The 111,458-nt window shown below is 63.7% G+C and carries 106 protein-coding genes, 1 pseudogene and 3 riboswitches (1 of these 110 only partly in view); of the genes and pseudogenes, 61 read left to right on the top strand and 46 right to left on the bottom strand.

The annotated features are described in order from the left end of the window. The 10 genes from BLW21_RS15780 to BLW21_RS15735 all read right to left on the bottom strand — a co-directional run. On the bottom strand, window positions 1-1,089 hold the 5' portion of the coding sequence (locus BLW21_RS15780; protein WP_092741771.1) for a RagB/SusD family nutrient uptake outer membrane protein. Its footprint begins 303 nt before the window's first position; 1,089 of the gene's 1,392 nt are visible here — the first part of the coding sequence; the start codon lies at window positions 1,087-1,089; the stop codon falls past the left edge of the window. Between the two features lie 147 nt (window positions 1,090-1,236). Next, the gene (locus BLW21_RS15775) at window positions 1,237-4,305 is read right to left on the bottom strand and encodes a SusC/RagA family TonB-linked outer membrane protein (RefSeq protein ID WP_092741769.1); all 3,069 of its coding nucleotides are present in this window, start codon (window positions 4,303-4,305) and stop codon (window positions 1,237-1,239) included. Window positions 4,306-4,812: 507 nt separating this feature from the next. Further along, entirely contained in the window at window positions 4,813-5,637 is an 825-nt protein-coding gene (locus BLW21_RS15770; RefSeq protein WP_217633881.1) for a polysaccharide lyase family 7 protein, read from the bottom strand. A 90-nt stretch (window positions 5,638-5,727) separates the two neighbouring features. Further along, window positions 5,728-6,771 (bottom strand): right-handed parallel beta-helix repeat-containing protein, encoded by a 1,044-nt coding sequence (locus BLW21_RS15765; RefSeq protein WP_139255245.1) that lies wholly within the window; start codon window positions 6,769-6,771, stop codon window positions 5,728-5,730. 151 nt (window positions 6,772-6,922) lie between these two features. Next, window positions 6,923-8,023, bottom strand: a complete 1,101-nt coding sequence (locus BLW21_RS15760) for a T9SS type A sorting domain-containing protein (RefSeq protein ID WP_092741765.1) — start codon at window positions 8,021-8,023, stop codon at window positions 6,923-6,925. Between the two features lie 196 nt (window positions 8,024-8,219). Further along, a complete protein-coding gene (locus tag BLW21_RS15755; protein WP_092741763.1) occupies window positions 8,220-9,116 on the bottom strand; it encodes an alpha/beta hydrolase in 897 nt (298 codons plus the stop codon). Between the two features lie 31 nt (window positions 9,117-9,147). Further along, a complete protein-coding gene (locus tag BLW21_RS15750; RefSeq protein WP_092741761.1) occupies window positions 9,148-10,782 on the bottom strand; it encodes a RagB/SusD family nutrient uptake outer membrane protein in 1,635 nt (544 codons plus the stop codon). A 165-nt stretch (window positions 10,783-10,947) separates the two neighbouring features. Beyond that, on the bottom strand, window positions 10,948-14,124 hold the full coding sequence (locus tag BLW21_RS15745) for a SusC/RagA family TonB-linked outer membrane protein (RefSeq protein WP_217633880.1): 3,177 nt from the start codon (window positions 14,122-14,124) through the stop codon (window positions 10,948-10,950). A 187-nt stretch (window positions 14,125-14,311) separates the two neighbouring features. Continuing rightward, a complete protein-coding gene (locus BLW21_RS15740) occupies window positions 14,312-15,709 on the bottom strand; it encodes a polysaccharide lyase 6 family protein (protein ID WP_092741759.1) in 1,398 nt (465 codons plus the stop codon). Window positions 15,710-16,151: 442 nt separating this feature from the next. Further along, a complete protein-coding gene (locus BLW21_RS15735) occupies window positions 16,152-16,751 on the bottom strand; it encodes a class I tRNA ligase family protein (protein WP_262490451.1) in 600 nt (199 codons plus the stop codon). Between the two features lie 244 nt (window positions 16,752-16,995). Between BLW21_RS15735 and BLW21_RS15725 the strand changes: the two genes are divergently transcribed. Continuing rightward, on the top strand, window positions 16,996-17,793 hold the full coding sequence (locus BLW21_RS15725) for a DUF547 domain-containing protein (RefSeq protein WP_092741755.1): 798 nt from the start codon (window positions 16,996-16,998) through the stop codon (window positions 17,791-17,793). A gap of 33 nt (window positions 17,794-17,826) precedes the next feature. Further along, complete coding sequence (locus tag BLW21_RS15720; RefSeq protein ID WP_245711921.1) at window positions 17,827-18,603, top strand: TIGR04283 family arsenosugar biosynthesis glycosyltransferase; 777 nt, start codon at window positions 17,827-17,829, stop codon at window positions 18,601-18,603. Window positions 18,604-18,898: 295 nt separating this feature from the next. Here the strand turns inward: BLW21_RS15720 and BLW21_RS15715 are convergent, their stop codons facing one another. Next, complete coding sequence (locus tag BLW21_RS15715) at window positions 18,899-19,600, bottom strand: glycosyltransferase family 2 protein (RefSeq protein ID WP_092741751.1); 702 nt, start codon at window positions 19,598-19,600, stop codon at window positions 18,899-18,901. 245 nt (window positions 19,601-19,845) lie between these two features. Here BLW21_RS15715 and BLW21_RS15710 point away from each other — a divergent pair, with 245 nt between their 5' ends. The 5 genes from BLW21_RS15710 to BLW21_RS15690 all read left to right on the top strand — a co-directional run bounded on the left by BLW21_RS15710 (window position 19,846) and on the right by BLW21_RS15690 (window position 25,357). After that, window positions 19,846-21,180, top strand: a complete 1,335-nt coding sequence (locus tag BLW21_RS15710) for an NAD(P)/FAD-dependent oxidoreductase (protein WP_092741749.1) — start codon at window positions 19,846-19,848, stop codon at window positions 21,178-21,180. 74 nt (window positions 21,181-21,254) lie between these two features. Beyond that, window positions 21,255-22,610: a 4Fe-4S binding protein gene (locus BLW21_RS15705; protein WP_092741747.1), complete on the top strand. Its 1,356-nt coding sequence runs from the start codon at window positions 21,255-21,257 to the stop codon at window positions 22,608-22,610. A gap of 42 nt (window positions 22,611-22,652) precedes the next feature. Beyond that, window positions 22,653-24,164, top strand: a complete 1,512-nt coding sequence (locus BLW21_RS15700) for a cellulose synthase family protein (RefSeq protein ID WP_175471005.1) — start codon at window positions 22,653-22,655, stop codon at window positions 24,162-24,164. A gap of 43 nt (window positions 24,165-24,207) precedes the next feature. Beyond that, entirely contained in the window at window positions 24,208-24,660 is a 453-nt protein-coding gene (locus BLW21_RS15695; protein WP_092741745.1) for a GNAT family N-acetyltransferase, read from the top strand. 151 nt (window positions 24,661-24,811) lie between these two features. Next, window positions 24,812-25,357 carry a cysteine hydrolase family protein gene (locus tag BLW21_RS15690; protein ID WP_092741743.1) on the top strand — a complete coding sequence of 182 codons (546 nt, stop codon included), beginning with the start codon at window positions 24,812-24,814 and terminating at the stop codon, window positions 25,355-25,357. Window positions 25,358-25,538: 181 nt separating this feature from the next. On the opposite strand, the gene BLW21_RS15685 is transcribed toward BLW21_RS15690, so the two are convergent. After that, window positions 25,539-26,891, bottom strand: coding sequence for a dihydrolipoyl dehydrogenase family protein (locus BLW21_RS15685; protein ID WP_092741741.1), 1,353 nt, complete (start codon window positions 26,889-26,891; stop codon window positions 25,539-25,541). 400 nt (window positions 26,892-27,291) lie between these two features. Between BLW21_RS15685 and BLW21_RS15680 the strand changes: the two genes are divergently transcribed. After that, window positions 27,292-27,885 carry a sigma-70 family RNA polymerase sigma factor gene (locus BLW21_RS15680; RefSeq protein WP_175471004.1) on the top strand — a complete coding sequence of 198 codons (594 nt, stop codon included), beginning with the start codon at window positions 27,292-27,294 and terminating at the stop codon, window positions 27,883-27,885. Between the two features lie 26 nt (window positions 27,886-27,911). Next, a complete protein-coding gene (locus tag BLW21_RS15675) occupies window positions 27,912-28,181 on the top strand; it encodes an anti-sigma factor family protein (protein WP_092741737.1) in 270 nt (89 codons plus the stop codon). A gap of 148 nt (window positions 28,182-28,329) precedes the next feature. On the opposite strand, the gene BLW21_RS15670 is transcribed toward BLW21_RS15675, so the two are convergent. The 6 genes from BLW21_RS15670 to BLW21_RS15645 all read right to left on the bottom strand — a co-directional run bounded on the left by BLW21_RS15670 (window position 28,330) and on the right by BLW21_RS15645 (window position 33,774). Then, complete coding sequence (locus tag BLW21_RS15670) at window positions 28,330-29,040, bottom strand: flavodoxin family protein (RefSeq protein ID WP_092741735.1); 711 nt, start codon at window positions 29,038-29,040, stop codon at window positions 28,330-28,332. Window positions 29,041-29,143: 103 nt separating this feature from the next. Next, the gene (locus BLW21_RS15665) at window positions 29,144-30,196 is read right to left on the bottom strand and encodes an NAD(P)H-dependent oxidoreductase (RefSeq protein WP_092741733.1); all 1,053 of its coding nucleotides are present in this window, start codon (window positions 30,194-30,196) and stop codon (window positions 29,144-29,146) included. 45 nt (window positions 30,197-30,241) lie between these two features. Continuing rightward, window positions 30,242-31,579, bottom strand: coding sequence for a family 1 glycosylhydrolase (locus BLW21_RS15660; protein WP_092741731.1), 1,338 nt, complete (start codon window positions 31,577-31,579; stop codon window positions 30,242-30,244). Between the two features lie 217 nt (window positions 31,580-31,796). Next, window positions 31,797-32,240, bottom strand: coding sequence for a DUF6789 family protein (locus BLW21_RS15655; protein ID WP_092741729.1), 444 nt, complete (start codon window positions 32,238-32,240; stop codon window positions 31,797-31,799). A gap of 193 nt (window positions 32,241-32,433) precedes the next feature. Beyond that, window positions 32,434-33,060: a DUF2652 domain-containing protein gene (locus BLW21_RS15650; protein ID WP_092741727.1), complete on the bottom strand. Its 627-nt coding sequence runs from the start codon at window positions 33,058-33,060 to the stop codon at window positions 32,434-32,436. 273 nt (window positions 33,061-33,333) lie between these two features. After that, the gene (locus tag BLW21_RS15645) at window positions 33,334-33,774 is read right to left on the bottom strand and encodes an integrase core domain-containing protein (protein ID WP_092741725.1); all 441 of its coding nucleotides are present in this window, start codon (window positions 33,772-33,774) and stop codon (window positions 33,334-33,336) included. An 816-nt stretch (window positions 33,775-34,590) separates the two neighbouring features. Here BLW21_RS15645 and BLW21_RS15635 point away from each other — a divergent pair. From BLW21_RS15635 to BLW21_RS15600, 9 genes are all read left to right on the top strand, one after another. Beyond that, window positions 34,591-34,794 carry a hypothetical protein gene (locus tag BLW21_RS15635; protein ID WP_092741721.1) on the top strand — a complete coding sequence of 68 codons (204 nt, stop codon included), beginning with the start codon at window positions 34,591-34,593 and terminating at the stop codon, window positions 34,792-34,794. A 108-nt stretch (window positions 34,795-34,902) separates the two neighbouring features. Further along, window positions 34,903-35,721: a universal stress protein gene (locus BLW21_RS15630; protein ID WP_092741719.1), complete on the top strand. Its 819-nt coding sequence runs from the start codon at window positions 34,903-34,905 to the stop codon at window positions 35,719-35,721. Window positions 35,722-35,758: 37 nt separating this feature from the next. Beyond that, window positions 35,759-36,601 (top strand): universal stress protein, encoded by an 843-nt coding sequence (locus BLW21_RS15625; RefSeq protein WP_092741717.1) that lies wholly within the window; start codon window positions 35,759-35,761, stop codon window positions 36,599-36,601. 203 nt (window positions 36,602-36,804) lie between these two features. Then, window positions 36,805-37,482 carry a universal stress protein gene (locus BLW21_RS15620; RefSeq protein WP_175471003.1) on the top strand — a complete coding sequence of 226 codons (678 nt, stop codon included), beginning with the start codon at window positions 36,805-36,807 and terminating at the stop codon, window positions 37,480-37,482. A gap of 3 nt (window positions 37,483-37,485) precedes the next feature. Beyond that, window positions 37,486-37,722, top strand: a complete 237-nt coding sequence (locus BLW21_RS15615) for a universal stress protein (protein WP_092741712.1) — start codon at window positions 37,486-37,488, stop codon at window positions 37,720-37,722. 51 nt (window positions 37,723-37,773) lie between these two features. Then, a complete protein-coding gene (locus BLW21_RS15610; protein WP_092741710.1) occupies window positions 37,774-38,022 on the top strand; it encodes a hypothetical protein in 249 nt (82 codons plus the stop codon). Further along, the gene (locus tag BLW21_RS21580) at window positions 37,998-38,162 is read left to right on the top strand and encodes a hypothetical protein (protein WP_175471001.1); all 165 of its coding nucleotides are present in this window, start codon (window positions 37,998-38,000) and stop codon (window positions 38,160-38,162) included. Before BLW21_RS15610 ends, BLW21_RS21580 begins: the two co-directional genes overlap by 25 nt. A 27-nt stretch (window positions 38,163-38,189) precedes the next feature. Next, on the top strand, window positions 38,190-38,429 hold the full coding sequence (locus tag BLW21_RS15605) for a nitroreductase family protein (RefSeq protein WP_092741708.1): 240 nt from the start codon (window positions 38,190-38,192) through the stop codon (window positions 38,427-38,429). 290 nt (window positions 38,430-38,719) lie between these two features. Next, a complete protein-coding gene (locus tag BLW21_RS15600; protein ID WP_092741706.1) occupies window positions 38,720-39,277 on the top strand; it encodes a DUF7010 family protein in 558 nt (185 codons plus the stop codon). Between the two features lie 27 nt (window positions 39,278-39,304). Here BLW21_RS15600 and BLW21_RS15595 read toward each other — a convergent pair whose 3' ends face one another. Then, window positions 39,305-40,132: a DUF6544 family protein gene (locus BLW21_RS15595; RefSeq protein WP_217633879.1), complete on the bottom strand. Its 828-nt coding sequence runs from the start codon at window positions 40,130-40,132 to the stop codon at window positions 39,305-39,307. A gap of 278 nt (window positions 40,133-40,410) precedes the next feature. Here BLW21_RS15595 and BLW21_RS15590 point away from each other — a divergent pair, with 278 nt between their 5' ends. From BLW21_RS15590 to BLW21_RS15570, 5 genes are all read left to right on the top strand, one after another. Then, entirely contained in the window at window positions 40,411-41,169 is a 759-nt protein-coding gene (locus BLW21_RS15590; protein ID WP_092741702.1) for an MlaE family ABC transporter permease, read from the top strand. Window positions 41,170-41,177: 8 nt separating this feature from the next. Then, entirely contained in the window at window positions 41,178-41,957 is a 780-nt protein-coding gene (locus BLW21_RS15585) for an ABC transporter ATP-binding protein (RefSeq protein ID WP_092741700.1), read from the top strand. Between the two features lie 207 nt (window positions 41,958-42,164). Then, complete coding sequence (locus BLW21_RS15580; RefSeq protein WP_175471000.1) at window positions 42,165-43,178, top strand: MlaD family protein; 1,014 nt, start codon at window positions 42,165-42,167, stop codon at window positions 43,176-43,178. 139 nt (window positions 43,179-43,317) lie between these two features. Beyond that, window positions 43,318-43,818: a DUF4199 domain-containing protein gene (locus tag BLW21_RS15575; protein WP_092741696.1), complete on the top strand. Its 501-nt coding sequence runs from the start codon at window positions 43,318-43,320 to the stop codon at window positions 43,816-43,818. Between the two features lie 706 nt (window positions 43,819-44,524). Further along, the gene (locus BLW21_RS15570) at window positions 44,525-46,156 is read left to right on the top strand and encodes a SulP family inorganic anion transporter (protein WP_092741694.1); all 1,632 of its coding nucleotides are present in this window, start codon (window positions 44,525-44,527) and stop codon (window positions 46,154-46,156) included. A 202-nt stretch (window positions 46,157-46,358) separates the two neighbouring features. Here BLW21_RS15570 and BLW21_RS15565 read toward each other — a convergent pair whose 3' ends face one another. Continuing rightward, the gene (locus BLW21_RS15565) at window positions 46,359-46,709 is read right to left on the bottom strand and encodes a thioredoxin family protein (RefSeq protein ID WP_092741693.1); all 351 of its coding nucleotides are present in this window, start codon (window positions 46,707-46,709) and stop codon (window positions 46,359-46,361) included. Window positions 46,710-46,911: 202 nt separating this feature from the next. Between BLW21_RS15565 and BLW21_RS15560 the strand changes: the two genes are divergently transcribed. From BLW21_RS15560 to BLW21_RS15530, 11 genes and pseudogenes are all read left to right on the top strand, one after another. Next, window positions 46,912-48,516 (top strand): sensor histidine kinase, encoded by a 1,605-nt coding sequence (locus BLW21_RS15560; RefSeq protein WP_092741853.1) that lies wholly within the window; start codon window positions 46,912-46,914, stop codon window positions 48,514-48,516. Window positions 48,517-48,594: 78 nt separating this feature from the next. Next, window positions 48,595-49,653, top strand: coding sequence for a response regulator (locus BLW21_RS15555; RefSeq protein ID WP_092741691.1), 1,059 nt, complete (start codon window positions 48,595-48,597; stop codon window positions 49,651-49,653). 342 nt (window positions 49,654-49,995) lie between these two features. After that, a complete protein-coding gene (locus BLW21_RS15550) occupies window positions 49,996-51,174 on the top strand; it encodes a baeRF3 domain-containing protein (RefSeq protein WP_175470999.1) in 1,179 nt (392 codons plus the stop codon). Window positions 51,175-51,620: 446 nt separating this feature from the next. Then, complete coding sequence (locus BLW21_RS15545) at window positions 51,621-51,974, top strand: phosphoribosylpyrophosphate synthetase (protein ID WP_245711920.1); 354 nt, start codon at window positions 51,621-51,623, stop codon at window positions 51,972-51,974. Window positions 51,975-52,567: 593 nt separating this feature from the next. Beyond that, entirely contained in the window at window positions 52,568-52,747 is a 180-nt protein-coding gene (locus tag BLW21_RS22090) for a hypothetical protein (protein WP_317040241.1), read from the top strand. Between the two features lie 22 nt (window positions 52,748-52,769). Further along, window positions 52,770-52,991, top strand: a complete 222-nt coding sequence (locus BLW21_RS22085) for a fatty acid desaturase (RefSeq protein ID WP_317040239.1) — start codon at window positions 52,770-52,772, stop codon at window positions 52,989-52,991. Beyond that, window positions 52,919-53,467 carry a fatty acid desaturase family protein gene (locus BLW21_RS22080; RefSeq protein WP_317040238.1) on the top strand — a complete coding sequence of 183 codons (549 nt, stop codon included), beginning with the start codon at window positions 52,919-52,921 and terminating at the stop codon, window positions 53,465-53,467. The genes BLW21_RS22085 and BLW21_RS22080 overlap by 73 nt, the downstream gene beginning before the upstream one ends. Beyond that, window positions 53,464-53,517: pseudogene (locus BLW21_RS22075) on the top strand (hypothetical protein); the annotation flags it as partial. The gene BLW21_RS22080 and the pseudogene BLW21_RS22075, both read left to right, overlap by 4 nt. A gap of 18 nt (window positions 53,518-53,535) precedes the next feature. Next, window positions 53,536-53,685: a hypothetical protein gene (locus tag BLW21_RS22070; protein ID WP_317040240.1), complete on the top strand. Its 150-nt coding sequence runs from the start codon at window positions 53,536-53,538 to the stop codon at window positions 53,683-53,685. A gap of 60 nt (window positions 53,686-53,745) precedes the next feature. Beyond that, window positions 53,746-54,195 carry a chemotaxis protein CheB gene (locus BLW21_RS15535; RefSeq protein WP_092741687.1) on the top strand — a complete coding sequence of 150 codons (450 nt, stop codon included), beginning with the start codon at window positions 53,746-53,748 and terminating at the stop codon, window positions 54,193-54,195. Window positions 54,196-54,198: 3 nt separating this feature from the next. Further along, window positions 54,199-54,399, top strand: a complete 201-nt coding sequence (locus tag BLW21_RS15530; RefSeq protein WP_092741685.1) for a hypothetical protein — start codon at window positions 54,199-54,201, stop codon at window positions 54,397-54,399. A gap of 108 nt (window positions 54,400-54,507) precedes the next feature. Here the strand turns inward: BLW21_RS15530 and BLW21_RS15525 are convergent, their stop codons facing one another. From BLW21_RS15525 to BLW21_RS15500, 7 genes are all read right to left on the bottom strand, one after another. Beyond that, window positions 54,508-54,663, bottom strand: coding sequence for a response regulator (locus BLW21_RS15525; protein ID WP_175470998.1), 156 nt, complete (start codon window positions 54,661-54,663; stop codon window positions 54,508-54,510). Beyond that, window positions 54,654-54,863 carry a response regulator gene (locus BLW21_RS21235; protein WP_139255242.1) on the bottom strand — a complete coding sequence of 70 codons (210 nt, stop codon included), beginning with the start codon at window positions 54,861-54,863 and terminating at the stop codon, window positions 54,654-54,656. Before BLW21_RS21235 ends, BLW21_RS15525 begins: the two co-directional genes overlap by 10 nt. Window positions 54,864-54,901: 38 nt before the next feature. Continuing rightward, window positions 54,902-56,566 (bottom strand): sensor histidine kinase, encoded by a 1,665-nt coding sequence (locus BLW21_RS15520; protein ID WP_092741681.1) that lies wholly within the window; start codon window positions 56,564-56,566, stop codon window positions 54,902-54,904. A 123-nt stretch (window positions 56,567-56,689) separates the two neighbouring features. Then, window positions 56,690-58,012 carry a Na+/H+ antiporter NhaA gene (nhaA, locus tag BLW21_RS15515; RefSeq protein WP_092741679.1) on the bottom strand — a complete coding sequence of 441 codons (1,323 nt, stop codon included), beginning with the start codon at window positions 58,010-58,012 and terminating at the stop codon, window positions 56,690-56,692. 40 nt (window positions 58,013-58,052) lie between these two features. After that, a complete protein-coding gene (locus tag BLW21_RS15510) occupies window positions 58,053-60,689 on the bottom strand; it encodes a cation-translocating P-type ATPase (protein WP_092741677.1) in 2,637 nt (878 codons plus the stop codon). A gap of 124 nt (window positions 60,690-60,813) precedes the next feature. Continuing rightward, complete coding sequence (locus BLW21_RS15505) at window positions 60,814-61,578, bottom strand: SDR family NAD(P)-dependent oxidoreductase (RefSeq protein ID WP_092741675.1); 765 nt, start codon at window positions 61,576-61,578, stop codon at window positions 60,814-60,816. A 164-nt stretch (window positions 61,579-61,742) separates the two neighbouring features. Then, window positions 61,743-62,567 carry a universal stress protein gene (locus tag BLW21_RS15500; RefSeq protein WP_092741673.1) on the bottom strand — a complete coding sequence of 275 codons (825 nt, stop codon included), beginning with the start codon at window positions 62,565-62,567 and terminating at the stop codon, window positions 61,743-61,745. A 206-nt stretch (window positions 62,568-62,773) separates the two neighbouring features. Here BLW21_RS15500 and BLW21_RS15495 point away from each other — a divergent pair, with 206 nt between their 5' ends. Continuing rightward, on the top strand, window positions 62,774-63,811 hold the full coding sequence (locus tag BLW21_RS15495) for a 2-hydroxyacid dehydrogenase (RefSeq protein WP_092741671.1): 1,038 nt from the start codon (window positions 62,774-62,776) through the stop codon (window positions 63,809-63,811). A gap of 297 nt (window positions 63,812-64,108) precedes the next feature. Here the strand turns inward: BLW21_RS15495 and BLW21_RS15490 are convergent, their stop codons facing one another. Then, complete coding sequence (locus BLW21_RS15490; RefSeq protein ID WP_092741669.1) at window positions 64,109-64,723, bottom strand: trimeric intracellular cation channel family protein; 615 nt, start codon at window positions 64,721-64,723, stop codon at window positions 64,109-64,111. A gap of 368 nt (window positions 64,724-65,091) precedes the next feature. Next, the gene (locus tag BLW21_RS15485; protein ID WP_092741667.1) at window positions 65,092-66,540 is read right to left on the bottom strand and encodes an amino acid permease; all 1,449 of its coding nucleotides are present in this window, start codon (window positions 66,538-66,540) and stop codon (window positions 65,092-65,094) included. A gap of 301 nt (window positions 66,541-66,841) precedes the next feature. Continuing rightward, window positions 66,842-66,934: riboswitch (SAM riboswitch) on the bottom strand. Between the two features lie 277 nt (window positions 66,935-67,211). Between BLW21_RS15485 and BLW21_RS21575 the strand changes: the two genes are divergently transcribed. Next, a complete protein-coding gene (locus BLW21_RS21575; protein ID WP_175470997.1) occupies window positions 67,212-67,355 on the top strand; it encodes a hypothetical protein in 144 nt (47 codons plus the stop codon). Between the two features lie 90 nt (window positions 67,356-67,445). After that, the gene (locus BLW21_RS15480; protein ID WP_092741665.1) at window positions 67,446-68,054 is read left to right on the top strand and encodes a thiamine phosphate synthase; all 609 of its coding nucleotides are present in this window, start codon (window positions 67,446-67,448) and stop codon (window positions 68,052-68,054) included. 64 nt (window positions 68,055-68,118) lie between these two features. On the opposite strand, the gene thiH is transcribed toward BLW21_RS15480, so the two are convergent. Genes thiH through thiS form a run of 6 tightly spaced genes read right to left on the bottom strand, consistent with a single transcriptional unit; the run spans window position 68,119 to window position 73,592 of the window. Continuing rightward, complete coding sequence (gene thiH / locus BLW21_RS15475; protein WP_092741663.1) at window positions 68,119-69,240, bottom strand: 2-iminoacetate synthase ThiH; 1,122 nt, start codon at window positions 69,238-69,240, stop codon at window positions 68,119-68,121. A gap of 23 nt (window positions 69,241-69,263) precedes the next feature. Continuing rightward, window positions 69,264-70,046, bottom strand: coding sequence for a thiazole synthase (locus tag BLW21_RS15470; protein ID WP_092741661.1), 783 nt, complete (start codon window positions 70,044-70,046; stop codon window positions 69,264-69,266). A 9-nt stretch (window positions 70,047-70,055) separates the two neighbouring features. Next, the gene (locus tag BLW21_RS15465) at window positions 70,056-70,679 is read right to left on the bottom strand and encodes a thiamine phosphate synthase (protein ID WP_092741659.1); all 624 of its coding nucleotides are present in this window, start codon (window positions 70,677-70,679) and stop codon (window positions 70,056-70,058) included. A 7-nt stretch (window positions 70,680-70,686) separates the two neighbouring features. Then, window positions 70,687-71,445 carry a hydroxymethylpyrimidine/phosphomethylpyrimidine kinase gene (locus BLW21_RS15460; protein ID WP_092741657.1) on the bottom strand — a complete coding sequence of 253 codons (759 nt, stop codon included), beginning with the start codon at window positions 71,443-71,445 and terminating at the stop codon, window positions 70,687-70,689. A gap of 45 nt (window positions 71,446-71,490) precedes the next feature. Further along, on the bottom strand, window positions 71,491-73,365 hold the full coding sequence (gene thiC, locus BLW21_RS15455) for a phosphomethylpyrimidine synthase ThiC (RefSeq protein ID WP_092741655.1): 1,875 nt from the start codon (window positions 73,363-73,365) through the stop codon (window positions 71,491-71,493). Window positions 73,366-73,388: 23 nt separating this feature from the next. Beyond that, the gene (gene thiS, locus BLW21_RS15450; RefSeq protein ID WP_092741653.1) at window positions 73,389-73,592 is read right to left on the bottom strand and encodes a sulfur carrier protein ThiS; all 204 of its coding nucleotides are present in this window, start codon (window positions 73,590-73,592) and stop codon (window positions 73,389-73,391) included. Window positions 73,593-73,668: 76 nt separating this feature from the next. Next, window positions 73,669-73,765, bottom strand: a riboswitch (TPP riboswitch). A 275-nt stretch (window positions 73,766-74,040) separates the two neighbouring features. On the opposite strand from thiS, the gene BLW21_RS15445 reads away from it, so the two are divergent. From BLW21_RS15445 to BLW21_RS15385, 13 genes are all read left to right on the top strand, one after another. Further along, on the top strand, window positions 74,041-75,513 hold the full coding sequence (locus tag BLW21_RS15445; RefSeq protein ID WP_217633878.1) for a cobyric acid synthase: 1,473 nt from the start codon (window positions 74,041-74,043) through the stop codon (window positions 75,511-75,513). A 25-nt stretch (window positions 75,514-75,538) separates the two neighbouring features. Continuing rightward, window positions 75,539-76,567: a pyridoxal phosphate-dependent aminotransferase gene (locus tag BLW21_RS15440; protein WP_092741649.1), complete on the top strand. Its 1,029-nt coding sequence runs from the start codon at window positions 75,539-75,541 to the stop codon at window positions 76,565-76,567. Then, window positions 76,546-77,499, top strand: coding sequence for an adenosylcobinamide-phosphate synthase CbiB (cbiB, locus tag BLW21_RS15435; protein WP_092741647.1), 954 nt, complete (start codon window positions 76,546-76,548; stop codon window positions 77,497-77,499). Before BLW21_RS15440 ends, cbiB begins: the two co-directional genes overlap by 22 nt. 15 nt (window positions 77,500-77,514) lie before the next feature. Continuing rightward, a complete protein-coding gene (locus tag BLW21_RS15430; protein ID WP_092741645.1) occupies window positions 77,515-78,048 on the top strand; it encodes an AAA family ATPase in 534 nt (177 codons plus the stop codon). 39 nt (window positions 78,049-78,087) lie between these two features. After that, window positions 78,088-78,289, top strand: a riboswitch (cobalamin riboswitch). A gap of 126 nt (window positions 78,290-78,415) precedes the next feature. Then, a complete protein-coding gene (locus BLW21_RS15425; RefSeq protein WP_175470996.1) occupies window positions 78,416-79,543 on the top strand; it encodes an ABC transporter substrate-binding protein in 1,128 nt (375 codons plus the stop codon). Beyond that, window positions 79,540-80,646 (top strand): FecCD family ABC transporter permease, encoded by a 1,107-nt coding sequence (locus BLW21_RS15420; protein WP_317040237.1) that lies wholly within the window; start codon window positions 79,540-79,542, stop codon window positions 80,644-80,646. The genes BLW21_RS15425 and BLW21_RS15420 overlap by 4 nt, the downstream gene beginning before the upstream one ends. A gap of 5 nt (window positions 80,647-80,651) precedes the next feature. Then, complete coding sequence (locus BLW21_RS15415; RefSeq protein WP_245711919.1) at window positions 80,652-81,671, top strand: ABC transporter ATP-binding protein; 1,020 nt, start codon at window positions 80,652-80,654, stop codon at window positions 81,669-81,671. Between the two features lie 58 nt (window positions 81,672-81,729). Then, window positions 81,730-83,952 carry a TonB-dependent receptor gene (locus BLW21_RS15410; RefSeq protein WP_092741641.1) on the top strand — a complete coding sequence of 741 codons (2,223 nt, stop codon included), beginning with the start codon at window positions 81,730-81,732 and terminating at the stop codon, window positions 83,950-83,952. Between the two features lie 3 nt (window positions 83,953-83,955). After that, window positions 83,956-84,459 (top strand): bifunctional adenosylcobinamide kinase/adenosylcobinamide-phosphate guanylyltransferase, encoded by a 504-nt coding sequence (locus BLW21_RS15405; RefSeq protein ID WP_092741639.1) that lies wholly within the window; start codon window positions 83,956-83,958, stop codon window positions 84,457-84,459. A 26-nt stretch (window positions 84,460-84,485) separates the two neighbouring features. Further along, a complete protein-coding gene (locus tag BLW21_RS15400; RefSeq protein ID WP_092741637.1) occupies window positions 84,486-85,094 on the top strand; it encodes a cob(I)yrinic acid a,c-diamide adenosyltransferase in 609 nt (202 codons plus the stop codon). Next, complete coding sequence (gene cobT, locus BLW21_RS15395; RefSeq protein WP_092741635.1) at window positions 85,091-86,134, top strand: nicotinate-nucleotide--dimethylbenzimidazole phosphoribosyltransferase; 1,044 nt, start codon at window positions 85,091-85,093, stop codon at window positions 86,132-86,134. The genes BLW21_RS15400 and cobT overlap by 4 nt, the downstream gene beginning before the upstream one ends. A 15-nt stretch (window positions 86,135-86,149) precedes the next feature. Continuing rightward, window positions 86,150-86,944 carry an adenosylcobinamide-GDP ribazoletransferase gene (locus BLW21_RS15390; RefSeq protein WP_092741633.1) on the top strand — a complete coding sequence of 265 codons (795 nt, stop codon included), beginning with the start codon at window positions 86,150-86,152 and terminating at the stop codon, window positions 86,942-86,944. Next, window positions 86,929-87,489, top strand: a complete 561-nt coding sequence (locus tag BLW21_RS15385; protein ID WP_092741631.1) for a histidine phosphatase family protein — start codon at window positions 86,929-86,931, stop codon at window positions 87,487-87,489. The genes BLW21_RS15390 and BLW21_RS15385 overlap by 16 nt, the downstream gene beginning before the upstream one ends. Window positions 87,490-88,112: 623 nt before the next feature. Here the strand turns inward: BLW21_RS15385 and BLW21_RS15375 are convergent. From BLW21_RS15375 to BLW21_RS15355, 5 genes are all read right to left on the bottom strand, one after another. Then, window positions 88,113-90,410 (bottom strand): patatin-like phospholipase family protein, encoded by a 2,298-nt coding sequence (locus BLW21_RS15375; RefSeq protein WP_092741627.1) that lies wholly within the window; start codon window positions 90,408-90,410, stop codon window positions 88,113-88,115. A 48-nt stretch (window positions 90,411-90,458) separates the two neighbouring features. Continuing rightward, window positions 90,459-91,268 carry a mechanosensitive ion channel family protein gene (locus BLW21_RS15370; RefSeq protein WP_092741625.1) on the bottom strand — a complete coding sequence of 270 codons (810 nt, stop codon included), beginning with the start codon at window positions 91,266-91,268 and terminating at the stop codon, window positions 90,459-90,461. 89 nt (window positions 91,269-91,357) lie between these two features. Continuing rightward, entirely contained in the window at window positions 91,358-91,873 is a 516-nt protein-coding gene (locus tag BLW21_RS15365) for a hypothetical protein (RefSeq protein ID WP_139255241.1), read from the bottom strand. A gap of 120 nt (window positions 91,874-91,993) precedes the next feature. Beyond that, on the bottom strand, window positions 91,994-93,577 hold the full coding sequence (locus BLW21_RS15360; protein WP_092741621.1) for a carboxylesterase/lipase family protein: 1,584 nt from the start codon (window positions 93,575-93,577) through the stop codon (window positions 91,994-91,996). A 93-nt stretch (window positions 93,578-93,670) separates the two neighbouring features. Next, window positions 93,671-94,141, bottom strand: coding sequence for a hypothetical protein (locus BLW21_RS15355; RefSeq protein ID WP_092741619.1), 471 nt, complete (start codon window positions 94,139-94,141; stop codon window positions 93,671-93,673). 467 nt (window positions 94,142-94,608) lie between these two features. On the opposite strand from BLW21_RS15355, the gene BLW21_RS15350 reads away from it, so the two are divergent. The 5 genes from BLW21_RS15350 to BLW21_RS15330 all read left to right on the top strand — a co-directional run bounded on the left by BLW21_RS15350 (window position 94,609) and on the right by BLW21_RS15330 (window position 98,233). Continuing rightward, window positions 94,609-95,835: a helix-turn-helix domain-containing protein gene (locus BLW21_RS15350; RefSeq protein ID WP_092741617.1), complete on the top strand. Its 1,227-nt coding sequence runs from the start codon at window positions 94,609-94,611 to the stop codon at window positions 95,833-95,835. A 172-nt stretch (window positions 95,836-96,007) separates the two neighbouring features. Continuing rightward, on the top strand, window positions 96,008-96,259 hold the full coding sequence (locus BLW21_RS15345) for a hypothetical protein (RefSeq protein ID WP_139255240.1): 252 nt from the start codon (window positions 96,008-96,010) through the stop codon (window positions 96,257-96,259). 56 nt (window positions 96,260-96,315) lie between these two features. Beyond that, a complete protein-coding gene (locus BLW21_RS15340) occupies window positions 96,316-97,137 on the top strand; it encodes an META domain-containing protein (protein ID WP_092741613.1) in 822 nt (273 codons plus the stop codon). Between the two features lie 27 nt (window positions 97,138-97,164). Continuing rightward, window positions 97,165-97,695 carry an META domain-containing protein gene (locus tag BLW21_RS15335; protein ID WP_175470995.1) on the top strand — a complete coding sequence of 177 codons (531 nt, stop codon included), beginning with the start codon at window positions 97,165-97,167 and terminating at the stop codon, window positions 97,693-97,695. A 58-nt stretch (window positions 97,696-97,753) separates the two neighbouring features. Further along, a complete protein-coding gene (locus tag BLW21_RS15330) occupies window positions 97,754-98,233 on the top strand; it encodes a hypothetical protein (protein WP_092741611.1) in 480 nt (159 codons plus the stop codon). A 27-nt stretch (window positions 98,234-98,260) separates the two neighbouring features. Here BLW21_RS15330 and BLW21_RS15325 read toward each other — a convergent pair whose 3' ends face one another. The 5 genes from BLW21_RS15325 to BLW21_RS15305 all read right to left on the bottom strand — a co-directional run bounded on the left by BLW21_RS15325 (window position 98,261) and on the right by BLW21_RS15305 (window position 103,407). Then, window positions 98,261-99,040, bottom strand: a complete 780-nt coding sequence (locus BLW21_RS15325; RefSeq protein WP_092741609.1) for a bestrophin-like domain — start codon at window positions 99,038-99,040, stop codon at window positions 98,261-98,263. 243 nt (window positions 99,041-99,283) lie between these two features. Then, a complete protein-coding gene (locus BLW21_RS21750; RefSeq protein WP_139255239.1) occupies window positions 99,284-99,532 on the bottom strand; it encodes a response regulator in 249 nt (82 codons plus the stop codon). Between the two features lie 457 nt (window positions 99,533-99,989). After that, window positions 99,990-101,345: a sensor histidine kinase gene (locus BLW21_RS15315; protein ID WP_092741605.1), complete on the bottom strand. Its 1,356-nt coding sequence runs from the start codon at window positions 101,343-101,345 to the stop codon at window positions 99,990-99,992. Then, window positions 101,335-102,702, bottom strand: coding sequence for a sigma-54-dependent transcriptional regulator (locus BLW21_RS15310; protein ID WP_092741603.1), 1,368 nt, complete (start codon window positions 102,700-102,702; stop codon window positions 101,335-101,337). The genes BLW21_RS15315 and BLW21_RS15310 overlap by 11 nt, the downstream gene beginning before the upstream one ends. A 159-nt stretch (window positions 102,703-102,861) precedes the next feature. Then, window positions 102,862-103,407: a GNAT family N-acetyltransferase gene (locus BLW21_RS15305; protein ID WP_092741601.1), complete on the bottom strand. Its 546-nt coding sequence runs from the start codon at window positions 103,405-103,407 to the stop codon at window positions 102,862-102,864. 428 nt (window positions 103,408-103,835) lie between these two features. Here BLW21_RS15305 and BLW21_RS15300 point away from each other — a divergent pair, with 428 nt between their 5' ends. The 3 genes from BLW21_RS15300 to BLW21_RS15290 all read left to right on the top strand — a co-directional run bounded on the left by BLW21_RS15300 (window position 103,836) and on the right by BLW21_RS15290 (window position 108,330). Next, window positions 103,836-105,104 carry an efflux RND transporter periplasmic adaptor subunit gene (locus BLW21_RS15300; protein WP_092741599.1) on the top strand — a complete coding sequence of 423 codons (1,269 nt, stop codon included), beginning with the start codon at window positions 103,836-103,838 and terminating at the stop codon, window positions 105,102-105,104. 166 nt (window positions 105,105-105,270) lie between these two features. Beyond that, window positions 105,271-105,954, top strand: a complete 684-nt coding sequence (locus tag BLW21_RS15295; protein ID WP_092741597.1) for an ABC transporter ATP-binding protein — start codon at window positions 105,271-105,273, stop codon at window positions 105,952-105,954. 21 nt (window positions 105,955-105,975) lie between these two features. Further along, window positions 105,976-108,330, top strand: a complete 2,355-nt coding sequence (locus BLW21_RS15290) for an FtsX-like permease family protein (RefSeq protein WP_092741595.1) — start codon at window positions 105,976-105,978, stop codon at window positions 108,328-108,330. 17 nt (window positions 108,331-108,347) lie between these two features. Here BLW21_RS15290 and BLW21_RS15285 read toward each other — a convergent pair whose 3' ends face one another. Further along, on the bottom strand, window positions 108,348-109,172 hold the full coding sequence (locus BLW21_RS15285) for an IS5 family transposase (protein WP_092741593.1): 825 nt from the start codon (window positions 109,170-109,172) through the stop codon (window positions 108,348-108,350). Between the two features lie 369 nt (window positions 109,173-109,541). Between BLW21_RS15285 and BLW21_RS15280 the strand changes: the two genes are divergently transcribed. The 3 genes from BLW21_RS15280 to BLW21_RS15270 all read left to right on the top strand — a co-directional run bounded on the left by BLW21_RS15280 (window position 109,542) and on the right by BLW21_RS15270 (window position 111,400). After that, window positions 109,542-110,033 (top strand): hypothetical protein, encoded by a 492-nt coding sequence (locus tag BLW21_RS15280; protein WP_175470994.1) that lies wholly within the window; start codon window positions 109,542-109,544, stop codon window positions 110,031-110,033. A 218-nt stretch (window positions 110,034-110,251) separates the two neighbouring features. After that, window positions 110,252-110,923, top strand: a complete 672-nt coding sequence (locus BLW21_RS15275; RefSeq protein ID WP_092741589.1) for a helix-turn-helix domain-containing protein — start codon at window positions 110,252-110,254, stop codon at window positions 110,921-110,923. Window positions 110,924-110,980: 57 nt separating this feature from the next. Further along, entirely contained in the window at window positions 110,981-111,400 is a 420-nt protein-coding gene (locus BLW21_RS15270; protein ID WP_092741587.1) for a hypothetical protein, read from the top strand. Window positions 111,401-111,458: the final 58 nt, after the last annotated feature.

Raw genomic sequence — 111,458 nt, 5'->3', positions numbered from 1 at the left:
CAGCGCGGCGGCCGTGGGGCCGTTGAGTTGGTTGAGCACCTCGGCGTAGAGCAGCTGCACCTCGCCGTAGCGCAGCACAATCCAGTCGGTGCCGGCGTCGCGGCGGGCGCCGGTGTTGGCCGCATCGGGGAACTTGTTGACGTAGGCCGTAGCCCCGGTGCCGGTCAGGGAGGTATTGCGCCGCTCCGCGTCGGCGGTTACGAACAGGGCCTGCAAATCGGTCAGGCCCTTGAGGCCGCGTGTGGCGCCGTCCTTCGAGAAGTCATAGGAAAAACCCTGCCCCTCGCCGTTGGAAGCCGTTTTGTAACGGATGGCGAAGATGATTTCCCGGTTCAGCTCGTTGCCCGGCGCGAACACGGTGGCGTAGCTGGGCAGCAGCTGGTAGGTGCCGGCGGCCAGCAGGGTTTCGAGGGTGGTTTTGGCAGCCGCGTAGTCGCCGCGCGTTACTTGCACTTTGGCCAGCAGGGCCCGGGCCGCGCCCTTGGTGGCCCGGCCGGTGCCGGTGGCTTCCCAGGTTACCGGCAGCAACCCTTCGGCGGCCTGCAAATCGAGCAGAATCTGGGCGTACACGTCGGCTACGGGCCGGCGGCGCAACACGTCGGTATCGGAGTTCAATACGGTGCTCAGCGGCAGCGGCACGTCGCCGTAGAGGCGCACGAGGTTGAACAGCATCAGGGCCCGGGCAAAGCGCGCCTCACCCTCGAAACGGGCCTTCTTGTCGGCGTCCGTAACGTTATTGAGGTACTTGAGCACCAGGTTGGCCCGCCCGATGGCGTAGTAGGAGTTGCGCCAGAAGGTGGTTACGAACTCGCTGGAAGGCGTTTCGGTGAAGTTTTCAATGTTGGCCCAGTCGCCCTCGAAGTTGTTGGGCGCCATGTTATCGGAGCGCAGCTCCGAGAGCTGGATTTCGGCAGCCGGAATGTCCTGCAGGGTACTGTAGATGTTGATGACCCCGGTTTCCACCTCGCCCGTGGTGGCGAAGTAGCTGTCCTCCACCAAGTTCGAGGGCGGCGTTACGTCGAGGTAGTTCTGGCAGCCCGCCGTGAGCAGCAGCCCGGCAAAAGCAGCAGTGTAGAATATCTTTTTCATGGGAATTGAGGCTGGAGAAGGTGGGATTCGGTTGTCAGTTGTCAGGTGGCTCAGGGCACCCAGGGCTAACGCCCCGGGCTATTCAGCGCTCCGGCTGCCCCGCTCCGTAACCCAGGGCTTTGGGCTGACTGGACGCTGACAACTGACTTAAAACTCGGCGTTGATGCCGAAGGCCACGGTGCGGGCGATGGGGTAGGCCCCTTTCTGCCAGCCCTGGCGCAGCGGGTCAGCGCTGAAATCGGCCGAAACGCCTTCCGGGTTGAGGCTGGTGTAGTCCTTGGCCATGCTGTAAAACAGGTTGGCCGCCGTCATGTACACCCGCAGGCTGCTCATGCCCGCCTTCTTACTGAAGCTGACCGGCACGGCGTAACCGATGTTCAGGTTGCGCAGGGCCACGTAGGAGGCGTCCTGCACTTCGTAATCAGTTTCGCTTTTGATGCGGGTGAAAGCCTGCTCGGCGGCCGGCAGGGCCAGGTAGGCCGAGGAACCGGTGGCCGTGAACTGCCCCTCGTAGTAGTGGGGGTCGATGTTGAAGATTTTAGCGCCGTGCGAGCCCTGGAGCACGAAACTCAGGTCCACGGGCCCGTAGCGCAGGGTGTTGGTCAGGCCCCAGGTGAACTTGGGGTAGGGGCTGCCGAGCACCGTGCGGTCGTTGCTGTCAATCTTGCCGTCGCCGTTCAAATCCTTCACGAACACGCGCTCCGAAGCCACCCCGATGGGCCAGTAGTTGCTGCCCGTAATCGGCACCTCGCGGTCGAACTTGTAGCCGTAGTACTGCACCAGCGGCTGGCCCACCTGGGCCAAAAAGAAGTTGTTGCGCTTGGGGTCGCCGGTGCTGACGAGCCGCTCGGTGCCGCCCAGGTTTACCAGCTCGTTGCGCACCCGGGTGCCCACGGCCGACAAATCCCACTTCAGCTTGCCGGCTTCCATGATGCGGGTGGTCAGCTCGAACTCGATGCCCCGGTTTTGAATTTTGCCCTGGTTGGCCAGGTAGCTGTCGAAGCCCGTGACGCTGGAGAGCGGCACGTTGAGCAGCAGCCGGTCGGTGGTCGACTGGTAGGCATCCACGGCCAGGCGCACGCGGTTCTGGAACACGCCAATATCAATACCCGTGTTCAGCGAGAAGGTGCGCTCCCAGCCCAGGTCGCGGTTGCCGTAGCTGCTCACGTTGAAGCCCGGCACCACGCCCTCGGAGGAGCCCAGAATGGCACCCGCCGGCGACACCAGCGCCCGGCTGCTGTAGTTGCCGATGTTGTTGTTGCCGGTGGCCCCGAACGAGGCCCGTAGCTTGAGCTCGCTCAGCGTTTCGTTGCCCTTCAGAAACGGCATTTCGCTGATGCGCACGCCCAGCGAGGCCGAGGGGAAGAAGCCCCAGCGGTTATCGGCCCCGAAGCGCGACGAGCCATCCCAGCGCGAGCCCAACGACAGCAAATAGGTGTCGCGGAAGGCATAATTCACCCGGAACAGGGCCGATTGCAGCCGGTTCTGCTCCTTGCTCGACGACACGGCCGACACCGTGCCCGCGTTGAGCGTGCGGATGTTGTCGGTGGCGAAATTCACGGCCGTACCGTCGGTGTTGCTATACTCGGTGCCCTGCACCGTGTAGCCGGCCACGGCATCGAAGGTGTGCTGGCCGATTTCGCGCTGGTAGTTGAAGATGTTTTCGTTGAGCACGTCGAGCACCTGCCGGGTGTTCACGATGGCGCGGGTGGCGGCGCGGGCCATGGCATCGCCCTGGGTAAAGGCGTCGGTTTTGGCGAAGGAAGCCTGGAAGTAGTCGCGCTCGTAGCTGCGGGTGAAAAAGCCCAGCGAGGAGCGCAGCGTCAGGCCCGGCAGAATCTTCACCTTCACGTAAGCATTCGTGATGGTGCGCAACTCGGTGTTGCTCTGGGGCTGGCCCTCAATCTGGGCAATGCCGTTGTTGTCGCCGCTGGTCGAGATGCCGGTCAGGCCGGTGGCTTTATAGAACGGGTTGCGGGCCGGGTCGAAGTCGCGCTGGTGCTGGTAAGAGCCGACGGGCTTGCCGGTGAGGGCGGCCGTGGCTTCAGTGGTGTAAATGGGCATCCAGGCCGGAATCGAGCGGATGGCATCGTGCAGCGACACAGCCAGCTCGTTTTGCTTGGTGTACGAAGGGTTCAGGCTCACGCCGGCTTCAAACCGCTCGCTCAGCTTGAAATCCACGTTGGCCCGCACATTGTACTTGGTGTAGTCGTTGTTGATGACCACGCCCTGATCTTTGAGGTAGCTGCCTGAGATGAAGAAGCGGGCCGCCTCACCCCCACCCTGCACGTTGGCCTGGTAGCTCTGCATGTAGCCGCGCCGGAACACCGCGTCCTGGGCGTCGGTGCCGGCATTGATGCGCTGGGCCTGCTGGATTTCGGGCGACAGCACGTCGTTGTTCTGGCCGCGCACGTAGCTGGCCCAGTCGTCGAGGTTGTAGAGCGGCAGGCGCTTAACGGTCTCCTTGCCCCCGAAGTAGGTGTTGAACGTCACCTTGGTTTTGCCCGACTTGCCGCTCTTGGTGGTCACCAGAATCACGCCGTTGGCCCCGCGCGAACCATAAATAGCGGCCGAGGCGGCGTCTTTCAGCACCTCGATGCTTTCCACGTCGTTCATGTCGATGGCCGACAAATCGGTGGGCACGGGGTAGCCGTCCACCACAATCAGCGGCGAGGTGCCAGCCGTGACGGAGGCCGCCCCCCGCACCTGAATAGTAGGCGCGGAGCCGGCCTGGGCGTTGGAGGTCGAAATCTGCACGCCGGCCAGCTTGCCAATCAGGGCCTGGTCGGGGCGGGCCACCGGAATCTGTTGCAGGTTCTCATTGGTCACCTTCGCCACCGCCCCCGTCAGGTGCGATTTACGCTGGGTGCCGTAGCCCACCACCACCACCTCATCGAGGGCCTGGCTGTCGTCCTGCAGGGCCACGCTGAGCTGGGTGCGGCCGTTTACCGGCATCTCCTGGGGCTTCGAGCCGATGGAACTGAACACGAGCACGGCCGTCGGGCTCACGTTTTCGAGCCGGAAAGCGCCGTCGCCATCGGTGCTGGTGCCCTGGTTCGTGCCCTTTACCACCACCGTTACGCCGGGCATACCCGCGCCGTCGGGGCCGGTTACTTTGCCCGCGATGCTGCTCGTCGTCTGGGCAAGGGCCGGGCTGATGGCCAGCGTGGTCAGCGCCAGTCCCAGCGGGCCCAATAGTTTGGAGGCGTACTTCATAGGAAACAGGATTTGGTGGGAAGCAGAGGAGAAAGCGGGCTGTTGATAGGAGTAAGCAGTCGGCGGGCAAAGGCGAGGAGAAAGGCCAGCACCTGCTCCGTGGCTGGGAGCGGGATTGAGCCGGCATAATATTCCGGCACCAGCAAGGCACGAACTCACCTTGTTATTATCCTATATATACAGAGTGATTAATTACTCACTTTATACAATGCAAGGTAAAAGCATTGATGACAAAAACCTATAAAATAGACTATTAATGGTATGCATTATGCTTATTTTTATAAAATAACGTTACCGGTAACGATACCGGTAACGTTTTCAGAAAACACTGCTTTATTGAAAAAACAAAATTAACCCCTCTGCATCTACATCTGCGTCCGGCATCCGATGGCAACTAGTCTGGACCTATTTATCCGCCAAATATCAGGTGCCCCGGCACACGACGCCAAAAAGCCCGAAACCAAGGTGGTTCCGGGCTTTTGGCGCCGTGCGTCAGATGCTTTCGGGCTATTGGTGCGTTACCTGCACATTATAAATGGCTACCTCGCCATAAGCCGAGCACAACTCGCCGGCAACTTTCTTATCATCCACGCAACTCGACTGCACATAGGCACCAGCCTTGAAATAAGCCCCCGAAAAGCTCTTGGCATAGGTGTACACCTTGGTGCCGTTGTAGTAGCAGTCGGTTTTGTCGTTGGCTACCACGAACTGCACGGTGAAGCGGGTGCCGAGGGCGTAGTTGCTGGTGAGCGTAGGGCCGTTTTTGCCGTTGAGGTTGATGAAAAGCTTTTTGTCTTCAAGCCGGAACACGATAATGTCGTCGTCGGCATCATGGATCTGGCCCACCACGATATGCTTTTTCACGTCGGGCAAATGCGTTACGGCCTGGTCGATAAGCAGCGTATGCGTACCGCTGCCCGACGACCAGCTGGCCTTATAGGAGTTGCTGGTGGCGGGGACGGTCATTTCGCGCAGCTCCGAGCGCGGATAGCCCGAGCCGTTGGTTGTCACGCCGTCGGCATTAGCCCGGAACAGCACGGCGTCGTTGGTGGCGTTGAGGCGGAAAAAGCTGGAGTTGGCGAACGTGTTCAGCTGGGGCTGAAAAACCTCGTCCGGCTTTTCGGGCGCACCAATGGGCAGCGTCAGCTTCCACTTGCTCAGGTCGAGTACCTGGCCCGGATAGCTGATGTCGGTAGCGGGCGGGGTAACAGGCGGGGTAGCGGGTACAGTTACGGGACCCGGATCGGGCATGGCGGCCGGGGTAGCACACGACGAAAGCAGCAGGAATGCCCCAACAGCCCGGGCCGCGAAGAAAGCAACGGAATGTTTCATGATTTACTGTGTTTTTAACGAAGAAGATGGAAATAGCATCAGGAAACAGCTGGCCAAAACCAGCCGGCCAGAAAGCGGGCAGCTGCGGGGCTAGGGCGTAACCGGCACGTTGGCCACCCCGGCCGCGGCCCCGGTTACGCGGTTGCTGGCGTGCACCTGGTTGCCCAGCGCCGAGCCGTTTTTGGTTTGGATGTTGAAGCCGTAGCCGGCCGCCTGCACCGCGCACTGGTTGTCGCGGAACACGTTGCCCTCGCCCCAGCCCGCCACCGCTACGTGGGTCTGGTAGCCGTCGAGCAGCACGGGGCCGCCGTTGGTGCCGGTGTTGGCGCTGATGAGGTTGTTGTTGCCCTTGACGTCGAGCCAGCTGTCGGCGTAGTTGGCGCCGTCGAGCCCTTGGCCGTTGAAGGCGTTGCCGCGGATGATGCCGCCGGTGGTGCCCTCCTTGATGTCGATGTTTTCGGCCTTCACGTTGTTGCCGAAAACGTTGTCGAGCACCTGGTTGAAGTCGCACTTGTCGGGCTCGCCTTCGGTGTAGGTGGCCCAGTTGCTTTTGGCCGACCCGATGTAGCAGCCTTCGCCGTAGCCGGGCTGCTCCAGGCCGGTGCCCTGAATGGTGGAGTTGCGCAGCACGTTATAGGAGCTGAAGCGGCGAAAGTGAATGCCCTCCTCCCCGATGTCGAGAATGCTCAGCTCAGCAAACACGTTGTGGCTGCTGAAGTCCACCATCACCCCTTTTTTGGAGTTGGCCACCGTAAAGCCGCGGAACTCCCAGTGCTCGTTGCCCAGCAGAAACAGGGCCGCGTTGCCGCTTTTGCGGTTGCCGGTTTGCAGCAACGCCTGGCGGCTGCCCTGCAGCACAATGGAGTTGCCGGCCGTGCCGCTCAGGCCGCGGGCAATGCTAAACTGGCCGGTGTAGGTGCCGTCGGCCAGCGTAATCACGTCGCCGGGCCGGGCCGCGCCCAGGGCGGCCTGCAACTGGGCGGCCGTGGCCACGGCCACCTGGCGCCCCGCGGGCGGCACCACCGCCCCCCCGGCCCCCACCGCCGGGCCGGGCGAGGGGCTGGTTTTGGCGCAGGCCAGCGGGAAGGTAAGCAGCGCCGCGGTAGCCGAGCCAAGCAACAAGGAAGTACGCATAGCCATAATCAGCGGGTAAAAGAACAATGGGCGGCGAAAGCCGCGCGAAGCCGCGGGGCCGCCTTGAAAGCCGAACATCCTGCCGAAGCAGTCGAGCCGGGCTACCGTTTCAACTGCCGCGGCAGGATGTTGCAGGCACACGACTTCCCGCTCACTGCTTCACGATGCGGGTCGTGCTGCGCTGGGTGGCGTCGGTGTATTCTACCTGGTAGATGCCGGCGGGCAGCTGCTGCACGGCCAGGGGCGTGCGGGCCGCGCCGGGCTGGGCGGCCGCCGTGGCCACGAGCTGGCCGGTAACCGAATACACGGCCACGTGGGCGCCCGCGGCGGCGGCCGAGTGCAGCACTTCCAGCGTGCCGGCCACCGGGTTGGGGTAGGCCGTGAGGGCCGTAGCCAGGCGGGCCTTGCCGGCCGACAGCACGGCGCCGCGGCCCTTGAAGGTAACGTCTTTCAGCAGCGCGTAGCGGCCGTTGTTGGAGTTGTTGATGGCGAAATACAGGCGCACGGTCAGCTTCTGGCCGGCCGCCAGCACCAGGCCCGTAGTGCCGTTGAATGCGTAGCGGAACACGCCGCTGTTGCCGTTGGCGCTCACGAACTGGGGCAGCACGGCGGGCGTGGTGGTCGTGGCCCCGGTGGCCGGAAACGAGCCGTCGGCGGTGGCCGGCAGCGGGCCGCCGGCAGAGGTGGGCAGCGTCACGGTGCCCGAGGTGTAGCCCGCGTAGGCCGGCCCGATGCCGGCGCTGAAGTTGGCCGAGTCGCTGACGAAGCCGCTGCGCGAATACTGCAGTGCCACCCGCCCGCTGGGCGAGCTGGCGCCCGCCGCCGTAAACAGCAGCGAATCGAGGCGGGTGGGGGCCGAAGCCGTGACGGTGAACTCCTCGTAGAAGCCGCGCTGGGGGTTGGTGCCGGGGCCGCCGGCCGAGCCAACCCAGCCGCCGCCTTCGGCCGTAGGTGCAAACGCCTGCCCGCGCGAAGCCGAGTAGGCCGGGGCCGTGGTGCCGCTGGCCGGCACCGTGCCGTTGGACACCACGTAGCGGCTGAACGTGGCCGGGGCCGCCGTGAGGCCCGCCGAGCGCAGCGCCACGCTGTCCTGGTTGTTGGTTTTAAGCGACCATTGGGCGTAGCCGGCGGTTTGGGCCACGGCGGGCGCCAGCGGCAGCAAACCGGCTACGGCGGCGGCCAGCGTCAGTTTGCCCAGGGAAGTCAGGCGGCGCGGGCCGGCAGCGGAAGCATCGAGTAATAGGTTTCGCATAGTTGTTGGGTAAAGGGTTGGGTGAAAAATGGCGTTTGGTACTTGTTGGTGGGGTACAGAACTTCCCAGGAGGAAACCGGGAGCCTGTAGCGCGAAGCGCCAGCTTCGCGCATTGTCGAACGACGTCGTTTGGCCGTCAGCAACGACCCGCGAAGCTGGCGCTTCGCGCTACAGCCATTCTGCGTAAGCCCGCCGTTTACAGGCCCTGGGCCTGCAGAAAGCCGATGATGGCCTCGCTCACGCGCTTGTTGTCTTCCTTGGAAAACTTGCCGTGCTCGCCGCCTTCAATGGTCAGCATCTCGGTGTTCACTTTGGCCGCTTTCAGGCTTTTGAACAGGGCCACCGACTGGGCGTAGGGCACCGTCGAGTCGGCGTCGCCGTGGATGATGAAGGTGGGCGGGCTGGTTTTCTTCACGTAGCTCATCGGCGAAACCGACTGCACGAACTCCGCGTCGCGGGCCTTGGGGCCCAGCCACTGGGTGGCCGTTTTGGTTTTCCACTGGGCCACGTCGGCAATGCCGTACTTGTCAATAATGGCCCGGATTTTCAGCGGCTCGGGGGCCTTGCACTGGGCGTCAAACTTGGGGTCGTTTTCGAGCAGCCCCGCCATCAGGGCCAGGTGGCCGCCCGAGGACGTGCCCAGCACCACAATCTTTTTGGGGTCGATGTTGAGCTGCTTGGCGTTGTTGACCAGGTAAATCAGGGCGCAGCGCACGTCCTCGATGGCGGCCGGGGCCGGGGCGTAGGGCGAGAGGCGGTACTCCACGTTGGCCACGCTCCAGCCCTGCTTGAAAAAGCTGCTGAAACCCGACTGCGACTCCTTGGTGCCCTTGTTCCAGCCCCCGCCGTGCAGGTTCACAATCACCGGCACGGGCTTGCGGCTGGCCTTGTTCAAATACAGATCCATGCGCCCGTCCCAGGGGCCAACTTTGGTGTACACCGCGTTCAGCTCGGTAGTAAAGCCGGGGGGCGTGGTCACCACCTTCACCGTCGAGTCGGTGGGGATGGGCGGCGGGGGCGGCGGGGTCTGCTGGGCACACACCGCGGTAGCCAGCCCCAGCAGGGTGCCGGTCAGGAAGAAGAATGATTTCATCTGGAAAGCGAAAAGAGTTGCCGTCTGCCGGCTACCAGCCGGGGTTCTGGGTCATGAGCTTGTTGAGGGCCAGCTCGTTGGCCGGGATGGGCCAGAGCAGGTCGCGCTCCGAGGCGTTCTGGTAGGGCACCAGCGACGAGTTGCGGCCGTTGTAGCCCAAGGCGTTATTGCTGCTCGACGGGGCCTGGGTGCTGATAATCGGAATCATGCCCTTGAGCGTGGGCAAAAAGATGTTCCAGCGAAGCAAGTCCAGCTTGCGCCAGCCCTCGAAGGCCAGCTCCCGGCCCCGCTCGTCCTTGATGCGGGTGAAGAACGCGCTCTGGCTCTGGCCGGTGGGCACATCCACGGTGGGGGCGGCGGTGCCGACGGGCAGGCCGTAGCCGCGGCGGCGCACCTGGTTGAGGGCGTCGAGGCCGGCGGCGGTGGGGCCGCCGTTTACCTGGCTGTCGGCCTCGGCAAACATGAGCAGCACATCGGCGTAGCGCAGCAGCGGCCAGTTAGTGGGGCTCAGGTTTTTGGCGTAGGGCTTGAAGGCCTCGCCTTCGCGCCGCCACTTATTGATGTAGCGGCCCCAGGTGTAGGTGCTGGCGTAGGGCGTGGCGCCGCGCGTAGCGTCGTAGTTGGGGTAGTAGTAGGTGGCAATGTTCCAGTCGCGGCGCAAGTCGCCGGTGCCGTAGAGGGCGTACTGCACGCCGGTGGCCACGTAGGTGCCCTGCATGAAGCCCAGCTCGGTGATGTCGTTGCGCACGCCCAGCGTGGAGGCGAAGCGCCCGCCCTCGTTGTAGATGCTGCCCACGCCGTTGCCGTTGAACTCCACTTCCCACATGCTCTCGCGCAACTCGTAGATATCGGCCGAGTGGTTTTTAAAGATCTGCGAGTAGTTGGGGTTGAGGCCGTGCTGGCCCGAATTGATGACTTTCAGGGCCCAGGTGCGGGCGGCGGCGTACTTGCTGGGGTCGTTGAGGCGGCCGGCGGCGTACAGGTTCACGCGGGCCAGCACGCCGGCGGCGGCCGTTTTCGAGATGCGCCCGCTGTGGCCCCACTCGGTGCCGTTCTTGAGCACGCCCTCGGCCTCGGTCATGTCGCGGATAACCTGGGCGTACACCTCGGCGGCGGGCGTGCGGGCAATGTCCACGTTGTTGGCGGCGGTGGTCGATTGCAGCTTCAGCGGCACATCGCCCCAGTAGCCCACCAGCACGAAGTGGTAGTAGCCGCGCAAAAACAGCGCCTCGGCCCGAATCTGGGCCTTTACCACGTCGGAGGTGTTGGCCTTATCCAGGTTTTCGAGCAGCACGTTGGCCCGGTTGATGGCCTCGTACAGGTTGCTCCAGCAGTTGACCAGATTGGCGTGGGCCGCGTCGTAGCCGTACTGGCTCACGGCGGGCGCCGTGTTGCTGCGGGCCAGCATCTCGTCGGTGGCCGCCGGGGCTTCCAGCGACAAAAAGCGCGAGTACGTCGATTCCTCGGTGCTGCCGGTGTAGGTAATTTCCTGGCCCAGCTTGCCGTACACGCCCATCAGGGCCGCCGTCAGCTGGCTTTCGTTGTTGTAGAAGCCCTGCGGGGCCACAAAGTCGTCGGGCGTGGTGGCCAGAAAATCCTGGCAGGAGCTCAGGCCGGCCAGCGCCAGCGAGAGGCCGAGGGCAGAAGTAATAAATGACTTTCTCATGAGAAGGCGGGTGGGAAGAGGGTTTTTAATCAGCTGTTAGCTAGTAGCTGCTAGCTGTTAGCTCTCGGGTGGTTTACATGCGGTAACCGTTGCCAGACGCACGGCCACTTAAGATATGGGGCGTCAAAAAGCTAACAGCCACCAGCTAATAGCTAACAGCTAAAACTACAGCGACACGTTCAGGCCCAGCGTGTAGGTGCGGGCGCGGGGGTAGGCCGAGAAATCGAAGCCCGGCGTGAGCGGCGAGCTGTAGATGGACACCTCCGGGTCGTTGCCCGAGTACTTGGTCCAGGTCAGCAGGTTCTGGGCCGAGGCGTAGAAGCGCAGCGTTTTCAGGTGGGCCTTGCTCGTCAGGGTGGCCGGTACGGTGTAGCCCAGGTTCACCGTTTTCAGGCGCAGGTACGAGCCGTCTTCGATGGTGCGCGTCGAGTACACCCGCGGGCCCTGGCCGCCGACGCGGAAGTTCTTGCTGTCCGGATTCTCGGGGCTCCAGCGGTCCACGTAGCTCTCGAACTGGTTGAGGCCGTTTTTCAGCGCCCCACCCTCGAACAGGATGCGGTTGGCATTGAGCAGGTCGCCGCCGTAGGAGAACTGCAGGAACACGTTCAGATCGAAGCCCTTGAAGCCGAAGTTGTTGCTGAAGCCGCCGATGAACTTGGGGTTGGGGTTGCCGATGATGGTGCGGTCACTGTTGTCGACCTGGCCGTCGCCGTTCAGATCCACGTAGCGGATGTCGCCGGGGCGGATGCTGGTGCGGGCGTTGCCGTTGTTGGGCACATCGGCCTTGAGCACGTAGTTGCCGTTCACCACGTCGAAATCAGCAATCTGGTAGTTGCCGGCCCACTGGAAGCCGTAGAAGCGGGCCACCGGCGCGCCGATTTCGGCCAGGTAGGCGGGCACGTTGCCGTAGCCCGAAGAGGACTGCCAGCGCACCGACGACTGGATAAACTCCTGGTTGCGGGTCAACTCCAGCACCTCGTTGCGGTTGAAGGCCAGGTTGAAGTTGCTCGACCAGTTGAACCGCGTGCTCTGCACGTTCACCGTGCCCAGCGTCAGCTCCAGGCCCTGGTTCTGCACCGCCCCAATGTTCTGGAAGGCCGAGGTGTAGCCGCTGGTAGGCGGCAGCAGCGAGTTGAGCAGCAGGTCGGTGGTTTTCTTGCGGTAGGCATCCACGGTCAGCGTCACGCGCTGCTCGAACAGGCCCAGGTCGAAGCCCAGATCAGCCTCCTGGGTGGTTTCCCAGCGCAGGTCGCGGTTACCGAGCGTGAGCGGCACCACCGCCCGGATGAACACCCCGCCCGGCGAGTACGACTCGCCCACGGGCAGGCCCAGCGAGGGCAAGTAGGCGAAGTCATCGACCCGGTTATTGCCGATGAAGCCGTAGCTCACCCGCAGCTTGGCGTCGGAAATAGCCTTGATGTTGCTCAGAAACGCCTCTTTGTTGAGCTGCCAGGCCAGCGCGGCCGACGGGAAGTAGCTCCACTTGTTACCGTCCGCAAACTTCGACGAGCCATCGGCCCGGAACGACACCGTGGCCAGGTAGCGGTCCTTGAAGGTGTAGTTGACGCGGCTCAAAGCCGAAGCCAGCGTGTTGGACGAGCGCACGGCCGTAATCGTAAACGGAATGCCCTCGTCGAGGCCACTGATGCCCAGCTGCTCGTTGGGAATGAGAATGGCGCCGTTGCCGTACTGCGAGTAGCGGCTGCGCTGCACCGTGAAGCCACCCAGCACGTTCAGGCGATGGTCGCGCCGGATCTGCTTGGTGTAGGTGAGCGTGTTTTCATTCACTAGGTTATTCTGCTCGGTGTACGTCACCGAGCCGTTCACGCCGTTCTGGCCGTTGGGGTTGTTGAGGTTGCCGGTGCGGGTTTGGGAGTTGTTGAACACGTCGTAGCGCAGCACCCGGCGGTCGACGCCCCCGGTTACGCGCAGCTTCAGCGACTTGGTGAACTTGTACTCGGCGTAGCCGTTGGCCGTAAGCTGGTTGGTGGTCCGGTCGCGCACCTCGTTGTTGACCGTGAACAGCGGGTTCCACTGGTAGTTGTTGGCCCCTACTACATCCTCGTCCTCGGCGTTATCGAGCAGCTGGCGCAGGTTGCCGTTGCCCACGATGGGCCGGTAGCCATACAGGCTGGTAAGCAGCGAGAAATCGGAGTTGGAGGAGCCCGAAACCGGCGTGCCGGTGGTGGCAATGTTGCTGTAGTTGGCGTTCAGGCCCACCCGCAGGTTCTGCTGCACGTCCTGGTCGAGCGTCACGCGGGCCTGGTAGCGCCGGAAACCCGAGTTGATGATGGTACCGTCCTGGTTGAGCACCGAGCCCGAAAGCGAGTAGCGCGTGCCCTTGCTGCCGCCGCGCACGGCCAGGTTGTGGCTCCACATGGGCGCCAGGCGCAGAATTTCCTTCTGCCAGTCGATGCCCTCCTCGTCGCGGTAGCTTTCCAGGGTGCGGCCGTTGGTCAGGTACAGGCGGCGGGCGGCCACCGAGTCGAAGTCGAACTGCAGCTTCACGAAGTCGTAGGGCTTCATGAGCTTGGCCCGCGACAGGCTTTCCTGCAAACCGAAGTAGGTGTCGTAAGTGATGGTAGGCGTGCCGTCGGAACCCCGCTTGGTGGTGATGAGCACCACGCCGTTGGCCCCGCGCGAGCCGTAAATGGCCGTCGACGAGGCGTCCTTCAGAATCTGAATCGACTCGATATCCGAGGGGTTGATGGCGTTGTTGTTGTAGTTCTCAATCGGGAAGCCATCCACCACGTACAGCGGCGAGTTGTCCTGGGTGATGGAGTTGCCGCCCCGGATAACGATGTTGGGCGCGGCGCCCGGCTGCCCGTCGGGCGAGGTCACCTGCACGCCGGCCACGCGCCCGGCCAGCGCATCGTCGAAGGATTTGACGGGAGCCTTGTTCAGATCGTCCATGTTCACCGAGCCCACCGAGCCGGTCAAATCGGCCCGCTTCACCTCGCCGTAGCCCACTACCACCACCTCTTCGAGGCTCTGGGGGTTGGCCTTGAGCGTGGCGTTGAGCAAAGCCGTGTTCTTGATGGCGCGCTCCAGCGGCATGTAGCCAATAAAGGAGAACACCAGCGTACCCTGCCCGTCGGGCACCTGCAGGCTGTAAAAGCCTTCGTTGTTGGTCGAGGTGCCGATAGTCGTGCCCTGCACCACCACGGTGGCGCCCACCAGCGTTTCGCCGGCCGCATCCACCACGGTGCCCGATACGGTGAGGCCTTGCTGGGCCTGAACTACCAGCGGGCCGCATACCAGTAGCAGCAGCAGCACGAGCGCCCGCACCGCAGAGGTGGCCACGGGCCAGCGCCGGGGCGGCGAAGAAAGTAAGCGTATCATCAAAGAGGGAATTTTTGAAAAGTGGGAAGAAAAGAGCGAGGATGGTAGGCGGCGCAAGTAGCCGCCAGTGCCCCGGCAGCGCGGGGGCGCTACGGCGGCAGCAAGCCGGTTGTATTCGTGGGTGATGCGGAAGCCAGGGTTTATGCGGATGGAAGCAAGCACCAACAGCCGGACTTTACCGGGGGAATTAGCGCGCCCCCGTAGCCCCGGCCGCCGGGGCCGCCAGACCATCGGGGCCCGGCCGGAACCAACGCGGCCCGGCCTGGGCGGCCGTTACGGGCCGGACCAGGGCCGGCACCGGCGCGCCCTTGGCGGCGGGCACCAGCAGCCCGTCGGCTGATTTCTGGCTGATCATATTGGCCGCCTGTAAACCAGCAATGGTGGGGCCGGCCCCGGCCGCCTGGTACCGATTGCCGACCAGCGTCAGCCCGCTGATATCGGCCGTAACCGCAAAGGGCGCGGGCAGCTTGGGACCGTAGAAAACGTTGTTTTGCAACTGCACGCCGGCCGGGGCCAGGGTGCGCTCCTTGTCCTTGCCGGCCGCCAGATCTACGAGGCGGCAATTGACGAACGTGTTGTTCTCGATGAGCACGTCGCGCACGGCGGCGTAGCGGTTGAGGGGCGAGTTGGGCACCCCGTACATAATAACCAGAGCCCCTTTGAAGCCACTGCCCCGCAAGTCGGCGAAGTAGTTGCCGCGCACCTGGTGCCCGGCGTTAATCACATGCACGCCCCCGGTCTGCTCCTGGCCGTTGCCCAGGAAGTAGTTGCCCTCGATGAGGTTGTTGTTGCCGTGGCGCAGCACCACCGCGCCCGCGCATTCCTCGAACACGTTGCGGCGCACCACATTCTGGCCCGACTTGATGGACACAATTTCGGCCTCGCCGTCGCAGTGGTAGAAGTAGTTTTCCTCCACCACCGTGCCCGAGTTCGTGAGCGAGGTTTCGGCCAGGCCGATGCGGATGGTTTCGCCCCCATTGGCCCCCAGCGGCGGCCGGGGCCCGAAGTAGTTGTGGTCGATGCGGTGCTGGTTGTCGCGGCTTTCGGCCGTGGGCAGCTCAATCACCATGGTTACGCCCCCGGTCGTTTTGCCGGCCACGTAGTTGTGGTCGAAGCGGTTTTGCTGGCCGTAAAAGTGGATCCACTTGTCGTCCTTGTCGCTGGCGGGGCGGTTATAGTCGGCAATTACGCACTCGGTTACCCGGCAATGGTTGGCCAGGCCCTTGGCACCGTCGCGAAACTCAATAACGCCTCCTTTGGGTGAGTAGCCCTCCCGGAAATCCAACCCCGACACCACCAAGTACTCCCCGCTCAGCCGCAGGCTCGACTGGCCGGTCAGCTGCACGGCGCCCGGCCGTTCGGCCCGCAGCACAATGGGCCGCTGGGCCGTGCCGCGACCCTGCAGCACGAGCGGCGCATCGCGCCAGGTACCGGCGGCCAGCACCAGCGTGTCGCCCGGCTGCAGCTTGGGCACGGCCGCCTGAAAGGCGGTTGGGTCGGCAACTTTGATGGTGGCGGCCTGCGCGCCGGCCAGACCGGTTGAGCTCAGCAGGGCAGTCAGGAATGAGCGCGTAAAGGGCCGCATGTTGAAGGCTGTAGACAGTTGATAAACAAGGGCTCTGGCGGATAATCGGCAGCGCGGCTCTTTTTCAAATGTAGACCTTTAAAAGACCAATAATCAAGCACTTTGGCCCTTCCCCGCGGGCGAACGATATTCCCGAAGCAAGCAAAAAGCGTTACCGGCAACGTTACCGGTAACGCTTGTGTGCAAAATTATGGCCTAGGTAGATATTGCATCAATCGGGCATTTTTCAGGAGGAAATCAACCCTGATTTTCTCCTTTTTTGCGATTTTTTCGCTCTCCGCATCGGGTGCCGGAGTCAGGACTCACTCACCCCTACCCCACCGCCACCCGTGGCGGCCACCAGCCCCGCATAAAAAGGCCGGCCCCCGGCAGCCACCGCCCGGCACCCGAAGCGGAGCAGAGCGGGGCCGCCGGGGGCCGGACTTGTATGCGGGGCGTTGGCTTAGAGCCCGGCCAGCTGCTGATCCAGGGCGGCAATCTGGGCCTCTGCGTCGGCCAGCTTCTGCCGCTCGCGCTCCACCAGCTCGGGCTTGGCGTTGGCCACGAACTTCTCGTTGCTCAGCTTCTTGCTCACCGAGTCGCGGAAGCCCTGGGCGTATTCCAGCTCCTTGGTCAGGCGCTCCTTCTCGGCCCCGAGGTCAATCTGGCCTTCGAGGGGCACAAAGAACTCGGCCCCGCCGGCCACGAAACCCACGGCGGCGGCCGGGGCGGCTTCTACCACCGAAATGTCGGTGAGGGCGGCCAGCTTGCGGATGATGCCGCCGTAGTCGGCCAGCAGGGTTTGCAGCGTGGCATCGGTGGTTTTGGCGGCCAGGGTCAGGGGCTTGTTGGGGCCCAGGCCCTTCTGGTTGCGGATGGTGCGCACGCCGCCCACCACTTCCAGGGCCTGAGCCATGCGGGCGAGCAGCGCGGGCGCGTCGGCCACGGGCTGGGGCTTGGGCCAGGCGGCCACGCAGGCATACTCCTTGGGTCCGCGCTCCTTGAGCTCGTGCCAGATTTCCTCCGTGATGAAGGGCATGAACGGGTGCAGCAGGCGCAGCAACGTTTCGAGGAGGCCGGTGGTGTGGCGCAGGGTTTCGGGGTCAGGGCCTTGTTGGACGATAACTCGGTGAACGGCATGCCAGAGCCCGTCGTGCCTCGCGCCTGCGCGGCCCGTCGGGCTGCACTTCGTTTAGCTCAGAAGCAGCACTTACCCAGACGAAAAATTATGGGCGGCTTTGTAAGGCCGGGGCTGCCGGGCCGACTATAGCCCCAGATTCACCTAATCTGCTGCCAAAGCCGAACGCATGAAGATTCCAGCCTTTTTTGCCCTGACTACCCTGACCGCCGCCGTTGCCCTGACGGCCTTCACCACGCTCAACCCGGCCCGGTTGCCGGCGGCTACGGCGGTGGTAGCCGCCGCCCCCGCAGTGGACCACAGCCGCTACGACCGGCTACTGAAAAAGCACGTCACCGATAAGGGCCTGGTCAATTACAAGGGCTTCAAGGCCGATGAGCAGGAATTCAACCAGTACCTGGCCCTGCTGAGCAAAAACCCGCCGGCCGCCAATTGGAGCAAAAACGAGCAGATGGTGTACTGGATAAACGCCTACAACGCCTACACCATCAAAACCGTCCTCAATCATTACCCGCTCAAGAGCATCAAGGAAATAGGCTCCTCCATCCAGATTCCGTTCGTCAATACGCCCTGGGCGGATAAGTTTTTCAGCATCGGGGGCCAGAAAATGAGCCTCGACAATATTGAGCACGGCACGCTGCGCAAGAAGTACAACGAGCCGCGCATTCACTTCGCCCTGGTGTGCGCGGCCCTGAGCTGCCCGCCCCTGCGCATCGAGGCCTACACCGCCGCCCGCCTCGATGCCCAGCTCGACGACCAGGGCCGCGCCTTTCTCAACAACCCGGCTAAAAACAACATCAGCTCCGGCAAGGCGCAACTCTCCAAATACTTCGACTGGTACAAGGGCGACTGGACCAGCAACGGCCAGTCGGTAGCCAAGTGGGTGAACCGGTACTCGAAAACCACCATCACCGAGCAAACCCCCGTTTCCTTCCTCGATTACAACTGGCAGCTCAACGAGCAATAAACCCGCCCCCCCCACCACCGCACTAGCTGATTTATGTTGCCTGCCGTTCCCCAGACGATGCTTTTACCTGGTAGTCCGCCGTGCCTCGGCGCGGCGGAAATCGGCCTGGGCACGGTGAGCATCATCATTCCGGCCTACAACGAAGCGGCCGGCATCGGGGCGCTGCTGGCTTACCTGCGGCAGGCCACGGCCGACGAGCCGGACCTGGAAATCATCGTGGTGGATGGGGGCAGCACCGACGGCACCCGGGCGCGGGCCCGGCGGGCGGGCGCAACGGTGGTGCGCAGCCCGCGCAAGGGCCGCGCCGCCCAGCTCAACTACGGAGCCCGGCAGGCCGGCGGCGACATTCTGTACTTCCTGCACGCCGACTCCTACCCGCCGCCGGGCTTTGTGGCCGATTTGCGGCACGCCCGGCGCCAGGGCTGCGGCAGCGGCTGCTACCGCCTGGCCTTCGACCATGGGCACTGGTTTCTGCGCTTCAGCGCCTGGTGTACGCGCCTGCCGCTGCTGTTGGTGCGCTTCGGCGACCAGAGCCTGTTTGTGCAGCGCGACGTGTTTGCGGGCATCGGCGGCTTCCGCGAAGACCTGCTGGTGATGGAAGACCAGGAAATTGTGCGGCGGCTGCAGGCGCACGGCCCCTTCCGGGTGCTGCCGCGCGCCGTCACGACTTCGGCCCGCAAATACCTGGACAACGGCGTGTTCCGCCTGCAGGCGGCCTTTACCCTGATTGCCGGACTCTACTGGCTAGGTGTGTCGCAGCCTCGGCTGGTGCGGCTTTACCGGCAACTGATTCGGCAGGACAAGCTGTAGCTGCACCAGCGGCCGTGTGGTGCCTGGCCTGCTCTGGCCAGTGCGCCAAGCGAAGCGGCGGCGACCAGCAGCGGCCTTACCAATTGAGGTTACGCAGTACACGTCGCCCTCCGCGTGCGCCTCACCCCCTAGCCCCCTCTCCGAAAAGGAGAGGGGAGACTAGCCTATAATTTAATATCCTAAAAATCAATGCTTTGAATTGAAAGCTAGCACTAGGCTAGTTCCCCCTCTCCTTTTCGGAGAGGGGGCTAGGGGGTGAGGCGTACGTTAGAACGGTCTGGCTGCGTAACATCAGTTACCAGTACTTGAAAATGGTCCACAGAATCTTGTAGCCCGCCCCGATAGTGCCGCGCACCATGCCCGACACCTTGCTGGTGCCGATGCGGCGGCGGTAGCGCACGGGCACTTCCACCACGCGCAGGCCCAGGCGGGCGGCCTTCACCTGCATTTCCACGGTCCAGCCGTAGGTGGTGTCGGCCATGTGCAGGCGGTTGAGGGCGGCGGTGCGGATGGCGCGGAACGGGCCCAGGTCGGTGTGGGTGCCGCCGTAGCGCAGGCGCAGCAGGCGCGTGGCCAGCCAGTTGCCGAAACGCTGCTGGGGTAGCAGCGCACCCCGTTCCCGCTCGCCCAGGGCCCGCGAGCCGATAACCATATCGGCGGTGCCGGCCAGCAGGGGCGCCAGCAGCTCGGGCAGCTGCTCGGGGTAGTCGGAATGGTCGCCGTCGAGAAACACCAGGATTTCGGGGCGCTGGCCGGCGGGCTGGGCCGCGTAGTAGGCCAGGCCCGCCAGGCAGGCCGAGCCATAGCCGGGGCGGGGCTCGGGCACCACGGTGGCCCCGGCGGCGCGCGCGACCCGGGCCGTGTCATCGGTCGAGGCGTTGTCCACCACCACTACTTCCTGGGCCACCCCGGCCGGCAGCTCGGCCAGTACCAGGGCAATCGACTGGGCTTCATTATGGGCCGGAATGAGTACGGCGATGCGGGGAGTGGGGAACATCAAGAGAAAAACAACGAGAAGAATTGGCGAATGCGCCGCGCCCGGCCAACCGGTGGCGGGCGTGGCGGCAGTCGCGGCATTGGGCCCCGGCCTTACAGCCGGCCCGAAAAAAAGGTTGGGCGGGGGTATTGGTCGCGCAGCGGCCAAAAAAAACCGGGGAGATGCTGTAAGGGTGCTGCCGCCGCTGCGACTGCCGCCCCGGTTGGCCCGCCGTCCGGTCCGGCTTCACCTTCAAGCTGCCCCTTATGCACCTGGTAATCATTGGCAACGGCATCACGGGCGTCAGCGCCGCCCTCACGGCGCGCCGCCTCGACCCGGCCGCCCGCATCACGCTGGTGTCGGCCGAAAGCGCCCACCATTACTCGCGCACGGCCCTCATGTACATTTACATGGGCCATATGCGCTACCAGGACACCAAGCCCTACGGCGACTGGTTCTGGGCCGAAAACCGCCTGGAGCTGGTACACGCCGAAGCCACCGGCCTCGACCCCGCCGCCCGGCAGGTGCAGTTGAGCACCGGTTCGCGTCTGCCTTACGAGAGGCTGCTGCTGGCCACGGGCTCGGTGACGCGTTTCTTCGGCTGGCCCGGCCAGGAGCTGCGCGGGGTGCAGGGCCTCTACGGCCTGCCCGATTTAGAGAAGATGACCCGCGACACCCAGGGCATTGCGCGGGCCGTGGTGGTGGGCGGCGGCCTGATTGGCATCGAGCTGGCCGAGATGCTGCACGCCCGCGGCATCCACGTTACGCTGCTCGTGCGCGAGAGCCGCTACTGGGAGCTGGTGCTGCCCCCGGAAGAAGCCGCCCTGGTCGAGCGCCAGATTGCCCTTCACCACCTCGACCTGCGTTTGGAAACGGAAATGCGCGCGGTACTCGGCGACGCCGACGGCCGGGTGCGGGCCGTGGTGACCACCGCCGGCGAGGAGCTGCCCTGCCAGTGGGTGGGCATCGCCACGGGCGTGGCCCCCAACCTGGCCCTGGCCACGTCGGGCGGCATCGAAACCGACCGCGGCATCCTGGTCGATGAGCACCTGCAAACCAGTGTGCCCGACGTGTACGCCGCCGGTGATTGCGCCCAGCACCGCGCGCCCGCCGCCGGGCAGGTGCCCCTGGAGCAGCTCTGGTACACCGGCCGCCTGCAGGGCGAAACCGTGGCCCACACCATCTGCGGGCAGCCCACCCCCTACCGGCGGGGCCAGTGGTTCAATTCGGCCAAGTTCTTTAATCTCGAATACCATACCTACGGCCGCGTGCCGGCGGCGCCGGAAGCGGGCACCCGCACCTTTTGCTGGCAGCACCCCGGCGGCGGCCAGCTGCTGCGCATCAACTTCGAGGCCGATGAGGGCCACGCCGTGACGGGCATGAACGCGCTGGGTTTGCGCCAGCGCCACGCCGTGTGGGAGCAGTGGCTGCGCGCGGCCACGCCCGTAACCGAGGTACTGGCCCGCCTGGGGGAGGCCAACTTCGACCCCGAGTTTTTCCGGCGGCACGAGCCGGCCATGCGGGCGGCCTTCGCCCGGCAGTTTCCCGACCTGCCGCTGGCCACAACCAGCGCTGGCCGCCGGGCCGTTTGGTCAGTCTGATGCCGGGCTGCTGTTAGCCTGATGCCGCTTTGGCAACGCCGTTTCTTTCTTCTTCCCTTTTGTCGCCTGTTCTGATGTCCGTTACCGCTTCCCCCTCCCTGGCCCTGGCCCAACCGGCCGGCCCCGCCCCGGTTCCGCTCGAAAAAGCGGCCCTCACGGCGGTAGCCCTGGGCCTGCTGGCGCTGCTGGCCGCCGCCTTCGATGCCGACCCCGCCCGCGCCCGCCTGAGCATGTACGCGGCCCTGGCCCTGGTGAGCGGCGGCACGCTGGCCTGGTCGTGGCAGGTGTTTGGGCGGGGGCCGGCCGGGGTGCGGCAGCACGGCCTGTGGCAGCGGGCCAGCACCGCGCGCGGCGCCATTGCCTGGGTCACGGGGCTGGTGCTCACGGGCTTTTACGTGGTGCTGTACTGGTTTCCCGGGCTGCTCGAAAACCTGATTCGTACCCTTGACCCGTTCAGCCAAGCGCTGCGCCACAAGGCCGCCGACCAATGGTTTCTCTACGGCACGTTCTACACGCTGGCCGTGCTGCTGATGGGCGGGCGGGCGCTGTGGAAGTACCGCCATTCGCCCTACCAGCGCATCCGCACGGCCTCGGTCATGTTCTTTCAGCTGGGCTTTGCCTTTCTGCTGCCGGGGCTGCTGCTGGCCTTTCAGCAGCCCGAGTACTACTTCAGCTACTTCTGGCCCCTCAAGTACGACTACCTGTTTCCGGGCACCGTCAGCTCGCTGGTACAAAACGGCGGGCTGGGCGTGTTCATGGTGTTCTGGGGCGGGCTGATGTCGCTGGTAGCCACGCCGGTGCTCACCTACTTTTTTGGCAAGCGCTGGTACTGCTCGTGGGTATGCGGCTGCGGCGGCCTGGCCGAAACCGCCGGCGACCCCTACCGCCACCTTTCCGACAAAAGCCGCCTGGCCTGGAAGTGGGAAGTGCGCATTATCTACACCGTGCTGGTAGTGATTGTGCTGCTCACGGTGCTGCTGTGGGTGGGCGCTTCGGGCGCGGTACCGGCCCTGGAGGCCACTACCCAGCCCCTGAGCAAAGCGTATGGCTTTGCCATCGGGGCCGTGTTTTCGGGCGTGATTGGGGTGGGCTTTTACCCCCTGATGGGCTCGCGGGTGTGGTGCCGCTTCGGCTGCCCCATGGCGGCCTACCTGGGGCTGCTGCAAAAGCACTTCTCGCGCTTCCGCATCACCACCAACGGGGCCCAGTGCATTTCGTGCGGCAACTGCTCGAACGTGTGTGAGATGGGCATCGACGTGAAGCAGTACGCCCAGCGCGGCGAGCCCATCATCCGGGCCTCCTGCGTGGGTTGCGGCATGTGCTCCACGGCCTGCCCCCGCGGCGTGCTCAACCTCGAAAACGGCCCCCGCGAAGGCCGCTACCAGGGCTCCCAACTCATTCATGCCGATTCGCTGCGGATATTGAGCTAGGCCAGCGGCCGGCGAAGTAGTGGCGCTTATTCCTGTTTGCTTATGCTGATTCTGGAAATGGGGGCCGTGGCCCTGTACGGGCTGTGTCTGGTGTTTATGTTGGGCTTCAGCCTGGCGCAGTGGCGGCTCACCCGGCTGGCCCGCCGGGCGGCCCAGGCCCCGCCGGAGCCCGCGCCCGCGCCGCCCGCGCAGTGGCCCCGCGTAACGGTGCAGCTGCCCGTCTACAACGAGCTGGCCGTGGTAGCGCGCATTATCGACGCAGCCGCCGCCCTCGACTACCCCGCCGACCGCCTGCACATTCAGGTGCTCGACGACTCCACCGACGAGAGCGTGGCGCTGGCCGCCCACCGCGTGGCCTACCACCAGGACCGGGGCCTGCGCATCGACCACGTGCGCCGGGCCACCCGCCAGGGCTACAAGGCCGGGGCCCTGGCCCACGGCCTCACCGAAACCGACGGCGAGTTCGTGGCCATCTTCGACGCCGACTTTGTGCCCACGCCCGACTTTCTGCGCCGCACCCTGCCCTACTTTGATGCGCCCGAAGTGGGCGTGGTGCAAACCTGCTGGGGCCACCTCAACGAAAGCGAGTCGCTGCTCACCCGCCTGCAGGCCTTCGGGCTGAACGCCCACTTTCTGGTGGAGCAGGTAGGGCGCGCGGCCGGGGGCCACTTCCTTAACTTCAACGGCACGGGCGGCGTGTGGCGGCGCACCTGCATCGAGGATGCCGGCAACTGGCAGGCCGATACCCTCACCGAAGACCTGGACCTGAGCTACCGGGCCCAGCTGCGCGGCTGGCGCTTCGTGTACCGCCCCGACATCGTGGCCCCGGCCGAGCTGCCCGCCCACCTGGCGGCCCTCAAGTCGCAGCAGTACCGCTGGAACAAGGGCGCCGCCGAAACCGCCCGCAAGCACCTGGGCCAGGTGTGGCGCTCGGCCGGTCTGCCCCTTTCCACCCGCGTGCACGCCACCTTTCACCTGCTCAATAGCACCGTGTTTGCCGTGATTCTGCTGATGGCTTTGCTGAGCGTGCCGCTGGTGTGGGTGCGGGCGCACCGGCCCGAGTTTCGGCCGGTTTTTCACCTGGCGGCGGGCTTTGTGCTCACCTTCGTGCCCCTCACCTACTACTACTATACCACCTGGCGGCTGGCGGGCGGCCGACGGGCCACGGGGCGCTGGTTCGGGCCGCAGTTTCTGCTGTTTCTGGCCGTGTCGATGGGCCTGGCCCTGCACAACGCCCGCGCCGTAGCGGAGGGCTTCTGGGGCCGGGCCACGCCGTTTGTGCGCACGCCCAAGCAGGGCAGCGCCGCCGCCGGGCCGCTCGCCGCGCGGGCTGCCCGCAGCCGGGGCGCGTGGCCGTGGGCCGAGAGCCTGCTGCTGCTGTACTTCCTGGCCGGCATGGGCGCGGGGCTGTACTACCGCGACTACGGCCTGCTGCCGTTTCACCTGCTGCTGGTGGTGGGCCACGCCACGCTGATCTGGTACGCCTGGCGCACGGGGGCAGCCGCCACCGCCGCGCCGGTCCTGATGGGCGGCGAGGCCGTAGTAGCAAGCTGAGGCCCGCCCGGGCCGCTCCGTTTCGACTCCTACTCCGTTGCCCATGCCCCTCACGCTGCGCCCCGTTGCCCCCGCCGACCTGCCCACGCTGCTGCCGCTGATGGCCGATTTCTACCAGCACTTCGGCTACGCCCACAACCCCGCCGCGCAGCAGGCGCTGGTGGCCAAGTTCGTGGCCCACCCGGAGTGGGGGACGCTTTACCTGCTGGATGATGACGGCCGAGCCATGGGCTACGTGGCCCTCACCTACGGCTTCACCTTTGAGCGGGGCGGGCGCTACGCCCTGGTCGATGAGCTGTACGTGACCGGCGCGGCCCGGAGCCAGGGTGTGGGCCATGCCGCGCTGCTCCTGTTGCAGCAGCTGGCCCGGGCCGCGGGCCTGGTGGCTTTGTACCTGCAAACCGAGTCCTACAACGCCAGCGCCCAGCGCCTGTATGAGTCTGTGGGCTTCGTGGATGATGGACGGCGCAACTTGGCCTGGCTGAGCGGTAGTTGAAGGTCAAAACTTTGTTTTGGACCGACCGGTTCTGAATCGTCAGCAAAATGGCCGGATTTGGCTATCAGATTGAGTCATCATTTAATCACCGTCCGGCTTTCGCCTCCTGGCAATTTTACCCCATCCTTTCACCGTAGCAAAACCGCTTAAAATGAGCAAAGCCCTGATTATCGTCGACGTGCAAAACGACTATTTTGAAAATGGTGCTATGGAGCTCGTGGGCCCCTTGCCAGCCAGCGAAAACGTAAAACGGGTGTTGGCAAAATTCCGCGAACAAAACCTGCCCATCGTCCATGTGCACCACCTGGGCGTATCGCCCAACGCGACGTTCTTCCTGCCCGGAACTGAAGGAGCCGAAATTCACGCGAACGTGAAACCGGAAGCCGGCGAAAAAACGGTGCAGAAATACTACCCGAACAGCTTCCGCGAGACGGACTTGCTGGAACACCTGCAAGGGCTTGGGGTCAAGGACTTGGTGATTACGGGCATGATGACGCATATGTGCATCGATGCCACTACCCGCGCCGCCCGCGACCTGGGCTTTGAATGCACCGTCATCGGGGATGCCTGTGCCACCAGAGACCTGGAAGTAAATGGTGCGCACGTGAAAGCCGCTGACGTGCAGACTGCCTTTTTAGCCGCGCTGTCCTCTTTCTACGCCAAGGTTCAAAACACGCAGGAGTATCTGGCTGCCTAGGGGCTGACTGTTTAAGTGAGGTTTTGGCCTTGGTTAAGAGGCCGGAATGGGTTGCGGCTTTCCTCCGCGATGGCCCTGAAACTGCCCGGCAATATATCCTCCAATGAGGATATATTGCCGGGCAGTTTCAGGATGGAAGCCGTTAGAAAATAAGCCATCGGTGTTTCCTCCGCAACGACTATTACAGCATGTAAATCACGTCGGAAGAGGCCGTGGGGTAGGCGAAAATCAGCTGCTTCACCTCGCTGGCCAGCAGTTTAGCGTGCATGGCCAGCATGAACAAGTTGATGACTTCCTCGGCGTTGGGGCTCAGCAGGTGGGCGCCCAGAATCTGGTCCGTATCCTCGTCCACCAGCACCTTGAAGGCTGAAATGGGCGTGCTCAGGCGCTTGGAGGTAAACCAGCCGGTGGTCACGTCGGTCTTCACCCGGAAGTTGAGGCCCTGCTCCGTGGCCTCCGCCTCGGTGAGGCCCACGCTGGCCAGTACCGGGTGGGTGAACACGGCCGAGGGCACGATGCCGTACTCGACGGTTTGGTGGTTGCCTTCGAGCAGGTTGGCGGCCACTACGTGCGAGGCTTTTCCCGCTACCGGCGTCAGGGGCAGGCCCGAGGCGGCCGCGTCGCCGGCGGCGTACACGTCGGGGTGGGTGGTGCTCTGCAGGTACTCGTTCACCGTCACGCCGTGGCGGGTGCAGGCTACGCCGGCGGCCTCCAGATTCAGCTCGGCCAGGGCCGGCTCGCGGCCGGCCGCGTGGATGGCCAGGCTGGCCGTCAGCTCTCCGGCCTGGCCCTGAGCAGTGGTGCGCAGCCGCAGGCGGCCGTCGGGCAGGTGCTCTATGCCCGCTACTTCGGTGTTGAGCACCACCTCGATGCCCGCCTCGCGGGTGGCCGTAAGCAGGTGGCCGACCAGGTCGGCATCGAAGTTTTCGAGCGGCTGCGGGCCCCGGTGAATGATGCGCGCCTGCACCCCGCAGCGGGCCACGAGGTGGGCAAATTCGAAGGCGATGTAGCCGCCCCCCACAAACGTCATGTCAGCGGGCAGCTCGGGCAGCTCCATGAAGTCGCTGCTGTCGAGCAGCAGCTCCTCGCCCGGAATGCCCAGCGGCCGGGGCCGCGCCCCGGTGGCAATCACGAACTGCTTCGCTTCCAGTACATCATCGCCCACCTGCACGGTATGCGACCCCGTGAAGCGGGCCACGCCGTGAAACGTGCGGATGCCGGCCTGCTCGAAGCTGGCTTCCTTTTTTGCCGGCACTGGCTCGGTGAACGTGCGCTTAAACGCCACCAGCTCGGGCCAGCTGATGACGGCTTCCTGCTTCAGGCCGTGGCCCAGCAGCTGCCGCGAGCGGGCCACGGCTTCGGCCGCGCCAAGCAGCACCTTTTTGGGGTCGCAGCCGCGCAGGGCGCAGGTGCCGCCGAAGGGCAGCGCATCCACAATGGCCATGCGCTTGCCGGCCGCCGCGCACTTGCGGGCGGCCACGCTGCCGCCGCCACCGGTACCAATTACCAAAACATCAAAGGAGTGTCGCGTCATTATTCGGGGGAATAAGAAATGAGGAAATGAGAGAAATAAGTCTTTTAAGCGGTATAGCAGGAGGCAACATACCAAAAGACCCCGCCCGGATGACCAGCCAGCCGCCGCCGTAGCGCCGGGCTGCTACCGGCCCGACATCACCGGCAGTCGCGCTTTCAGCAGTAATCCTTACAGGTTGATGGCGAAAAAAATGGCCGATTTTTTCGTGCTGCATAAAAGGTGCCCGGCCCTGTAAGGCCGCGCGCAGACCGCCGACTATTGCGGCGAAATGCCGGCCAAAAAAGTCCGGCAACTTTACCCAGACACATCCACCTGGCCGGAAGTCACCGTTCAGCTTTCGCTACCTTCGGTCCACAGGCTGCTGGGGCGACACTGCCTTGGCTCTGCGACTGTCCACCTTATGCTTTCTGCCACCACTTCCGCAACCCAGCCCGAGCCGCACCTGTGGCTGAGCCGCTACGGCAACGAACTGTTCCGCTTTGCCCGCCACCGGGTGGCCACGGTGGCCGCCGCCGAGGAATTGGTGCAGGAAACCATCGTGAGTGCGCTGGGTACGCTGGCCTCGTTCCGGCAAGAGTCGTCGGAGCGCACGTGGCTGTTCGTGATTCTGCGCCGCAAGCTCATCGACTACTACCGCCAGCAGGCTCGCTCACCGCTGGTGCCGCTGCCCGGCGCCGCTGATGAGGCCGGCAACGGCACCTACTTCGAAACCGATGCCCGTACGCACTGGCGCAAAGGCGAGGAACCGCGGGAGTGGGCCGCCGCCGATACCCAGCTCGAGCAGCGCGAGTTGGCCGAGCAGTTGCTGCGCTGCCAGGACCAGCTGCCCGCCCAGCACCAGGCCGTATTCAGCCTGCGCTTTGTGGAAGAGGTTTCGGGCGAGCAAATCTGCCAGCAGCTGGGCATTACGCCGGCCAACTACTGGGTCATCATTCACCGGGCCAAGCTGCAACTGCGCAAGTGCCTGGAAAAGCATTGGTTTTCGGTCTCGTAGTCTCCTCTTATCCTTTGCCTATTATCATGTCAGCCTTATTCAACTGCAACGAAGCCACCCTGCTCATCGAGAAGCGGGCCGAGTTGCCCCTCTCGCCCACCGAGCGCGCCAGCGTGTGGGCCCACCTGAGCATGTGCGTGCTGTGCCGCCGCTATGCCCGCCAGACTGTGCTGGTGGCGCAGTTGGCCCAGCACCTGGGTCAGCCCGAGGCCTCTACCGAAGAGCTGCCGGCCAAAACCCGCGCCCGGTTGGAGCAGCTGGTGCGCGGCTACAGCGGCGGCCCTGAAGCGCCATAACACCAGCGTTGCGGCCGCGGCGAGGCCGCTTTTCGGGCGACTATTACTGCTTAAACTATAGGCAACTGGCCCTCGCTTAGCACAGAAAAGCGCTTTCGGCCTGATGGGGCTGGAAGCGCTTTTCTGTGCTAAGCGAGGGCCAGCTATACTACCGGTATTCTGGGTTTTGGAAGCCCCACCGCTCGCCGGTCGTCCAGTCTTTTTTGGAGTTGCCGTAGGCCGGGTAGCCGCCTTGCTGCTTCAGCATACTGGCCAGGTGCAGCAGGTTGTAGGTCATGAAGGTGGTGTTGCGGTTGGTGAAGTCGTTGGCGGCGGCGTGGGCTTCCTCGTCGAGGTAGCTGGGGCCGGGGCCCACTTCGCCAATCCAGCCGCAGTCGGCCTGCGGTGGGATGGAGTAGCCCAGGTGCTGCAAGGAATACAGCATGCCCATGGCGCAGTGCTTGATGCCGTCCTCGTTGCCCGTGATGATACAGCCGCCCACCTTGCCGTAATACAGGTACTGCCCCCGCTCGTTAAGCTGCCCGCTCATGCCGTAGAGCCGCTCAATAAGCCGCTGGGCCACCGACGACTTCTCGCCCAGCCAGATGGGCGAGCCAATCACCAGGATATCGGACTTGATGATGGTGTCAAACAAAGCCGGCCACTCGTCTTTGGGCCAGCCGTGCTCGCTCATGTCGGGCTGCACGCCGGGGGGCACGTCGTGGTCGACAAACCGCACCCGGTTCACTTGCACCTTTTCCTGCTCCATAATCCCAATGGCCACGTCCATCAGCCCCTGCGTGTTGCTGGTTTGGGGCGAGGGTTTGAGCGTGCAGTTGACGAACGTGGCGGTCAGGTTAGCGAAATCGGGCTTACTCATCGGGTAAGGATTAAGTGGCTGTTGAAAAATTGAATTCAGGGTAAATGATTGATATACTGCAGCAGTGAGCGTCAGCAAGGCGGCAGGTGCGGTGCTGCCGGAATCAGGTTTTGGGCAAATCGGGCCGCAGGGGTGTGTCCTGATTCAGGCCCAGCGCCTGCTGGGCGGCGGGCGAAGAGCCGGCGGGCGGCACGCCCAGGGCCATTTGGGCCGTGCGCCAGCCCAGCTTCACGTCGGCCCAGAGATGGCCGGGCGCCTCGTGGCCGTAGGCGCGGTAGCGGCCGGGCTGCACCGGCCCCTTGGCCTCCACGGCCTCGCGGATATGCACGGCCCACTGGTCGAATTGGGCCATAAACGGGTCGTCCTGCACCATATCCTCGGCCTGGTCGTCGGAGTACTTTTTGCCGTAACCGGTTTCGGCGTACTGCCAGAGCTGGTCGGGCACTTCCACGCCGCCGTAGCGGCACTGCCACACCAGCGGCGCGTAGGCGTCGCGCATGTTTTTGAAGGGCTCCTGCGCGGGGTCGAAGTAGCTTTTATGGCGCAGGATTTTGGGCCGGCCCGCCTCGTCAAGCTCGTCGCCACCGCCGTCGCCGTAGCAGAAAAAGGCGGCCGTTCGGCCCTCCAGGTGGTTGAGGCTAAGCTGCTCCCATTCGGGGGTATGCTCCAGGGCCATGGCCATTTCGGGGTTTTTGTGGTTGATAAGGCTTTCGTCGGGGTTGCCGCCGTTCATGCACACCATCCTATCAAACATGAGCTTGAGCGTGGACGTGGGCCCGTACCAGTTCACCGGCCCGATGATGCACCAGGCGTCGGCCTGGTCGAGGCGGCTGTAGAGGTCGAGGTTCCACATCAGGTCGGGCTCGCGCGAGCTGTCTTTCTCGTAGCAGTTGCAGGGCCACACGCACAGGGCCATGCTGGTGCTCACGCAGGCGTTGCAGCTCTGGATTTTGTGCCGGCCGTACACGTTGCCCAGGTCTTCGGTGTCGATGTCCCAGGTGGCGGGCAGGCGGTCGGCCAGGCGGTTGAGCAAGGTGCGGGCCTTGCTGTCCACGCCGGGACAGTTGTACTCGCGGCGGTTGGAGCCGGCAATAAGCAGCACGCGCAGGCGGCGCGGCGCGGCAGGGTCAGTGGGCTGGTCGGCGGGGGTGGGCATAGGAGCGCGGGGATAAGTTGAAGGAAAAGAGGCGGGTACGTAGCGCTAGATTTCTACTTTGAGCGTGGCCGGGCGGTCGGTTTGCTCGAACAGCTCGCCGTGGGGAATAATGGTGATATTGCCGTACTCCTGCAGCAGCTGGCGGTAGGCCTCGGCCACGGGCCGGGGCTTGCGCTTCAGGTCGAAGAGGCCGCAGGCATTTACGGTACCTTCCTTGCGGGCCAGGCCAATGTTCCAGTCGACCTGGTCGATGAGCGAGTACCACGTAAAGCCTAGAACCGGCACGCCGGCCTTGCGCATCTGCAGAATATTCACCCACTGCTTCCAAAGCCAGGCGGGGGCCTGCTCGGCGTCGAAGACGTTGGTTTCGGTGTGCATCACCGGCTTGCGGTAGCGCAGGTAGTACGCGTAGGTGATGTTGAACCAGCCCAGCACATCGGTGGCCGTCACGACCTCGCCGTTAGGCAGAATCATCTGCTCGTTGCGGCCGTAGTAGTCGTTGCCCATAATCTGGTAGCCCGGCGGCTCACCGGCCATAAACCAGTCGTACTCCTTCTGGCTCATCCCGTTTTTGCGCAGGTAGGTGCACACTTCGCCGTCGGGATGATGGGCGTAAAGCAAGTCGAGGGCCAGGAAGCGCAGCTTATTGTTGAGCTGCACCTCGGGCGTGCGCTCGGCCCGCATCTCGTGGGTAAACTCGGCCGATTCGCTCTGCACAATCACGCAGTCGGGGCGGCGCCGGGCAATCTGTTGGTTGCCCATAATGGAGGCCGCCACTAGGTGCTTAATGGCCGTCACGAAGGCCTCGTCCGACTTCAGCTGCTCGTTCCAGACGCCATCCTTGGCGCTGAACTTGGCCGTGACGTAGATTTCATTAACCGGCGTGTAGTAGCGCACCCAGGGGTAGCGCTCGGCCACGGCCCCGCAGTAGTCGGCGAAGTGGATGGGCAACTCGGGATTCTGAAAATTGCCCAGCCAGTCGGGCACGCCAAAGTGCAGCAAGTCCAGGATGGGTGTGATGCCCAGGCGCAGCATTTCGTTCATCACCAGGTCGGCAAACTCCCAGTCGTATTTCCCCGGCCCGAGGTGCGTTTTATGGTAAGGTAGCCCGTAGCGTAGCACTTTCAGGCCCAGGTCCTGCACCAGCTGCAGGTCCTTCTGCCAGTGCTCGTAGTGCCCGCACTCTTCGAGCAGGTCGCGGCGCACCTTGCCGTGTTCAATAGTCGGATACGAGCACTCGATGCCCGTGGCGAACATAAAATTGCCGGCATTGCCGCTCGGCAGGCCCCGGCCGGCGGTGCCGCCGGCCCCGCCGAATTCGTCGCCGGCGTACCCACCGCTGCCGAAGTGCTGCTTGATGTTGGTCAGAAAGGAATGAGCCATAGATTCAGGGGGAATAGTGGATGGATAATGCCTCAGCCCTGGGATATAGCATCTCACCGGCTGAGGGTGATTATCAGCCAAGTAAAGCAGCCCGGGCGGGGCCGTGAAGCATGGGCCGGCACTCGATGAAAAGGTAATGCATTATGAATCAGGCATCCCTGCCGCGCCTCGGAGCCGGGTAGGGTGGCTGCCGGCCCGGTTGGCCTGGCCCAAGCGGCTACGCCAGCGGGTGCGCAACGGTCGTGCGCTGGGTGCTGAAAAAGCCGCCCAACACGGCGCCAAACAACAAGTGGCCCAGTAAGCTGCCCATCATCCCCAGCAGCATCCCCTCGCCGGCGGCGGGCATCAGGCCCATGGCCCGCATGAGGGCAAACATCACCTGGGCCAGCACGAATACCAGCACGCCGTAGGCCATGCCGCGCGCCACGGGGCTGCTGATGGGCAGGCGCTGGTTGAAAATGAAAGCGTAAGCGGCCGTGAAGACAACCCCAATCATAAAGTGCATCACCCAGCCCACCGTGGCCGAAGCGCCCAGCATGCCGCCGAGCATGGCTCCGATGTTCATGGGGGGCATGCCCATCATCGGGGCCATGAGCATTAGCAGGGTCATGGCACCAGTGGCCAGCAGGCCGGCTACGAGAATTTTTACGGGAGTCGTCATGGCAATTGGGGTTGAAGGGGGAAGTAGGGTGTCGGACTCCGGTTGTTCCGGCGACGGGGAGGTAGTCTGGGGCTTCGGCCCTAACCTTACAGCCGGGCGCATTTTTTCTCTGGCCCCCGGCTGCTTAACTGGGTTTTCACCCCTATTTGCCATTCGGAGTTTCCTTTCGGCCAGCCTTTGCCCAGGGCAGCTACTACACGTAAACGCCGGTTGCCTTCTCCGGGCTCGTTGGAGGAAACGGGCGGGGCAGCGGCAGGTACCCGAACCGGATTTCGCCCAGCTCCGGGTAGGTGGCCTGGCCGCGCTGCGCCTCATGGCCCGGCGCGACCAGCGTGGGGGCCGGGCGGCCCAGCACGGCCTCGGTCAGCAGCAGGTATTCGTGGCCGGGAATGTTGTTTTTAAGCAGGCGGTGCGCCACAACCACCGTTTCGCCAAACGGCTTGCGCTGCCGGCGCACCGTGGTGAAGCCCAGCGGGCCGGCGTGGGCCACTACTTTCAGCGAGAGCCGCGCCACGGAGCGGCAGGCGGCGCACCCGCAGTCACAGGTGCGCATATAGGCGTCAATCCAGGCGTAGAAGGCAGCCCCGAAGGCGTGGGCCTGCGCCAGCACCTGCCCGGCCGACGGTACGCGGCCCTCCTGGTAAAACAGCACGGCATCGCCCTCAATTTCGGCCACCGTGAGGTCCAGCGCATCGGCCTCGATAAGCGTGTCGAGCAGGCCCGAAATGATGTACTGACTGTGCTCCAGCGCCGTTTCATGCACGAAGGCGGTAAAGCCGCTGATATCGGGAAGCAGCAGCAGGGAAGTAGGATAAGTCATGGCAAAGGGTGCTGGCAGAAAACGCCGCCGCCCCAACCGGGGCCGGCCGCCACAGTAGTCGCCCGGTAGGCCATAAACCTTACAAAGAGCCTAGTTCCGGGGTAAATTTGCGCGGCGGAACCGTATGTACCCTGCTGCCGCCGGCCACCCTATGTCCGTTCGATAGGCTTGTGCTTTCTGAAGTGAATTGATGTGACCCGTCCTGAAAAGCGTTGACCGTTTGTCCGATCCTGGAAAAAAGTTGTCAATTTTTCGGTGAGAGATGATGGTGCGTTAGTAGTCTTGAGGAAAGGTTGTCACGGTTGCTAAATACGGCTCCTTATAGTCTTCTTCGACTATGGCCGCTTTACAGGGCGAATATACTTTCGGCTTCCAAAGCTGCTGCAATGGCTCGGTGCAGGCGTGGGCCGCGGTCGGTGTCAAATACCCGCAGCTCATGTGAGGCCGCAGGTGGTCGTAATTGCGGATACTCGCTTCGACTGCCCGTTGCGCTTCTTCAACTGTATGGAAGACCCGGTTCAGGCGAAAGTCAATTTTCAAGATGCCATTGACTCGCTCGGCAATGGCATTCTCGTATGGATCTCCATTTTCCGTCAGGCTAATGGTGATGCCGGCTTGTCGCAGCTTTTGCACGTACTGGAAACTGCCGTACTGACTTCTCCGGTCCGAGTGATGCACAAGCTCCTGGCTATTTTCGCGCTGGCCTAATGCCATGTCCAAGGCCTTGCGGGATCATTCAGCCGTCAGCAGGGGATGCAGACAATAGCCCCTGATCATCTTGGAGTAGGCATCTGTGATCAAGGACAGATAGCCAAAGCCTAGTCCAACACACAAGCACGTGATGGTCTTATCTCGCAACAGGTTAGGCTATTTTCGCAGGCCGTGCAGCGAACTGGTTGTCTTAGGAACTTGACGCGCCCGACGCAGCAGCAGGCCATGTTCGTGCAGGAGGTGATGCAGTCTGTCCCACCCCATTTTAGTTCCGCTTTCCGCAAGAGGCATTTGCAGTAACATGTGCAGCTTGCGCGTGCCCAGGCCCGGGGTTTCGCGCCGTAACGCCAGCACCAAGTCCAGTACGAAGAGAGACTGGCCACGAACTCGCTGCACGTACTGCTCTTTGCAGTAAAAGGCTTGTCGGCTCACACCAAACAGTCGGCACAGGGACCCGACGCTCACCTGTGCTATTTCATTGCTCCTCAGCTTGAAAACCGTTTGGTGCCAGACTTTTTCGGATCGGGATCTTGAGTTCTTGTTCGGCTACCTCGATCATCGTATTGAGCGCCAGGATGAGCAGATTGGCATCCTGGAGCAGCAGCAGCTATCCACAACGTCTGCGCACGGTTTCCCAGCCAGGGCGAGAAGCGACTGTTTAAGGGGTTGATAGATATCATCCGTTGCGGGAATTCTTGTCATGGGGATGCGGCCGATGAATGAGGAGCTTTACCAGAACCTGCCGTCACCCGGTTGCGCCCGTCGCTAACCCTGTTGCGGGCCGGTTGCTGCTTCCTTCCTCCTCTTTCTCCCTGCACTATGAAAACCACCCTTCCCGCATCCCGGCGGCCCCCGGGCCGCAACCCGGTAAAGTCGCTGAGTTCCCAGCCCCCGCGCCGGACGGAGTTTCTGCCCCCGCTGGACCCGGCCAGCCAGCAGTTGGAACGAGAAGCCGACGCGAGCATGACGCTGGACCGCGGGCCTTACCACACCGGCCAGCCTCGTTTCTCCGCCATCGACTAGCCGAGCAGGCACGCTCGGAGACTCCGAAACGCCCCAAAAAACAGCGGCGACCCCGACCGGCCAGCCGGCAGGCCCGCTCGTTGCCGGCCCACCTTTTTTCCTTCCTTTATGGCTTCCCCCCTGGTTGTACTAACCGATTTTCACGCCGTCGCCAACAGTGCCCTATCCTACGCGGCCGGCCTGGCCCTGCCGTTGGGGGCCCGGCTCGTGCTGCTGCACGCCCGCTACGATGCGCTGCTGGCCCCGGTGAATGATGTTGCCTACACGCCCGTCGGCCCCCAGGCCACCGATCAGGCCTTGCAAAAGCTGGCCGATGAGCAGCCCGTACCTACGCAAGTGCTCGTGTCGGAGCGGGAACTGCCCGAAGCCGTGGGTGCCGCCATCCGCCAGCACAACCCGCTGCTGCTGGTGCTGGGCCGGCCCGGCGGGGCCAGTACGCCCGTGGAAGTGATGACCCGCACGGCCCGGACCCTGCTCAGCACCGTGCCTTACCCGCTGCTGCTGCTGCCGTCGCTCGACTGGCCGCCCGCCCCGCCCCACCGCATGCTGCTGGCCGTGGATGGGCAACCCTTCGCACTACATCAGTACCAAGACGTAATTGGACAGTTGCTGGGGATTTCGGGCGGCACGCTGAACGTGGTTAGGGTGGCCGACAGCAGCCACGCCCGCCTAGGGGCCGAAACCATTCTGGAAACCGTGGTCGCCAACAACTTGGCCGACCGACTGGCCCTCGGTCGGCTTTCTGAGGTGGCGAGCCCCTCGGTAGTAGGCGGCGTACTGGCCGAAGCCGCCCGCCAGGAAGCCGACCTGCTGGTAGTGGTGGCCCGCCACCATAGCCTTATCGGCAGCCTGTTTCACCGCAGCGTCACGGCCCAGCTCATCGAACAGAGCTCCGTACCGCTACTCTTGCTGCCCGCCCAGGATTAGCCTGCCAGTATTTTACCCATTCAATTAAGCACCTGCCATGAAACCCAACCTACTTGTTCTCACCGATTCTTCGCCCGCCGCCGAGCGGGCCTGCGCTTATGCCGCCGTGCTGGCTGCCCCGCTGGGGGCCGAGCTACACCTGCTGCACGTGTCGCCTACGCTGCCCCTCAACTCACGGGTAGGCCGGGCCCTGCGCACCACCGAGGCCGCCAATATGCTGGAGCAGCGCCACGCGCTGGAGGAAGTGGCCGCCGCCATGCCCGTGCCCGCCACGGCGACCGTTATGGCCAGCCGCTGGGACGAGGCTATGGCGCAAGCCCTGGAGCAGCATCGGCCGCTGCTGGTGGTGGCCGGCCTCACGACTACCGACGGCCTGCTGGACGAATGGCTCAGCAACCGGGCCCTACCACTGGCCCACGAAACGGGCTACCCGCTGCTGATGGTACCCCAGTATTTGCCTACGGCGGCCCTGCGCCCACCGCGCTGCCTGGCCCTGGCCGTGCGCGACCAATCCTTCACCTTCACGCCCGAAGCCCTGGCCCTGCGCCCGCTGCTGACGGCGCTGGGCGTTACCATTGTGCCGACCACCGTCGCCCAGCCCAACGAGCCCATCGGCGGTCAGCACGGCTTCGCGGCGGCCCGCGAAAGTGGCCTGATTCCGGCCCTGGCCGGTACCAGCCTGCACCGGGTGGTGGCCAAAGCGCCTGCCGCGGGCCTGCGGCAGGCGGTAGTGGAATTGGCGGCCGACATGCTGGTGCTGCTCGAGCCTGGCCACGGCTGGCTAACTAAGCTATTCGGTGGGAGTGTGATTGATGAAGTGCTACGGCACACTACGGTGCCGGTGCTGCTGCTGGCCACCCAGGACATCGGCTTGGATTGAAATCAGAAAGGCGGTCATGCTGAGTGAAGCGGAGCGAAGTCGAAGCATCTCTACTGCAGTGGTAATCCTGTCGGCTGGTCAGCACTACAACGAAGCGGTAGAGATGCTTCGACTTCGCTCAGCATGACCGCCTTTTTTCGCCCGCCTACATGCTCCGGTTCATCCCCTCGAACCATTTCGCTCCCCCCAAACCCCCTCTCCTTATGGTCCTTTCCCTCATCGTCTTTGCCGGTTTCTACCCGCCTGCCCGCCGGGCCATTACGTATGCCGACCAGCTGGCCCAGGCCCTGGAGGGCCGGCTGGTGCTGCTGCACGTCAACCGCGCTTCGCAATTCGACCCCTACGCCTTGGGGGGGCGGAGCTACCAGCAGGGGGAGCTGGCGCGCCAGACCGATACGGCCGCCATTCTCGCCCGCCAGGCCGAGGACTTACACACTCCGGCCACCGTGGAAGTAGCCACCGACCTACTGCCCGCCGTGGCCCAGGAGCTGGCCCAGCGCCATGCGCCGGCCTTGTTTGTGCTCAGCCAGCCGGATGAGAACAGCCCGGCCGCCGCCAACCTGCTCACCGCGTGTATGGAGATTTTGCGGACCGGCAGCTATCCGCTGCTGGTGGTGCCGCCCACGGATGCGGCGGGGCACGTGCCCCGCCGCATCCTCATTGCCGCCGACCGCGAATCATTCACGCTGGCTCCCGAGGCCGAGGCCTTGCGCCCGCTGCTGGCGCTGCCCGGCACCGAGCTTATCGTGGCCCACGTGTCGAGCGGGGTGGAAGACAATGAGGGCTGCGCCCTGGCGCTACGGGCCGTTCAGGCCAGCAGCTTGGTGCAGGGGCTGCCCGCGCCGGAGCTGCGGGGTTATCAGCACGAGCGCCACGCGTAAGGGGTGCTGGCCGCCGTGCTCGATACCCGCGCCGACCTGGTCATTGTGCTGGCCCGCCAGCGTAGCTACCTCAGCGACTTGTTTCACCGTAGCGTCACGGCTAATCTGCTGCAAACCTGCCCGGTGCCCGTGCTGGTGCTGCCCACCGCCGCGCCGGTACCCGTGGCCGAAATGCCCGGCTTTACCACCGCCGCCAACTATACCGATACGCTGCTTACCGGCCTGCTGCCGGCCTTCTAGTGGCCGGGCGGGCCTGTAAACCTTCTGCCTTTTTCCTGTTGAACCCGCTCTATGAAACGTCGTCATTTTTTACCGCTGACTGCTACGGCCGTGGCCAGCACCGCCCTGGGGTACTACGCCTGGGACCAGGCGGTCGTGCGGACGGCCCGCCACCGGGCCAACTCGGCTCCTGGCCGTTACTTGAGCGCCACCACCCTGGCCGCCAACCAGCAGCAGGTAGCCCACGATGCCGCCCAGCAGGAGCTGGCCCCTGGGTGCGCTGGAACCGCGCCGATGTGCAACACCACCGCGACGGCCTGACGGCGGCCGGCATGGGCATCAACGGGCTGGCGGGCTGGGCCGTGCGCCACTTCTACGATAGCGCCAGCGTGCTCACGCCCGAGTTCCGGCAAAGCGGCCTGGATCGGACCGCCGAGCAGGTGGCCACCCACGGCGGCTAGCTGGTAATTACCAGCCCTGACGAGTCGGTGCAGGCTCTGCTGGACGCGGGCCGGCGCATGGAGCGGGTCTGGCTGAAAGCGCGGAGCCGCAACGTGGCCGTGCACCCCATGTCGCAGCTGCTGGAGGAGGAGCCGGGCACCACGGAGGCCGCCCGCCGCCTGGGCCTGCCGGGGGCCGCGCAGTTCGTGCTGCGGCTGGGCTACGTGCAGGCTTACCCCGCGCCGGTAAGTGTACGCCGGCCCGTGGAGTGGTTTGTGCAAACCTAGCCCCGCTGCTCGCGGCCCCCTCGCGCCGGCCTGGGGCAATAGGGCCTCGGGTTTCAACTTAATAGGACTTACGCAAACCAGGGCCCGTGAGCTTGTAGCGCGAACCGCAGGACAGCGCAGCTAAGCTTCCGCTTCGCGTTTCGTTGCTGAATTCCAAACGATTCTGCTCTACGATACGCGAAGCGGAAGCTTAGCGCTACAAGCGTACGGCCCTTTTTTGCGCAAGTCCTAATTTACCAAACACTGGGATTTTCTTAAGATACCAACTACCTACACTACTCCTACTTATCATGTCCTATTCTCTCGAACAACAGCGCCAGGAGTTTGCCAGCCGGCGAATGCTGGCCGTACCATTGGCGGGCCTGCTGGCCTGGCTAACCATCGGCGTAGCCGGGCTGGTGCTGAAACCGACGCATGTCGTCTGGGTTTTATTCATCGCTACGGGCAGCATCGTGTACTTGGGCATGCTGCTGTCGCGGCTCACGGGCGAGGATTTCTTCCGCAAAAGCCAGCCTAAAAACACCTTCGACACGCTGTTTCTCTATTCAGTGGGTATGTCGCTGCTGGTGTACGCCGTGGCCATTCCGTTTTTCCTGGCCGATTACACGTCCCTGCCGCTTACCGTCGGGATTCTGACGGGGCTGATGTGGCTGCCGCTGGGCTGGATTATCCGGCACTGGGTTGGCGCGTTTCACGCCGTGGGGCGTACGGGGCTGGTGCTGCTGGCGTGGTACCTGTTTCCCGCGCAACGGTTCGTCGTGATTCCCCTGGTTATCGTCGGGATGTACCTCGTGACAATCATCATTTTGGAGCGCCGCTGGCGGGTTGTCAGAGCACATAAATTATGATTGAAACAGGTAGTTATTAGGAACTTGTCAGAACGGTCCGGCCGAGTCGTACTCCAACGTCTGCACCGTGAAGCGGGCGTAGGGCCGGCGCTGCCCCGCCAGCACCCAACTGGCTTCCACCACCGAAGGCACCAATATGCCCTGCTGCCGCTGGTACTGCGCAAAGTTCCCTACCCAGGGCAACTGGGTCGTGTCGTCGAAGTAGCGTAGGGCTTCGCACTCGGCCAGTTCGTTCTGCTCGTTGAAGCGCACCAGCAGCGTCGCCGCCTGGCCCGCGTGGGTGCAGGTGAGGCGGGCAGTGTGGTCGTCAATGGCGGTCCAGGCCATGTCCGGGCTGGGCAGCAGGCGGGTGAGCAGCCAGGCGCACTCGGCCAGCCAGCGGAGCAGCTCGCCCTGATCGTAGTGGGGGCCGTGGCCGCGCACCACCGGCACGGCCCCGAGCAGGCGCACCGTGAGGCCGCCCCGCCCGGCCACGTACTCGTCGCGGGCCGTGAACCAGCGGGTGGTGCCCTGCCAGATAAAGCCAGCGGGCTCCGCGCTGATGTATTGCTCGCCTTCGATAGCCAGCCACGCCCTATCCAAATTGGTTTTGAACTGGCCTGTGTGGCGCAGGCGCAGGCTGCGCAGGTAGGGCTGGCCGGCCGGCAGTACGTGCCGGAAGTAGCGCTGCACCGGCGCGGGCAGGCCCACCAATTGGGCTTCGGAGTACACGCGGGCGGGGCTGGTGCTGGCAGCCAGCAGCAGGTGCCGCGCATCCCGACGCAGTTGGTTGGCCACCCAGTAGCGACCGGCCAGAACACCCGCAGGTACCGTCAATGCGGTGGCCGCTAACAACCAAAGGCTGTTTCTGGTCATGGCTGGGGGGCTTAATGGGCGGAAGTTATTCGAATCAAACCGGAACGAAAACGCCTCGACAGGCTTGCGCTGCCCGGAGTCCGGCCGCGCTTTATTATGTTTCTGGTGCCGCGGCCAGCTTCCTGAATTGCCCGCTACAAGAGTACGCCGACCCCGGCCGCGGGCCCTTGACGAATATCATGGCCCGGACCTGACTTTCCGCATACCCGTTGCCGGCGCAACGGCGGTACTTTGTGGCGGACCTTTATCCGTACTGGCTACGCCTCAACCCTCGCCCCATGTTCAGCAGCCCTTTTCTGGCCGAAACTGGTGCCATTGCCCAGTTTGCCGGGCGGTTCTTCCGCGAGGGGTTCCGGCCGCGCTACGAGGTGCGCGAGTTTTTCCACCAGTGCTACGTGGTGGGTTACCAATCCTTGCCGATGGTGGGCATTACGGGCTTCATTATGGGCCTCGTGCTCACGCTGCAAAGCCAGCCGACGATGGCCAAGTTCGGGGCCGAAGCTTGGGTGCCGACGATGGTGGGGCTCACGATTATCCGGGAGATGGGCCCCATTATTACGGCGCTGGTTTTCGCGGGTAAAATCGGCTCCAGCATCGGGGCCGAGCTGGGGTCGATGCGGGTAACCGAGCAGATTGACGCCATGGAAGTGTCGGGTACCAACCCGTTTAAGTACCTGGTGGTTACGCGGGTGCTGGCTACTACGCTCATGCTGCCGCTGCTCACGGTGCTGGCCGATGGCATCGGGCTCTATGCGTCCTACGTGGGCATCAACACCCAGGGAACCACCACGCTGGCGCTGTTCATCAACAACGTGCTCAGCGGGCTGACCTTCGCCGAAGTGCTGCCGGCCTTCTTCAAGACCTTCTTCTTTGGTTTCGCGGTGGGCCTCGTGGGGTGCTACAAGGGCTACCACGCCACCAAAGGCACGGCTGGCGTAGGGGCGGCGGCCAACTCGGCCGTGGTCGTCTCGTCGCTGCTCATCTTCATTCTCGACTTGCTGGCCGTGCAGATTACCGGCCTGCTGGGCTTCAACTAACATGCGCCATGTCACCCGGAACCCTTCCCCAACCCGCCGCTGCCCCCGCCCCCCGCAATGCCGAGGTAGTGCTGACGCTGGAGCACATCAGCAAGTCGTTTGGCGACAACCACGTGCTGCGGGATTTTTCGTTGGAGCTGCACCGAGGCGAAAACGTGGTGGTGCTGGGCAAGTCGGGCTCGGGTAAGTCGGTGCTGGTGAAGTGCATGATTGGCCTGTTGCGGCCCGATGCCGGCCGTATCACGGTGCTGGGGCAGGATATCAGCACCCTCGACCACGAGGAAATGGACCAGCTGCGGGCCCGGCTGGGCTTCCTGTTCCAAAGCAACGCCCTCTACGACTCGATGACGGTGCGCGAGAACCTGGTGTTTCCGCTGCGCCGGCAGTGGCTGGCCGACCGCCGGGACCAGGAAGCCGACCTGGTGCAGCAGGCCCTGGAAGACGTGGGCCTGGCCGACACGGCTAATAAGCTGCCGGCCGAGCTATCGGGTGGGCAGCGCAAGCGCATTGCCCTGGCTCGCACGCTCATCCTGCAACCCGAAATCATCCTCTACGACGAGCCCACCACCGGCCTCGACCCCATCACGGCCCGCGAAATCAGCGCCCTCATCCGGCAGGTACAGCAGAAATATAACACGGCCGCCTTCATCATTTCCCACGACATGGACAGCGTGCGCCTCGTGGCCGACCGGGTGGCCCTGCTGGCGGAAGGCGGCTGTTACGCCCAAGGCACCTACGAGGAGCTGGCCCGGCACGAGGACCCGAGAGTACACGATTTTTTTACTTGATAATGAGTGGTTTAAATGATAAAGAACGGTGTCATGCTGAGCGAAGCGGAGCGTAGTCGAAGCATCTCTACCGCTTCGTTGTGGTGCTAATTAGCCGACAGGATTACTACTGCGGTAGAGATGCTTCGCCTTTGCTCAGCTTCGCTCAGCATGACCGTTCTTTTATCCTGCTACCTCTACTATCCCCCCCTTCAATCCCCCTTCGCCATGCCGAATAACTCCACCAGCAATCAAGTGCGCCTCGGCCTGTTCGTCGTGGTGGGAGTGGGCTGCTTGCTGGTGGTCCTCTACTTGCTGGGTCGCCAGCAGAATCTGTTTCAGAGCAGCGTGCCGGTGCAGGCCGATTTTCGCAACGTGTCGGGCCTGCTGAAGGGCAACAATGTGCGGCTGGGCGGCATTACGGTGGGCACAGTGAAGGACATCACCATCCTCAACGACACGACGGTGCGCGTGCAGATGAACCTCAACCAGGACGTGCAGCGCTTCGTGCGCCGCAACGCGGTGGCCAGCATCGGCACCGACGGGCTGGTGGGCAACACCATCATCAACCTCACGGCCGGCCCCGGTGCGGCCCCGGCCGTGCAGGCGGGCGACGTGCTGCCCACCAGCGAGCAGGCCAGCCTAGACGCCATGCTGGCCACGCTCAACATCTCCAACCAAAACCTGGTGGGCATCACCAGCGGCCTGCGCCAGGTAACCGACAAGCTCAACAACAGCGAGGCTCTCTGGCAGCTGCTCAGCAACGAGCAGCTGCCGGCCGACGTACGCCGGAGCGCGCAAAACGCCGCCGCCGCCTCGGCCCAGCTCGCCGCCGCCGCAACTGATGTGCGCCAGCTTACGGCTGGGGTGCGCCGGGGCCAGGGGCCGCTGGGCTACCTGCTCACCGACGACGCCTTCGCCAACCAAATCGGGCATGCCGCCCGGCAGCTGGCCGGCACTTCCGACACGCTGGCCGTTACCCTCAACGGCCTGCAACGCCAGCTGCAACGCGGCGGCGGCCCGGTCCAGACGCTGCTCACCGATACCACTGCCGCCCGCCAGCTTCGCCAGACCCTGCGCAACACGGCCCAGAGCACGGCCAAGCTCAACGAAAGCATGACGGCCCTGCAACACAACTTCCTGCTGCGCGGTTACTTCCGCCGCCAGGCCCGCGAGGAAGCCCGCCTGGCGGCCTGCGCAGCGGCCCGCCGGGCCCGCGACAGTGCCCGGCTGCGGGAGTGAGCCAATCAGGAAGTGCACGAAAACCCAAATGTCGGACCGGGCCGCTTTCAGCTAGAAGGTAGTGCGTGCTACTGCCCGGTAGCTACCTTCTAAAAGGTCATTTCCGGCCCCGTTTCTTCACTCGTAAATTCTCGCCGTCATGAAAAATGCCACTATGCTTACCGAAAACACCCGCGTTTCTGCCCGTCGTTTGGCGGTTCGCTATGGCGTGCTGGCTTTCGGCCTGATGCTGCTGTACTTTTTTGCCATCACCGCCCTGGGGCTGCAACGCTACAACGCGGCCCGCTTTGGCAGCCACGCATTCACGGTGCTGGCGACTTTTCTGGCCATCCGGGCATACAAAGTCCAAATGCCCGCAACGGCTCCCTACCTGCCTGGGCTGGGGGTGGGCTTTCTGGTGGGGCTGGTGGGCTCGACACTGTATGCTGCTGCTATTTTTTTGTACGCCAACGTGTTCAGCTCGGCTTATGCCATCGAGCTGCGTCAGCAGACGTACTTTGGTGAGGCGCTGGGTTCGGCGCTGCTGGCCGGCTCCATTATCGTGCTTGGGGTGGTGCTCGGCAGCCTGACGGGCTACACCCTGATGATGTCCAATGGTCCCTATCCCCGGCCCACCGACGGCAAAAGCAGCAACGCTTGAGTTTCAGCCAGCCATTCGCAGCCGATTAGGGCGGGGCGGCTTTGGCCAGCTTGCGCAGCAACTGGGCGGCCATGCGGGCACTTTCGGGCAGGCCCTGCTGCCGCCACAACTCGGTGCCATCGCGTAGCAGCGGGTCTGCCTGGCGGCCTGCGAAGCCGCCCGCCAGGCAGACCCGCGACAGCGCCCGGCTGCGGAAGTAGCGGGTGGTGGGTGGTTAGGTTGTCCTCCGGCGTGGCGCCTCACCCCCGGCCTCTTCCTAGAGGTGATACTCGTTGCGAAATAAATAGTGACAGCAGTGTAGAGACACAACATTTTGTGTCTCTACAACTAGCACAGCTGCCTGGCTTTTGCAAACCACTTCGCGATGAGTATAGCAGTTCTGCCCCATATGGCAGCGCCTGGCTTCGCGGCAGCCCCCCCCTGCGGCAGCCAATGGCCCTCACTACGCACGGACTTCCACTGCCGCTTGGGCTGGGGCGAGGGGGCCAGGGGCGGACATAGCTCAACCGTAGTTCTCAGTCCGGCCGTAGCACTGAAAGTGACGCGCTGCACCAAGACACGAGGCTAATTGCAAGATTTTTAGAATGTTATAGTTGAGTTTGGCAGAAAATCAGTGCTACCTTAAGGCCAGAAGGCCGGCGCCGGCCTGGCAACGCGCCGCTGAACGCCCAACATTTCCCGGCAGCATCCACCACAAGCAAGTCCTATGAAGTACGACACCTCTACGCTAAAAGGCGATTTATCGGGCGGGCTGGTCGCCGGCATTATTGCCCTGCCGCTGGCCCTGGCCTTCGGGGTGCAGTCGGGGATGGGGGCGGCGGCGGGGCTCTACGGGGCCATTGTGCTGGGGGTGCTGGCCGCGGCGCTGGGCGGCACGCCCACCCAGGCCTCCGGCCCCACCGGCCCCATGACGGTGGTGTCGGCCTCCATCGTGGCGCTGGCCATCGAGCGCACGGGCAGCCTGCCCGGTGGCCTGGGCATCATCCTGCTGGCCTTCCTGGCGGGCGGCGTTTTTCAGGTTGTTTTTGGGCTGCTGGGCGTTGGCAAGTACGTTAAGTACTTCCCTTATCCGGTGGTTTCGGGCTTTATGAGTGGGGTCGGCCTGATTATCGTCGCGCTGCAAATCTGGCCGTTTCTGGGGTCCGCGTCCCCCAAAACGACGTTGCAGGTCTTTACCCGCATCGCCGAGCCGCTGGGCAGCCTCAACTGGAGCGCCGTGCTGCTGGGCCTCACGACGGTCGGCATCTATTACCTTTTCCCGCGCATTACCAAAGCGGTGCCGGCGGTGCTGGTGGCGCTGCTGGCCGGGGTGGCCATTGCTACCGTCGCCAACCTTCAGGTCCCCACCATCGGCGATATTCCCACCGGCATCCCGGCCCTGCAAATCGGCCGCATTTTCAGCGTCGCCCCCGAGCATTTCCCCATCATTATCGAGTTCGGCCTGACGCTGGCTTTGCTGGGCTCCATCGATTCGCTGCTCACATCGGTTATTGCCGACAACATCACCAAAACCAAGCACGACAGCCGGCGCGAGCTAATCGGGCAGGGCATTGGCAACGCCGTGGCCGCGCTTTTCGGCGGCGTACCGGGCGCGGGGGCTACCAAGGGCACCGTGGTCAACATCAACGCCGGCGGCACCACCCGGCTCTCGGGCGTGGTGCACGGGCTGTTTCTGCTGGCGGTGCTGCTGGGGCTGGGGCGTTTTGCCTCCTACATCCCGCTGAGCGTACTGGCGGGCCTGCTTATTCCCGTCGGGCTGGCCATTATCGACTACAAGGGCCTGAAGCACCTGCGGCACGTGCCCCGCGCCGATGCCGTGGTGCTGGTGCTGGTGCTGGGCATGACGGTGTTCGGCAACCTGATTTACGCGGTCGGGCTGGGTGTGGTGCTGGCCTGCGTGCTGTTTATGAAGAAAGCGGGCGACCTGATGGAAGCCAACACGTCGGTGGCGGCCCTGGAGGACACGCCCTGGAACGATGAGCTGGAGCTTACCCAAACCTACCCCGATAAGGTCTATATCAAGCATGTGTACGGGCCGCTGTTTTTTGGCGCTACCGCCGGCTTCCAGGACTTAGCGGCGGCCCTGGCCCAGGACACCCGCACGCTCATCATCCGCCTGGAGCGGGTGCCCTACATGGACCAGTCGGGGCTGTATGCCCTGGAAAACGTGCTGCTCGATTTGCAGAATAAAGGGGCCCGCGTGCTGCTGACCGGCGTGCACGAGCAGCCGCTCAACATGCTACGCGGCATCAAGCTGGTGCCCGGCCTGGTGCCCGAGGCCCACCTGTTCACCGATATGCAACAGTGCACCGAGTGGCTGAAGCAGCACCGCGAGTAAGGCAAAATCATTCGAGCGCGTGGTAGGTGCTTAGGTTGCGTTGCGTCGTCGCCCTCCACAGCACCCCACCCCCTAGCCCCCTCCCCTCTGGGAGAGGGGGAAATAACTCTTAGTTTTCTAAATCTAGAGAAAGAGTCTAGACTCTAGTTCCCCCTCTCCCGGAGGGGAGGGGGCTAGGGGGTGGGGTGCTGTATAGGGCGACTCAAACGGCCGGCGGCACCACCTCCGTCAGCTTGCTCAGCAGTAGGGCGGCCATCGGTTCGCCTTCGGGCAGGCCCTGCTGCCGCCACAACTCCTCGCCGTCGCGCAGTAGCACGAAGGCGGGTACCCCCCGCCCGTCGAAGGCCTGCACCACGGCGGGATGGGTACCCTCGTCCACCTTCAGCACCCGAATGGCGGCGCCCAGCTCCAGCTGCAAATTTCGCAGCAACTGATTGGTATTCGAGCGCGCGAGCGGGGTGGCCTCCAGGGCCCCGGGGCCCACGGTGGGCAGCAGCACGAGCAGCATGGCCGGGTGGGCGGGCAGTAGCGGAAGAATGGTAAAGGGGAACATGAACCGGGGGAAAAGGTAGCTCCTCCGTAGCGGAGAGGTAAGCTCGACAGAATAAGTGCGAGTAAACTTACCGGAAGCCCCTGTTACTCCGTATGATGCATATCAGGGCGCGGGGTTGATGTTTGTCAAGTCCGGCCGTATTGGGGCCGCGCGGCCCTGCTGCCCCTCGGGGCCTTCGCGCGGTCAGCTCGTTACCAACTTTATGCTTCCGGTTGCTTACACTGCTGTTCTAGCCGAGTTACTCTACGCCCACTCCGACGAAATGGCGGGGGTGTACGACCTCCAGCTGGGCTGGTTCACGCATGTCAACCCGGCCGGGGTGCGGCTGCTGGGCTACCCTTCCGAAGTCGCCTTTCTGGCCGACCCCAACCACTCACTGCGCGTACCGCCCTGGACGCCCGCGCAATGGCAGCAGCTGTGTGAGCAAACCCGACGCGAAGGCCACCACGAGCTCGAAGCCGATATCTGCCGTCACGTGGGTGAGCCGTTCCGGGCCTACGTGAGGCTGACGTATTTCGAAGTAGATGGCCGGGCGCTGCTGCTGGTTACTATCGCCGAGCATAACCGTTTGCAACGGGCCGAGCGGGCCCTGGCCCACAGCGTGCGCCGCTTCGAGGCCGTGTTTACCAACGCCACGCTGGGCATCATCGTCTGCGACCGGCCGGGGCGCATGGTGTCGGCCAACGCGCGGGCCGGGCAGCTGTTTGGCTACGCGCCGGCCGAGCTGCTGGGCCAGCCCATTGAGGTGCTGGTGCCCGATGCCGCCGGCCGCCACCACGCCGGGCTGCGCGCGTCCTACAACGCCAACCCCCAGGTGCGCGATATGGGCCACGGTCGCCCGCTTTCGGGCCAGCGCCGCGACGGCACCGTGTTTCCGGTAGAAGCCAGCCTGAGCTATTTCTACCTTGATGAGGAGCTGTACGTGGTGGCCTACATTCTGGACCTGAGCGCCAAGCAGGCCGCCGAGCAGGAGCTGCACACCCAGCACCAGCGCGTGGCCCGCCTCAACGCCGAGCTGGAGCAGAAAGTAGTGGCCCGCACCAATGCGTTGCTGCTCACGCTGGAGCAGCTGGAAAAGCGCGGCGACGAGCTGGCCCTGGCCTTGCGGGCCGAGCAGGAGTTGGGCGAGCTCAAATCGCGCTTCGTGAGCATCGCCTCGCACGAGTTCCGCACCCCGCTCACGGCCGTGCTCACCTCGGCCGATTTAATCGAGGAGTTTCCCGAGGCCCAGCAGCAAACCCAGCGCCTGAAGTACGTGGCTCACATCCGCACTTCGGTGCAGCACCTGAACAACATCCTGGAAGAGTTCTTGTCGGTGGGCCGCATCGAGGAAGGCAAGCTGGCGGCCCACCCCGCCAACCTCAATCTCGACCACCTAGTGCGCGACACGGTGGCCGACATGCAGAGCCTGCTCAAAGCAGGCCAAACCATCGACTGGCAGACCGACTGCCCCGTGCCGGTGCGGCTGGACGCCTCGCTGCTGCGTAAAATTCTGATGAACCTGCTCTCCAACGCCCTCAAATACTCCGGTGAAAACTCGGTCGTCATGGTGCGGGCCGCCTGCCGGGGCCGGAAGCTGACGCTCATGGTGCAGGACCAGGGCGTGGGCATCTCCCTGGAAGACCAGGCCCACCTGTTTGAGCAGTTTTTCCGGGCTCCCAGCGTACTGAACGTACCTGGCACCGGGTTGGGGCTCTACATCATTGTCAAGTACCTGGAGCTGATGGGCGGCACCATAGACCTGCAAAGCGCGCCCGGCCAGGGCACTACCGTCACCATCGCGCTGCCGCTTGCTGTGCCCGATTAGGGGGTGAGCGGAGCATTTCGCCCTTCGTGGTGCGCCTCATGGGGCCTAGCAGCCACCACATCTAAACCCCTTCCTACCATGGACCTTATCCTGCTTATCGAAGACCACCAAATCATCCGCGAAAACACGGCCCAGCTGCTGGAGCTGGCCGGCTACACCGTGCAAACGGCCGAAAACGGCGAGCTGGGCGTAGAACTGGCCCTGGAAAACCGGCCCGACCTGGTGGTGTGCGACATTATGATGCCCGTGCTCGATGGCTACGGCGTACTCCAGATTTTCAACCAGCACCCCCAGCTGACCGGCGTGCCGTTCATCTTCCTCACGGCCAAAACCGACCAGGCCGACCGCCGACGCGGCATGGCCCTGGGGGCCGACGACTACCTGAGTAAGCCCTTCGAAAAAGCGGATTTGCTCAGCGCCGTCAGCGGCCGGCTTAGCCGCTTCCAGCACCTGCGGCCCGCGCCCGACCACAATGGGGAGCAGCTGCATATGCTGCTCGACGAGGCCCAGCAAACCGGCGACCTGGCCAGCCTCTCGCTGGACCGCAAGGCCCACCTGATTCGCCGCAAGCAGGATATTTACCTGGAGGGCGACGAGGCAATCCGGCTGTACTTCGTGCAGTCGGGCCGGGTGAAAACCGTGAAAACCACCGCCGGCGGCAAGGAGCTGATAGTGGGTTTGCACGGCCCCGGCGAGTTTTTTGGCTACCTGCCACTACTGCAACACACGCCCCACCGCGACTCGGCCATTGCCGTGGATGAGGCCGAGCTGCTCTACATCCCGAAGGACGACTTTATGGCCCTGCTGCTGCGCAACCCCGCCGTGGGCCAGCAGTTCGTGCAGCTGCTGGCGGGCCAGGTGAGCGGGCAGGCCGAACTGCTGCTGGCCCTGGCCTACAGCTCCATCCGCCGCCGCGTGGCCGACACGCTGGTGCAGCTGCACGAGCAGCAGGCGGGCACCGAGGCGGCCGACGCGGGCATTCAGTTCACCCGCGACGACATGGCGGCCATGGTGGGCACGGCCCCCGAGTCGCTGAGCCGTACCCTGAACGAGTTCAAGCACGACGGGCTGGTGGAGCTGACGCCCAACACCATTCGGGTGCTGGAACCCGAGAAGCTGCGCCAGGCGCACTGGTAGGCCGGGCGGGGCAAGGTGGCGGGCCCCGGCGGTTCATGGTTCAGTTGTAGGACTTACGCAGAACGGCTGTAGCGCGAAGCTTCCGCTTCGCGTATCGCAGAACGTAATCCGCTAGCAGTCAGCAACGATAAGCGAAGCAGAAGCTTCACGCTACAGCCGCATTGTGTAAGTTCTGCAGTTAACAAAGCTCATCCCGCAAGGATGAGCTTTGTCATATGAGCCAGGGCCGGGTCGACGTACTTTCGAGTAAGCCAATCAGCAGGTCAAGTAGCTGGCTATTTGCTAGATATAATTGCCCCAGTTGGGCAGCCCGTCGCACCCTCACCACCAAAAACCACCGCTATGAACTTACTGAACGCCGGGAAGGCCACCCTGCTGGCGCTGGCCGAGCAGGCTCACCCCCACTCACTCTCGATTTTCATTCCGACCCACCAACGGGGCCGGGCGGTGAACGAGGGGCAGGACCGGCTAGCTTTCAAAAACCACGTGCAAACTGCCCGGCTGGCGCTGGAAGCCCAGGACTTGCGTAGCAACGACATTGCCGACCTGCTGCAGCCGCTGGAAGATTTGCTGGCCGACCCGGAGTTTTGGCGCCACCAGCAGGCCGGACTGGCTGTATTCCGCAACCCCGACTACTTCGGCTTGTTCCATAGCCCACTACCGCTGCCCGACGCGCACCGGCTGGGCTCCCGGTTCTGGCTGGGGCCGCTGCTGCCGTTCGCCCAGCCGTTTGCCGAGTTTTATCTGCTGCAAATCAGCAAGCAGGAAGCGCGGCTGTACCGGGCCGATGCCGCCACCATTACGCCCGTCGACTTGGCCAACGTACTGCCGACCGGACTGGCCGACATAACCCAGGACGACGACTTTGAGCCGGAGCAGCCGGAATCTGCCTCGGATGGCAGGGGCCTGACTTCGGGCTACGCCAGCGACAATGCCGTGAGTAAGCGCCGGGAGAAAGACCATGTACTGGCCAATTATTTCCGGCTGCTAGACACGGCGGTAATCACCCAACTCGGGGTCGCGCAAACCGCGCCGCTGCTGCTGGCTTCGGTGGCTTACTTCCAGCCCATTTACCGGGAAGTGAACTCCTATACCCACCTGCACGAGGGTGGGCTGACGGGTAATTTCGACCACACTCCGGCCCCCGAGCTGCACGCGCTGGCCACCAGCCTGCTGGGCGGCGCGCTGGCCCACAACCAGCAGCAGCGCATGGCCGAGTACCAGAATGGCAGCGGTAGCGGCCTAATAGCGCCCAACACCCAACAGGTGCTGCAAGCCGCCGTCGCCGGCCGGGTCCAGGCCCTGTTCGTGCGGGCCGATATGGAAGTGTGGGGCCAGTTCGACGAAACCACTCTGACAACCACCATCCACGCCCAGCCGCAGCAGGACGATACGTCGCTGCTGGACCAGGCGGCCCTGCTCACGCTGCGCCACGGCGGCGAGGTGTACGTGCTCGACCACGACGCGCAGCTGCTGGCGCGCGCTGCCCCAGTGCCCCTGACGGCCCTGCTGCGCTATTAGCGCGGGCCGGCTGTCCTTACAGTTGCTTTCATCCAGGCTGATACGCCCCAAAGCCCTTCTGCCATGTCGAATTCCACCAGCATCCCCGGCGCCGGTCATTCCATACGGCCCCGCCAGGAAGCCCGCCTTCAGGGCAGTGCGGCCGGCAATAGCCTCCCGTCGGCCGCCTTTGAAGTCAGCCCTAATCAGGAAGCTTGGGCTAACCCGCTATTCCCCAGACAAGGCCTCATCATTCCGGCCGCTGACGCACCTCCGCAGCCGCCCCACCAGAACTTCGATAAGCCTGACCCGTCGGTCTTACACCGTTAGGCCCGTTTCAGGCAACGACAGCCAGTTAATCCAAACAGCTTCTAAAGCTATTGCTTGGAACCCAGCTTAGCGCTAATCGTCGCCCCGTTGTGGCCGCTCCCGCGGCAACCCAGTTTCACCCTCATTACCCCATTCATATGGCAACCATGACAACCATGACCACCGTTTCCGAAGTGTTGGACCGCCTGCAAAAGAAAGGTTACACCGTCGACCTCAATCTGCAAAAGGACTGCCTATACTGTCAAGGAAATTCCCTGCGGATTTCCCCAGAGGAATTTCTGGTAGATAAGCACTACCGCTTCGAGGGCATGTCGGACCCCGGCGACGCGGCCGTGATTTACGCCATTTCCTCGGAGCGGTACGGCGTGAAAGGCACGCTGGTGGACGGCTACGGCATTTCCAGCGAGGCCCTAAGCCCGGAGATGATTGAGGCCCTGCGCGAGAACCCGGCCTTCCCCGCTTCGCCCACTGAATCCACCGCCGGAAAGTAGAACCGGCCCATGCCACACCGCCCAGCCGGCCCCAGGGCCGCAACACCAGGACCTAGTATGGCACTGCCCTCTGCTGTGGAAGCTTCCTCTGCTACCGAAGCCCGGCCCACTACCGCCGCGGGGCCAGTGCCCGTTTACCTGGCTGGTTTAACGGCCAGAGAGCTAGCTTCGCTGCTGGTTACCCCGCCGGCACACTTGTCCGTGGACTGCCGGGGGCTGCCCGCGCCGCACCCGCGGGGCGTATGCCACTTCGTTTCGCAGCTGCGGGTACTGCGAAGCCGGGGAACGGGCATCGGCTGTGCCGGGTGCATCCGGTGCTGCAGCGCTGCTTGCACAGTTTGGCGCTGGCAACGGTGTTCAATTTAAACGGCTGAAGAGTTATCCGTTATCCTTTTCCTTCAATAACAAGTAATTACGTCAAACGCATACCCTATCTGATTTGGAGCAGGAGCGCACCCAGCCCAGTGCCTGGCGGGCCTGCCAACAGATGCTAACACGGGGCCAGCCGCCCGCCCGCCACCCGAATGCTTCAGCGGCGAGTGCCGGTTGGAGCGCCAGCAAGCGCGAGCAGTTACGCTAACCCAAAGGCCCCCATGTCTACCGCCCTCAGATACTCCGCCACCACCGGCGCTACTTTTTACGCCACCCTGCGCCAGCGGGTGGACGCTTATTTCGAGTCGCGGCAGCTTTCGCGGCACGCCAACGGGCGCATATGGGCCAAAACGAGCTTCTTTCTGGCGAGTTTCGTGGTCCTTTACGGCCGTTTCGTTTAGCCCGGTCGGGCCGGGCACCCGGCTGGTACTGGCCGGGCTGCTGGGCGCGTGCAATGCCGGCATCGGCTTTAATATCTGCCACGATGCTCTCCACGGGTCCTTCTCGGCCAATAAGCGGGTTAACCGGGTATTCAGCCTGCTGTTCAACCTGGTAGGGGCCAACCCTTACGTGTGGAACCTGACCCACAACGTGGTGCACCACACTACACCAACATTCCCGGCCACGACGAGGACATTGAGGTAGCTCCGGGCCTGATTCGCCTGGCGCCCGACGACGCGTGGCGGCCGTGGCAGCGCTTCCAGCACCTGTACGCCTTCCCGCTCTACGGGCTGGCGTCGCTGTCGTGGATTTTCCGCAAGGACTACGTGAAGTTCTTCCAGGCCAAAATTGGGCAGCACGCGGCTCGGCACCCGCGCCGCGAGTATTTCAACCTGTTCTTCTACAAGGCCCTGTACTACCTGTTCTTCATTGCCCTGCCCTTACTAGTAGTGCCGCTGCCTTGGGGCCAGGTGCTGCTCGGCTTTGTGGTGCTGCACCTGGTAGAGGGCGTGGTGATGGGCCTGGTTTTTCAGCCCGCGCACGTGGTGGAGGGCACCAGCTTCCCGGCCCCCGACGGCAGCGGCGCGATGCAGGAGGCGTGGGGCCGTACACCAGTTGCAAACGACGGCCAACTTCGCGCCCCACAGCGGGCCGGCCAGCTTTTTTTTGCGGGGGGCTGAACCGCCAGATTGAGCACCACCTGTTTCCCCGCGTCTGCCACATACATTACCCGGCCCTGGCCCCCATCGTGCGCCAAACGGCCCGCGAGTTCGGGTTGCCCTACCTGGAAAATCCCACCTTTGGGGCCGCTCTCCGCTCGCACTACCGCCTGCTGCGCCGCCTAAGCAGCCCGCCCGTGGCCGCAAAGCCGGCGCGGCGACTGGCGGTGCACGCGTAGGTGCGGCTCAGGTTTTCCATAAATGCAGGTACTGTCTGCGCCTTTCTATACTCGGTTGCTATGGCAACTCCCTCCTCCCCCCAAATTGGCCGGCTCCGTCGGGATATTGTTGTCCTCGGGGCGTCGGCTGGAGGCGTGCTGGCGCTGCTGGCGCTGCTGGCGCTGGCCAAAACACTTCCGGCGGATTTTGCGGCCCCCATTTTCATAGTGCTACATGTGGCGCCGAATTTGCCCAGCCTCATGCCCGAGCTGCTGAACGCGGTGTCAGCGCTGCCCGCCCGGCACCCGCACAACGGGGAAGTAGTGCGTCCGGGCGTCATCTACCTGGCCCCGCCCGACCACCATTTGCTGCTGGAAGACGACCGGGTGCTGGTGACGCGCGGTTCCAAGGAAAACCGCCTCCGGCCCTCCATTGATGCGCTGTTCCGCTCGGCGGCCTGCACTTACGGGCCCCGGGTGCTAGGCGTGTTGCTCACCGGCTACCTCGACGACGGTGCCTCCGGGCTGTAGAGCGTGCAACGCCTGGGCAGGCTGGCCATCGTGCAGGACCCCGCCGACGCCGAGGACCCCGCCATGCCCACCAGTACGCTCGAATTCGTGACGGCCGACTTCGTGGTGTCCCTGGCTCAGCTCGGAGCCTTGCTCGTACGTTTGACCCGGGAGCCGGCCCCGGCCAAAACGCACATGCCCGCCGCCCAGCGGAAGCTTCTGTAGAAGTATTAGCCGCGACTGGATTGGGGCCCGCAACTCCATCAATTGCAACATGGGCCGGCAGCTGGCGCTGGAAGTGCTCTTGCAGTATCCGGTTGATTTTCGCGCGCGTCAGGGCTTTTGCAGCAGGCCAATATGGGGCAGCTCTTGCAGCCGCGCCAAGTCGCGCGGGTGCACGGAAGAAGTCAGGACAACCACTTGCATGGGGGGCGTGGGGGGCTCCGGCTGGTAGGCGGCCAGAAAGTCGATGCCCCCCATCACGGGCATGCTGATATCGAGCAGCACCAGCACCGGGCAGTAGCCGCGGGGGGCGTGGGGCAGTGCTGGGCCAGCAAGGAAAGCGCCTGCTGGCCGTTGCGAGCTACCAGCACATGGTCGGTCACGCCGGGGCTTTGGAGCAGGTGGGCATTGAGGAAATTGGTCGTCTCGTCGTCATCGACCAACAGGATACGGCAAAGCTTGCGCATAGGAGTGGGAAGAACGGCGGAAACCGGGAAAGTAGCTCTTATCCGGCCGGGGCTGTACCGGCGTGGCCTGCGCGGGGCAGCGTGACGGTAAACGTAGAGCCCGCGCCGGCCTGGCTTTGCACGCCGATGGTGCCGCCGGTGTTTTCCACGAGCCGCTTCACCATGTACAGGCCCAGGCCGGAACCCTCCACATGGTCGTGCAGGCGGCGGAACAGGCCGAACAGCTGGCCCTGCTGGTCCGGGGTCAGGCCCAGACCGTTGTCTTCCACTTCCAGCACCACCAGCGCGTCGGTGCTGCGGCAGCGTAGCTGCACGTGGGGCAGCCGGCCAGGGTGGCAGTACTTGATGGCGTTGCTAAGCAGGTTGTACACGATGCTGCGCAGGTGCCGGGGGGCAAACGACACCTGGGGGCAGGCCGCCACGTCGAGCGTCAGCCGGGTGCCGGTGGTGGCCAGCAGCGAAGTCAGGTCCAGGCGCAGGTCTTCGACTAGCACGGCCAGGTCCACCACTTCGGCGGGTTGGGCCTGGGCCGCCTGAAGCCGTGCCACATCGGTGAGTTGGGCAATAGTGAGCTGAAACCGCTCCACGGCTCCCTGCATGTGGTCGAGCAGGGGCTGCACCACGCCCGCTTGGCGGACTTCAGCGGGTAGCTCCTCCTGTAGGGCCAGTAGCAGCCCTTCGATGTTGGAAACCGGCGTTTTCAGGTCGTGGGAGGCGGTGTAGATGAACGTGTCGAGGTCGACGTTGGTGCGGGTGAGCTCCTGGTTACTGGCTGTCAGCTCCCCGGTTCGCTGCTGCACGCGGGTTTCCAGTTCCTGGTTGAGCCGCTCGGCCTGCTGGCGGGCACACACCTGCTCGGTAACGTTGTAGGAAAAGTCCAGCAGCCCGTCGATGCGGCCGTGCGGGTCGCGCAGCGGATGCAGGTAGAAGTTGAGAAACACCTGCTCGGGCTGGCCATTTCCCTGGAAGTCAAACCAGCCTTCCATCTCGTGGGCGTGGTAGGGCTCGCCCGTCTGGTACACCCGGTCAAACAGGGCTACTACCCCCAACTCGCTAGCCTCGGGCGTGCCTTCGCGGAAGGGCCGGCCAATAAAGGAACGGTGCGGAAACAGGCTCTGGTAGGGCAGGTTGACGAGCTGGTAAATGTGGTTGGGGCCGTGGTAAACGGCCACGTAGGCGGGCAGCTGCATGAGGACCTCGTAGAAGCGCTGGCGCTGGGCTTCGGCCTCGGCGCGGGCGGCCTGCTCGGCGGCCTGGCTTTCGCGCAGGGCCTCTTCCACTGGTGAGCGGGGCTGGTCAGCCGTGTCGGTAAAGCTCACCAGCAGGCCCGCTCCGGCGCGGCGGGCGGCCAGGCGGTAGTAGTTGTCGTAGCCGTCGGCCTGGTAGTTGATGTTAAATTCCCGGGGCTCGCCGGACTCGTAGGCATCAACGTGGAAGGCAAAAGTGCCGTGGGCAATGCTTTGGGGCCATTGCTGGTTGTGCGTTACGGTGGGCACCTCGGGCATGCTCATCATGCGCTGGGCAGCGGGGTTGAGGTATTCGAAGGTGAAGTCAACAATTTCGCCGGAGCGAGTGTGGTTATAGCGGGGCGAATAGAGAATGACGCCCGTGAGCGAGACGGCCAGCAACTCCCGCAGCAGTACGGCATCAGAGGCAAGGGCGGCGGCGGCAGGAAGCATGGGCAAATCAGTAGAATGGGACATTAAAGCTACCAAAGGTTAGCGGGGGCGCCGCTTTAAAAGAGAAAACAGGCAGCAATAAACGGGCGCTTGCGGGGCAGAACAACGGTCTGGCCTGGCCGCCATGCTGTTCTGGGACGGCGGGCGTCACGCCTCGGCCGGCGGCGGTTCCAGCGTACTACGCAACAGCAAGTAGCCCAGACCGCTGGCGATAGTCGAGGCCAGCAGCACCGCCAGCTTGGCCGTATCGGTGGCGGGCGAGTGCAGGCCCAGGGCCAGCAGGGTGATGAAGATGGACATAGTGAAGCCGATGCCCGCCAGGATGCCTACGCCCCAGATGTGCCGCCACGTAACGCCCGGCGGCAACGCGGCCCAGCCCAGGCGCACGCTCAGCCAGGCCAACGTGCCAATACCCAGCGGCTTACCCACCAGCAGCCCCACTACAATGCCCAGGCCCAGCGGCGAGAGCAGCCCGCGCAAGGCGGCCGGCGCAATGACCAGGCTACTGTTGGCGAAGGCAAACAGCGGAATCACTCCGAAGGCCACGGCCGCGTGCAGCTTGCTTTCGAGGCGGCGTGCCGGCGAGCCGCTGCCGCTGCCCAGCACCTCCACCTCCGCGCTGATGTCGTGCGGGTCGGCTGCGGGCTGCCGGGTGGCTTTGCCCAGCCGGCTGAGGCGCTGGCGCAGGTGGCGCAGCATGGCCCGGCGCGGATAAGTAGCCCGGAACGGGATGGCCACTGCCAGCAGCACCCCGGCCAGGGTGGTATGAATGCCCGATTCGAGCATGAAAAAGGTGAGCAGCAGCCCCAGCGGCAGGTAGGCCCACAAGTTGTGCAGCCCCAGCCGGTTGAAGGCCAGCAGCAGCCCCCAAGTACCCAGGGCCAGGTAGAGGTAGTTCAGGTGCAGCGTGCTGGTGTAGAAGCCGGCAATCACCACCACGGCCGCTAGGTCGTCGACAATTGCCAGGGCCGTGAGAAACACCTTGAGGCCCAGCGGCACCCGTGGGCCCAGCAGTTGAAGCACAGCCAGCGCGAAGGCAATATCGGTAGCCATCGGGATGGCCCAGCCGCCGGCCGTGGGCGTGCCGTAGTTGAAGGCCGCGAACAGCAGCGCCGGCACCACGATGCCCCCCGCGGCCCCGGCCAGCGGCAGGGCGGCCTGGCGTAGCGTGGTCAGTTCGCCATCAAGCAGCTCACGTTTTATTTCCAGGCCCACGAGCAGGAAAAATACGGTCATCAGCCCGTCGTTTATCCAGTGCAGCAGCGTGTGGTCGAGCACCAGGTTATGCACCGTAATGCGCAGGTGCTCACTCCAGATGGCGGGGAAGTACCGGGCCAGTCCCCAATTGGTGTTGGCCAGCACCAGGGCCAGGGCCGTACTGGCCAGCAGCAGCAGGCCACTGGCCGCCTCGTGGCGGAAGAACCGGACGAAAGGCCGCGTCAGGGGGCGTAGGGAGCGGGGGGCAGGCATGGGATGGGATGGGGAAGATGAGTAGGGAACCACCGGGACCCTAACTGGGGTGGCCCGCCGCGGGAGCCTTGGCCACTGTTGCTGCCCGCATGGACGACACTGGAGACGCGCTCCGCCGCCGGCTGATGAACTTCTGTACCTCAACCACCCCGAATACCACGCTGGCTACGGCTACGGTCAGGCTCAGCTCAGCAGCGGTAAGCGGCTGGGTGCTAAAGAGCTCGTTGCAGAAAGGTACGTAGAGTATGGTCAGGTGCAGCGCCACCGTCAGGGCCACGGCCCCTAGCATGGCTTTATTGGAAAGCAGCCCGATACTGAAAATAGATTCGCGGCGCGAGCGGATGGCCAGCGCCAGGCCTAGCTGACTGAAGCAGAGCACTGTGAAGGCCATCGTTTGCCAGTGCGGCAGGCCCTGGGCAATGGCCCAGGCCTGCATGCCGATGGTGAGCCCCCCCACCAGCACCCCAACGCTCAAGATAAACCAGCCCAGCCCATCGGCAAAAACGGTCTGGCGCGGGTCGATGGGCGGGCGCTGCATGGTGTTTTTTTCCGACGGCTCGTAGGCCAGCGCCAGCCCGGGCAGGCCGTCGGTTATCAGGTTAATCCACAGAATATGAATGGCCAGCAGTGGGGTGGGCAGGCCAAAAAACGGCGCGCAGAACAGGGCAATGATTTCCCCCGCGCTGCCGGCCAGGATGTAGCGGATAAACTTGAGGATATTGTCGTAGATGCGCCGCCCGTGCCGCACGGCTTCCACGATGGTGGCGAAGTCGTCGTCGAGCAGAATCAGGGCGGCCGCCTCTTTGGCTACTTCGGTGCCGTTGAGGCCCATAGCAATGCCAATATCGGCGTTTTTAAGGGCCGGCGCGTCATTCACCCCGTCGCCCGTCATGGCCACGAACTGGTTTTTGGCTTGCAGGGCGCTGATGATGCGCAGCTTCTGGGCCGGGTCGACGCGGGCATACACCCGCACTTTTTCCACCACGGCCGCGAAGCCCGGCTCGTCCAGCGCCGTCAGCTCGGAGCCGGTGAGCACTAAGTCTTCTTCCGAAGAAACAATGCCCAGCTGCCCGGCAATGGCCTGGGCCGTGAGCTTGTGGTCGCCGGTAATCATGACGGGGATGATGCCGGCCGTTTGGCACTCGGCCACGGCCTGGCGGGCTTCCTCGCGGGGCGGGTCGAGCAGACTGGCGAAACCCAGGAAGGTGAGGTCGGTTTCGACGGTGGCCGGGGTGAGGTCGGCGGGTAGCTCGGGCAGCAGCCGGGCCCCGTAGGCCAGCACCCGGTAGCCCTGGGCGGCCTGCGCATCCACGCGTCGCTTCAGCTCGGGCAGGCTGGCCTGCTGGCTGGCCGTGAGTTGCTTGTAGAGCGCGCCGGCCGCGCCTTTAGTGAGCACCAGCACCCCGGCCGTGGTTTGGTGCAGGGTGCTCATGCAGCGGCGCTCGGCGTCGAAAGGCAGCTCGGCCAAGCGCGGAAACTGCGCCTCCAGGGCGGGGCGGGCGTAGTCTTTCTCCTCGGCGTGGCGGGCCAGGGCCACTTCGGTCGAGTCGCCCAGCCACTGGTTGTCAGGGTTGAGGGTGGCGTCGGTGTTCAGGGCCAGGGCCGTCAGCAGGGCGTTACGGTCAGCCAGGCCGCCGAGCGCAACGGCGGGCACTTCGTAGAGGTCCTGCACCGTCATCTGGTTGAGGGTGAGCGTGCCGGTTTTGTCGGTGCAGATATAGGTAACCGAGCCCAGCGTTTCGACAGCCGGCAGCTTGCGGATGAGGGCGTGGCTTTGCATGAGCCGGCCCGCGCCCAGCGCCAGCGACACGGTAACCAGCGCCGGCAGCGCCTCCGGCAGCGCCGCAATGGCCAGCGAAATCGACACCAGCAGCAGGTCTTGCCAGGGCTCGCCCCGCAGCCAGCCCACGGCAAAAAACAACCCGCCCACCGCCAGCGCGGCCCCCGACAAGCGCTTGCCCAGCGTGCCCAGCCGCTTTTGCAACGGCGTCACTACTTCCTCGGTCTGGATGAGGGCGGCAATCTTGCCCAGCTCGGTGGCCATACCGGTGGCCACCACGTAGGCCGTGGCCCGGCCGTTGGTGATGGCCGTGCCCTTGTAGCCCAGGTTGAGCCGGTCGCCGAGCGGGTAATCGCCGGGCGGCAGCGCATCCACCGTTTTCGCCGCATCGCCCGACTCGCCGGTCAGCGACGACTCATCCACCTTCAGGGCGTGGGCTTCCAGCAGGCGCACGTCGGCCGGTAGCACGTGGCCGGCTTCGAGCAGCACCACGTCGCCGGGCACCAGCTCGGCCGTCAGCACCTGTTGGGCCTGGCCGTCGCGCAGCACCTGGGCGTGGCTGGCAGCCATTTTTTGCAGGGCCTCCATCGCCTTATCGGCCCGGTATTCCTGCCAGAACCCGATGGCGGCGTTGAGCACCACAATGGCCAGAATAACGCCAGCCGACCGGGCCTCGCCAATGAGCACCGATACGCCGGCCGCGACCAGCAGCACCAGAATCATCACGTCGGCCAGCTGGTTGAGCAGCAGCTGCCAGACGGTTTTCTGCCGCGCTTCGGTCAGTTGGTTGGGGCCGTGCTCGGCCAGGCGCTGCCGGGCCGTGGCCGCGTCGAGGCCTTCAGGTGAAGTGCCGAGCGCGGCGGCTACGTCGGCCACGGGGGTTAGGTGATAGTTCATTTAGTTGGTTGATTTGGCCAGGTTGACAGCCTCCTGGCGGCGGGTAGCCATCGGCGCTGCCCCTCCTGAAGTTCAGGCGGGTTCCGGCTCACCAGCGCCGGGGTGCCTCCGCAGAAATACGGCCTCAACGGGCCAGGTAAGCCCCATCGATCGGATGGTAAGAGCCGGTCACGAACGAGGCCCGGTCGGAGCTGAGCCAGATAACCAGCTCGGCCACTTCCTCGGCCCGGCCCAGCCGGCCAATGGGGTGCAGGGCCACCAGCTCGGCCTTGGTTTCGGCCGAAAAGGCGCTCAGCAGCGGGGTGTCGATATAGGCCGGGCCCACGGCGTTGATGCGGATGCCGTGCGCGGCGTACTCAATGGCGGCCGTTTTGGTTAGGCCCACCACGCCGTGCTTAGCCGTAACGTAGCCCGCCAGCGTGGGCGTGCCTACTGTTCCCAGAATGGACGACATGTTAATTATTGAGCCCCTGCCCTGCTTCAGCATTACTTCCAGTTCGTATTTTAAGCAGAAAAACACGCTGTTCAGGTTCACGTTGATAATCTGCTGCCAGCCTTCAAGCGACATATCGGCCGTCAGGCTCATTTCGCCGGTGATACCGGCATTGTTGCAGGCCACGTCAAGGGTACCAAACGCGCCCACGGTTTCCTGCACCAGCTGCCGGCACTGGGCCGGGTCGCCCACGTCGGCCCGGAAAAACCGGGCCTGACCGCCAGCGGCCTCAATCTCGGCCGCCACCTGCCGGCCCTGCTCCTCATCGATGTCGGAAACCATGACCTTGGCCCCGTACTGCCCATAAAGCAGGGCCACGGCCTTGCCAATGCCTGAGGCGCCGCCAGTAACCAGGGCTGTTTTTCCTTGCAAATCGTTGTTGCTGGCATTATTCATAGCTACGGGTTTTTCAAAGTGAGAAGATTTGTATGGACCGAACTGGCCGGCCAGACGGTTCGGCCGGCCAGCCATAGCCGACTCGTTTAAAGCAGGTGCCAGCGGAACCGATTGCCACGCCCTGGTAGGTTCCGCCGAGGGGCCAGCGCAGCGGTTGGTCCTCGTCAGGCCAGGGTGGGCAGCACCAGCACGGGCACCGTACTGCGCAGCAGCACCTGGGCCGTTACGCTCTTGCTGAACAGCTGCTTCCAGAAGCTGCGGGGCCGGGCCAGCACAATCACCAGGTCGGTGTCGGCGGCCTGGGCAGCGTGCAGAATACCCTCGGCCGGCCGGCCGGCCACCGTACTGCGGAAGCGTAGCGGACCCGGCAAATCAACGCTCAGGCCCGTGCGCCGCACCGATTCCAGCACTTCATCTTCCCGGGTGGGGTCAGTCGGGTCACTAAGCACGTGCAGCACCGTTAGCTCCGCGCTCAGTGTGCGCAGCAGCTGGCGTATGGCCCCGGCGTGCGGCCCCAGCGTGAAGTCTTCCCCATCGAGGGCCAGCAGGATGCGACGGGGCACGGCGTTGCTGGCCACTGTGTGGGGCACAATCAGCATGGGGTAAGGAGCGGTGCGCAGGATATCGAGGGCGGTAGTCTGCACCAGCTCGCCGGGCGTGGCCGAGTAGTCGGGCCGGCCCAGCACCACCAGCAGCGGGTGGTGCCGGCTCACGGCATCGGCCACGGCAAAGGCCACGCGGCCGTGCCCGATTTCGACTACCACCGGCACGGCCAAATCATCGGCCACCCGGCTCAGGGCCAGTTTCGTGGCTTCCTTGCTCAGGTCCGACAGCTCACCAGTGAACATCTCCGGGTCGAGGATGGAGTCGCGGCGCACGTGCAGCAACACCAAGCGCGCGCCAAGCGGTACGGCCAGGTTGGTAGCGTAGTCGAGCGCGTCGTTGGCGGCGCGGAAAAAATCGGTCAGAATCAGCAGCGAAGGGCTCATGAGCGGCGGGTGAGGTGGCTCCGACAAAGAACCGAATGGCCGCGGGCCAGCGCCATGCGCAATGTCAGACGGTGGGCATGACTTTCATCAACGGACCGGTCAGGCGGGCAGCGTATTCTTGTACGGTCGGGCTACTGCTGCTCTGCCCAGGCGAGTCCGGCAGCTCCCCGCAGACCACGCCCTTACTCAATACCGCCCTTCCTGCCATGACCACCATCACCGTATTCAGCGCTTATCCCTTCGAGCGTCCCTACCTCAGCGCCGCCGCGCAGGGCCGGTATTCGTTTAATTTCCTCAATGTGGCCCTGACCCCGGACACTGCCGCGCAGGCCGCTGGCAGCACGGCGGTGGCAGTTTTTGTCAACGATGATGCCTCGGCGCCGGTGCTCGAAAAACTGCAGGCCCTGGGCGTGCGCTACCTGCTGGTGCGCGCCGCCGGCCACGACAACGTGGACTCGGCCGCCGCCCATCGGCTGGGCCTGCGCGTGGCCACCGTGCCCCATTACTCGCCCTTCGCCATTGCCGAGCACGCGCTGGCCCTGATGCTGGCCCTCAACCGACACCTGCGCCAGGCCGACACCCAGCTGCGCCGCGGCGACTTCCGGCTCGACCACCTCATCGGCTTCGATTTGCACGGCAAAACGGTGGGCATCGTGGGCTGCGGCACCATCGGCGGCACGCTGGCGGGCCTATTGCACGGTTTCGGCTGCCGCCTGCTAGGCTACGATATCGAGCCCGACGCCGAGCTGACCCGGTGCTACGGGCTGCAGTACGTGCCGCTCGACGAGCTGTGCGCCCAATCCGACGTGGTTTCCCTGCACGCTCCGCTCACGCCCATTACCCGGCACCTGTTCGACCAGGCCCGGCTGGCCCGCCTCAAGCCCGGCGCCATGCTCATCAACACGGCCCGCGGTGCGCTGCTCGATACCAAGGCGGCCCTGGCGGCACTGGAATCGGGTCAGTTGGGCTACTTGGGCCTCGACGTGTATGAGCACGAAAAAGGCCTGTTTTTCAACGACCACTCGCAGGAGCTGCTGCCCGATGCACTGCTGGCCCAGCTGCTGGCCCAGCCCAACGTGCTGGTTACCGGCCATCAGGGCTTTCTGACCGATGAGGCGCTGACATCCATTGCCACAACTACCATCGAGTCGTTGGACAGCTGGCTGGCCGGGCAACCCACGGCCAATGAGCTATTGCCATCAGCAGAGGGGCCCACCATGGCTGCCGCAGTGCCGGCCGGGTGAGGCCTGCGCTACGGCCTGAACACGGCTTAGCTGGATGCAAAGTGAGACTTTTGTGCCTTTCGCCATAGCGGCGCAGTTGCTGGCGGTTAAGGGTGCGTGAGGGGGCCAGATTATAAGCGTTCAATTCTGCTGTTCTGCAAGCGCAGCGCGCGGCGTCGTAACATACCGCCATCAACTCATGTTGCTGGCTACTGGCATACGGACGTTGCTGAGGTGATCTATGTCTTGTCCGGAAATAGGGTGACAGGCTTTTATCTCAAAAACCTGTCACCCTATTTCCGGACAAGACACTTACTTCTAACCCCGAATGGGCGGCAGCGACCAGCCTTTGCGGATGGCCAGCAAACGAAAGACAGTAATCACGGCAACCGATAGCAGAAATCCAATAGTCGCATGTAAGCCAGCCTGAAGCAGCATCACATATAGAACAGCACCGGTCAGGCAGGGCGTGGCGTAGAGTTGCCGCTCAAAAACCAGAGGGGTCTCGTTGGCAAGCGTATCGCGGATGACGCCGCCGAACAGGGCCGATACGATGCCTAGCAACACCGCTGCCCACGGGTTGACCCCTACGTGCAGCGCCTTTTCCAGGCCGAGGATGGTGAATATGCCGATGCCCAGCGTATCAAACACCCGCAAGGGGCGATGTAGGAAGCCCAACCACCAGCGCCGGCACGCCACGGCGAGGAGCAATCCAGTAATGATGACTAGCAGATAATTGGCATCGCTGATCCAAGCCACCGGATAGGCTTGGATGATAATGTCGCGCAGCGTTCCTCCACCCACTGCGGTAACAAAAGCGAAGATAAACAACGTTAAAATATCGAGGTCCTTCTTCTTGTGCAAGGCCGTTAGCGTCCCGGAAACAGCAAATACCCCAGTCCCGAGCAAATCCGTCAAATAAAGCGTATCCATAAAATTATGCCTGAGTATGTAATCCCAATGTGAGATGGGTCGGGTCTTGGTTAAAGTTAAAAGGGTTCTTCTGCCTCTAGAGGCAGAAAAAATCGTGCGGGGTAAGCCCGCGCCATGTCTTGAGTCGTTTAGCTTGGTTATAGGCTAGCAGGAAGACTTGCAGGTGCTCCATCAACTCCGCTGGTAGAGGACGCCGGGGCCAAGGCGGTCGTTGAGACGAATCCGCGCGCAAGAACACGCCTCATTTCGACCCATTGGCCTATCAACACGACACCACATTGAGCAGACCTTCAGCAAGATGAAGCAATTATTCAAAGCCATAACGGTGCGTTATCGATCCGGCTGCTTCGCCTCTTACCGGTGAGCAGCTATTGCGCTTGCTGAGCCTGCCATAGCTTGCTGTGCTTTTTACCGTAGCCATAGTAGATAGCCAGCCCGATGGCCAGCCACACAAACAGTCGGAGCCAAGTATCCAACGGCAAGGACACCATCATCAGCAGGCAGGTCAGAATGCCCAGGACAGGCACCACGGGCACCCACGGCGTGCGGAAGCCGCGCGGGGCATCGGGCTCTTTTTTGCGCATAATCAGGATGCCCAGGCATACCATCACGAAGGCCAGCAGCGTGCCGATGCTCGTCATTTCGCCGACTACGGTAATGGGTACGAAGCCCGCGAAAAGGCTAATGAATGCGCCCAACAGCAGATTCGATTTGTGCGGGGTGCGGAAAATGGGGTGTATTTCGGCGAATATCTTCGGCAGCAGTCCATCTTTCGACATGGAGAAAAACACCCGGCTCTGGCCCATCAGATCCACCAGAATGACGGACGTATAGCCAATAAGAATGGCGATGATAATGGCCGAGCTAAGCCAGCCGTAGGGCGTTTTCTCGATGGCAATGGCGACCGGCGCGGCGCTGTCTTTGAACTCCGTATAATTGGCAACGCCTGTGAGCACATGCCCGAACAGCACGAATAGCACCGTACAAACAACCAAGGAGCCGATGATGCCAATAGGCATATTCTTCTGCGGGTTCTTGGTTTCCTGCGCCATCGTGGCCACGATATCGAAGCCGATGAACACGAAGAACACCACGCCCGCCCCGCGCAGAATGCCGCTCAGGCCGAACTCGCCGAACGTGCCGGTGTTCTGCGGGATGTAGGGCTGGTAGTTAGCCGGGGCGATGTACTGCCAGCCCAAGGCAATGAACACCAGCACCACGGCCACCTTCAGCGTGACGACCAGCCCGTTGAACCACGCCGAACCGGATGTACCCCGGATGATAATGGCCGTAATAGCCAGCACGATAAGCATAGCTGGCACATTTACCACCCCCGAAACCAGCGTGCCATCAGCCAGCTTAGCCGTCTCAAACGGCGACATCACCAGCTGGGGTGGAATATGTAGGTTGAACTTTTCGAGCACCCGCACCAAGTATTGCGACCAGCTGATGGCGACCGTAGCGGCCCCAACAGAGTACTCTAGAATCAGGTCCCAGCCAATAATCCAGGCGAACAGCTCGCCCATTGTGGCGTAGGAATACGTATAGGCCGAGCCCGCTACGGGCACCATGGAGGCAAATTCGGCGTAGCACAAGGCCGAGAAAGCGCAGCCTACGGCGGCCACCAGGAAGGAAAGTGTCACGGCCGGACCGGCATTGTTGGCGGCGGCAATGCCGGTGAGCGAAAACAGGCCGGCCCCGATGATGACTCCGATACCGATGGTAATCAGGCTAAAGCCGCCCAGGCTTCGTTTGAGGGTATTAGTCCCCGTTTCGGCCGCTTCCTGCCGAAGTAGCGCTAGTGATTTTTTAAGCATAAAAGGGAGTAGCGCAAAGCGCTGCTTTGCGGATCGGTAAACGATGCCGGGGGCCGGACATCAGAAGAAGAAAGTAGGAAAAACACCGCGTAGGCCGTAGCGCCAACGGTATAGTTGGCGCTAGAGAGCGGATTAAAAAAGTACGGAGCATCCTGACGGCGCGCAGGCGCGAACAAAAGTTCGCGTTACTTTGGGCTCAACAACAGCAACAATGACTCACGCGCTGGCCTGTGGGCGCAGTCGATGCGGCAGCAAAAAGTACTCGGACGGGCTGGTTGTGGCAGTAATTCACGGCAACTTGTTTTTATATGAGCAGGAATTGGCACCGTTCCGCAGCTTGCGGATGGTTGCCGACGCTTCATTGAGCCTGTCTCTCAGCGCCTCTGTATAAAAACAATCCTTCGGGCGGTAAAGAATTGATGCCGTAAAGGTATGCCGGGCATAAGTGCATTTGCAACGGGTGCACCAAAATCAGGCATCTGTACCGCTGGTTTGCAGGATTCTGACGGCCCCACTCATCTATTGCCGCTTTCCATAAGGCATACTCTTCTTCCCCAACCGTCGGGGCCTGGCTCAATCTACTGGCCAAAAAAATAGCAAATGCCACGACCACTCTGGTTTGAGGTGGTTTAGCTAATCTGGATAGAATGGGGTGGTATCTTTCCTTCGTTATGAATGAGACGCCAAAATCTGATAAGCGCCGTAAGCATGATGCGGCCTTCCGCGCCGAAGCCCCGTGTCTGGCCGACCAAAGCCACTCGACCAAAGCCACCACATGGGCGCTAAACAACGACCCCAAAGGCCTCTATTCGTGACAGAAAGCCGTCCAAGCGCCAATAGCGGCCGCTTTGAGACTTATTCTAATTCCGCCCGTTTTTTCGGACAGACAGTATTTTAGGCTCGCGATGAAACTGCTCCTTATTTCACCCCCCGCGGCCGTGGCCGACGAAACGGAGTTGGTCGGGGAAATGCTGGCCGCGGGGCTGGCGCGGTTTCATGTGCGCAAGCCGGCGTGGGAGCCAGCGGCAATAGCCGACTACCTGGCCCGCCTACCCGCCCGGTACCTGCCGCGCGTGGTGGTGCATGGGCAGCCCGCGCTGGTCCGGGAGTTTCGCCTAGGCGGGCTGCACTTAACGGCTGCCGCCCGCGCGGCTTGCCGCCGCCGCCCCCTGTTGCTGCCCGGCCAAACGCTGTCTACCTCGTTTCACCATCTGGCCGAACTGCGGGCGCACCGACGGTGCTACGACTACGTTTTTCTAAGCCCTGTATTCGATAGTCTGAGCAAAACAGATTACCCGGCCGCTTTCAGTTTGGAAGCCCTGACAAAAGCGCTGACGCCCCTGCGTAACCGGGCCGGATATAGTCCGCAGGTAATGGCGCTGGGAGGCGTGGATGAGCATCGGCTGGCGGCCGTGCGCCAGGCGGGTTTTGCGGGGGCCGCCGTACTGGGGGCAGTGTGGCAAAGCCCCGATCCGGTGGTGGCATTCAGCCGGCTGCAATTGGCTGCTGGCTAACCTATACTGGAGCGAATACAATGCCCCTGACCCGTATGCGGGCAGTGGCTGCAGGGCGTGGCCTTCACCGGGCCAGGGCGGTGAGGGTCGCGTCCCAGTCTTTCCACACGGGTTCGTAGCCCTGCCGGCGCAGCATGGACGCCACCTCGGCCGGGCTGCGCTCATCCGAAATCTCGAACTGCTCCAGCGACTCCGGCGCCACCGCGTAGCCACCGGGGTTGGTTTTGGAGCCCGCGCTGAGGCTGGTAATGCCCAGCTTCACCACGTGGTCGCGGAAGGCCGGACTCTCGCGGGTTGAAAGCGAGAGCTCGACTTCCTCGTTCAGCAGGCGATAGGCGCAAATCAGCTGCACCAGCTCCCGGTCGTTCATTTCCACTTTGGGTTGCAGCAGCCCTTCGGCGGGCCGCAGCCGCGGGAACGACAGGCTATACTTGGTTTGCCAGTAGGTGCGTTCCAGGTAGTCGAGGTGCAGGGCTGTGTAGAAGGAATCGGTGCGCCAGTCCTCCAACCCGATGAGCACGCCGAGGCCCATTTTGTGGATGCCGGCCCGGCCCAGCCGGTCCGGCGTATCGAGGCGGTAGTGAAAATTCGACTTTTTGCCCTTGGGGTGATGCTTCTTGTAGTCGTCCTGGTGGTAGGTTTCCTGGTACACCAGCACCGTATGCAGGCCCTCGGGAATCAGGCGTTCGTAGTCGGCCTGGTCAAGCGGTTGCACTTCCATGGAGAGGTGCGCGAAGTGCGGCCGTAGCGTGCGGAGCGCCTTTTCCAGGTACTCCACGCCTACCGTCTGGTGGGCCTCGCCGGTTACCAGCAGCACGTGCTCGTAGCCCCAGTGCTTAAGCGCCGCGGCTTCCTGCAGCATCTCGACGCTGCTCAGGGTGCGGCGGGCAATTTTATTGTCCAGGCTAAAGCCGCAGTAGGTGCAGATGTTCTGGCACTCATTCGACAAATAAAGCGGCACGTAGAGCTGCACCGTATTGCCGAACCGTTTGCGCGTGAGCTGGTGGCTGCGTTGGGCCATCTGCTCCAGGTAGGGCGCGGCGGCAGGCGAAATCAGGGCCTTGAAATCTTCCAGGGTACGGCGCGGCGCCGCCAGGGCGTGTTCCACGTCGGCCGCCGTTTTGGCGTAGATGCTGGCCTTCACATCATCCCAGGAGTGGGCCTCGAAAATGGGGCGGAAGCTCATGCAGGTAGCGGGTTTTTCGTGGTTTACATATCCAGAAAAGCGGTGAGCGGCGAGCTGGCCACTGCTTCGCTGTGGAGTACCGGGCCAGCCAGCCGGGCTTCGTAGGCCAGGCGCCCGGCTTCCACCGCCAGGTGAAACGCCCGGGCCATGGCCACCGGATTGCCGGCCACGGCAATGGCCGTATTCACCAGCACGGCATCGGCGCCCAGCTCCAGGGCCAGGGCCGCATGCGAGGGCGCGCCAATGCCGGCATCCACCACCACCGGCACCTTGCTTTGGCCGATGATGATTTCCAGAAACTCCCGCGTCAGCAGGCCTTTATTGGAGCCGATAGGCGCGCCCAGGGGCATGACGGCCGCCACACCCACCTCCTCCAGCCGCTTGCACAGCACTGGGTCGGCGTGAATGTAGGGCAGCACCACGAAGCCCAGCTGCACCAGTTGCTCGGCCGCTTTCAGGGTTTCAATGGGGTCGGGCAGCAGGTATTTGGGGTCGGGATGAATTTCCAGCTTGAGCCAGTTGGTTTCCAGCGCCTCGCGGGCCAGTTGGGCGGCGAAAACGGCCTCCCTGGCCGTCCGTACGCCCGAAGTATTGGGAAGCAGCTGAAACTGCGGATGGGTCAGGTGCCGCAAAATATCGTCTTCGGCATCAGCTACGTTTACCCGCTTGAGGGCCACCGTTACCAGCTCGGAGCCGGAGGCCAGCAGGGCCTCTTCCATCAGCCCCGACGAGCTGAATTTGCCTGTGCCCGTGAACAGGCGCGAGGAAAACGTGCGGTCTGCAATGATCAGGGGTTGCGTTGCCATACTGTCTGTTTAAGCGGTGACTCCAATCGTCAATTCCTTGTTAAATAACTGCGCGGCCGCCACCGGATTCTCCGCCTGCCCAATACTGCCCGACACGGCAATGCCGTGCAGGCCCGTAGTCCGCAGCGCCCCCACATCGGCCAGCAGAACGCCCCCGATACCGATAACTGGCACCATGAGGCGTGTTGCCCGGCATTGGCCAAGAATTTCGGCGTAGCCCCCCAGGCCCAGAATCGGGCTCAGGTTTTCCTTGGTGTGGGTGAAGCGAAACGGCCCGAGCCCCACGTAATCGACCCCGGTGGCAACCAGCCGCTGCACGTCGGCGAAGGTGTTGGCCGTGCCTCCGATAATGAAGCTGGGCCCCAGCATGGCGCGCGCCTCGGTAGGCGGCATATCGGCCTGCCCCAGGTGCACCCCGTCGGCCCCGATTTCCAGGGCCAGATGGGGGTTGTCGTTGAGAATCAGCGTGGCCCCGTAGCGGCGGCACACGGCCTGGGTATCCAGCGCCAGTTGCTTCCACACAGCGTAAGGCTGGTTTTTTACCCGGAGCTGCACCCAGCGCACGCCGCCCTGGCAGGCCAGCTCGGCCGCGGCAGCATTGGTCGTGATGTAGTGCAGATGGCTGATTGTCATGGTTGGTTTAGCTGATGGAATGATAGCCCAGCCGCGTGTTGTTGCTGGCCAGAAAGGCGGTGGTGTAGGCCTTGCCCCGGCGGCAGGATTCCACCAGACTCTGCCCTTTCGCCAGCTGCGCCAGCACCGCCGCCGACAGCACGCAGCCGCTGCCGTGCTTCTCGCCGTGTGGCAGCCGGGGCACACTGAATGCATGCCGCTCGCCACCGGCCAGCAGCACATCGGTGGCGAGTTCCGTTTCGGCGTGCCCACCCTTGAGCAGCACCGGACAAAAACCGCTCACAATTGCTGCCGCCGTGTCGGCCGACTCATGGGGCCATAAACGTTGCATTTCGGGTCGGTTGGGCGTAATCAGGGCCATTTTGGCGCACAGGGCCTGCAGCAATTTGCGCTCGGGCTCCCGGTGAAATTCGTAGCCGGCCGTGGCCTGCAGCACGGGGTCCCACACGATTTGCAGGCGCGGATTCTGCTCCCGTAGCCATTCCACCAACTCCAGCAACCCGGGCAGGCTTTCCACCAGCCCGATTTTGATAAAGTCGACCTCAAACCGAGCCAACAGAATGCGAATCTGGTCCCGGATTACCTCCGTCGGCACCCAATCCACGCGCTCAAACGCCACGTCGTTCTGCACCGTAAGGGCCGTGCACACGCCCAACCCATACACGCCGCTGGCTTCCAGCGTTTTCACGTCTGCCAACAGGCCGGCCCCGGCACTAGGGTCGAAGCCGGCAATGCTGAGGACGTAGGGGCGGAAAGCAGCGGGCATGAATGGTCAGTTAGGTAATTCAGAACGTGCCGTTGAGCGCCACCGCTACAGATAAATCTCGCTGCCCTTGTTCACGAACTCGCGCGACTTCTCCGCTAGGCCGTGGGCCAGCACCTGGCTGGCCGTCAGGTCCTGTTTGGCCGCGTAGTCACGTACTTCCTGGGTGATTTTCATCGAGCAGAAATGCGGCCCGCACATGGAGCAAAAGTGGGCCACCTTGGCCCCTTCGGCGGGCAGGGTTTCGTCGTGGTATTCGCGGGCCGTATCGGGGTCGAGGGCCAGGTTGAACTGGTCTTCCCAGCGGAACTCGAAGCGGGCCTTGCTCAGGGCATTATCGCGGTACTGTGCACCCGGGTGGCCCTTGGCGAGGTCGGCGGCATGAGCGGCAATTTTGTAGGCAATTACGCCGTCCTTCACGTCCTGCTTGTTGGGCAGGCCCAGGTGCTCCTTGGGCGTTACGTAGCAGAGCATGGCCGTGCCAAACCAGCCAATCATGGCCGCGCCGATGGCGGAAGTAATATGGTCGTAGCCGGGTGCAATGTCCGTGGTTAGTGGCCCCAGCGTGTAGAAGGGCGCCTCGTGACACTCCTTCAGCTGCTTATCCATGTTTTCCTTGATGAGGTGCATGGGCACGTGGCCGGGGCCCTCAATCATCACCTGCACGTCGTGCTTCCAGGCAATTTTTGTCAGCTCGCCCAGCGTTTCCAACTCGGCAAACTGGGCTTCGTCGTTGGCATCGGCAATGGAGCCGGGGCGCAGACCGTCGCCCAGCGAGAAGGCCACGTCGTAGGCCTTCATAATTTCGCAGATTTCCTCAAAGTGCGTGTACAGGAAGCTTTCCTGATGGTGCGCCAGGCACCATTTGGCCATAATCGAGCCCCCGCGCGATACAATGCCGGTTACGCGCTTGGCCGTCATCGGCACGTAGCGCAGCAGCACGCCGGCATGAATGGTAAAGTAGTCGACGCCCTGCTCGGCCTGCTCGATAAGCGTGTCGCGGAACAGCTCCCAGGTTAGGTCTTCGGCCTTGCCGTTCACCTTTTCCAGGGCCTGGTAAATCGGCACCGTGCCCACCGGCACCGGGCAGTTGCGGATAATCCACTCGCGGGTTTCGTGGATGTTCTTGCCGGTACTCAAATCCATCAGCGTGTCGCCACCCCAGCGGCAGCTCCACACGGCTTTATCCACTTCTTCCTCAATGGAGGAAGTCACGGCCGAGTTGCCGATGTTGGTGTTGATTTTCACCAGGAAGTTGCGCCCGATAATCATCGGTTCGCTCTCGGGGTGATTGATGTTGCACGGAATCACGGCGCGGCCGGCGGCCACTTCCTGGCGCACAAACTCGGCCGTAATGTGGCCCTTCGGCGTATTGGCCCCGAAACTGTGGCCCCGGTGCTGGCTGCGCAGCGGGTCGTCGGCGGGCAGCTCATCAAACCGCTGGTTTTCGCGGATGGCGATGTACTCCATCTCCGGCGTGATGAGGCCCTTTTTGGCGTAGTGCATCTGGCTCACATTGGCCCCGGTGCGGGCCCGTAACGGGGCCGCGATGTGCTCGAAGCGCAGGTGGTCGAGGCTGGCATCGGCGGCGCGCTGCTGGCCGTAGTCGGAGGTACTGCCGGGCAGGCGTTCCACGTCGCCGCGGTCCAGAATCCAGCTTTCGCGCAGGCGCGGCAGGCCTTTTTTCAGGTCGATTTCAATATTGGGGTCGGTGTAGGGGCCGCTGGTATCGTACACCGTTACGGGCGCGTTTACCTCGGTAGGATTCACGAAATCGAACTTACGCTCGGTGTCGGTGAGCACGATTTCGCGCATGGCCACCCGGATGTCGTGCAGGGTGCCGGGAACGTAGATTTTACGGGAGCCGGTCAGGGGCTGGCGGTCCACCAACGTCTGGTGCGGGGCCTGGTCTTTCTTCTTCATCGAATGAGGGAATAAATAGGGGCTCAGCCGCCCTGAGTGGCACGAATAACCATAATCCGGTCGTGCGCCTGGATGGGCTGCGCGGGCCAGTCCGTGCGGGGCACCACGAAGTCGTTGAGGGCCACGGCAATGCCGCGGGTTTCGGCCAACTCCAGGGCAGCGAGCAGCTGGAGCAGGGTGCCGGCCGGCGGTACCGGGTGCGGCAAATCGTTTACATAGCAGACCATCCAGCCAGGGATTAGGCGGTAGAAAATCAAACAGTAAACAATAGACGGCGCAACCCAAGGGCCACGGCGGGCCCTTACTGTCGCTGGAACTTTTCCCTCCGCAGGTGCTAGCCTGTTCAGGTTCCAAGGGTATCATCTCAGTCCTGGCAAGCAGGACACCCCTAAAGTTTACTCCGCCAAAGTACGGCGCTCAAACGGGTATATCCAAATGATATCTTTCCGCGAGTCAACTTTAGGAACCCAGCATCTCTGCGCGCCACTTGCCAGCGTGCGTTTCCGTGAATTCTTCGTGAAACTCCTGAGCTTCCCTTCCTAATTGCAGGTTGCTGATGCTGCCTGTCGTTGCTGCCTTCTATCACCCCTTCAAGGCTAACCGATAAGAACTGGATGTTACAGGACTACCTTCGCACCCGATTTGCCGGTCTGTTTCTTCCACTTGGCTTCCTTCATGCTTCGTTCCATTATGTTCGTCGGCACCGCGTCCGATGTGGGCAAGAGCGTTATTACGGCCGGGTTCTGCCGGATTTTTCGCCAGGATGGCTACCAGCCCGCGCCCTTCAAGGCCCAGAACATGTCGCTCAATAGCTACGCCACGCCCGAGGGGTTAGAAATCGGGCGGGCCCAGGCGGTGCAGGCCGAGGCGGCGGGCATCGCCTGCCACGTCGATATGAACCCGGTCCTGCTCAAACCCACTTCCGACCAGGCCTCGCAGGTGGTGCTGAACGGCCGACCCATCGGCACGCAAACGGCCTACGAGTACTTCCGCGCCAACGACCGGCACGAGCTATTTGCCGCCGCTACCCAGGCCTACGACCGGCTGGCGGCCCGTTTTTCGCCCGTTGTGCTGGAAGGAGCGGGCAGTATTTCGGAGCTGAACCTAAAGCGCCGCGACATCACCAACCTGCGCATGGCCCAGCACGCCGGGGCCGCGACATACCTGATTGCCGACATCGACAAGGGCGGCGTATTTGGCAGTGTATACGGTACGCTGGCTCTGCTGGAACCGGCCGAAAAGGCGTGCATCAAGGGCATCATCATCAACAAATTCCGGGGCGATGCGCGGCTGTTTGCCGACGGCCGCCAGCAGCTCGAAGACCTAACCGGGGTGCCGGTAGTAGGCGTGTTGCCCTACTTTCGCGACATTTTCGTGGAGGAAGAGGACTCCGTGGTGCTGGCCTACAAGCAGCGGCGGGCCAGGCTGGCGGGTCGGGTGCGGGTGGCCGTAGTATTGCTGGGGCGCATGTCCAACTTCACCGATTTCGACGTGCTGAACCACGATGCCCGGACGGACGTGTTTTTTACGCACGAGGCCACGGAGATTAACGAGGCAGACATTATCATCCTGCCTGGTAGCAAAAACACTATTGCTGACTTGCTGGCCCTGCAACGGAGCGGCTTGGCGGCGGCCATTGTGGCGGCGCATGCGGCGGGCAAAACCGTGGTGGGCATTTGTGGCGGCTACCAGATGCTGGGCCGCTCAGTGGAAGACCCCGACGGGGTAGAGGGCCGAGTAGGCGCTGCCGCCGGCCTCGGGCTGCTGCCCGTGCGCACCGTGCTCCAAGGCGAAAAAACCACCCGCCAGCGGCAGTTTTCCTTCCGCGATGAGCGCCCGGCCAGCTGCCGGGGCTATGAAATTCACATGGGCCAGACGCTGGCCGAGGGCCCCCCGCACCCCGTGGCCACCCTCGACGACGGCACGCCCGACGGCTATTTTGCCGGTCCTCACTGCTGGGGAACTTACTTGCATGGCATTCTGGACAACCCGGTAGTGATTGACGCGCTGCTGGCCCCACACACCCGGCAAATCGTTAGCGCCCCGGTTGATTTTGTCGCTTTTAAAAATGAGCAGTACGACCGCCTGGCCGCTCTTATCCGCGAGAACGTGGACATGCAGCAAATTTACGCGGCGCTGCAATCCTGAACACACCGCCGATATAAACCAAGGTATGCTCTACGGACACGGCGACGATGGGTACCGCCACGCCCACCAAGTGGTAGCCGATTTCAGTACCAACGTCTGGTACGGGGGCGAACCAGCGGGCCTTAAAGAATACATATTCGGCCAATGGGCCACTGTGAACCGCTATCCGGAGGTGCTGGCTGAAAGCCTGGCCGCCCGCATTGCCGCCCATCACGGTCTGCCCTCCAGCCAGGTACTAATGAGTAGCGGCACCACCGAGAGCATCTATCTGCTGGCCCAGGCCTGGGCTGGTGGCCGCACCACCATCGTCACGCCGGCCTTTGCCGAGTACGAGGACGCGGCCCGGCTCCACCGCCACCAACTCACGTTCCAGGCCTGGGAGCACCTGTGTTCAGGCCCGCCGCTGGCGGCGGACCTGGTTTTTATCTGCAACCCCAACAACCCGACGGGCAGCGTACTACGGGAAGCCGAACTAGTGGAGCTGTTGACCCGCAACCCTCAAACGGTGTTCGTGCTCGACGAGGCGTTCATCGAATTCACTACCAGCATTGCCACCGCACTGCCGCTGCTGAGCCGGTTTAGCAACCTGGTGATCATGCGTTCCATGACCAAGGCCTACGCCATTCCGGGGCTGCGGTTGGGCTATGTGGCGGCCTCGAAAAGCCTGATTACCCGGCTAATTCACGGGAAAGCCCCCTGGACGGTGAGCACGCTGGCCGCCGCCGCCGGGCATTTCATTTTTGAGCACTTCGCCACCGTGCAGCCTCCTACTGCACAACTGCTGGCCGACCGCGCCATCTTCGCAGCCCAGCTGGCGGGCAATGACGCTCTGGAAGTTCACCCCAGCCACACCCACTACTTCGTGGGGCAGCTGCGGCGCGGAACGGCCGCCAACCTAAAAACCTGGCTGCTAACCCACCACGGCCTGCTGATTCGGGACGCCGCTAACTTCCGGGGGCTCATGCCCGCGCACTTCCGGCTGTGCACGCGCCCCCCGGCCGAGAACCAACTCCTCATTAACGCACTGCGCGAATGGACCGCTTTACCCGCCTAACCGGCCCGCTGGTGCTCGGCTACACGCTCGATTTACTGCTGGCCGACCCCGAGGGCTGGCCCCACCCCGTGCGCACCTACGGGGTCCTCATTGCCGCGGGTGAGCGGCGGCTAAACCACGGCTCTTATCGGTTGGCCAAGGGGGTATTATTGGCCGGCGGGCTGGTGGGCGGCACGTTCGCGGCCTTTACGCTGCTTGACCGCGCCGGCCGCCGCCTCCCGCCCCCTGCGCCGCTATTGCTCAACGGCGTGTGGGTGTTCTATGGGTTGGCCAATACGGGCCTGGTGCGGGAAGGCCGGGCCGTATTTGAGGTGCTGGCGCGGGAGGGCCTGGAGGCCGGCCGCCGGCAGCTGGCCCGCATCGTGGGGCGCGAAACGCAGCGGCTCGACCATCAGCAAATTCGCACGGCCGTGCTGGAAAGCCTGGCGGAAAACCTGAGCGACGGCGTGGTAGCGCCCCTGCTGTACTACGCCCTGGCGGGCGTGCCGGGCCTGATGGCCTACAAAATGGTGAACACCCTCGACTCGATGGTGGGCTACCGCAACCCGCGCTATGAGCAGTTCGGCAAGTTCGCCGCCCGCCTCGACGACGTGGTGAACCTTGTGCCGGCCCGGCTTACGGCGGGCCTGCTCGCGCTGCTGGGCGGGAGCTGGCGCGGATTCCGGTTCATTTTCCGGTACGGCCACCAGCACAAAAGTCCTAATGCCGGCTACCCGGAGGCTGCCCTGGCGGGCGTGCTCGACTGCCGTTTCGGCGGGCCGAACTACTACCACGGTCAGCTGGTGGCCAAGCCCTACCTCGGCACCAACCCGCGCCCAATCGAGCCCCACGAAATCAACCGGGTGGCCCGGCTCAACCACGCCGTATGCGCCGCGGTAGTGGCCGGTATCGTGGGGCTGTTGTGGAGGCAGCGCTGCCGGAATCAACAGTAGGTGAACCGACGCGATATGGCCCTTTATGTCCTTTCTGGTGGCCCCGGAGCCGGCAAGACTACCCTGCTAGCCGCGTTGCGCCACGCCGGCTTTGCCGTGGCCGAAGAAGTGTCGCGCCGGCTGATTCGCGAACAGGTAGCCCTGGGCAGCAGCCAGGTACCGTGGCTGGATTTGGCCGGGTTCGTAGCGCTGGCCCTGGCGCGCATGGTGGCCCAGCACCAGCGGGCCACCATTCACGGCGGCACCACCTTCTTCGACCGGGGCCTGCCCGATTTGCTGGCCTACCTGGAAGTAGCCGGCCAACCGGTCCCGCCCGCCTGCCAGGCGGCGGTGGCGGCCCACCCGTATCAGCCGATGGTATTCATGGCCCCGCCCTGGCCGGAAATTTACGTGAACGACGCCGAGCGCTGGCAAACCTTCGACGAGGCCGTGGCCATTTACCAGGCCCTGCGGCGGGTGTACGGGCGGGCGGGGTACACGGTGCTGGAGCTGCCCCAGGCCACCGTGGCGGCGCGGGTAGCCTTCGTGCGGGCGGCCACCGGACGCTAGCAAAAAGGCACCCCAGCCCGTCGCGCGGGAATTTTCCCTACCTTCGGCGCAGTAAATGGTAGTCGTTTCCGCGGTGCGGGACGGCTTTAAAAGGGAATCCGGTGTAAATCCGGGACAGTCTCCGCTGCTGTAACCTCTACGTAAAACCAGGTCGATAATAGGCGCCACTGTTCCGTCAGGAATGGGAAGGCCATCGGTCCGGGGAGGGAGTCAGAAGACCTGCCGCTTGCTTCATACAGTCACAGCTTTCGGCAGAAAGGCTCGTCGTACCATGCCCAGACCCCCGCTTCCTTCCGGCCGTGCCGGAGGCATACCCGTTTACTTAGCCGCCACCCGTGGCCTCGCGTTAGTTGGTCTGTTGGGCCTGATGGCTCCGGCAGCGCTCAGCCAAACCGCCCGCCCCCCGCAGGCCCGCCCAACCCTGGCGGCGGCTTCCGCTACCAAAGGCCGCACCAGCGTCATTTACGCCAAGGGCTTCTCGATTGGCTACGTCGGCCGGTGCAAGCTCGTCACCATTCGGAGCCCGTTCGAGCGCACCACCACGGTTACGCGCTACTTGCTGGTACCCCGCGGCACGGCGCGCCCCGCCGGCTACGCCGATGCCCACGTTATTGCCACTCCCATCCGTAGCCTAGTGGGCCTCTCGTCTATGCACGTGGCGCTGGCTAGTTTCTTGGGGGCCGAAGATGTGGTGGTGGGCCTGGGCAGCCTCCAGTACGCCTCGGCTCCGAGAGTACGCCAGCGCATTGCCCAAGGCAAGGTGTACGCCGTCGGCCAGGGCAAGGAGCTCAACAATGAGCAGCTGGTGGTCCGGCACCCCGATTTGGTAATGGCCACCGGCTGGCCCGGTGAAAACCTGAGCCGCTTCCAGACGCTGGCCGCCGCTGGGATTCCGGTGATGATTAACTCGGAATGGGTGGAAAGCACGCCGCTGGCCCGCGCCGAGTGGGTGAAAGTGCTGGCCGTGCTGCTCAATAAAGAGGACCTAGTAAACCAGAAATTCGGGCAGGTAGCCCGCGAGTACCAGCGTCTGGCCGCCCTGGGCCGCCGGGCCACCCCGCGGCCCCAGGTGGTCGTGGGCATGCCCTTCAAGGACGTGTGGTACGTACCCGACGCCGACAGCTACATGGCGCAGTTTCTGCGCGATGCGGGCGCGACCTACGCCTGGGACCAGACCAAAGCGCCCCAGGGCAGCCTCGCGCTGTCGTTTGAAACCGTGGCCCCGGTGGCCCTCACGGCCGATTACTGGCTGCAAACGGGCTCGGCAGTTTCGAAGGCCGACATGCTGGCACAGGATGCCCGCTACGCAGCCTTCGCTCCTTTCACCGCCGGGCGGGTGTTCAACAACAACCGCCGCACCAACGCCGAGGGCTCCAACGACTACTGGGAATCGGGGGCCGTCCGGCCCGATTTAGTGCTGGCCGACCTGCTCCGGGTGTTGCACCCCGGGCTGCTGCCCGCCGGCTCGCTTTATTACTACCAGCAACTCAAGTGAGGACTACCACGATGCGGGCGGCCCCGGCCGCCCCGCCGCTAGCCCCCCCACCGGCAGCGGGCATGGGGCGGTCTGCGGCCTGGCTGCTGGTCCTGCTGCTGCTGGTCGGGCTGGGCTTCGTGCTCGATATTGCTCTGGGCTCGGTGGCGGTGCCGCTGCCGGCGGTGGTGCGCATCCTGCTCGGGCAACCGGGCGATACGGCGGCCTGGGAGTTCATTGTTCGGGAAATTCGCCTGCCCAAAGCCCTGACGGCCCTGGCCGTGGGCAGCGGCCTAGCGGTGAGCGGCCTCCAGATGCAGACCCTGTTTCGCAATCCGCTGGCGGGGCCCTCCGTGCTGGGCCTGACTGCCGGAGCCGGATTGGGCGTGGCGGCCGTGATGCTGGCCAGTGGCAGCGTGGCGGGCAGCCTTGCCATCCGGGCCCTGGGCGTGGGCGGCAGCTGGGGCCTGGTACTAGCCGCCACGGCCGGGGCGGCCCTGGTGATGGCCCTGGTGCTGGCGCTGGCCGGGCGCATGCGCGACAACGTGGTGCTGCTCATCGTGGGCATGATGATAGCCAGCGTGACGGGGGCGCTGGTGAGTTTGTGGCAGTATTTCAGCGCCCCCGAGCAGATTCAGGAATACCTGCTCTGGACCTTCGGCTCGCTGGGCGGCGTAACGGGCAGCCACCTAGCCGTGCTGGCCAGCGTGGTAGCGGTGGGCCTGGGACTGGCATTTGGCTCGGCTAAATCGTTGAATGCCCTGCTGCTGGGCGAGAATTACGCGCGGAGTATGGGTCTGGTGGTGGGCCGCTCCCGCCTGCTCGTTATTCTGAGCACCAGTTTGTTGGCGGGATCCATTACGGCGTTTTGCGGCCCTATTGGTTTCGTGGGCATTGCCGTGCCCCACCTCACCCGGGCCCTGCTGCGCACCGCCGACCACCGGGTGCTGCTACCCGCCAGCTGCCTGGCCGGGGCGGCCCTCACCCTCGGCTGCGACTGCATCGCACAGCTGCCCGGCAGCCAAACCACCCTGCCCCTGAGCGTGGTTACCTCGCTGCTGGGCGCGCCGGTGGTGCTGTGGGTGGTGCTGCGCCGCCAAAATATCCGTTCCTCGTTTTCCTGAGTTTCATGCGCTCTGCTACTCCGCTGCTGACCGCCGAGGACCTGACGGTGGGTTATTTCGGCCGCAAAAAAATGCCCCGCCCGGTGGCCGGCTCCCTGCGCCTGGCGCTGTGGCCCGGCGAGCTGGTGTGCTTGTTGGGGCCAAACGGGGCCGGCAAATCGACGCTGCTGCGCACGCTAGCCGGCTTGCAGCCCCCCCTCGGCGGCCAGCTCCGGCTGGGCGACCAGGAGCTGACGAGCCTGAACGCGCCGGCGCGGGCGCGGCAGCTCAGCGTGGTGCTCACCGACCGGGTCGAGGGCGGCAACCTCACCGGCCGCGAGCTGGTGCGGCTGGGGCGGCACCCCCACACGGGCTGGCTTGGGGGCCTGTCGGCCCACGACGAAGCACAGGTGCAGGCGGCCCTGGTAGCAACTGGCACCGAGGTCCTGGCCCACCGCCCGGTAGGCGAGTTGAGCGACGGGGAGCGGCAAAAAATCCTGCTGGCCCGCGCCCTGGCCCAGGATACGCCCCTGATATTACTCGACGAGCCCACCGCCCATCTCGACCTGCCCAACCGCGTGGCCCTCATGCGGCTGCTTCACCGCCTGGCCCGCCAAACCGGCAAGGCCATCCTGCTCTCTACCCACGAGTTGGATTTGGCCCTGCAAGCCGCCGACCGGGTGTGGCTGCTGTCGGCCGAGGGGGCGCTGCGCACGGGCACTCCCGAAGATCTGGTGCTGAGCGGAGCCTTCGCGGCGGCGTTTGCCCGTGAGGGGCTGGCCTTCAATCCGGCCACCGGCACCTTCGAGTTGCACGCCCCCACGGGCCCGCCGGTGCAATTGGTCGGCGACGGGGCCGCGGCCTTCTGGACGCGCCGGGCGCTGGAGCGCGAGGGGTTCGTGCCCACGGCCGCCCCCGCCGCCTGGCGCGTCACGGCCACCCTCGCTCCCCCCCGCTGGACCAGCCAGTTAGCCGGCGGCCCCGAACATTCGCACGACTCGATGAGCGCCTTACTCCGCGCTTTGAATCAGATTTCTACCCCATAGTTCCGTGAGTTATCCGCACCCTCCCGCATTTTCTTCCTGCTTTCTGATTGACCAGCTTATGCAACCCAACACCTTTCGCAGCAGTAACGCAACGCCCCGCTTTGGCGCGGCACTGGCGCTGGGCACGTTCCTCGTGGCCGGCCCATTCCGCCCCGCTCAGGCGCAGGCTCCGGCCGATACCCTCCGCCGCCAAAGCCTGAGCGAGGTGGTAGTAACGGCCACCCGCACGGCCACTGAACGCGGCAAAATCCCGCAGCAGCTCCAGGTTATCAGCCGCCAGGACATCCAGCAGACCCCCACCCAGGACTTTACCGACGTGCTGAAAAAGAATGCCTCGGTCGATGTAATCCAGTATCCCGGCCTGCTGGCCGGAGTGGGCATCCGCGGCTTTCGGCCCCAAACGGGGGGGCTGAACCAGCGGGCACTGCTGCTGGTAGATGGCCGGCCGGCTGGTACCAGTAACCTGGCCACCCTCGATTTGAACAGCGTGGAGCAGGTAGAAGTGCTCAAGGGGCCAGCTTCGGCCCTGTACGGTTCGCAGGCGATGGGCGGGGTCGTGAACGTGGTTACGCGCAAATCGCGTGGGGCCGTCCGGTCGTCGCTGTTCACCGAATACGGCAGCTTTCAAACCTTTAGAGTCGGCGGGGCCACTGGGGGCAATATCACCCAAAAGCTGGATTTCGACCTCTCCTTTGGCTTGTTCGATCGGGCCCAGGACTACAAGCTGGGCAGGGGCGGCGTGTTCCGGGGCTGGCTCAACGGCGACAACGCCACCAAAACCTACGCCAACGACAGCAGCGCCCAAACCGACGACCGCCGCGCCGACGGCCAGCGTCGCCAGTTCACCAAACTCGGCTACTACTCCGGCGCGTTGCGCCTGGGCTACCAGCTAAGCAGCCGCTGGCGCGTAGACGTGCGGGGCGAACGGTTCGTGGCCCGCAACGTGGAGTCGCCGAACGATGTTTTTTACGGCAACCTGGGGCCTTCGAGTAAGCATATTGAGCGGCAGAACATCGACCTGAGCGCCACCGGCACCTACGCGCGCCACGAGCTGTTCGTGCGCGGTTACGCCTCCCAGGAAACCAACGACAACAACACACTGGCGGGGGCTAAAAACGTGCCCATTGTGCCCTACCGCTCGTTCCAGAGTCAGTACGTGTGGCGGGGCTTGCAGGTGAAGGACGTGCTGACGCTGGGCCGCCAGCGCCTGACGGTGGGCCTCGACCGCAACGAAGCCACAAGCAACTCGCAACGCTTCAACGCCACCAGCGTCGCCATTGCGCCTTTCAACCCCAACTACGAGTTGAATACGACTGGCCTCTACGCCCAGGCGCAGCTGAGCCTGCTGGCGGAAAAGTTGATTCTGATGCCCGGGGCCCGCTACGATTTCATTACTTACAACGTGAAGCAAACCGACTTGCTGACCACTTTTACGCCCGGCAAAACGACCAATCCGTTTTTTAGCCCCAGCCTGGGGGCGCAGTACGAGCTGCGCCCCGGCCTGCGCGCGCACGGCACCGTTGGGCGGGCCTACGTAACGCCCGACGCCTATAATGTGGCCGGTTACTCCCAAACGGCCCCCAATGCCGCCCGGCAAGTGTCCATCACGACCGGTAATGCCGGGCTGAAAAACGAGAGCAGCGTTACCTGGGACGCAGGCCTGCGCTTCGACCGGCCCACCAGCGGCTTCTCAGCCAGCGCGGCTTACTTCGCCACGCAGGTGAAAAACCGCATCACCACCCGCACCGTCAACCCCGTGGGCGAAACTACCACCGAGGGCTACCTAGTGCGGGCCCGCACGACCTACGTCAACGCCAACGACAGCCGCATCCGGGGCCTGGAGTCCGAAGCCGGCTACGACTTCGGGGTGGCCGCCGACAACCGCTATTCGTTGCGGGTATTTGCCGGGGGCACCCGCATTTTTACGGCGGAAGACGTGACCAATGCCACTGATGGCACCCAAACCACCCGCGTCATCTTCAACGTAGCCCGCCTGAGCGGCAACTACGGCGTGGCCTTCGACAACAACCGCGGCCTGCGCGCCCGCCTGGGCGGCCACTACGTGGGCCGCCGCCGCGACACTGATTTTACGGATGTGCAGTCGCCGCAGATAGAATACCCGCGCTACATGACCCTCGACTTCTCGGCGGGCTATACTCTGGCCCAAAAGCACACGCTGGCGGTGTTAGTTAACAACCTGACCGACGAAAACTACTACGAGAAGCGCGGCTACAACCTGCCCGGCCGCACCATCACGGGCCGCTACACGCTCACTTTCTAGCCCATGCTCACCTACATTTCGGGCGGGCAGCGCTCGGGCAAGAGCCGGTACGCCCAGCAGCTGGCCCTGCAACTCAGCCCCGCGCCCGTGTACCTGGCCACCTCGCGGGCCTGGGACGACGACCACCGTCAGCGCATTGCCCGCCACGTAGCCGACCGCGACGCCCGCTGGACCACCTGGGAGGAGGAAAAGTACCTGAGCCGCCGCGACCTGACGGGCCGCACCGTGGTACTGGACTGCGTAACGCTCTGGCTGACCAATTTTTTCGCCGACGCCGCCTACGACGTGGCCGCCACGCTCCGGCAGGCGCAGGAAGAATTCGACCAGCTAATGCGGCAGGACTGCACGCTGGTGGTTATTTCCAACGAAATCGGGATGGGCCTGCACGCGCCCACCGAGGCGGGCCGCAAGTTCGCCGACTTGCAGGGCTGGCTCAATCAGCATATTGCCCAGCGGGCCGACCGCGCCATTTTCATGGTGTCGGGGCTGCCGCTGGTGGTAAAGTAAGTCCTTTTTCAACCTCAATTATCCTCATGAAAATCTACACTAAAAAGGGCGATGCCGGCACCACGGGCCTGTTCGGCGGTTCGCGCGTACCCAAAGACGACGTGCGCGTGGAGTGCATGGGTGACCTGGACGAGGCCAACTCCACATTGGGCCTACTGCGCGTGAAGCTGGGCCCGGACCACGCCTGGCAGCCGCAGTTGCACCGCATCCAGAAGGATTTGATGGATATGATGTCGCACCTGGCGCGGCCCTCGGACGCCAAAAAAGTGAACACCAACCCCATGCCCGCCGACGGGGCGCAGTTCTGCGAGGAGTGGATTGACGAGCTGGAGGGCCAGATGACCTCGCCCTCCGACTACTTCCTGCTACCCGGCGGCAACGAGCTATCGGCCCTGTGCCACGTGGTGCGCACCCAAATGCGCCGGGGCGAGCGGCGACTGGTAAGCCTGATGGCCACCGACGAGGTGAACCCGGTGATTCCGGCCTACATCAACCGCCTGTCGGATTTGTTCTTTACCCTGGCCCGGGCCGAGATGGACAAGGCCGGCGTGGCCGAGGAGAAATGGCAGCTGTTCCTCTACAAGCGCTTCAAGCGCCCAGAAGACGCCCCTAAACCCCAAGAGCCCACCGCATGAGCTGGCACATCCTCCCCCCCGACTCCGCGCTGAGCACCGCCATTCAGCACAAAATCGACACCAAAACCAAGCCGGTGGGCGCGCTGGGCGAGTTGGAGGCGCTGGCCCGGCAGGTGGCCCTGGTGCAGCAAACCCTCACGCCGCAGCTGCGCCAACCGCACCTGGTGGTGTTTGCCGCCGACCACGGTATTGCAGAGGCTGGCGTGAGCCAGTATCCGCCCGAAGTGACGCACCAGATGGTGCGCAACTTCGCGGCGGGTGGCGCGGCAATCAACGTGTTCTGCCGCCAAAACGGCCTGGCCCTCACCATCGTGGATGCCGGGGTGCGCGGCAGCTTCGCGGACCTGCCCGCCGTGCGCGACCAGAAAATAGCCGAGGGCACCCGCAACTTTTTGCACGCGCCGGCCATGACTCCCACCCAGTGTCAGGAGGCGCTGCAACGCGGGGCGCGCCTCGTGGATGAGCTGCACGAGGGCGGCTGCAACGTGCTGGGGCTGGGCGAAATGGGCATCGGCAACACCTCGTCGGCCGCCGTGTTGCTGCACCAGCTCACGGGCCGGCCGCTGGCCGAGTGCGTGGGCCGCGGCACCGGCCTCGACGCGGCGGGACTTGCCCGCAAGCTGGCCACCCTCACGCGGGCTGTGGCCGCCCACCCCGCCGTGGGCCTGGAGCCGCTGGCGGTGCTGGCAACTTTCGGCGGCTTCGAAATTGCGCAGCTGTGCGGGGCCATGCTGCGGGCCGCCGAACACCGGATGCTGCTACTCATCGACGGCTTTATCGCCTCGGCGGCGCTGCTGGTCGCGGCCCGGCTGGCCCCGGCGGTGTTGGCCTACTGCGTGTTCTGCCACGAGTCGGACGAGCTGGGGCACCGCCTGCTGCTGGCCGAGCTGGGTGGCCGGCCCCTGCTACGGCTGGGCCTGCGCCTGGGCGAAGGCACCGGCTGCGCCCTGGCCTACCCGCTGGTGCAGGCCGCCGTGGGTTTCCTCAACGAAATGGCGTCCTTCGAAAGCGCCGGCGTACCGGATGACTCCGGCGCGTAAGTATCTTGTCGGCCCATGAACTCCTTGCTCCGGCACCATCTGCGCCTGCTGCTGCTGGCCGTGCAGTTTTATACCCGCCTGCCAATACCCGCCTGGGTGGGCTACTCCGACGAGCTGCTCAATAAAGCCACCATCTACTTCCCGGTTATCGGCTGGCTGGTGGGGGGAGTGGCGGCGGCCGTGTACGCGGGCGGGCGGCTGCTTTTTCACCAGAACGACGTGGCACTAGTCCTGAGTCTGGGGGCCGGCATTTTGCTCACCGGGGCCTTCCACGAGGATGGTTTTGCCGACACCTGCGACGGGTTCGGGGGCGGCTGGACCAAGCTGCGCATCCTCGAAATCATGAAGGACAGCCGCCTCGGGACCTACGGGGTAGTAGGGCTGCTGCTGCTGCTGGCCCTCAAGCTCGCGGCGTTGCGCGGCTTGTCGCCCGCCGGGGTTAGCATCGCGCTGTTGGTGGCCCATCCGCTGAGCCGGGCCACGGCGCTGACCTGTATTTTCAGCCACCAGTACGCCCGCGAAAACGAGGACAGTAAGGCCAAGCCGGTGGCCAAAAAGATCAGTCGGATGGAATTGGCCGCGGGGTTGTTGCTCGGGGCGCTGCCGCTACTAGTATATGCGGGCTGGGCGGGTAGCCCCGCCGCATTGCTGGTGCTGGTGCCTGTATTCGCCGTCAAAACCTACCTGGCCCGCTACTTCCAGCGCTGGATTAACGGCTATACCGGCGACTGCCTGGGAGCCATTCAACAAGCAACGGAGGTCACGGTGTATCTGTTTTTCCTTATCCTAACGACATGGAGCTCACTTTAGTCCGCCACACCGCCGTACAAGCGCCCGGTATCTGCTACGGCCATCACGATGTGCCATTGGCCGATACCTTCGCCGCCGAGGTAGCAGGGTTACGCACCCGACTGCCCCCGGCCAGCGGCCAGCGCATCTTCAGCAGCCCAGCCCTGCGCTGCCTGACGTTGGCGGCCGAGTTTACGACGGACATCATCCCCGATGAACGCCTGCGCGAAATGCACTTCGGGACTTGGGAAAACCGCGCCTGGAACGAGTTGCCGCCGGCGGAAACCGCGCCCTGGATGGCCGACTACGTCACGTTGGCCCCGCCCGGCGGCGAAACATTCGGCGCCGTGCAGCAGCGTGCCGGGGCGTTTCTAGCGGAGCTGGTAGCAGGGCATGACCAAACGCCTGCACTGTTATTCACGCACGGAGGTACCATTCGGGCAATACTGTGTCACTGCCTGGAAATTCCGCTACGCAACGCATTTCAGCTACGGATTGATTTCGCATCTATTACCAAGCTCAACTACCAACATGAGCGCTGGAACCTATCTGCATTCAATAGCTGAACTGAATAACTGATATTACGCACCATATTGGCGGGTTGCTTGGAAAGGGCCTTTTTGGAAGAAGCTGAAGGGGCTTTCTGAAGTGTAGACGCAATCGGTGCGTAACATCAGTAAATAAATACGATGGTTCCTTAAACACGGTCCTTTCATTTAAACGAGGATTTTAGGAGGAGTTGGCCATCTCCACCATAAGTCCGGTCGGAGAAATGGTTTAGTAAGCTTACATCGTAAATGTTTGTTGCCACTGGATTTCCAAGCTGTTTTATGAGCCATAGCATAGTGGAAAAGGAGCGTAGGGTAGACGGCGTTCTTTCCTCCAGAGAGTCAGCCTAACTTTTACTCACCATCCTGACGCGAACTGGTCGTTGCATTAACCTGTCCGAAGGCAAACGGGCTCTGTTCAATTGAAGGAGGACAAATAGCGCACGAAGCTCGCTCATCGAGCAAGGCGCACACTTGGTCGATGGTCAATACTCCCTGGATAAAGTGCACCAGCAAACGCCGTTCGTAGAAGTTGGCAGCAATGGAAGTGCCGTTCGTTAGGCTCAGGCAGCCCTTCACAGCCCGGCACCGCTGGGGTTCGTGGTCTGTCATCGGCCAAATTCCCAACATTCAGACCTGGCTTAGCGGTAGCCGAAGGGAAAACCGATGTTGAAGTAGGGCAGCAGCTTTTTCGCCACATCCGAGTACATCAGGCTCACGTCGATGGGGCCCAGGAAGGAATTCAGGCCCAGGCTTAGGGCCCCGCCGTAGGCCAGGCGGGCGGGTTGCGGGCGCGCCTGATTGGAGATAAAGCCATAGTAGAGCATATTGGCTTTGGCCGTCAGGAAAACCTTCGGGCTCAGGGCATACTGATAGCCCACGAGCCCGGCCAGGGCACTGCCGGTATAGAGGCCGGTTTCGGGCAGGCCGGCGAACGTGAGCTGGTTGCGCAGTACGCTGCTGAGGCCACCGACCACGAAGTCGTTGGCGATGGCCTGGCGGTAGCGCCGGTTCACGCCCCCCTGCAGCTGCAGCTGCAGCGTGGCCCGCTTGGTCAGCGGCAGGTACTGCTCCACGTTCAGCCGGGAGTGCTCGTAGGGCCGGAAGGAAAGGTTGGCCGACTGTTCGGTGCCGATTACTACGGTGTCGCTCAGCAGCTTAAAAGCAGGCCGCTGCTGATACACCCAGCCGTATTCGACCTCAATTTTGCGGCCGTAGGTGGGATAGGCGACGGCATTGAGCGTATTGGCCTCGTAAAACACGTAGCTGTTGAGCAGGCTGATGCGGCCGTCGAGCTGAAGGCGCGAGGTAATTTCGGGGGCAAAGCGGCCGTACTCGTAGCGCGTGCCCAGGCCCACGGCGCGGTTGCGGTCGAGCAGGCGGAGCAGTTGCGCGTTGGCCAGCACGTAGCTCTGAGTGTAGAGGCCCGCTTTCTTAAAGCTGGGGCTGTACGTGGTGATGCTAACCCGCTCGCCCTGGGCCAGCAGGCGGCCCACCAGGCGCTGCTGGGGGCCCAGGTACTGCACGTGCTTGAGGCGCAGGCGCGGGTTTTCGCCGATGTTGACCGCTACCTGGCTGGTGGAAGCGGGCGCAAACTTGTCCTGGACAGTCAGGCTGCCGATGAGGCCGATACTGGTCAGCGAGTTGTAGTGCAGGCCCAGCCCCACGCGGGCTGCCGGAGCCGGCTCGGCATCAAGCACGAGCCGGGCCGACGAGTCGGAGGCGGGCAGCAGCGAATAGGTGATTTTGCGAAACGCCCGGGTGCCAAACGCGTCGCGGATGGCGGCCGACAGCTGCGGGGCCGAGTAGTAGCGCCGGGGCCGCAGCCGCAGTTGCCGCCGCAGCAGGGCCTCGGCGGCCGGGGCCAAGCCCTGCACCGCATAGTCCTCGATGTAAACCGAGTCGGCGCGCGGCGCGGCGGGCGGGTAGGCCGGGGCCGGCCCGTAGCGCGCATCCAGCGAATCGCGCAGCGCCTTGAGCTGCGCGAATACCGCCCGCCCCCGCCGCACACCCAGCGCCGTGATGGGGGCGGCGGCCGAGAAACTGCCACTGGAATAGTCGCCCAGCGGATAGTCGACGTAGATGTCGCACAAGGACTTCTGGGCCTGGAAATCCGCGTTATCCTTGAAAGAAGAAATCTGGAGCAACACATCGACGGGGCTGCGCAGGCTGGCTTCGGTGTAGGCCCCGGCCGACACGTTGCTGCCGATGATGACGTCCGCGCCCATGGTCTTCACTTCCGACACCGGAAAATTGCGCACCACCCCGCCATCGACCAGGCGGTGCCCCTGGTACTGCACCGACGTAAACACCGACGGAATAGCCATGCTGGCCCGGATGGCCGCCACGACTTCGCCGGAGCGCAGCACCTGCGGCTCGCCGGAAATGATGTCCGTGGCCACGCACCGAAACGCGCGCTTGAACTGACTGAAATTCTTGATTCTGTAATACGGGAAGAATAATTCGCTGAGCTTGAGCCACAGCTCTTCGGATTCAATCACGCCGTTCGGCAGCTGAAACTTGCCCTTGACGACTGGCAGCTCGACCAGGTAGCGCCCGAAGTCATCCTTGCCCGGCAGCGTAATCGTGCTTAGCTGGGCCGCGTTGGTAAGCAGCGCGTCCCAGTCGAGCCCCTGGGCTATCTGCTCAATCTCGGCCCCCGAGTAACCGGCCGCGTAGAGCGAGCCAACCACGGCCCCCATGCTGGTGCCGGTCACGTAATCAACCCGCACCTGGGCCGAGTCCAGGGCCTTGAGCAGGCCGATGTGGGCCAGCCCGCGGGCTCCGCCGCCGCTCAGCGTCAGGCCGATGCGCGGCCGTTGCGTTGGGGCCTGGGCCCTGCCGGCGCTGGTACCGAGCAGCAACAGCGCCAGCAGCAGCAACCCCAACCAGCGCTGGGGCGGAATGGGATTGGCGGGCGGTCGGTAGTTATGCTTCATGGGAAGGAGTTGAAGGGGGAGAAGGCTGGGGAAGGGCAAAAACCAGGCTTACGCCGCTTTCTTCTCTTTTTTGGGCTTCTTGACTGGTGCCCCAATGTGGTGCTGGAGCAGCAAGCCTTGGAGCTGCTCGATGAGCGTGCCGTACACCGTGGCGTTGTCCTGGGGCAGGGTGTAGGCGCGGAAGGCGATGCTCATGCCGCCGGGTACCAGGGCCACGATGCCCAGAATGGGGGCGGGGTTGGGCAGCACCTGCGGATGGCCCGCGAGCAGCGGCAGGGCGAGGGCGCGCAGCACAGTGAGGTTAGTTTGGCCCTCCACGTCCAGCAGCACCTCTACCAGCACCTGTTTTTCAGCGGTTTTATTGACCAGGATGCTGTTGGAGAGGGCACCGTTGGGCAGAATAATGGTGTCGCCCTGGGGCGTGGTCAGGATGGTGTTGAAGATGTGAATGGCCTTCACCACGCCGGTCTGGCCCTGGGTCACGACCAGGTCGCCGGGCTCGAAGGGCTTAAACATCAGAATAAGCACCCCGCCGGCAAAGTTAGCCAGCGTGCCCTGCAAGGCCAGGCCCACGGCCAGCCCCGCCGCCCCGAGCACGGCCACGAACGAAGTGGTTTGCAGCCCGACCATGCCCGCCACGCTGATGACCAGCAGCACCTTGAGCACCACGCTTACCATACTCGTCAAGAAGCCGCGTAACGACACGTCCAGGCTCGCCATAGCGCGCGACGCCAGGCGGCTCACCTGCCGGATAATCCACCAACCCATGACCAGCACCGCCAGGGCCATGGCCACGCGCGGCAGGTAGAGCAGAACCATAGCCTGCAATTGCTCGGAGTAACTTGAAAGACGTTCCATGGGCGTAGAAAGGGTTAAAAGAGCGTTGGAATTGAAAGAGGGTTTAGCAGAATAGCTAGGGGCAGGGACCAGGATACGGGGCGAAGAGGCTAGCGCAAGCCCAGGACGGTCACGCTGACCGGATTGAACAGCCCGGCGTCGCTGCTGTACCAGAGGTCGACGCGGCTGATGCGGCGGCCGTTCAGGCGCTGCAGGCTAAGCGGGGCACTGTCGCGGCCCGCCACCAGGCGGTAGCGCAACGGCAGACTAACGGCCGGTCCGGAGTCGAAGCTCACCAGCAAGTGGTCCAGGGTCAGGGCCCGGTTGTTGACCCGCAGTTTAAGGTAGCGGAAACGCTGGTTGGCCCCGCTCAAGGATGCGCCAGCCTGTCCGGCTGGCCGGCGCAATGCAATAGTGGCCACGGGAACCCAGCTGTTGACGGGCGGACGCGGCGGCTGAATGGGTGGCCGGGGCGGCTGCGGGCGCGTTGGCTGGGTGGGCGGCTGCGGGCGCGTTGGCTGGGTGGGTGGCTGGGGCCGCGGGGGTTGAACTACTACTTGCGCTACGCCGGGCCGGGAAGCCAGGAGCGCGCTCAGCAGCACGCAAAAGACGAGAGACCTTTTCATCAGCAGAGGAAAATAGGCCAGCGGTGGCCAGCGGTGAGTGGTTGAAAAATGACGGGCTAATCGACGCTTTTGCAGCGGCCCTGGCTGAACCGAGGCCGTACCCCTACCCTATCCTTTGCGTTAGCGCACGCCTTCCCAGGCCCGGAGTTCCTTCGTATGCGGATTGGTCTGCAGTTGCGAATTGGTATTGAGCAGCATCGTCTGGCGCTCGGCGGGGGTATAGGGAGCCCAGCCGGGGCTGCCCGTTTTAGCAAACGCCACCCAGGCGTCCTGCATCTTCTCGGCCAGCTCGGCGGGGCCTCCCTCGGGACCCAGCATGCCGCGCGGCCCCGTTACCAACGCCCGCTGGTTGAAGACAAAGGGCAGCCCGAGCCCGTGGTAGGCCCCGTAGGTGCCGCCGGCCACCGAGGAGGGCCAGGCAAACTCGTACATGTAGGTGCGGCCGGGCTGGCGGGCGTGGGCATCGGCCAGCCGCACGGAGGGCACCTGAAACTGGTAGGCCGTGGCCATGGCCGACAGCAGCTGGCCCGGACTTTTGGCGGGATACGCCTGCTTGTACACGGTAATCAGGGCTGCCGGCGCCGGGTGGAGCCGCTTCGCGGCCAGGGTCAGCACGAAGTTGGACTTGACTTTTTTTAGCAGCCCGGTCGGAATCAGGAAATAATTGGCCTCGTCGGAGTTGTAGCCCACCAGCACGTCCACGGCGCTACCGGCTCCCTGCTGCACGCTGGTCAGGGGCACGGCGGGCACGATGTCGCCGTCAATCACCGGAAAGTAGAGCACCGTGCCCGAGCCCGGGTCGGGGTAATCCTGGGTGGCGAGCTTCACCATTTTGGGCGTCACTTTTCGTTGGGCGGCCAGCAGCTGCTCGGGCGTAAAGCGGCGGTAAGCCTCGGCCGTATTCTTGATTTTGAGCACCTGAGCGTACTTGGCCGCGATGCGGTCGGCCTGCTCGCCGCTGAGTACGGCCTGGCCCGAGCCGCTCATCAGAATAGCCCGCCGAAACAGGCCCTCGGCGGCGGGGCTACCCAGCAGCGTGGCCACGCTCATTGCCCCGGCCGACTCGCCGCAGATGGTTACGTTGGCCGGGTCGCCCCCGAAGCGGGCAATGTTGGCCTGCACCCAGCGCAAAGCGGCCAGCTGGTCGCGGATGCCCAGGTTGGACGGCACGCCCTTGATTTTCAGGAAGCCCTCAATGCCCAGCCGGTAGTTGAGCGATACCAGCACGACACCTTTTTGGGCGAAAGTCGTGCCGTCGTAGACCGGCACGTCGCCGGAGCCCACCACAAACGCGCCCCCGTGAATGAACACCAGCACGGGCCGGGCGGGGCCATTCAGGGCGGGTGTCCAGATGTTGGTGGTCAGGTAATCGTCGCCCTTCACCCAACCCGCCCCGAACAGGGGCTGGTCGTCCATCACCCCGGCGGGCGGGCGGTTATACGGCGCGGTGGGGCCGGGCTGGGTCGCATCGCGCACGCCCGGCCAGGGCTGGTGCGGGGCCGGCGCCGCAAAGCGCAGCTCCCCCACGGGCGGGGCAGCGTAGGGGATGCTCTTGAACACGAGCACGCTCCCCACGCGCTGTCCCCGGACCTGACCCGCCTCCGTAGTTGCTACCAGCCCGTCGTTGTTGGCCTGGGCCGGGGCCGCGGGGCTCCGGCCCAGCAGCAAGCTCAGAAGTAAGAGGGCAGTTGCTAATCCTTTCATAGCATGTAAAGGCTGGAGGATGGAGGCTGGATGGAGGCTGGATGTGCCCTTGAGACAGTCAGGAACGGGGGCCGGGGGATGGCGGCCCGGGGTTCAGCGGGCGCCCAATAGGACGTCCTTATTGCGTAGCCACAGGGCCCGGTCGACCAACTCGGTAGATTTTTTAGTAAAGCGCAGGCTCCCCAGGTTGAGGCCGATACCGGCCACCAGTAAGGCAATGCCACCCACCCGCTGGTCTTTGCGAATGACGACGCTGCTTACCAGCGCCGCGATGGCTCCCGCCCCCAATAGGCGGCTCACGGCCCGGTCTTGCCGGCCCTGCCGGTACAGGTCGCTGGTTACGCCAGCGGCAAACTCCGTCTTCAGCTTGCGAAACGGCAGCTGCCTGCCGCCCATGATGTACCTGTCGCCATAGCCGTAAATCGTGCGGGTGTCGTAGACCCGCACCAGCGAGTCGCGCGATATTCCGGCCTGGGCAGGCACCTGGGCAGCGGCAGACAAGGTCCATCCCAGCAACAAAATAAGCAGCGATACCAGGCCAACCTGGGTCAGTAGTTTGCACATACCAGAGGGGTTTTTAGCGTCACCTGGGAAAAGTCAGCTGGTACATGAAGAGCTCGGCGCACCGGCTCTTGCGGCGTGGGGCCAACCCCACGCGGGCTGCTAGCCAGCCGCTCTCGACCGTAATACTATGGCCTCCTATTGGGGTAAGCAAGGCCGCCTGGTGGTATCCTGTTACATATTGCAATATGTAACAGGATACCACCCTATAGCTGGCGGCAGCAGCAGTAATAGTCTGGTTTAAAGTTTATTAACCTATAAATGTTTGCGTTCATAACGGCCGGTCTGCCCGGTGCCGGAGCCAGGTCGGGAAGTGCTTAGCGAGGTAAAGGGTTGGGGCCGGACTTTAAAAAACTTCTTATATTACTAGGCATAGATATTCCAACAGCAACCGCCTGCGGCGATGACCAGCTAGCGGGTCGCCGTTTCTGGCACTGGGCACACGCTTGTGGCCCTAACCCTGCGCCCGTATGATACCGGATTTGCCTTCCATGGACCACGCCGAACTACTGACCGTGTTCATGTTCGTGTGTGCTTTTGTCGGAACGCTGGTCAGCCTTATCCTGGCGTTCGTGAGTCCGGTGCTGCGCCACGCCAACCGCCTGCTGAGCGTGTCGCTGTTCAGCGTGGCCTTGTTTGCCCTGACCAGCGCGCTGCTCATTAACCACTCCATTTTCCTGGTCCCGCACCTGTTCCGGGTAAACATGCCGCTGCACTACCTGGTCGCGCCCTGCGCCTACCTCTATGTGCGGGCGGTGCTGTACCGGGAAATCAGGTTTCGCCGTTTCGACTGGCTGTTTTTCGTGCCCTTCGGGCTGCACACGCTGGAGCTGCTGCCGTTTTTGCTGCACAGCGCCGCCTACAAGTACCAGTACCTGGAGGGGCTGCTGGTGGATGTGGCGGGCGTCACCAAGCAGCAGGAAGGGCTGCTGCCGGCCTACTATCATCCGGTACTCAAGATGGTCTTTGGCACGGCCTTCGTGCTGCTGCAATGGCGGCTGCTATGGCAATTCAGCCGCCGGGCAGACGCGGCCAGCCGCCACGAAAACCACGCGCTGCTGCGCTGGCTCCGGCTTTTCACCCTGCTCAACACCCTGCTCTACCCGCCCGTGCTGCTGGCCATGGTGCTGCCGGTCCATAATACGTACGCGACCGTGTTCGCCGTTTGCGCGCTGGGCAGCTACCTGCTGGTGACTTCTACCCTGCTGTTCTTTCAGCCCCAGATACTGTACGGACTGCGCCAGCTGCCGGCAGCGCCCCGGGCCGCTGTAGCCGGGGCGCCCGCCTCGACGGCACCCGACCTTGCCAGGAAGGAAGACCCGGCGCGGGCCCACTCGCTGAGTGAGGAGCGCCGGGAGGCGTATCGCGCCCTGCTGGAGGGGCACATGCAGCAGGAGCCCTTTCGGCGGAAGGGCTATACTATCAAGGACCTGGCGACTGAAATCAGCGTTCCGCCCCACCTGCTTTCGGCCCTCATCAACCAGGAGTACCGAATGAATTTCAGCGACTTTCTCAATCGCTACCGGGTGGACTACGTCAAGGCGCGCATGGGCCGGGCCGAATGGCGGCAGCTGACGCTGGAAGGGCTGGCCCTGGAAGCGGGCTTCAGCAACCGCACCACCTTTTTCCGGGCCTTCACGAAGCTCGCCGGCTGCACGCCCACCGAGTACCTGGCCCAGATAGCGCCTTCGGCCTGATTATAAGCTAATTGGCCGGCTCCCGCACCGGTAGCTTCGGGCAATGTTGTTACATATTAGAAAGTGTAACGCGATGGGGCCGGACTGGGCTTGTACGCGCCCGGTGAGGGCCCTACGTTTACGGCCGGTTTTCACCTAAAGGACGCGGCAGATGGCATCAGCGGCGGAAATCATGCGCGCCCTCGCGGCATTCAATCGGCTGCCGCCCCCCGCCCAGCTCACCTACGTCTGGGAGCAGGGCTATTACCTGGCGGCCCGGCCGATGGGCGCGGCGGGCCTGGTGCGCGTGTATGAGGTGGACGTTTTTTTCGTGGAAATCAACTTCGCTACCCCCTCCGACTTTGAAATCCTGCGCGCCTTCCACGAGTCCGTTTATCTGCAGCCCTACCTCGACCAGATTGACCTAGCTGGTTTGCTGAGCTAAGCTGACCACGCTACCGGCCCAGAACAACGGAGACAACCACTCCCAAAAGACAATTTATGCACCCTTGCGCGCTTTTAATTGCCCTGAGCCTGCTCGCCACAGCCTGCGCCCCCGCCCGACCGGAGCGCACCCCGCCCACCGCCGCCGAGCCAGCCAGCAGGGGGCCGGTGGGGGCCGTGAAAACCGAGCCCGCCGGCCGCTGGGACGCGTTGCGCCGCCGCGGTGTGGACTTCGTGGCAACGGGCACCGAGCCATTCTGGTCGCTGGAGCTGACGCCGGGGCAAATGCGCTTTCGCACCGTAGCTGGCGCCGACTCGCTGCTTTTGCCGCTGCCCGCCCCCAGCCAGGCCCAGGATGCGCCCGTACTGCGCTACCGGGCCAAAACTGCCGCCGAGGAGCTGATTATAACCATTGCCCAGCGCCCCTGCCAAAACGCCATGTCGGGCGAGATGCTGCCCTACACGGTTACGGTGCAGGCCCAAACGGCCGCCCAGCCGACCGTTCGCTCGTTTGCCGGCTGCGGCCGCTACCTGGGCGACTACCGGCTGCACGACCTCTGGGCCCTCGAATCGATGGATGGGCAAGCCGTAGTGGCGGCCCAGTTTGGCCAGAAAAAGCCGTATCTGGAACTGAACCTGACTACTGAGCAAGTGCTCGGCTTCAGCGGCTGCAACGGCCTGGGCGGCTCGCTGACGCCGGAGCGGGCCGGCCTGCGGTTCGGGACCCTCCGCGGCACGATGATGGCCTGCCCGGCGCTGGCCTTCGAACAAAAATTCCTGAAGGCCCTTTCCGGCCAATCCTTCACGCACCAAATCGAAAACCGCCGGCTGACACTGAAAAACCGGACTAGCACGCTGGTATTCAGAAAATTCGACTGAGCCACTCCTACTTCATCCCTCCACGCTATGCTCTCCAGAATCCTTTTGCTCGGGGCCACGCTACTGGCTGCCGCCTGCCAGGCCACCGGCCCGGCCACCAGCGCCACCGGCCCGGCCACTACCCCCACTACTGCTGACACGACCACCCCGCCCGCCCCGGGCCCGACTTCGGCCGTTACCGAGCCGGCGGGCGGAGGCAGTGAGAAGCTGTTTGCGCACCGCTGGGCCCTGACGGAGGTAGCCGGCCAGCCCGTGGCACCGACCGGCGACGCCAGGGAGGCGCACCTGCTGTTTTTTCCGCCCGACCGCGTGGGTGGTTCTACGGGCTGCAACCGTTTGAACGGCAGCTTCGAGCTGCTGGCTGGGGGCCAGCTGAAGTTCTCCCCGTTGGCCACCACACGCATGCTGTGCCCCGGGCCCGCCGCCGTCGAAACCCGCTTGATACAAGCCCTAGGCACCGTGCAGACCTACTACGTGACCGATGCGGCCCTGGAACTCCGCGCCGGCACGGCCGTGGTGGCCCGGTTTCAGGCCGCCCCAGCAGGTCCGGAAAAGTAAGCGGGCCGCCCCCCTAACTATCCTTTCTTCAACCCCTTAACTTATAACCTGCCAACGCATGAACAAGAATAACTCAGGCCACCTGCTGCTGGCCACGACGCTGCTGGCGCTGCTCAGCGGCTGCGACACCCGCTCAACAACCACCGCCACCTTGCCTGCCGAAACGCCGGAAACGGTGCCTACGGCCCAGCCCCGGCAACTATGCTACCGGCAGGTAATGGGGCGCGATACCACGCTGGTCAATCTGCGTATCAGCGGCACGACTGTAACGGGCGAGCTGGCCGTGCTGCCGGCCGAGAAAGACCGGGCCCGGGGTCCGCTGACGGGCACCTTGACCGGCCAGCAAATTGTGGCCGACTGGCAGCGCACGGGCGAGGGCCAGACGCAGGTGCATGAGGTGCGTTTCACGCTGGCCGGCGACTCGCTGCGCTGGCGCGAGGGTGCCCGGACCGAAGAAAACGGGAAATGGGTGTTGACCAACCCCGACCAGGGCTACCAGTACGTGCTGGGTAAAGTTGCCTGCGCTCCGCAGCCCTGAGCCGGTAGCGAAGGGCTGCGGAGTGTTTCATCGGGCCGGCGGTTGGTCCGGCCCGATGAAGCGCTGCAAATCCTGCAGGTTGCCGTAGCTGGGCCGGATGAAACCCAGAGTAGGGTTGTCGAGGTCGCGGATGGTTTGAATGGTGAGCACGGAAATAACGATGAACAGCACGGGCACGAAATAGTGGCGCGTTTCCTGGGCGTTGTTGGTGAAGCCCACCAGCACGCCAATGGCCCAGGACGAGAGCAGCAGCAGCATGATAATCGAAGTGGGCGTGCCTTCCTGGTTGGAATAGTGCAGCCGGGAGGTGGCAGCGTTGAGCCGGCTGAAGGCGGGCAACAGCCGGCGCAGCTCCTCGACCGGCGGCGGCTGGCTGCCCTGCCCGCTGGCCAGCTGCCCCCAGGCCCGGCGGTAGAGGTTTTCCAGCTGGCGGATGTGGGCCGGGTTGTGGGCAGGCCGGGGGCGGTGCTCGGTCAGCTCCAGGGCCAGAAACTGCTGCAGCAGGTGCCGGACGGCGGCCCCGGTAACGGGCAGCAGCTGGCTTTCCCGGTACAGCTCGCCCACGGCATCCGACGACTCGTGAATCAGGGCCGTGCGCTCCTTGAGCGAATTATTGGACGAGAGCAGCGTAAAGGAAAGCAGCAGGCCGAAGATGGTGATCAGCGCACTTTCAATGCCCGAAGGCTTCCAGATCCGGCCCCGGCGGCGATAATGGACCTCCGCAAACCAGTAGCCGACCGCCACGGCCAGCACCAATGACACCGGATAAGCCAGCGCGAACCAGAAAACCTCGAAAAAGCTACGCATGCGCTCAAAGGGAGAAATAGCCAGCGGCCTTGCCTGGTGAAAATCCCGCGGGCAGGACTGTTTTATCGGCTGTTGGGCAGACAATATAAAACCTTTTCTCTCCCGCCAAAGGGGCTCCGGAGCCAGTCAGAAGATACCCGCGCACCCTGGTTTCATCCTCCTGGGCAGCACTGGCAGCCATTCGAATAGCCGGAAGCAAGGCCGAACTGAGCGCATTGTATTCCGTATCGGCATTTTACTCTTTCAGCGTAAAGCTCGACCACCCGCCGGCGCGCCTTCTCCACGGCGCGGTTTCCGCCGACTACCAGCTGGTCGATTGAGCCGGTCGCCTTTAGTTAGGCAGTCGAAGGCGCCCTCCTTCCTGGCCCGTACACCGTCGGGAATGGTGCCGTAGGCGGTCAACAGGATGATTTCGGCCAACGGGGCCTTGGGCCGGTAGCGCGGCAGCAGGTAGAGGTTGTAGCCGTAGGGCAGCTTCACGCCGGACAGCACCACCAGCACCTAGTCGGCATGCTGGGCTAGGTTTTCGAGGCGCCGGCGGAAGTGGGAGGCCTACCGCACGGTGTAGCCCTCCAGATCCAGCATGCGGGCAATGGCCTGGCGCAGCGGCACTTCGTCGTCGATGATGAGCAGGATTCCTTCTGACATAGAAGAAGTCTCAGGCAAAGATTAGCCTAATATTATCAAAGAAATTGCCCTCAATTCAACCTTGCTCACTATATGCATATAAAATACATAAGCTCACATGTGACTTTTGGCCCGAACTTTTAACCAAAGCCAATTTTAGTTAGTGGAACCGGTGATTTAAGCATCCTCTATTCTGCTGACAGGGTACGATAACGGGCCACTACTACTGGTTGCGTCGTACCCGGGACGCTTAACGAGTTAAAGACTAGATTCAGGTAGTACGCTGCGTTTAACTCACCAGGGATACTTTAGGCATATACCCCTAGCGGGTAGCTGAGGGGGGAAACCACAGCTGAAACGCACTGCCGGCCCCTTCTACGGAGTGGACCTGAATGCTTCCCTGGTGCAACTGCATGATTTGCTTGGCCAAGCTCAGGCCAATCCCAGAGCCGTGGGGGTGGGTAGTGAAAAAAGGAATAAAGATGCTGTCCAGCACATCGGCGGGAATACCGCTCCCGTTGTCTTTCACTTCGATAATCACCCGTTCCTGTTCATCGGCCCAAGCCAGCAGGCTAATGCGCGGGCTGCCGGTTTGGGTGACTGCCTGCGCCGCATTGAGCACCAGATTGATGAGCACCTGCTCCAGCAGGTGGCCGTCGGCATGCAGGGTAAGGTGCGCGGGCCGGACGCTGAGGGTGATTTCGATGCCTTGCGCGGCCAGTTGTTGCGCCAGTAGCTGCCGGGTGGCCTGAAGCAATTCCTGCACGTAAAGGGTCGTGCGCTGCGGCGAGGCCAGGGTGCTAAAGTCGCGGTACACCTGGGCGAAGCGCAGCAGTCCTTCGCTGCGCTGCTGGATGATGCGAATGCCGGTCCCCACGTCGTCGAGCAATTCGGCGGCGGCTTCCTGCTGCCGGGCCGCCTGCACGTGGCAGCCCAACGAATCGGCCAGCGAGGCAATGGGGGCGACCGAGTTCATGATTTCGTGCGTCATGACCCGTAACAGCTGCTGCCAGGCGGCCGTTTCGGTATCGGCCAGGGCTTGGCTCACGTTTTTGAAGGCCAGGAGGGTAAACGCTTCGCCCCGTAGCTTAAACTGCGTGGCCGACACGAGCAGCTGCACCGTTTGGGAGCCCACTGTCAGCTTCACCACCACGGGCTGGCCGGGCACCGCCCGGCAGATGGCTTCGTACAGGACCGGCTGCCGGGATTGCAGCGCCCGGATGTTTTTCAGGTACGGCAGGTGCAGCGTTTGTTTGAACGCCTCGTTCACCCAGGCCACGGTGCCCGCCGCATCGTAGGATACGATGCCGGTATCGAGCAGCGCCAGGATGGTTTGCAGGTACTGAAACTGGCCTTCCTGCTCGGCCCGCAACTCCCGAAACGTGGCGTTGACCTGGTTGAAGGTCTCGTGCAAGGACTGCAGCGACGCCGGGACGGACTGCGCCGGGTACTGCCGCGAAAAGTCGCGGTACTTGAGGGCCAGGGTAAAGTCGGCCAACGCCTGCTGGCCGCGCGTCAGGTAGCGGGTAAGGTCCATGACCAGAAGTATCAGCAGCACTAGCGCCCCCAGGGCTAGCCCGTAGGCGTGGTGCTGCGCGGCGTATCCAACCCCGGCCAACGCGGCCACCAGCAGCACTAATCGTCCCAGCAGGCGGACATCCAGGCCATTAAATATCATGCTTGTCGAGCCGGCGGTAGAGCGCCGTACGGGTGAGTCCCAGCTCCCTGGCCGCTTTGGTAAGGTTGCCCTGATGGCGCGCAATGGCCTGCTGGATGGTGTTTTTCTCCACTTCCAACAACGGTAGTGGGTTTACTGCCATGGGTGCAACTGGCGCGGGAGCCGCCCCTGATTCGGGGTTCCGAAACGAGAAATCGGCCGGCAGCAGCACGGGACTGGTTCCCAAGATAACGGCCCGCTCCATGGCGTGTTGCAGTTCCCGCACGTTGCCGGGCCAGGGGTGCTCCCGGAGCTTGCGCAGGGCCGCGGCACTGAATTCCGGCACGGGTTGCCGGTTGCGGGTGGCGTACACTTGGGCGAAGTGCCGGGCCAGTAGTTGCACGTCGTCGTCCCGCTCGCGCAGGGGCGGCAGCGTGATTTCGACCGTATTGAGGCGGTACATCAAATCCTGGCGAAAGGCCCCGCGGGCTACCAGGGCGTGCAGCGGCGCGTTGGTGGCCGACAACAGCCGGATGTCCACCGGTACGGGGGTGTTGCTTCCGACGGGCACCACCTGGCGGTTTTGCAGGGCCGTGAGCAGCTTGGCTTGCTGCGCTAGGCCAATATTGCCAATCTCATCCAGAAATAAGGTCCCGCCGGTGGCCGCCTCGAACCGGCCCACGCGGCTGGCCTGGGCATCCGTGAACGCGCCTTTGGTGTGCCCGAACAGCTCGCTTTCAAACAACCCCTCGCTGAGCGCGGCCACGTCGGCGGCCACAAAGGGCCGGGCGGCGCGGCGCGACTGCTCGTGCAGGGCTTTAGCGACTAATTCTTTGCCCGTGCCGTTCTCGCCCAGCAGCAGCACGTTGGCCTCGGTCGGGGCGACTTTTTCGATGATGGCGCGCACTTCCTGCATGGCGGCCGACTCTCCCAGTAGCGCAGTGGCTGGCCCGGCTGGTTTTTTCGGGCCACCCCCGCTTTTGCTGCCGGTTTTAGGTTGGAGGGCAGCGGCCAGCGTTTGCAGCAGCTGTTCGTTGTGCCAGGGTTTGAGCAGGAAGTCGGTGGCGCCGCCCTTGAGCGCGCGCACCGCCGTGCGTACGTCGCCATAAGCCGTTAGCAGGATAACGGCCGTGCTGGGGGCCTGCTCCCGGATGCGGCCCAGCCAGTAGAAGCCCTCGTTACCCGTCGCCTGGCCGCTGCGGTAGTTCATGTCAAGCAGCACGGCGTCGAAGGGCTGCTGGCGGAGCAGGGAGAGCAGCAGCTCCGGGTTGCGCTCCGTCACGACTTCCCGCACCTCCGTTTTGAGCAGCAGCCGGAGGGCGAATAGCACGTCGGGCTCGTCGTCTACCACCAGTATGCGGGCGTGCTTGAGAATCATGAAGAAAGGCTTGATAAAACGGAGTCTGTTCAGAAAACGGAAACTATAGCGCGTTAAGGGCTAAGAAGAGGGTGTAGGGCTAACTGGCCGTTTCAGAACCCCCGAGTTGGACGTTTTGCCCTATTGGTTCAACAACACCCAAGCTTCCATAAGTTAAGTTCAATGTACCGCTGACCTATCCGTTTCCAAGATGGCGAAGAAGTAGTTATCTACCCAATTGCCCCGAATGGGCAGAATCTGCCGCTTGCGTCCTTCTCTGGTCATGCCGGCTTTTTCCAATACCCGAATGGAGGCCACATTTTCTACGGCGCACCCGGCTTCGATTCGGTGTAGATGCAGATGGTCAAACCCAAAGTTTAATAGTTCAGTCAGGGCTTCGGTGGTGAGCCCTTGGCCCCAATGAGTGGGCAAAAACTTGTACCAGACCTCCCCATTTTTGAAGTTTGCCTTTCCCAAATTCAGCGCAATTAATCCCACAAACTCTTCACTATTTACACGTTGCGTATAGAAAATGTAAGAGGTTCGAGGCGTTGCTTGCTGCTGCACTAGCCAGTCGGTTAACAGGTGCTCGGTTGTCTTTATGCTCTCGGGAATCCCAAGCGTATTGAATTCATCCACTTCAGGCAAGGAATGCAGGTGATGAACTGCCTTTAGGTCAGCCAATGACAACTCCCGTAGGTGTAGGCGGGGGGTATGAAGGTCCATTCTATGGGTGCAGGTAAATAGGGTGTTGTTAAACCAATAGGGCAAAACGTCCAACTCGGGGGTTTTGAAACGGCTAGTTAGCCTTACGCCCTCTTCTCAGCCCTTAACGTGCTATAGTTTCCGTTTTCTGAGCAGACCTCAGAACGTAAAAGTAGGAGTTGACTGGCACCCGTCCCTACGCAGGCCGCACAAACCGTGCAGACCTCGGAAAATACTGATTCTTAGTCGGCCAAGCTGTTTTCTGCCCGTCAACCGATTCGAATTGTATCAGAACCGAACGGTCCACTGTATCGAAACCGGACGCTTGGTAACAGCTAGCAACCAGGGCTTAAAAGCAGACTGCTGATTAGCAATTATTTGCGACAAAGGCACCGTTCTTGGCACCTTCGGTCAATAGCTTATTCCTGTTATTGCCCGCGCCGAACCGAATGGATGTCCTGATACCGAAGAAAAAGTGGTCGTTTGTTGCCCACTGGTGGTGGCTGGCAGCCCTGGTGCTGGTGGGCGCGGGCGCGGCTGGCCTCTATTGGCCCCGCCCGGGCGAGCGGCTGCACGTCGCGGCCAGCCGTTTGACCATTAGTCTTGTCACGCAGGGTAATTTTCAGGAATTCACGGCCATCGACGGAGTGGTGCAGCCGTTGCGCACCGTGTACCTGGACGCGGCGGAGGCCGGCACGGTGCAGCAAGTATTGGTGGAAGAAGGAGCGACCTTAACGGCCGGCCAGCCGTTGCTGCGGCTGGCCAACCCCGACCTGCAGCTGGAAATGGTGAACCGCGAAACGGCCGTGTACGAGCTGATGAACAACCTGCGCAATACCCGCAACCAGCTGCTGCAAAACCGCATCCTGCGCCAAAATCAGCTGGCCGAAATCGACTTCCAATTGGCCGAGGCCCGGCGGGTATTCGACACCAACCAACAACTCTACGACCAGCAGGTGATTGCACGGCAGGACTACCTGCAAAGCCAGAACGCCTGCCGCTACCAGCTGCGCCGGCGGCAACTCACGCAGCAGACCCTGCGTCAGGATTCCATCGCCATGCAGCAGCAGCTAGGCACCATGCAGGAATCGGTGCAGCGCATGACCAGCAACCTGAACCTGATGCGGCGCAAGCTGGACGATTTGCTGCTGCGGGCCCCGGTCGGCGGGCGTCTCAGCTCGCTGGCCGCGGAGGTGGGCGAGGCCAAAACGCGGGGCCAGCGCCTGGGGCAGATTGATGCGCTGGCGGGCGTGAAGCTCCACGCTGCGGTGGACGAGTTTTACATCGCCCGCATCGGAACCGGTCAGGTGGGCGAAGTGGTCGTGGAGGGCCAGGCGTACGCTTTGCGCGTGACTAAAATCTTCGCCCAAGTGACCAAAGGCCTGCAAATCGACTTGGCCTTTACCGGCGCGTCCCCGCCGGGCCTGCGGCGGGGCCAGACTTTGCCCATCCGGCTGGCGCTGAGCGCGAAGGCCCCGGCGGTGCTGCTGCCCAAGGGCGGCTTTTACCAGCAAACCGTGGGCAACTGGGCGTTTAAGCTGGTGGCCGACGGCACCCGGGCCCAACGGGTGGCCATCCGGCTGGGGCGGCAGAACCCCGACTACTACGAGGTGCTGGCGGGCCTGCGGCCCGGCGACCAGGTCGTAACGTCCAGCTACGAAGGCTACGCCGACCAGCAGGAGCTGGTGCTGGATAACGGGCGGCCTGATACTCCCTGACGGGGCGCCTCACCCCCCAGCCCCCTCTCCGAAAAGGAGAGGGGGAGCCGACCGATTGGCTGACGAAATCAAACGGCAGCGCCGCCTAGGCTCCCCCTCTCCTTTTCGGAGAGGGGGCCGGGGGGTGAGGCGCCCCGCCAGAACATAACCACATACACTAACCCCCATGATAAAAACCGAAAACCTGGAAAAGGTGTACCGCACCGAGGAGGTGCAAACCAAGGCGCTGAACCACGTCTCGCTGACGGTGGAGCAGGGGGAGTTTGTGGCCATCATGGGCCCCTCGGGCTGCGGCAAATCAACGCTGCTCAACCTGCTGGGACTGCTCGACGAGCCCGACGGCGGCAGCCTGCAACTGCTGGGCACTGAGACCAGCCGCTACTCGGAGCGCCAGCGGGCCGAGCTGCGCAAGCGCAGCCTGGGCTTCGTGTTTCAGAGCTTCAACCTGATTGACGAGCTGACGGTGTTCGAGAACGTGGAGCTACCGTTGCGCTACCTCGGCGTGGGGGCCGCCGAGCGGCGGCAGCGGGTGGAGCAGGTGCTGGAGAAAATGCAGCTGCTGCACCGGCGCAACCACTTTCCGCTGCAACTCTCGGGCGGGCAGCAGCAGCGCGTGGCCGTGGCCCGCGCCGTGGTGAACGCCCCGCCGCTGCTGCTGGCGGATGAGCCTACCGGCAACCTCGACTCAGCCAGCGGCCACGACGTGTTGGGCCTGCTGACCGAGCTGAACGAGGCGGGCACCACCGTGCTCATGGTCACGCACTCCGAGCACGACGCCCGGTACGCCCGGCGCGTCATCCGCCTGCTCGACGGGCAGGTGGTGCTGGAGCACAGCCGCGGCCAATTCTAATCGATTCCTCCCCATTCGGCTATGCTTCCCTACCCCCTGCTGCTCATCTACCGCAACTTTAAGCGGTTCAAAAGCACGTTCTTCATCAACCTGATTGGCCTCTCGACCGGCCTGGCCTGCGCGCTGCTCATCTACCTCTGGATCAGCGACGAGCGCAGCTTCGACCGCTACCACACCCTGGACGGCCGGCTCTACCAGGTGCTGGAAAACCGCCGCACGGCTGCCGGCATCGAGACCCAAACCGGCACCGTGCCGCTGCTGGCCGAGGCCCTGCGGCGGGAAATGCCGGAGATTGAACTGGTGGCCACCACCACGCCGGTTCCGTTCTTCCCCAAGTTCACGCTGGCGGCGGGCGGCCTGCACCTCAGCGCCGTCGCCAAATACGCGGACCCGGCCTTCTTCCAACTGTTTTCCTACCCCCTGCTGGTGGGCACCCCCGCCACGGTGCTACGGGATAAACACGCCATTGTGCTCTCCGCAGCCCTGGCCACCAAGCTCTTTAACTCGCCGCAGAACAGCCTGGGCAAAGCCGTGCAATGGCAAATGGGGACCGATAGCACGCAGACCAGCCTGGTGGCCGGGGTGTTTGCCAGGGTGCCCCGCAACTCGTCCGAGCAGTTTGACTTCGTGCTGCCATTTGCCTCGTTCAAAGACCGGATGCAGATGAGCGAAACCATCAAATGGGACGACGATGGCCCCTTCACCACCTACTTGGCCTTGAAGGAGGGCGCCGACCCCGCGCAGTTTCAAGCCAAGCTGGCGGGGTTACTGAAAACCAAAAGCACGCAGGCCCAGGGGCGCACGCTGTTCGTGCGGCCGTTCGCAGCGGGGTACCTGCACGGCACCTACGAAAACGGTGTCGTAACCGGGGGGCGCATTGCCTACGTGCGGCTGCTGACCCTGATTGCCGGGCTCATTCTGGTGATTGCCAGTATCAATTTCATGAACCTGTTCACCGCCAAGGCCTCGCGGCGGGTTAAGGAAGTGGGCATTCGCAAGGCACTGGGGGCGAGCCGCGCCGCGCTGATAGTACAATATCTGACCGAATCCGTGGTGATGGCCTTGCTGGCGCTGGTCGTGGCCGTGGGGCTGGTGCAGCTCGTGCTCCCGCAGTTCAGCGCGCTGACGGGCAAGCCGCTGGCCTTGCGGTGGGAGTGGCCGCTGGTGGCAGCTGGCCTGGCGCTGGCGCTGGGCACGGGGCTGCTGGCGGGCAGTTACCCCGCGTTCTACCTGTCGGGTTTCCAGCCGGCGGCCGTGCTCAAAGGCAAGCTGCCGACCCGGGCCGCCGACGTGTGGACGCGGCAGGGCTTGGTCGTGCTGCAGTTCACGCTCTCGGTGCTGTTCATCGTGGCCGTGGTGGTCGTCAACGCGCAGCTGGCGTTTGTGCAGCGCCAGCCGCTGGGCTACGACAAAGCCCACGTGCTCCGCTTCGATACGGGCGGCAAGGCGGCGCGCCAGCAGGCGGCCTTTCTGAGTGAGGTGAAGAAACTACCCGGCGTCGTGCAGGCATCCAGCGTCTTGGGCGGCTTCCTGGGGGGGCGCTACGTCGCGGAGATGAGCTGGCGGGGGAAGCGCCTAGCAGTCGGGACGATGCTGGTCAACTATGACCTGGTGGAAACGATGGGCCTGCACCTGGTCGCCGGCCGCAGCTTTGCGCCGCAGTACCGCGCCGACAGCGCCGCCATCCTCGTCAACCAAGCGCTGGTGGCCGGCCTGGGGATGCTGGACCCCGTGGGCCAACGGCTCGATGGCGCCCGCATCGTGGGTGTGGTCCGCGACTTCCACTACGAGTCCCTGCACGAAAAAATCAAGCCGCTGCTCCTCCAACTCGACCCCCAGATTAACACGGTGCTGGTGAAGCTCCAGCCCCACGCGGAGCAGGCCACGCTAGCGCGGCTTCAGCAGCTGTACGCCGCCTACAACCCCGGCTTTACGCTCGACTACACGTTTCTGGATGCCGACTACCAGGCCCAGTACGTGGCCGAACGGCGGGTTGCCGTGCTCGCCCGCTACTTCGCCGGGCTGGCCATCCTCATTTCCGCCCTAGGCCTGCTGGGCCTGGCCGCCTTCACCGCCGAGCGGCGGCGCAAGGAAATCGGCATCCGCAAGGCCCTGGGCGCGAGCGAGCTGAGCATTGTGTGGCTGTTGACCAGCAGCCTGACCTGGTTGGTAGTCGTGGCCATTGGGCTGGCGCTGCCTCTGAGCTACCTGCTGATGGAGCGGTGGCTGGCGGGCTTTGCCTATCGGGTAGAGTGGCAGTGGTGGTACTTCGCGGCGGCCGGCCTGGGGGCCCTGCTCATTGCCTGGCTCACCGTGAGCGTGCAGGCCTGGCGGGCCGCCCGCCGCAACCCCGTGCTAAGCCTGCGGGCCGAGTGAGGGGCAACTAGAGCCTGTTATGGACTGGTGGCCCGGAAAACGCCTTTTGCCAGCAGGAGCGTGACAAAGACCAGGAAGTGAAATTGCTGCATGGTCAGGGCTAGGCGTTCGTAGTCACGAGCCAAGCGGCGGAAGCGGGCGGCCCAGCCGAAGCTACGTTCAACGACCCAGCGGCGGGGCAACAGCATAAAGCCGGTTTGGCCTTCGGGCCTGACAATTACTTGTAAGTCAATGTCGTGCACGGCGGCAGCGTACTCGGCGTTTTCGCCCGTGTAGCCCTGGTCGACATAGGCCACCTGCACTTTTTGGCCCGTGACCTGCTGCACCCGCTCACAGAGTGCGTCGACCTGCCCGCGGTCAGGCTCGTTGGCTGGCGTAACGACAGCGGCCAGCAGGTGGCCCAGCGTGTCGACGGCCACGTGCACCTTGCTGCCTTTGCTACCCTTGCTACCCTTGCGCCGTTTGGCCCCGTCGTAGCCCGTCCGCGCCCCGCTTTCGGGCGGGCTTTGCATGGTGCGCGAGTCCAAAATGATGGCCGTGGACTCGGCCTCACATCCGGCCAGCACGCGGGCCAACTCGCGCAAATCGGCCATCATATGCTCAAAACAGCGGTTGTCGCGCCAGCGCACCCATTGCTGGTAGACCGCCGGCCAAGGCGGCAGGTCGTGGGGCAGGTAGCGCCAGCCGCCGCCGGTTTTGACCAGGTAGCGCAGCGCGTTGAACACGGCCCGGAGCGCGTGCTGCCGTTGCGGCGCCTCTTCCCGCACCAGCGCCAGATAGGGCGCCACAAACGTCCATTCGTCATCCGTCACGTCGCTGGGGTAACCACTTCGCTGTGCCATACCCCCGAATTACGCCACCAGTCCATAACAGGCTCTAGGCGATAGAAAAGGAGCACCAGCCTTGCCGGCTCCTTCCTTTTTTGCACGTTTACCCATTTCGCTTAGGTTGTAGGGAGCTTAATCCACCCACATCCTGAAGCCCCGGCTGTTGACGCAGCCGGGGCTTCGTCTTTTCAGACGATGCCGGCCAGGTAAGTGAACCACTCATCCTCCACAGCAGCAGCACGCGGCCGTCGAGGCGCTGGCCTACCCGTTGTTCTTTCCAAATCCCCGAATACGCTCTAAGCCCAGTAAATGCCGCCCATTACTATAGTGTCCCTATTACCTTTGGATTCTACCTTCCCAACTCCATACTTCTGTTTCCCCAAAATGCGTCTCTTGCTCCGCAGCACTCTTACCCTATTCTTACTTGGTGGTCTTTCCTTTACCACCCTGGCGCAAACTATGCCACCCGCCGCTGCACCAGCCGCCGAGGCAGTTTCCTCTCCGTTGCTCAAGCCCGGCCTAGTCAAAGACCAATCCTATAAAAAGTACCTCTACCAACGCTACGTCGGCAACGAACAGGCCACGCGGGTAATTCGGCTGTTTGCCCGCCGCCAAACCGGTGGCAAGCTGTGGCTGGGCACGGGAGCGTTGGCCATTGGCTTTGTGGCCTCGCAAACCGGCACCAAAACCAGCTCCAACGGCGGTACCAGTACCACCACCGTTACGCCACTCGGATACGGCCTCATGTTGGGGTTATTCGGTGGGGTTGGAATCAGCAAGCTAGCGCGTTACAGCAATGAGAAGCTCTACCAGGAGTTAAGCGACTACGACCGGGACCATGCCTTTTCGCCCAACGTGCAAGCAAAAATCGAATAAACGCCCCGCTGGCCCCGAATGGCCAGAGCGGTTGTAGAAACGCGATGGGTCGCGTCTCTACAACCGCTCTGGCTATCAGGCATTCGCGCCAGATAGGCCGGGCAGCAAATACTACTTTGCGCTGTTTTTCATTACTTTCTTAAAAACAGCGCAAAGTAGCTTGGTTGGTTTGCGCTGTTTTTTGTTATTTATAAAAAAACAGCGCAAATGCTCTGCCAATGCTCCGCTTACCTCCCCCCAATTCGCTTATAGCCCGCGTCCGGGCCTGGTTTGGCCTTGGTCAGGCCGAGCTGGCCCTGTACCTGGGCATCAGCCCGCCGCTGGTGCGCGATTTGGAAACCGAGCGCCGGCCCCTCACGCCGGCCGTGCGGGCGGCCCTGCTGCCGCTGCTGCTCCAGCTGCCCCCGCCCGCGGTGCCCGCCAGCCTTACCCCCGGTGCGGCCCTGCCCCCCGATACGCCCGCCCCCGAGGCGGCCGACCTCGACTTTCGGCAGCGCGAGTGCCGGCACCGCGCCGAGCGCCTGCTGGCCGAGGCCGACGCGCTGGCCGCCCGCGCCCACGTAGCCGCCCGCTGGGCCGCCGCGTTATCTGCCCTACTCCCCCCCAACCCCGACGAGCCCGCCCCCGACGCTGGCTCCGTCGCGGCCGATACGCCCGCCGCCCGGGCGCTGGCCGCGGCCCTGGCCCAGGCCGCCGACCCCACCGACCCGACCCGCGCCGCCGACCACGCCCGCTGGCTGCGGGGCTGGCTCGGCCAACGGGCCGCGCCCCTCTCCGCCGCCGACATAGTCCGTTACCACCGCTTGCGGGCCCAGGCGGCAGGCCTGCAAGCCGAGGCCGAAGCCCTGGCTACGGTGCTGCTTCCGCCCTATTTGCAAACTGATCGGTAGTCTCCTATATTGAGCGCAGTAAGCCTCTTTTCCCCAATCCTTTATCCCCTTATTGCCATGAATCCCGATTACACCCTCCTTACCAACTGGGCCGAGTGCGACGCGGCCACCGCCGACGTCAACTTCGAGCTAAAAACCTACAGCTACCGCGACACCGGCCTCGACCTAGCCGATGAGCGCGCCGACCGCAGCCAAGCCAGCGGCGCGGCCGCGCTGGCCAAGAAAGATGGCGAGATTCTGACCGCCCAGGGCCAGGCCGCCCTGCCCAGCCTCACGCCCCAGCAGCAGCAGGATGCCCTCGATGTGGTGGAGCTGCTGCAATCCGAGCGCAAAAAAATCATGCGCGGCAACCGCACCAGCGCCGGCACCGCCCGCTTCCTGAAGACGGTTGATGCGGCCCAGGTGCAGGCCCAGGTAGATGTGCTGACGGCCGTGCTGGCCGGCATTGCCACCCAGCGCGCCACGCTCCCGGCTTAAGCCGCCTGGCCCCAATCATTCCGTTCGGGAGTAAGGGTGCTTACTCCACCCACTTCCT

Source organism: Hymenobacter psychrophilus, assembly GCF_900107135.1.
GTDB classification, from domain to species: domain Bacteria; phylum Bacteroidota; class Bacteroidia; order Cytophagales; family Hymenobacteraceae; genus Hymenobacter; species Hymenobacter psychrophilus.
Note: the sequence above shows the minus strand (reverse complement) of the source record. Positions and strands in the feature narration are given on the sequence as shown.

What these genes read in the sequence shown, in the direction of transcription:
- BLW21_RS15775 (WP_092741769.1), bottom strand. Translation starts at nt 4,305, where the DNA reads ATGAAGTACGCCTCCAAACTATTGGGCCCGCTGGGACTGGCGCTGACC.
- BLW21_RS15770 (WP_217633881.1), bottom strand. Translation starts at nt 5,637, where the DNA reads ATGAAACATTCCGTTGCTTTCTTCGCGGCCCGGGCTGTTGGGGCATTC.
- BLW21_RS15765 (WP_139255245.1), bottom strand. Translation starts at nt 6,771, where the DNA reads ATGCGTACTTCCTTGTTGCTTGGCTCGGCTACCGCGGCGCTGCTTACC.
- BLW21_RS15760 (WP_092741765.1), bottom strand. Translation starts at nt 8,023, where the DNA reads ATGCGAAACCTATTACTCGATGCTTCCGCTGCCGGCCCGCGCCGCCTG.
- BLW21_RS15755 (WP_092741763.1), bottom strand. Translation starts at nt 9,116, where the DNA reads ATGAAATCATTCTTCTTCCTGACCGGCACCCTGCTGGGGCTGGCTACC.
- BLW21_RS15750 (WP_092741761.1), bottom strand. Translation starts at nt 10,782, where the DNA reads ATGAGAAAGTCATTTATTACTTCTGCCCTCGGCCTCTCGCTGGCGCTG.
- BLW21_RS15745 (WP_217633880.1), bottom strand. Translation starts at nt 14,124, where the DNA reads ATGATACGCTTACTTTCTTCGCCGCCCCGGCGCTGGCCCGTGGCCACC.
- BLW21_RS15740 (WP_092741759.1), bottom strand. Translation starts at nt 15,709, where the DNA reads ATGCGGCCCTTTACGCGCTCATTCCTGACTGCCCTGCTGAGCTCAACC.
- BLW21_RS15725 (WP_092741755.1), top strand. Translation starts at nt 16,996, where the DNA reads ATGAAGATTCCAGCCTTTTTTGCCCTGACTACCCTGACCGCCGCCGTT.
- BLW21_RS15720 (WP_245711921.1), top strand. Translation starts at nt 17,827, where the DNA reads ATGTTGCCTGCCGTTCCCCAGACGATGCTTTTACCTGGTAGTCCGCCG.
- BLW21_RS15715 (WP_092741751.1), bottom strand. Translation starts at nt 19,600, where the DNA reads ATGTTCCCCACTCCCCGCATCGCCGTACTCATTCCGGCCCATAATGAA.
- BLW21_RS15710 (WP_092741749.1), top strand. Translation starts at nt 19,846, where the DNA reads ATGCACCTGGTAATCATTGGCAACGGCATCACGGGCGTCAGCGCCGCC.
- BLW21_RS15705 (WP_092741747.1), top strand. Translation starts at nt 21,255, where the DNA reads ATGTCCGTTACCGCTTCCCCCTCCCTGGCCCTGGCCCAACCGGCCGGC.
- BLW21_RS15700 (WP_175471005.1), top strand. Translation starts at nt 22,653, where the DNA reads ATGCTGATTCTGGAAATGGGGGCCGTGGCCCTGTACGGGCTGTGTCTG.
- BLW21_RS15695 (WP_092741745.1), top strand. Translation starts at nt 24,208, where the DNA reads ATGCCCCTCACGCTGCGCCCCGTTGCCCCCGCCGACCTGCCCACGCTG.
- BLW21_RS15690 (WP_092741743.1), top strand. Translation starts at nt 24,812, where the DNA reads ATGAGCAAAGCCCTGATTATCGTCGACGTGCAAAACGACTATTTTGAA.
- BLW21_RS15685 (WP_092741741.1), bottom strand. Translation starts at nt 26,891, where the DNA reads ATGACGCGACACTCCTTTGATGTTTTGGTAATTGGTACCGGTGGCGGC.
- BLW21_RS15680 (WP_175471004.1), top strand. Translation starts at nt 27,292, where the DNA reads ATGCTTTCTGCCACCACTTCCGCAACCCAGCCCGAGCCGCACCTGTGG.
- BLW21_RS15675 (WP_092741737.1), top strand. Translation starts at nt 27,912, where the DNA reads ATGTCAGCCTTATTCAACTGCAACGAAGCCACCCTGCTCATCGAGAAG.
- BLW21_RS15670 (WP_092741735.1), bottom strand. Translation starts at nt 29,040, where the DNA reads ATGAGTAAGCCCGATTTCGCTAACCTGACCGCCACGTTCGTCAACTGC.
- BLW21_RS15665 (WP_092741733.1), bottom strand. Translation starts at nt 30,196, where the DNA reads ATGCCCACCCCCGCCGACCAGCCCACTGACCCTGCCGCGCCGCGCCGC.
- BLW21_RS15660 (WP_092741731.1), bottom strand. Translation starts at nt 31,579, where the DNA reads ATGGCTCATTCCTTTCTGACCAACATCAAGCAGCACTTCGGCAGCGGT.
- BLW21_RS15655 (WP_092741729.1), bottom strand. Translation starts at nt 32,240, where the DNA reads ATGACGACTCCCGTAAAAATTCTCGTAGCCGGCCTGCTGGCCACTGGT.
- BLW21_RS15650 (WP_092741727.1), bottom strand. Translation starts at nt 33,060, where the DNA reads ATGACTTATCCTACTTCCCTGCTGCTGCTTCCCGATATCAGCGGCTTT.
- BLW21_RS15645 (WP_092741725.1), bottom strand. Translation starts at nt 33,774, where the DNA reads ATGGCATTAGGCCAGCGCGAAAATAGCCAGGAGCTTGTGCATCACTCG.
- BLW21_RS15635 (WP_092741721.1), top strand. Translation starts at nt 34,591, where the DNA reads ATGAAAACCACCCTTCCCGCATCCCGGCGGCCCCCGGGCCGCAACCCG.
- BLW21_RS15630 (WP_092741719.1), top strand. Translation starts at nt 34,903, where the DNA reads ATGGCTTCCCCCCTGGTTGTACTAACCGATTTTCACGCCGTCGCCAAC.
- BLW21_RS15625 (WP_092741717.1), top strand. Translation starts at nt 35,759, where the DNA reads ATGAAACCCAACCTACTTGTTCTCACCGATTCTTCGCCCGCCGCCGAG.
- BLW21_RS15620 (WP_175471003.1), top strand. Translation starts at nt 36,805, where the DNA reads ATGGTCCTTTCCCTCATCGTCTTTGCCGGTTTCTACCCGCCTGCCCGC.
- BLW21_RS15610 (WP_092741710.1), top strand. Translation starts at nt 37,774, where the DNA reads ATGAAACGTCGTCATTTTTTACCGCTGACTGCTACGGCCGTGGCCAGC.
- BLW21_RS15600 (WP_092741706.1), top strand. Translation starts at nt 38,720, where the DNA reads ATGTCCTATTCTCTCGAACAACAGCGCCAGGAGTTTGCCAGCCGGCGA.
- BLW21_RS15595 (WP_217633879.1), bottom strand. Translation starts at nt 40,132, where the DNA reads ATGACCAGAAACAGCCTTTGGTTGTTAGCGGCCACCGCATTGACGGTA.
- BLW21_RS15590 (WP_092741702.1), top strand. Translation starts at nt 40,411, where the DNA reads ATGTTCAGCAGCCCTTTTCTGGCCGAAACTGGTGCCATTGCCCAGTTT.
- BLW21_RS15585 (WP_092741700.1), top strand. Translation starts at nt 41,178, where the DNA reads ATGTCACCCGGAACCCTTCCCCAACCCGCCGCTGCCCCCGCCCCCCGC.
- BLW21_RS15580 (WP_175471000.1), top strand. Translation starts at nt 42,165, where the DNA reads ATGCCGAATAACTCCACCAGCAATCAAGTGCGCCTCGGCCTGTTCGTC.
- BLW21_RS15575 (WP_092741696.1), top strand. Translation starts at nt 43,318, where the DNA reads ATGAAAAATGCCACTATGCTTACCGAAAACACCCGCGTTTCTGCCCGT.
- BLW21_RS15570 (WP_092741694.1), top strand. Translation starts at nt 44,525, where the DNA reads ATGAAGTACGACACCTCTACGCTAAAAGGCGATTTATCGGGCGGGCTG.
- BLW21_RS15565 (WP_092741693.1), bottom strand. Translation starts at nt 46,709, where the DNA reads ATGTTCCCCTTTACCATTCTTCCGCTACTGCCCGCCCACCCGGCCATG.
- BLW21_RS15560 (WP_092741853.1), top strand. Translation starts at nt 46,912, where the DNA reads ATGCTTCCGGTTGCTTACACTGCTGTTCTAGCCGAGTTACTCTACGCC.
- BLW21_RS15555 (WP_092741691.1), top strand. Translation starts at nt 48,595, where the DNA reads ATGGACCTTATCCTGCTTATCGAAGACCACCAAATCATCCGCGAAAAC.
- BLW21_RS15550 (WP_175470999.1), top strand. Translation starts at nt 49,996, where the DNA reads ATGAACTTACTGAACGCCGGGAAGGCCACCCTGCTGGCGCTGGCCGAG.
- BLW21_RS15545 (WP_245711920.1), top strand. Translation starts at nt 51,621, where the DNA reads ATGGCAACCATGACAACCATGACCACCGTTTCCGAAGTGTTGGACCGC.
- BLW21_RS22090 (WP_317040241.1), top strand. Translation starts at nt 52,568, where the DNA reads ATGTCTACCGCCCTCAGATACTCCGCCACCACCGGCGCTACTTTTTAC.
- BLW21_RS15535 (WP_092741687.1), top strand. Translation starts at nt 53,746, where the DNA reads ATGGCAACTCCCTCCTCCCCCCAAATTGGCCGGCTCCGTCGGGATATT.
- BLW21_RS15525 (WP_175470998.1), bottom strand. Translation starts at nt 54,663, where the DNA reads ATGCCCGTGATGGGGGGCATCGACTTTCTGGCCGCCTACCAGCCGGAG.
- BLW21_RS21235 (WP_139255242.1), bottom strand. Translation starts at nt 54,863, where the DNA reads ATGCGCAAGCTTTGCCGTATCCTGTTGGTCGATGACGACGAGACGACC.
- BLW21_RS15520 (WP_092741681.1), bottom strand. Translation starts at nt 56,566, where the DNA reads ATGTCCCATTCTACTGATTTGCCCATGCTTCCTGCCGCCGCCGCCCTT.
- nhaA (WP_092741679.1), bottom strand. Translation starts at nt 58,012, where the DNA reads ATGCCTGCCCCCCGCTCCCTACGCCCCCTGACGCGGCCTTTCGTCCGG.
- BLW21_RS15510 (WP_092741677.1), bottom strand. Translation starts at nt 60,689, where the DNA reads ATGAACTATCACCTAACCCCCGTGGCCGACGTAGCCGCCGCGCTCGGC.
- BLW21_RS15505 (WP_092741675.1), bottom strand. Translation starts at nt 61,578, where the DNA reads ATGAATAATGCCAGCAACAACGATTTGCAAGGAAAAACAGCCCTGGTT.
- BLW21_RS15500 (WP_092741673.1), bottom strand. Translation starts at nt 62,567, where the DNA reads ATGAGCCCTTCGCTGCTGATTCTGACCGATTTTTTCCGCGCCGCCAAC.
- BLW21_RS15495 (WP_092741671.1), top strand. Translation starts at nt 62,774, where the DNA reads ATGACCACCATCACCGTATTCAGCGCTTATCCCTTCGAGCGTCCCTAC.
- BLW21_RS15490 (WP_092741669.1), bottom strand. Translation starts at nt 64,723, where the DNA reads ATGGATACGCTTTATTTGACGGATTTGCTCGGGACTGGGGTATTTGCT.
- BLW21_RS15485 (WP_092741667.1), bottom strand. Translation starts at nt 66,540, where the DNA reads ATGCTTAAAAAATCACTAGCGCTACTTCGGCAGGAAGCGGCCGAAACG.
- BLW21_RS21575 (WP_175470997.1), top strand. Translation starts at nt 67,212, where the DNA reads ATGAATGAGACGCCAAAATCTGATAAGCGCCGTAAGCATGATGCGGCC.
- BLW21_RS15480 (WP_092741665.1), top strand. Translation starts at nt 67,446, where the DNA reads ATGAAACTGCTCCTTATTTCACCCCCCGCGGCCGTGGCCGACGAAACG.
- thiH (WP_092741663.1), bottom strand. Translation starts at nt 69,240, where the DNA reads ATGAGCTTCCGCCCCATTTTCGAGGCCCACTCCTGGGATGATGTGAAG.
- BLW21_RS15470 (WP_092741661.1), bottom strand. Translation starts at nt 70,046, where the DNA reads ATGGCAACGCAACCCCTGATCATTGCAGACCGCACGTTTTCCTCGCGC.
- BLW21_RS15465 (WP_092741659.1), bottom strand. Translation starts at nt 70,679, where the DNA reads ATGACAATCAGCCATCTGCACTACATCACGACCAATGCTGCCGCGGCC.
- BLW21_RS15460 (WP_092741657.1), bottom strand. Translation starts at nt 71,445, where the DNA reads ATGCCCGCTGCTTTCCGCCCCTACGTCCTCAGCATTGCCGGCTTCGAC.
- thiC (WP_092741655.1), bottom strand. Translation starts at nt 73,365, where the DNA reads ATGAAGAAGAAAGACCAGGCCCCGCACCAGACGTTGGTGGACCGCCAG.
- thiS (WP_092741653.1), bottom strand. Translation starts at nt 73,592, where the DNA reads ATGGTCTGCTATGTAAACGATTTGCCGCACCCGGTACCGCCGGCCGGC.
- BLW21_RS15445 (WP_217633878.1), top strand. Translation starts at nt 74,041, where the DNA reads ATGCTTCGTTCCATTATGTTCGTCGGCACCGCGTCCGATGTGGGCAAG.
- BLW21_RS15440 (WP_092741649.1), top strand. Translation starts at nt 75,539, where the DNA reads ATGCTCTACGGACACGGCGACGATGGGTACCGCCACGCCCACCAAGTG.
- cbiB (WP_092741647.1), top strand. Translation starts at nt 76,546, where the DNA reads ATGGACCGCTTTACCCGCCTAACCGGCCCGCTGGTGCTCGGCTACACG.
- BLW21_RS15430 (WP_092741645.1), top strand. Translation starts at nt 77,515, where the DNA reads ATGGCCCTTTATGTCCTTTCTGGTGGCCCCGGAGCCGGCAAGACTACC.
- BLW21_RS15425 (WP_175470996.1), top strand. Translation starts at nt 78,416, where the DNA reads ATGGCTCCGGCAGCGCTCAGCCAAACCGCCCGCCCCCCGCAGGCCCGC.
- BLW21_RS15415 (WP_245711919.1), top strand. Translation starts at nt 80,652, where the DNA reads ATGCGCTCTGCTACTCCGCTGCTGACCGCCGAGGACCTGACGGTGGGT.
- BLW21_RS15410 (WP_092741641.1), top strand. Translation starts at nt 81,730, where the DNA reads ATGCAACCCAACACCTTTCGCAGCAGTAACGCAACGCCCCGCTTTGGC.
- BLW21_RS15405 (WP_092741639.1), top strand. Translation starts at nt 83,956, where the DNA reads ATGCTCACCTACATTTCGGGCGGGCAGCGCTCGGGCAAGAGCCGGTAC.
- BLW21_RS15400 (WP_092741637.1), top strand. Translation starts at nt 84,486, where the DNA reads ATGAAAATCTACACTAAAAAGGGCGATGCCGGCACCACGGGCCTGTTC.
- cobT (WP_092741635.1), top strand. Translation starts at nt 85,091, where the DNA reads ATGAGCTGGCACATCCTCCCCCCCGACTCCGCGCTGAGCACCGCCATT.
- BLW21_RS15390 (WP_092741633.1), top strand. Translation starts at nt 86,150, where the DNA reads ATGAACTCCTTGCTCCGGCACCATCTGCGCCTGCTGCTGCTGGCCGTG.
- BLW21_RS15385 (WP_092741631.1), top strand. Translation starts at nt 86,929, where the DNA reads ATGGAGCTCACTTTAGTCCGCCACACCGCCGTACAAGCGCCCGGTATC.
- BLW21_RS15375 (WP_092741627.1), bottom strand. Translation starts at nt 90,410, where the DNA reads ATGAAGCATAACTACCGACCGCCCGCCAATCCCATTCCGCCCCAGCGC.
- BLW21_RS15370 (WP_092741625.1), bottom strand. Translation starts at nt 91,268, where the DNA reads ATGGAACGTCTTTCAAGTTACTCCGAGCAATTGCAGGCTATGGTTCTG.
- BLW21_RS15365 (WP_139255241.1), bottom strand. Translation starts at nt 91,873, where the DNA reads ATGAAAAGGTCTCTCGTCTTTTGCGTGCTGCTGAGCGCGCTCCTGGCT.
- BLW21_RS15360 (WP_092741621.1), bottom strand. Translation starts at nt 93,577, where the DNA reads ATGAAAGGATTAGCAACTGCCCTCTTACTTCTGAGCTTGCTGCTGGGC.
- BLW21_RS15355 (WP_092741619.1), bottom strand. Translation starts at nt 94,141, where the DNA reads ATGTGCAAACTACTGACCCAGGTTGGCCTGGTATCGCTGCTTATTTTG.
- BLW21_RS15350 (WP_092741617.1), top strand. Translation starts at nt 94,609, where the DNA reads ATGATACCGGATTTGCCTTCCATGGACCACGCCGAACTACTGACCGTG.
- BLW21_RS15345 (WP_139255240.1), top strand. Translation starts at nt 96,008, where the DNA reads ATGCGCGCCCTCGCGGCATTCAATCGGCTGCCGCCCCCCGCCCAGCTC.
- BLW21_RS15340 (WP_092741613.1), top strand. Translation starts at nt 96,316, where the DNA reads ATGCACCCTTGCGCGCTTTTAATTGCCCTGAGCCTGCTCGCCACAGCC.
- BLW21_RS15335 (WP_175470995.1), top strand. Translation starts at nt 97,165, where the DNA reads ATGCTCTCCAGAATCCTTTTGCTCGGGGCCACGCTACTGGCTGCCGCC.
- BLW21_RS15330 (WP_092741611.1), top strand. Translation starts at nt 97,754, where the DNA reads ATGAACAAGAATAACTCAGGCCACCTGCTGCTGGCCACGACGCTGCTG.
- BLW21_RS15325 (WP_092741609.1), bottom strand. Translation starts at nt 99,040, where the DNA reads ATGCGTAGCTTTTTCGAGGTTTTCTGGTTCGCGCTGGCTTATCCGGTG.
- BLW21_RS15315 (WP_092741605.1), bottom strand. Translation starts at nt 101,345, where the DNA reads ATGATATTTAATGGCCTGGATGTCCGCCTGCTGGGACGATTAGTGCTG.
- BLW21_RS15310 (WP_092741603.1), bottom strand. Translation starts at nt 102,702, where the DNA reads ATGATTCTCAAGCACGCCCGCATACTGGTGGTAGACGACGAGCCCGAC.
- BLW21_RS15305 (WP_092741601.1), bottom strand. Translation starts at nt 103,407, where the DNA reads ATGGACCTTCATACCCCCCGCCTACACCTACGGGAGTTGTCATTGGCT.
- BLW21_RS15300 (WP_092741599.1), top strand. Translation starts at nt 103,836, where the DNA reads ATGGATGTCCTGATACCGAAGAAAAAGTGGTCGTTTGTTGCCCACTGG.
- BLW21_RS15295 (WP_092741597.1), top strand. Translation starts at nt 105,271, where the DNA reads ATGATAAAAACCGAAAACCTGGAAAAGGTGTACCGCACCGAGGAGGTG.
- BLW21_RS15290 (WP_092741595.1), top strand. Translation starts at nt 105,976, where the DNA reads ATGCTTCCCTACCCCCTGCTGCTCATCTACCGCAACTTTAAGCGGTTC.
- BLW21_RS15285 (WP_092741593.1), bottom strand. Translation starts at nt 109,172, where the DNA reads ATGGCACAGCGAAGTGGTTACCCCAGCGACGTGACGGATGACGAATGG.
- BLW21_RS15280 (WP_175470994.1), top strand. Translation starts at nt 109,542, where the DNA reads ATGCGTCTCTTGCTCCGCAGCACTCTTACCCTATTCTTACTTGGTGGT.
- BLW21_RS15275 (WP_092741589.1), top strand. Translation starts at nt 110,252, where the DNA reads ATGCTCCGCTTACCTCCCCCCAATTCGCTTATAGCCCGCGTCCGGGCC.
- BLW21_RS15270 (WP_092741587.1), top strand. Translation starts at nt 110,981, where the DNA reads ATGAATCCCGATTACACCCTCCTTACCAACTGGGCCGAGTGCGACGCG.